108 protein-coding genes, 1 pseudogene and 1 riboswitch (2 of these 110 only partly in view) are annotated in these 112,782 nt (G+C 71.7%); of the genes and pseudogenes, 43 read left to right on the top strand and 66 right to left on the bottom strand.

The window, feature by feature from the left end; all coding sequences use genetic code 11:
* A protein-coding gene (locus tag AB0B86_RS04590) for an L-dopachrome tautomerase-related protein (protein WP_357415250.1) crosses the window boundary here: on the top strand, positions 1–920 show its 3' portion. Its footprint begins 184 nt before the window's first position; only the last 920 of its 1,104 coding nucleotides appear in the window; its start codon lies beyond the left edge, outside the window; the stop codon is at positions 918–920.
* Positions 921–1,016: 96 nt separating this feature from the next.
* On the opposite strand, the gene AB0B86_RS04585 is transcribed toward AB0B86_RS04590, so the two are convergent.
* The 10 genes from AB0B86_RS04585 to AB0B86_RS04540 all read right to left on the bottom strand — a co-directional run bounded on the left by AB0B86_RS04585 (position 1,017) and on the right by AB0B86_RS04540 (position 13,612).
* On the bottom strand, positions 1,017–1,772 hold the full coding sequence (locus AB0B86_RS04585) for a dienelactone hydrolase family protein (protein WP_357415247.1): 756 nt from the start codon (positions 1,770–1,772) through the stop codon (positions 1,017–1,019).
* A gap of 160 nt (positions 1,773–1,932) precedes the next feature.
* Positions 1,933–3,942, bottom strand: a complete 2,010-nt coding sequence (locus tag AB0B86_RS04580; protein WP_357415246.1) for an FAD-dependent oxidoreductase — start codon at positions 3,940–3,942, stop codon at positions 1,933–1,935.
* Between the two features lie 101 nt (positions 3,943–4,043).
* The gene (locus tag AB0B86_RS04575; protein ID WP_357402627.1) at positions 4,044–4,724 is read right to left on the bottom strand and encodes a response regulator; all 681 of its coding nucleotides are present in this window, start codon (positions 4,722–4,724) and stop codon (positions 4,044–4,046) included.
* Positions 4,721–7,273: a DUF4118 domain-containing protein gene (locus AB0B86_RS04570; RefSeq protein ID WP_357402629.1), complete on the bottom strand. Its 2,553-nt coding sequence runs from the start codon at positions 7,271–7,273 to the stop codon at positions 4,721–4,723. The genes AB0B86_RS04575 and AB0B86_RS04570 overlap by 4 nt, the downstream gene beginning before the upstream one ends.
* A gap of 72 nt (positions 7,274–7,345) precedes the next feature.
* Positions 7,346–8,227 carry a potassium-transporting ATPase subunit C gene (locus tag AB0B86_RS04565; protein WP_357402631.1) on the bottom strand — a complete coding sequence of 294 codons (882 nt, stop codon included), beginning with the start codon at positions 8,225–8,227 and terminating at the stop codon, positions 7,346–7,348.
* Positions 8,227–10,422, bottom strand: coding sequence for a potassium-transporting ATPase subunit KdpB (kdpB, locus tag AB0B86_RS04560; RefSeq protein ID WP_357402633.1), 2,196 nt, complete (start codon positions 10,420–10,422; stop codon positions 8,227–8,229). Before kdpB ends, AB0B86_RS04565 begins: the two co-directional genes overlap by 1 nt.
* 20 nt (positions 10,423–10,442) lie before the next feature.
* A complete protein-coding gene (kdpA, locus tag AB0B86_RS04555) occupies positions 10,443–12,098 on the bottom strand; it encodes a potassium-transporting ATPase subunit KdpA (RefSeq protein WP_357402635.1) in 1,656 nt (551 codons plus the stop codon).
* Complete coding sequence (gene kdpF / locus AB0B86_RS04550) at positions 12,098–12,187, bottom strand: K(+)-transporting ATPase subunit F (RefSeq protein WP_036390805.1); 90 nt, start codon at positions 12,185–12,187, stop codon at positions 12,098–12,100. Before kdpF ends, kdpA begins: the two co-directional genes overlap by 1 nt.
* The gene (locus AB0B86_RS04545) at positions 12,184–12,360 is read right to left on the bottom strand and encodes a hypothetical protein (RefSeq protein WP_357402637.1); all 177 of its coding nucleotides are present in this window, start codon (positions 12,358–12,360) and stop codon (positions 12,184–12,186) included. Before AB0B86_RS04545 ends, kdpF begins: the two co-directional genes overlap by 4 nt.
* A gap of 211 nt (positions 12,361–12,571) precedes the next feature.
* Positions 12,572–13,612 (bottom strand): SAM-dependent methyltransferase, encoded by a 1,041-nt coding sequence (locus AB0B86_RS04540; RefSeq protein ID WP_357402639.1) that lies wholly within the window; start codon positions 13,610–13,612, stop codon positions 12,572–12,574.
* Between the two features lie 72 nt (positions 13,613–13,684).
* Between AB0B86_RS04540 and AB0B86_RS04535 the strand changes: the two genes are divergently transcribed.
* On the top strand, positions 13,685–14,551 hold the full coding sequence (locus tag AB0B86_RS04535) for a zf-HC2 domain-containing protein (protein ID WP_357402641.1): 867 nt from the start codon (positions 13,685–13,687) through the stop codon (positions 14,549–14,551).
* Positions 14,552–14,557: 6 nt separating this feature from the next.
* Here the strand turns inward: AB0B86_RS04535 and AB0B86_RS04530 are convergent, their stop codons facing one another.
* The 4 genes from AB0B86_RS04530 to AB0B86_RS04515 all read right to left on the bottom strand — a co-directional run bounded on the left by AB0B86_RS04530 (position 14,558) and on the right by AB0B86_RS04515 (position 17,263).
* Positions 14,558–15,178: a CGNR zinc finger domain-containing protein gene (locus tag AB0B86_RS04530; protein ID WP_357402643.1), complete on the bottom strand. Its 621-nt coding sequence runs from the start codon at positions 15,176–15,178 to the stop codon at positions 14,558–14,560.
* A gap of 7 nt (positions 15,179–15,185) precedes the next feature.
* Positions 15,186–16,034 carry an MBL fold metallo-hydrolase gene (locus AB0B86_RS04525; protein WP_357402645.1) on the bottom strand — a complete coding sequence of 283 codons (849 nt, stop codon included), beginning with the start codon at positions 16,032–16,034 and terminating at the stop codon, positions 15,186–15,188.
* Between the two features lie 77 nt (positions 16,035–16,111).
* Entirely contained in the window at positions 16,112–16,768 is a 657-nt protein-coding gene (locus tag AB0B86_RS04520; protein WP_357402647.1) for a TetR/AcrR family transcriptional regulator, read from the bottom strand.
* A 96-nt stretch (positions 16,769–16,864) separates the two neighbouring features.
* Positions 16,865–17,263, bottom strand: a complete 399-nt coding sequence (locus tag AB0B86_RS04515; protein WP_357415241.1) for a VOC family protein — start codon at positions 17,261–17,263, stop codon at positions 16,865–16,867.
* Positions 17,264–17,362: 99 nt separating this feature from the next.
* On the opposite strand from AB0B86_RS04515, the gene AB0B86_RS04510 reads away from it, so the two are divergent.
* The 7 genes from AB0B86_RS04510 (at position 17,363) to AB0B86_RS04480 (ending at position 25,950) form a co-directional block, all read left to right on the top strand.
* Positions 17,363–18,340, top strand: coding sequence for a YafY family protein (locus AB0B86_RS04510; protein ID WP_357402651.1), 978 nt, complete (start codon positions 17,363–17,365; stop codon positions 18,338–18,340).
* A 208-nt stretch (positions 18,341–18,548) separates the two neighbouring features.
* Positions 18,549–19,709: an N-acetylmuramoyl-L-alanine amidase gene (locus AB0B86_RS04505; RefSeq protein ID WP_357415239.1), complete on the top strand. Its 1,161-nt coding sequence runs from the start codon at positions 18,549–18,551 to the stop codon at positions 19,707–19,709.
* A gap of 144 nt (positions 19,710–19,853) precedes the next feature.
* Positions 19,854–21,020, top strand: a complete 1,167-nt coding sequence (locus AB0B86_RS04500) for an acyl-CoA dehydrogenase family protein (protein ID WP_357402655.1) — start codon at positions 19,854–19,856, stop codon at positions 21,018–21,020.
* Positions 21,010–22,224 (top strand): acetyl-CoA C-acetyltransferase, encoded by a 1,215-nt coding sequence (locus AB0B86_RS04495; RefSeq protein WP_357415236.1) that lies wholly within the window; start codon positions 21,010–21,012, stop codon positions 22,222–22,224. The genes AB0B86_RS04500 and AB0B86_RS04495 overlap by 11 nt, the downstream gene beginning before the upstream one ends.
* Before the next feature lie 16 nt (positions 22,225–22,240).
* Positions 22,241–24,412 (top strand): 3-hydroxyacyl-CoA dehydrogenase NAD-binding domain-containing protein, encoded by a 2,172-nt coding sequence (locus tag AB0B86_RS04490; protein ID WP_357415233.1) that lies wholly within the window; start codon positions 22,241–22,243, stop codon positions 24,410–24,412.
* On the top strand, positions 24,409–25,575 hold the full coding sequence (locus tag AB0B86_RS04485) for a CaiB/BaiF CoA-transferase family protein (protein WP_357415230.1): 1,167 nt from the start codon (positions 24,409–24,411) through the stop codon (positions 25,573–25,575). The genes AB0B86_RS04490 and AB0B86_RS04485 overlap by 4 nt, the downstream gene beginning before the upstream one ends.
* 87 nt (positions 25,576–25,662) lie before the next feature.
* Positions 25,663–25,950, top strand: a complete 288-nt coding sequence (locus AB0B86_RS04480; protein ID WP_357402663.1) for a hypothetical protein — start codon at positions 25,663–25,665, stop codon at positions 25,948–25,950.
* Here the strand turns inward: AB0B86_RS04480 and AB0B86_RS04475 are convergent, their stop codons facing one another.
* Together AB0B86_RS04475 and AB0B86_RS04470 are read right to left on the bottom strand one after the other, a co-directional pair.
* On the bottom strand, positions 25,951–26,793 hold the full coding sequence (locus AB0B86_RS04475; protein ID WP_357415228.1) for a cytochrome c oxidase assembly protein: 843 nt from the start codon (positions 26,791–26,793) through the stop codon (positions 25,951–25,953). It lies immediately after the preceding gene.
* Entirely contained in the window at positions 26,790–27,263 is a 474-nt protein-coding gene (locus AB0B86_RS04470) for a DUF2243 domain-containing protein (RefSeq protein ID WP_357402667.1), read from the bottom strand. The genes AB0B86_RS04475 and AB0B86_RS04470 overlap by 4 nt, the downstream gene beginning before the upstream one ends.
* Positions 27,264–27,404: 141 nt before the next feature.
* Here AB0B86_RS04470 and AB0B86_RS04465 point away from each other — a divergent pair, with 141 nt between their 5' ends.
* The 3 genes from AB0B86_RS04465 to AB0B86_RS04455 all read left to right on the top strand — a co-directional run bounded on the left by AB0B86_RS04465 (position 27,405) and on the right by AB0B86_RS04455 (position 30,469).
* The gene (locus AB0B86_RS04465; protein ID WP_357402668.1) at positions 27,405–28,691 is read left to right on the top strand and encodes a DUF2786 domain-containing protein; all 1,287 of its coding nucleotides are present in this window, start codon (positions 27,405–27,407) and stop codon (positions 28,689–28,691) included.
* Between the two features lie 147 nt (positions 28,692–28,838).
* Positions 28,839–29,195: a YciI family protein gene (locus tag AB0B86_RS04460; RefSeq protein WP_357402852.1), complete on the top strand. Its 357-nt coding sequence runs from the start codon at positions 28,839–28,841 to the stop codon at positions 29,193–29,195.
* The gene (locus AB0B86_RS04455) at positions 29,192–30,469 is read left to right on the top strand and encodes a DUF6596 domain-containing protein (protein ID WP_357402670.1); all 1,278 of its coding nucleotides are present in this window, start codon (positions 29,192–29,194) and stop codon (positions 30,467–30,469) included. The genes AB0B86_RS04460 and AB0B86_RS04455 overlap by 4 nt, the downstream gene beginning before the upstream one ends.
* A gap of 24 nt (positions 30,470–30,493) precedes the next feature.
* Here the strand turns inward: AB0B86_RS04455 and AB0B86_RS04450 are convergent, their stop codons facing one another.
* The 7 genes from AB0B86_RS04450 to AB0B86_RS04420 all read right to left on the bottom strand — a co-directional run bounded on the left by AB0B86_RS04450 (position 30,494) and on the right by AB0B86_RS04420 (position 36,534).
* Positions 30,494–31,957 carry an alpha/beta hydrolase gene (locus AB0B86_RS04450; protein WP_357402672.1) on the bottom strand — a complete coding sequence of 488 codons (1,464 nt, stop codon included), beginning with the start codon at positions 31,955–31,957 and terminating at the stop codon, positions 30,494–30,496.
* Between the two features lie 120 nt (positions 31,958–32,077).
* Entirely contained in the window at positions 32,078–32,347 is a 270-nt protein-coding gene (locus tag AB0B86_RS04445; protein WP_357402674.1) for a hypothetical protein, read from the bottom strand.
* Positions 32,344–32,694: a helix-turn-helix domain-containing protein gene (locus tag AB0B86_RS04440; protein ID WP_357415224.1), complete on the bottom strand. Its 351-nt coding sequence runs from the start codon at positions 32,692–32,694 to the stop codon at positions 32,344–32,346. Before AB0B86_RS04440 ends, AB0B86_RS04445 begins: the two co-directional genes overlap by 4 nt.
* A gap of 165 nt (positions 32,695–32,859) precedes the next feature.
* Positions 32,860–33,033, bottom strand: coding sequence for a CsbD family protein (locus AB0B86_RS04435; protein ID WP_278137166.1), 174 nt, complete (start codon positions 33,031–33,033; stop codon positions 32,860–32,862).
* 80 nt (positions 33,034–33,113) lie between these two features.
* On the bottom strand, positions 33,114–35,357 hold the full coding sequence (locus tag AB0B86_RS04430; RefSeq protein WP_357402678.1) for a heavy metal translocating P-type ATPase: 2,244 nt from the start codon (positions 35,355–35,357) through the stop codon (positions 33,114–33,116).
* Between the two features lie 12 nt (positions 35,358–35,369).
* A complete protein-coding gene (locus AB0B86_RS04425) occupies positions 35,370–36,311 on the bottom strand; it encodes a hypothetical protein (protein ID WP_357402680.1) in 942 nt (313 codons plus the stop codon).
* A gap of 13 nt (positions 36,312–36,324) precedes the next feature.
* Complete coding sequence (locus AB0B86_RS04420) at positions 36,325–36,534, bottom strand: copper ion binding protein (RefSeq protein ID WP_357402682.1); 210 nt, start codon at positions 36,532–36,534, stop codon at positions 36,325–36,327.
* A gap of 95 nt (positions 36,535–36,629) precedes the next feature.
* On the opposite strand from AB0B86_RS04420, the gene AB0B86_RS04415 reads away from it, so the two are divergent.
* The gene (locus AB0B86_RS04415) at positions 36,630–36,926 is read left to right on the top strand and encodes a metal-sensitive transcriptional regulator (protein WP_354971810.1); all 297 of its coding nucleotides are present in this window, start codon (positions 36,630–36,632) and stop codon (positions 36,924–36,926) included.
* 6 nt (positions 36,927–36,932) lie between these two features.
* On the opposite strand, the gene AB0B86_RS04410 is transcribed toward AB0B86_RS04415, so the two are convergent.
* Positions 36,933–38,888, bottom strand: a complete 1,956-nt coding sequence (locus tag AB0B86_RS04410; protein ID WP_357402684.1) for a copper-translocating P-type ATPase — start codon at positions 38,886–38,888, stop codon at positions 36,933–36,935.
* Between the two features lie 399 nt (positions 38,889–39,287).
* Here AB0B86_RS04410 and AB0B86_RS04405 point away from each other — a divergent pair, with 399 nt between their 5' ends.
* Positions 39,288–40,658 carry a YibE/F family protein gene (locus AB0B86_RS04405; protein WP_357402686.1) on the top strand — a complete coding sequence of 457 codons (1,371 nt, stop codon included), beginning with the start codon at positions 39,288–39,290 and terminating at the stop codon, positions 40,656–40,658.
* Positions 40,659–40,824: 166 nt separating this feature from the next.
* A riboswitch (cyclic di-AMP (ydaO/yuaA leader) is annotated at positions 40,825–40,955 on the top strand.
* A gap of 4 nt (positions 40,956–40,959) precedes the next feature.
* Positions 40,960–41,979: a hypothetical protein gene (locus tag AB0B86_RS04400; RefSeq protein WP_357402688.1), complete on the top strand. Its 1,020-nt coding sequence runs from the start codon at positions 40,960–40,962 to the stop codon at positions 41,977–41,979.
* Between the two features lie 57 nt (positions 41,980–42,036).
* Here the strand turns inward: AB0B86_RS04400 and AB0B86_RS04395 are convergent, their stop codons facing one another.
* The gene (locus tag AB0B86_RS04395; RefSeq protein ID WP_357402690.1) at positions 42,037–42,759 is read right to left on the bottom strand and encodes a carbonic anhydrase; all 723 of its coding nucleotides are present in this window, start codon (positions 42,757–42,759) and stop codon (positions 42,037–42,039) included.
* A gap of 226 nt (positions 42,760–42,985) precedes the next feature.
* Here AB0B86_RS04395 and AB0B86_RS04390 point away from each other — a divergent pair, with 226 nt between their 5' ends.
* Together AB0B86_RS04390 and mycP are read left to right on the top strand one after the other, a co-directional pair.
* On the top strand, positions 42,986–43,321 hold the full coding sequence (locus AB0B86_RS04390) for a MarR family winged helix-turn-helix transcriptional regulator (RefSeq protein ID WP_357402692.1): 336 nt from the start codon (positions 42,986–42,988) through the stop codon (positions 43,319–43,321).
* A 50-nt stretch (positions 43,322–43,371) separates the two neighbouring features.
* Complete coding sequence (mycP, locus tag AB0B86_RS04385; protein ID WP_357402694.1) at positions 43,372–44,613, top strand: type VII secretion-associated serine protease mycosin; 1,242 nt, start codon at positions 43,372–43,374, stop codon at positions 44,611–44,613.
* Between the two features lie 117 nt (positions 44,614–44,730).
* Here the strand turns inward: mycP and AB0B86_RS04380 are convergent, their stop codons facing one another.
* The 4 genes from AB0B86_RS04380 to eccCa all read right to left on the bottom strand — a co-directional run bounded on the left by AB0B86_RS04380 (position 44,731) and on the right by eccCa (position 51,041).
* Entirely contained in the window at positions 44,731–46,200 is a 1,470-nt protein-coding gene (locus tag AB0B86_RS04380; RefSeq protein WP_357402696.1) for a S8 family serine peptidase, read from the bottom strand.
* Between the two features lie 81 nt (positions 46,201–46,281).
* Complete coding sequence (locus AB0B86_RS04375) at positions 46,282–46,560, bottom strand: WXG100 family type VII secretion target (RefSeq protein ID WP_357402698.1); 279 nt, start codon at positions 46,558–46,560, stop codon at positions 46,282–46,284.
* A 25-nt stretch (positions 46,561–46,585) separates the two neighbouring features.
* On the bottom strand, positions 46,586–46,894 hold the full coding sequence (locus tag AB0B86_RS04370) for a WXG100 family type VII secretion target (protein WP_357402700.1): 309 nt from the start codon (positions 46,892–46,894) through the stop codon (positions 46,586–46,588).
* 181 nt (positions 46,895–47,075) lie between these two features.
* Positions 47,076–51,041: a type VII secretion protein EccCa gene (eccCa, locus tag AB0B86_RS04365; RefSeq protein ID WP_357402701.1), complete on the bottom strand. Its 3,966-nt coding sequence runs from the start codon at positions 51,039–51,041 to the stop codon at positions 47,076–47,078.
* A gap of 165 nt (positions 51,042–51,206) precedes the next feature.
* Between eccCa and eccD the strand changes: the two genes are divergently transcribed.
* Entirely contained in the window at positions 51,207–52,604 is a 1,398-nt protein-coding gene (eccD, locus tag AB0B86_RS04360) for a type VII secretion integral membrane protein EccD (RefSeq protein WP_357402703.1), read from the top strand.
* A 13-nt stretch (positions 52,605–52,617) separates the two neighbouring features.
* Here eccD and AB0B86_RS04355 read toward each other — a convergent pair whose 3' ends face one another.
* The gene (locus tag AB0B86_RS04355; RefSeq protein WP_357402705.1) at positions 52,618–53,802 is read right to left on the bottom strand and encodes a type VII secretion protein EccE; all 1,185 of its coding nucleotides are present in this window, start codon (positions 53,800–53,802) and stop codon (positions 52,618–52,620) included.
* A gap of 162 nt (positions 53,803–53,964) precedes the next feature.
* On the opposite strand from AB0B86_RS04355, the gene eccB reads away from it, so the two are divergent.
* From eccB to AB0B86_RS04315, 8 genes are all read left to right on the top strand, one after another.
* Positions 53,965–55,464 carry a type VII secretion protein EccB gene (eccB, locus tag AB0B86_RS04350; protein ID WP_357415218.1) on the top strand — a complete coding sequence of 500 codons (1,500 nt, stop codon included), beginning with the start codon at positions 53,965–53,967 and terminating at the stop codon, positions 55,462–55,464.
* A gap of 46 nt (positions 55,465–55,510) precedes the next feature.
* A complete protein-coding gene (locus tag AB0B86_RS04345; RefSeq protein WP_357402709.1) occupies positions 55,511–55,921 on the top strand; it encodes a hypothetical protein in 411 nt (136 codons plus the stop codon).
* The gene (locus AB0B86_RS04340) at positions 55,914–57,209 is read left to right on the top strand and encodes a WXG100 family type VII secretion target (RefSeq protein WP_357402711.1); all 1,296 of its coding nucleotides are present in this window, start codon (positions 55,914–55,916) and stop codon (positions 57,207–57,209) included. Before AB0B86_RS04345 ends, AB0B86_RS04340 begins: the two co-directional genes overlap by 8 nt.
* Positions 57,210–57,382: 173 nt before the next feature.
* Complete coding sequence (locus tag AB0B86_RS04335) at positions 57,383–57,742, top strand: hypothetical protein (protein ID WP_357402713.1); 360 nt, start codon at positions 57,383–57,385, stop codon at positions 57,740–57,742.
* A 154-nt stretch (positions 57,743–57,896) separates the two neighbouring features.
* Positions 57,897–58,694, top strand: a complete 798-nt coding sequence (locus AB0B86_RS04330; RefSeq protein ID WP_357402715.1) for a hypothetical protein — start codon at positions 57,897–57,899, stop codon at positions 58,692–58,694.
* 33 nt (positions 58,695–58,727) lie between these two features.
* Positions 58,728–59,069, top strand: a complete 342-nt coding sequence (locus AB0B86_RS04325; RefSeq protein ID WP_357402717.1) for a YkvA family protein — start codon at positions 58,728–58,730, stop codon at positions 59,067–59,069.
* Between the two features lie 31 nt (positions 59,070–59,100).
* The gene (locus tag AB0B86_RS04320; protein WP_357415211.1) at positions 59,101–59,508 is read left to right on the top strand and encodes a TIGR03618 family F420-dependent PPOX class oxidoreductase; all 408 of its coding nucleotides are present in this window, start codon (positions 59,101–59,103) and stop codon (positions 59,506–59,508) included.
* A 322-nt stretch (positions 59,509–59,830) separates the two neighbouring features.
* A complete protein-coding gene (locus AB0B86_RS04315; protein WP_357415210.1) occupies positions 59,831–60,475 on the top strand; it encodes a C39 family peptidase in 645 nt (214 codons plus the stop codon).
* 13 nt (positions 60,476–60,488) lie between these two features.
* Here the strand turns inward: AB0B86_RS04315 and AB0B86_RS04310 are convergent, their stop codons facing one another.
* The gene (locus AB0B86_RS04310; protein ID WP_357415208.1) at positions 60,489–61,814 is read right to left on the bottom strand and encodes an FUSC family protein; all 1,326 of its coding nucleotides are present in this window, start codon (positions 61,812–61,814) and stop codon (positions 60,489–60,491) included.
* A gap of 134 nt (positions 61,815–61,948) precedes the next feature.
* On the opposite strand from AB0B86_RS04310, the gene AB0B86_RS04305 reads away from it, so the two are divergent.
* Positions 61,949–62,554, top strand: coding sequence for a hemerythrin domain-containing protein (locus AB0B86_RS04305; RefSeq protein ID WP_357415206.1), 606 nt, complete (start codon positions 61,949–61,951; stop codon positions 62,552–62,554).
* A 70-nt stretch (positions 62,555–62,624) separates the two neighbouring features.
* On the opposite strand, the gene AB0B86_RS04300 is transcribed toward AB0B86_RS04305, so the two are convergent.
* Entirely contained in the window at positions 62,625–62,807 is a 183-nt protein-coding gene (locus tag AB0B86_RS04300) for an antitoxin (RefSeq protein WP_357402727.1), read from the bottom strand.
* Between the two features lie 187 nt (positions 62,808–62,994).
* Here AB0B86_RS04300 and AB0B86_RS04295 point away from each other — a divergent pair, with 187 nt between their 5' ends.
* Positions 62,995–64,140 (top strand): AI-2E family transporter, encoded by a 1,146-nt coding sequence (locus tag AB0B86_RS04295; RefSeq protein WP_357415204.1) that lies wholly within the window; start codon positions 62,995–62,997, stop codon positions 64,138–64,140.
* 9 nt (positions 64,141–64,149) lie between these two features.
* Here AB0B86_RS04295 and AB0B86_RS04290 read toward each other — a convergent pair whose 3' ends face one another.
* Positions 64,150–64,737, bottom strand: coding sequence for a dienelactone hydrolase family protein (locus tag AB0B86_RS04290; protein WP_357415637.1), 588 nt, complete (start codon positions 64,735–64,737; stop codon positions 64,150–64,152).
* A 234-nt stretch (positions 64,738–64,971) separates the two neighbouring features.
* Between AB0B86_RS04290 and AB0B86_RS04285 the strand changes: the two genes are divergently transcribed.
* Positions 64,972–65,151, top strand: coding sequence for a hypothetical protein (locus AB0B86_RS04285; RefSeq protein ID WP_357402731.1), 180 nt, complete (start codon positions 64,972–64,974; stop codon positions 65,149–65,151).
* A 48-nt stretch (positions 65,152–65,199) separates the two neighbouring features.
* On the opposite strand, the gene AB0B86_RS04280 is transcribed toward AB0B86_RS04285, so the two are convergent.
* From AB0B86_RS04280 to AB0B86_RS04235, 10 genes are all read right to left on the bottom strand, one after another.
* Positions 65,200–67,581: a glycosyl hydrolase family 65 protein gene (locus AB0B86_RS04280; RefSeq protein ID WP_357415201.1), complete on the bottom strand. Its 2,382-nt coding sequence runs from the start codon at positions 67,579–67,581 to the stop codon at positions 65,200–65,202.
* Positions 67,578–68,384, bottom strand: coding sequence for a beta-phosphoglucomutase family hydrolase (locus tag AB0B86_RS04275; RefSeq protein ID WP_357402735.1), 807 nt, complete (start codon positions 68,382–68,384; stop codon positions 67,578–67,580). Before AB0B86_RS04275 ends, AB0B86_RS04280 begins: the two co-directional genes overlap by 4 nt.
* A 60-nt stretch (positions 68,385–68,444) precedes the next feature.
* Complete coding sequence (locus tag AB0B86_RS04270; protein WP_357402737.1) at positions 68,445–68,909, bottom strand: DUF4442 domain-containing protein; 465 nt, start codon at positions 68,907–68,909, stop codon at positions 68,445–68,447.
* 62 nt (positions 68,910–68,971) lie between these two features.
* Positions 68,972–70,024, bottom strand: a complete 1,053-nt coding sequence (locus AB0B86_RS04265) for a hypothetical protein (RefSeq protein WP_357415199.1) — start codon at positions 70,022–70,024, stop codon at positions 68,972–68,974.
* A 94-nt stretch (positions 70,025–70,118) separates the two neighbouring features.
* A complete protein-coding gene (locus AB0B86_RS04260) occupies positions 70,119–71,417 on the bottom strand; it encodes an ABC transporter ATP-binding protein (RefSeq protein WP_357402741.1) in 1,299 nt (432 codons plus the stop codon).
* Positions 71,418–71,540: 123 nt separating this feature from the next.
* Positions 71,541–73,751 carry a bifunctional glycosyltransferase family 2 protein/CDP-glycerol:glycerophosphate glycerophosphotransferase gene (locus tag AB0B86_RS04255; protein ID WP_357402743.1) on the bottom strand — a complete coding sequence of 737 codons (2,211 nt, stop codon included), beginning with the start codon at positions 73,749–73,751 and terminating at the stop codon, positions 71,541–71,543.
* A 15-nt stretch (positions 73,752–73,766) separates the two neighbouring features.
* A complete protein-coding gene (locus AB0B86_RS04250) occupies positions 73,767–75,827 on the bottom strand; it encodes a DUF5941 domain-containing protein (RefSeq protein WP_357402745.1) in 2,061 nt (686 codons plus the stop codon).
* Positions 75,824–76,570, bottom strand: coding sequence for an ABC transporter ATP-binding protein (locus AB0B86_RS04245; protein WP_357402747.1), 747 nt, complete (start codon positions 76,568–76,570; stop codon positions 75,824–75,826). The genes AB0B86_RS04250 and AB0B86_RS04245 overlap by 4 nt, the downstream gene beginning before the upstream one ends.
* A gap of 1 nt (position 76,571) precedes the next feature.
* Positions 76,572–77,399 carry an ABC transporter permease gene (locus tag AB0B86_RS04240; RefSeq protein WP_357402749.1) on the bottom strand — a complete coding sequence of 276 codons (828 nt, stop codon included), beginning with the start codon at positions 77,397–77,399 and terminating at the stop codon, positions 76,572–76,574.
* Positions 77,400–77,471: 72 nt separating this feature from the next.
* Entirely contained in the window at positions 77,472–78,842 is a 1,371-nt protein-coding gene (locus AB0B86_RS04235) for an L-serine ammonia-lyase (protein ID WP_357402751.1), read from the bottom strand.
* Between the two features lie 355 nt (positions 78,843–79,197).
* Between AB0B86_RS04235 and AB0B86_RS04230 the strand changes: the two genes are divergently transcribed.
* Positions 79,198–79,407, top strand: coding sequence for a PspC domain-containing protein (locus tag AB0B86_RS04230; RefSeq protein WP_357072623.1), 210 nt, complete (start codon positions 79,198–79,200; stop codon positions 79,405–79,407).
* Between the two features lie 270 nt (positions 79,408–79,677).
* Here the strand turns inward: AB0B86_RS04230 and AB0B86_RS04225 are convergent, their stop codons facing one another.
* The 7 genes from AB0B86_RS04225 to pdxH all read right to left on the bottom strand — a co-directional run bounded on the left by AB0B86_RS04225 (position 79,678) and on the right by pdxH (position 85,771).
* On the bottom strand, positions 79,678–80,499 hold the full coding sequence (locus AB0B86_RS04225) for a DUF4230 domain-containing protein (protein WP_357415197.1): 822 nt from the start codon (positions 80,497–80,499) through the stop codon (positions 79,678–79,680).
* A gap of 99 nt (positions 80,500–80,598) precedes the next feature.
* A complete protein-coding gene (locus AB0B86_RS04220) occupies positions 80,599–81,762 on the bottom strand; it encodes an acyl-CoA dehydrogenase family protein (protein WP_357402756.1) in 1,164 nt (387 codons plus the stop codon).
* A 44-nt stretch (positions 81,763–81,806) separates the two neighbouring features.
* A complete protein-coding gene (locus AB0B86_RS04215) occupies positions 81,807–82,112 on the bottom strand; it encodes a type II toxin-antitoxin system VapB family antitoxin (RefSeq protein ID WP_030329612.1) in 306 nt (101 codons plus the stop codon).
* A gap of 187 nt (positions 82,113–82,299) precedes the next feature.
* On the bottom strand, positions 82,300–82,902 hold the full coding sequence (locus tag AB0B86_RS04210) for a nitroreductase family protein (RefSeq protein WP_357402758.1): 603 nt from the start codon (positions 82,900–82,902) through the stop codon (positions 82,300–82,302).
* Positions 82,902–83,831: an aldose 1-epimerase family protein gene (locus AB0B86_RS04205; protein WP_357402760.1), complete on the bottom strand. Its 930-nt coding sequence runs from the start codon at positions 83,829–83,831 to the stop codon at positions 82,902–82,904. The genes AB0B86_RS04210 and AB0B86_RS04205 overlap by 1 nt, the downstream gene beginning before the upstream one ends.
* A gap of 18 nt (positions 83,832–83,849) precedes the next feature.
* Positions 83,850–85,148, bottom strand: a complete 1,299-nt coding sequence (locus AB0B86_RS04200; RefSeq protein WP_357402762.1) for an MFS transporter — start codon at positions 85,146–85,148, stop codon at positions 83,850–83,852.
* The gene (pdxH, locus tag AB0B86_RS04195) at positions 85,145–85,771 is read right to left on the bottom strand and encodes a pyridoxamine 5'-phosphate oxidase (protein WP_357402856.1); all 627 of its coding nucleotides are present in this window, start codon (positions 85,769–85,771) and stop codon (positions 85,145–85,147) included. The genes AB0B86_RS04200 and pdxH overlap by 4 nt, the downstream gene beginning before the upstream one ends.
* A gap of 280 nt (positions 85,772–86,051) precedes the next feature.
* Here pdxH and AB0B86_RS04190 point away from each other — a divergent pair, with 280 nt between their 5' ends.
* The 3 genes from AB0B86_RS04190 to sepH all read left to right on the top strand — a co-directional run bounded on the left by AB0B86_RS04190 (position 86,052) and on the right by sepH (position 89,657).
* Entirely contained in the window at positions 86,052–87,158 is a 1,107-nt protein-coding gene (locus tag AB0B86_RS04190) for a citrate synthase 2 (RefSeq protein ID WP_357402764.1), read from the top strand.
* Positions 87,159–87,264: 106 nt separating this feature from the next.
* Positions 87,265–88,392 (top strand): phosphoserine transaminase, encoded by a 1,128-nt coding sequence (gene serC / locus AB0B86_RS04185; protein ID WP_357402766.1) that lies wholly within the window; start codon positions 87,265–87,267, stop codon positions 88,390–88,392.
* A 185-nt stretch (positions 88,393–88,577) separates the two neighbouring features.
* Positions 88,578–89,657, top strand: coding sequence for a septation protein SepH (gene sepH / locus AB0B86_RS04180; RefSeq protein WP_357415195.1), 1,080 nt, complete (start codon positions 88,578–88,580; stop codon positions 89,655–89,657).
* 79 nt (positions 89,658–89,736) lie between these two features.
* Here the strand turns inward: sepH and AB0B86_RS04175 are convergent, their stop codons facing one another.
* Positions 89,737–90,246 carry a hypothetical protein gene (locus tag AB0B86_RS04175; RefSeq protein WP_357415193.1) on the bottom strand — a complete coding sequence of 170 codons (510 nt, stop codon included), beginning with the start codon at positions 90,244–90,246 and terminating at the stop codon, positions 89,737–89,739.
* Between the two features lie 167 nt (positions 90,247–90,413).
* Between AB0B86_RS04175 and AB0B86_RS04170 the strand changes: the two genes are divergently transcribed.
* A complete protein-coding gene (locus tag AB0B86_RS04170) occupies positions 90,414–90,674 on the top strand; it encodes a hypothetical protein (RefSeq protein ID WP_357402773.1) in 261 nt (86 codons plus the stop codon).
* Positions 90,675–90,765: 91 nt separating this feature from the next.
* On the opposite strand, the gene AB0B86_RS04165 is transcribed toward AB0B86_RS04170, so the two are convergent.
* Together AB0B86_RS04165 and AB0B86_RS04160 are read right to left on the bottom strand one after the other, a co-directional pair.
* Positions 90,766–91,605: an alpha/beta hydrolase gene (locus AB0B86_RS04165; protein ID WP_357402775.1), complete on the bottom strand. Its 840-nt coding sequence runs from the start codon at positions 91,603–91,605 to the stop codon at positions 90,766–90,768.
* Between the two features lie 37 nt (positions 91,606–91,642).
* Positions 91,643–92,308 (bottom strand): DUF4097 family beta strand repeat-containing protein, encoded by a 666-nt coding sequence (locus tag AB0B86_RS04160; protein ID WP_357402777.1) that lies wholly within the window; start codon positions 92,306–92,308, stop codon positions 91,643–91,645.
* 215 nt (positions 92,309–92,523) lie between these two features.
* On the opposite strand from AB0B86_RS04160, the pseudogene AB0B86_RS04155 reads away from it, so the two are divergent.
* A pseudogene (locus tag AB0B86_RS04155) lies at positions 92,524–92,754 on the top strand (helix-turn-helix domain-containing protein); the annotation flags it as partial.
* A gap of 93 nt (positions 92,755–92,847) precedes the next feature.
* Complete coding sequence (locus AB0B86_RS04150) at positions 92,848–93,360, top strand: MarR family transcriptional regulator (protein ID WP_357415630.1); 513 nt, start codon at positions 92,848–92,850, stop codon at positions 93,358–93,360.
* 63 nt (positions 93,361–93,423) lie between these two features.
* Here AB0B86_RS04150 and AB0B86_RS04145 read toward each other — a convergent pair whose 3' ends face one another.
* From AB0B86_RS04145 to AB0B86_RS04130, 4 genes are all read right to left on the bottom strand, one after another.
* Positions 93,424–93,933 (bottom strand): hypothetical protein, encoded by a 510-nt coding sequence (locus AB0B86_RS04145; RefSeq protein ID WP_357402779.1) that lies wholly within the window; start codon positions 93,931–93,933, stop codon positions 93,424–93,426.
* Between the two features lie 95 nt (positions 93,934–94,028).
* On the bottom strand, positions 94,029–95,312 hold the full coding sequence (locus AB0B86_RS04140) for an MFS transporter (protein ID WP_357402781.1): 1,284 nt from the start codon (positions 95,310–95,312) through the stop codon (positions 94,029–94,031).
* A 69-nt stretch (positions 95,313–95,381) separates the two neighbouring features.
* Entirely contained in the window at positions 95,382–95,831 is a 450-nt protein-coding gene (locus AB0B86_RS04135; protein ID WP_030329638.1) for a MarR family transcriptional regulator, read from the bottom strand.
* Positions 95,832–95,946: 115 nt separating this feature from the next.
* The gene (locus tag AB0B86_RS04130; RefSeq protein ID WP_357402858.1) at positions 95,947–97,425 is read right to left on the bottom strand and encodes an NCS2 family permease; all 1,479 of its coding nucleotides are present in this window, start codon (positions 97,423–97,425) and stop codon (positions 95,947–95,949) included.
* Between the two features lie 88 nt (positions 97,426–97,513).
* On the opposite strand from AB0B86_RS04130, the gene AB0B86_RS04125 reads away from it, so the two are divergent.
* Positions 97,514–97,759: a DUF2530 domain-containing protein gene (locus tag AB0B86_RS04125; RefSeq protein ID WP_278137114.1), complete on the top strand. Its 246-nt coding sequence runs from the start codon at positions 97,514–97,516 to the stop codon at positions 97,757–97,759.
* Between the two features lie 37 nt (positions 97,760–97,796).
* Here the strand turns inward: AB0B86_RS04125 and AB0B86_RS04120 are convergent, their stop codons facing one another.
* Positions 97,797–98,618, bottom strand: coding sequence for a DUF3027 domain-containing protein (locus tag AB0B86_RS04120; protein ID WP_357415191.1), 822 nt, complete (start codon positions 98,616–98,618; stop codon positions 97,797–97,799).
* Between the two features lie 106 nt (positions 98,619–98,724).
* On the opposite strand from AB0B86_RS04120, the gene AB0B86_RS04115 reads away from it, so the two are divergent.
* On the top strand, positions 98,725–100,326 hold the full coding sequence (locus tag AB0B86_RS04115) for an MFS transporter (protein ID WP_357415189.1): 1,602 nt from the start codon (positions 98,725–98,727) through the stop codon (positions 100,324–100,326).
* Positions 100,323–100,973 (top strand): futalosine hydrolase, encoded by a 651-nt coding sequence (locus tag AB0B86_RS04110; RefSeq protein WP_357402788.1) that lies wholly within the window; start codon positions 100,323–100,325, stop codon positions 100,971–100,973. Before AB0B86_RS04115 ends, AB0B86_RS04110 begins: the two co-directional genes overlap by 4 nt.
* Positions 100,974–100,980: 7 nt before the next feature.
* On the opposite strand, the gene AB0B86_RS04105 is transcribed toward AB0B86_RS04110, so the two are convergent.
* A complete protein-coding gene (locus AB0B86_RS04105; RefSeq protein WP_357402790.1) occupies positions 100,981–101,847 on the bottom strand; it encodes a GNAT family N-acetyltransferase in 867 nt (288 codons plus the stop codon).
* A 478-nt stretch (positions 101,848–102,325) separates the two neighbouring features.
* On the opposite strand from AB0B86_RS04105, the gene AB0B86_RS04100 reads away from it, so the two are divergent.
* Positions 102,326–103,174: a 1,4-dihydroxy-6-naphthoate synthase gene (locus AB0B86_RS04100; protein WP_357402792.1), complete on the top strand. Its 849-nt coding sequence runs from the start codon at positions 102,326–102,328 to the stop codon at positions 103,172–103,174.
* Here AB0B86_RS04100 and AB0B86_RS04095 read toward each other — a convergent pair.
* Positions 103,135–103,521 (bottom strand): cold shock domain-containing protein, encoded by a 387-nt coding sequence (locus tag AB0B86_RS04095; protein WP_357402794.1) that lies wholly within the window; start codon positions 103,519–103,521, stop codon positions 103,135–103,137. The genes AB0B86_RS04100 and AB0B86_RS04095 overlap by 40 nt on opposite strands.
* Before the next feature lie 27 nt (positions 103,522–103,548).
* Positions 103,549–104,172, bottom strand: coding sequence for an HAD family hydrolase (locus AB0B86_RS04090; RefSeq protein ID WP_357402796.1), 624 nt, complete (start codon positions 104,170–104,172; stop codon positions 103,549–103,551).
* A gap of 84 nt (positions 104,173–104,256) precedes the next feature.
* Between AB0B86_RS04090 and AB0B86_RS04085 the strand changes: the two genes are divergently transcribed.
* The gene (locus tag AB0B86_RS04085) at positions 104,257–106,743 is read left to right on the top strand and encodes a helicase-associated domain-containing protein (protein ID WP_357415186.1); all 2,487 of its coding nucleotides are present in this window, start codon (positions 104,257–104,259) and stop codon (positions 106,741–106,743) included.
* Between the two features lie 18 nt (positions 106,744–106,761).
* Here the strand turns inward: AB0B86_RS04085 and AB0B86_RS04080 are convergent, their stop codons facing one another.
* Complete coding sequence (locus AB0B86_RS04080) at positions 106,762–106,998, bottom strand: hypothetical protein (RefSeq protein WP_357402800.1); 237 nt, start codon at positions 106,996–106,998, stop codon at positions 106,762–106,764.
* A 97-nt stretch (positions 106,999–107,095) separates the two neighbouring features.
* On the bottom strand, positions 107,096–107,983 hold the full coding sequence (locus AB0B86_RS04075; protein WP_357415185.1) for a L,D-transpeptidase family protein: 888 nt from the start codon (positions 107,981–107,983) through the stop codon (positions 107,096–107,098).
* 172 nt (positions 107,984–108,155) lie between these two features.
* Here AB0B86_RS04075 and AB0B86_RS04070 point away from each other — a divergent pair, with 172 nt between their 5' ends.
* The gene (locus AB0B86_RS04070; RefSeq protein ID WP_357415183.1) at positions 108,156–109,835 is read left to right on the top strand and encodes a DNA repair helicase XPB; all 1,680 of its coding nucleotides are present in this window, start codon (positions 108,156–108,158) and stop codon (positions 109,833–109,835) included.
* 333 nt (positions 109,836–110,168) lie between these two features.
* On the opposite strand, the gene AB0B86_RS04065 is transcribed toward AB0B86_RS04070, so the two are convergent.
* Positions 110,169–110,741: a TetR/AcrR family transcriptional regulator gene (locus tag AB0B86_RS04065; protein WP_357415180.1), complete on the bottom strand. Its 573-nt coding sequence runs from the start codon at positions 110,739–110,741 to the stop codon at positions 110,169–110,171.
* 88 nt (positions 110,742–110,829) lie between these two features.
* On the opposite strand from AB0B86_RS04065, the gene AB0B86_RS04060 reads away from it, so the two are divergent.
* Positions 110,830–111,201, top strand: coding sequence for a DUF4267 domain-containing protein (locus AB0B86_RS04060; RefSeq protein ID WP_357402808.1), 372 nt, complete (start codon positions 110,830–110,832; stop codon positions 111,199–111,201).
* A gap of 135 nt (positions 111,202–111,336) precedes the next feature.
* Here AB0B86_RS04060 and AB0B86_RS04055 read toward each other — a convergent pair whose 3' ends face one another.
* Both AB0B86_RS04055 and AB0B86_RS04050 read right to left on the bottom strand, forming a co-directional pair.
* Positions 111,337–112,602 carry a glycosyltransferase gene (locus AB0B86_RS04055; RefSeq protein ID WP_357402810.1) on the bottom strand — a complete coding sequence of 422 codons (1,266 nt, stop codon included), beginning with the start codon at positions 112,600–112,602 and terminating at the stop codon, positions 111,337–111,339.
* A 4-nt stretch (positions 112,603–112,606) separates the two neighbouring features.
* Positions 112,607–112,782: the 3' end of a tetratricopeptide repeat protein gene (locus AB0B86_RS04050; RefSeq protein ID WP_357402812.1), read on the bottom strand. 400 nt of this gene lie beyond the right edge of the window; only the last 176 of its 576 coding nucleotides appear in the window; its start codon lies beyond the right edge, outside the window; it ends in the stop codon at positions 112,607–112,609.

The following is a 112,782-nucleotide window of genomic DNA, read 5'->3' as shown; positions in this document are numbered from 1 at the left end:
CCGACCAGGCGTGGAACGACCCGTCGGGCGACGACGACGCGGGCGCGTTCATCTCGGTGCAGAGCATCGTGGTGGATCCGGCCGACCGGCTCTGGGTGCTGGACACCGGCAGCCCCATGTTCCAGCCCACCAAGCCGGGCGGCCCGAAGCTGGTCCGGGTCGACCTGGAGACCGACACTGTCGCCCAGGTGATCACCTTCCCGGCGGACGTGGCGCTGCCGACGACGTACCTCAACGACGTCCGCTTCGACCTGCGTCGCGGTGAGGCGGGGGTCGCGTACATCACCGATTCGGCTCTCTCCGGGCCGAACGGGATCATCGTGGTGGACCTGGCCAGCGGGGCGTCCTGGCGGCGGCTGCACGACCACCCGTCCACCAAGGCGGAGCCGTTGACGTCGTTCCGGCCGGTGGTCGAGGGTCGACCGTTCCTCGAACGGCCGGCGGACGGGCCGCCGAAGCCGGTGGCGATGGGCTCCGACGGCATCGCGATCTCCGCCGACGGCAGCCGGCTCTACTACTGCCCGTTGACGTCCCGACGCTGGTACAGCGTCTCCACCGAGGCGTTGGCCGACCCGGGCGTCACCCAGGAGGCGGCCGCCGCGACGGTGGTGGACGAGGGCGACAAGGGCACCGCGTCGGACGGGTTGGAGAGCGACGACGCGGGCCGGTTGTACATCACGTCGTACGAACACAACGCGGTGCTGCGCCGACTGCCGGACGGCGAGTACGAGACGCTGGTCCACGATCCGCGCCTGCTCTGGCCGGACACCATGTCGGTGGCCACCGACGGGTACCTCTACGTCACCGCCAACCAACTGCACCGGCAACCGCAGTACCAGGGGGGCCAGGACCTGCGGCGCAAGCCGTACGCGCTGTTCCGCACCCGCATCGACGCCGGCCCGGTGCTGCTGCGCCGCTGACATGGATCTGGCGATCATGGAGTTGTGGTGCCCGGTTAGGAATGCTTTTGAGTGTTTTGTTGCCCACCACAACTCCATGATCGGCAAAGCAGGCGCTCAGCTGACGGGCAGGGTGCGGTCCAGGAGGTCGAACAGGGCGGCCCAGTGACGCTCGGTGGCCTTCTCGTCGTATGCCGGGGTGTCGGCCATGGTGAAACCGTGGTGGGCGCCCTCGTACACCTCGGAGCGGTAGCGCACCCCGGCGGCGTCGAGCGCCTTCTCCAGCGTGGCGATCTGCTCGGACGTCATCGACTGGTCGGCGTCGGCGTGCCCGAAGTACAGCTCGCCGGTGATCGAGCCGACGCCCAGGTGCGGGCTGTCCGGCGCGTCGGTGACGAGCCAGCCGCCGTGGAAGCTCGCCAGCGCGGCGATCCGGTCCGGGTACGCCTCGATGGCCCGCAGCCCGTTCGTGCCGCCCATGCAGTAACCGGTGATCGCGACCGGGCCCGGCCGGACGTCGTCGCGGGCCGCCAGGAAGTCGAGGTAGGCGGCGGTGTCCCGGTTGATCACGTCGGGGGTCAACACGCCGACCAACGGCATGATTTTCTCGAAGAGCGCGGCGCGCTGGTCGGCCTCGCCGAGTCGGGACAGGTCGAACAGTGGTGCCCGGCCGGCCCGGTAGAACAGGTGGGGAGTCAGCACCAGGTAGCCGCGCTCGGCGATCCGCTCCGCCATCTCCACCAGGCGCGGGCGCGGCCCGAAGGCGTCCATGAAGAGCAGCACCGCCGGGAACGGCCCGTCGCCGTCCGGTCGGGTCAGTGACGCGTCAGCGATCCCGTCGTCGGTCGGAATGTCTACCGTCGTCGTCTGCACCACGCCTCCTCGTACGCCGATCTTGGTCTGTCCCGAACGTTACTCGCCGTGTCGGCGGGCCCGGCCGGCAGCCGCGTGAACGCGGCGTCAAAAATCGGCGACGGCCTGTCGGAACGGCGTATCGGCGGGCGCTCCGGCGTCGTCCGGTGGTCACGATCGGTCAGGCGCGGACGAAGCGCACCGCGTCGGCTATGACGTGGCCGTCGGTGTCCTCGGTACGGATCAACACGCTCCCCTCGGTGCCCGCCGTGAACGGGTAGGTGCCCAACGCCACCCACTGGCCCCCGGACTGCCGCTGGTCGACGGTCCGGGTGGCCAGCCCGCCGGAGTACGCGATGTCCACCGGCACGTTGCTCGCCCGGTTGGGGTCCGCGGTCCAGCGCAGCTGCACGGTCCACGACCCGGAGGCAGGCAGTGTCGGGCGGAACCGCAGCCGGTTGACGCCCTTTGCGGTGTTGCCGTCGTGCTCGTAGTCCGGGCCGTGGTAGCCACCGATGCTGGTGCTGCGCAGCCACGTCCCGGCCCGGGTGATCCCGTTGGCCGCCGCGTTGTCCAGGATCACCTCGCTGGTCGAGCCCCATTCCAGTACCGCGCCGTCCTGCCGCAGCCGGGCCTGGAGGGTGGACACGGGCACCTCCTGCACGGCGAGGTTCCCGGCGAGGGCCAGCGACGCGGCGGTGGCCGCCGCCTGCCCGAGGATCATGAACACCGGTTCCATCCGGATCGAGCCGTACGCGATGTGACTCGCCGAGAGGCAGACCGGCACCAGCAGGTTGGCGCACTGCGTCTGGTGCGGGACGATCGCCCGGTAGCTGACCGGGTACGGCTGCGGCACCCCGATCTGCACGTCCCCCTCGTTGCGCACCTTCCCGTCGACGACCACCCGTTGACAGTTGTGCGAGTCCATCGTGTAGCTGGCCAGCCCCACCGAGTCGGCGGCCCGTACCCGGCCCCGGCAGTCGGCCTCGGTCACCACGTACGCGGACACCATCCGGCGGGCCTCCCGGATGTAGAGCAACGGCGGCCAACCACCGGTGCTGGTGAACTCGTCGACCGGCAGCCCCCACCGGGCGGTCGAGTCACGCACCGACGCCGGCAGCCGGGGATCGTTGGCCAGGAACCACATCAGCCCCTGCTGGTACGTGCGGTGCTCGGCGAGGATGCTCTCCCGTACCGCCCAACTCGCCGTCGGGTACGCGTGGTTGAAGCCGATGTGGTCGGTGGAGACCGCGCCGTTGTTGTTGGAGTCGGTCTTGCCGCCGCCGATCGAGTGGGTGGTGAAGTACGGCCCCGGGTAACCGGCCTGGATGTGGCGTAGCAACAGCTCGTACCGGATCGGGTCGTAGCCGGACGGCCTGCCGAACGGGATCCGGTTGGCCGCCTGGGTGAGGCACATCCGGAAGCAGTACGCCTGGATCCGGTCGTCGGCGCTGCCGCGCGGGGCGAGTGGCGTGGCGGAGATGCCCGGCAGCAGGCCGCTGGCGGGCGAGCCGGCCGTCACGTACGGGTCGACGGGGTAGACGAACTGGTGGGTGTTGCCGGACTGCACCCCGTTTATCGTCTCGCCGTAGGTGTCGTTGGACTCCCGCCCGACGGTGAACCCGACACCGGCCATGGCCAGCAGGTCGCCCTCGTAGCTGGCGTCGACGAACACCCCGCCGGAGTAGATCGAGCCGTCCTCGGTGCGCAGCTCGGTGATCCGGTTGCCGCTGCGGCCGAGGCCGGACAGCCGCGCGCCGACGACCACGGGGACGCCCGCCTCGGCGAGCATCTCGGCGAAGACGGCTGCGGCGACGTGCGGTTCGAAGGTCATCCGCAGCGGCGAGGTAGGCGTGAGGGTCCCGCCGTGGTACTTCACGTACACCCGGCGGTAGAACTCGGCGGCGAGACCTCCGATGGACGCCTGGACGCCGGTGTCGGTGGCGCCCAGCCCGGCGGTGCTCAGCCCGCCGACGTGGCTGGTGGGCTCCACCACCACTGCGGTGCGGCCGAGCCGGCGCATGGTGATCGCGGCGGCCAGCCCGCCGGAGGTGGCGCCGTAGACGACCAGGTCGGCGGTGGTGACGGCGGCCCGGGCGGGGCCGGCGCGGAACGGGTCGGTGAGACCGGCCAGGACGAGGCCGGCACCGCCGGCGGTCAACAGGCGGCGGCGGGACAGGGGCACTGACACGGCGGGCTCCATCAGGGGTAACCGGAGGGGGACGGTTACAGAAGCACGCCGCTGCCGCTGCGAGCGAAATTCTTCAATGTTCGCTGGCGGGTGTCAACGGGTCAGGGGCGGTAGCGGTAGCCCATTCCCGGCTCGGTGATGAGGTGCCGGGGGCGGGCCGGGTCGTCCTCCAGCTTGCGGCGCAGCTGGGCCAGGTACTGCCGCAGGTAGTTCGTCTCGTTCTGGTATTCCGGCCCCCACACGTCCTGCAGGAGCTGACGCTGGCTGACCAGCTTGCCGGGGTGGCGGAGCAGCTTCTCCAGCACGCTCCACTGGATCGGGGTCAGCTTGACCTCGGTGCCGTCGTCGCGCCGCACACTGTGGTCGGCCAGGTCGACTGTGTGCTTGCCGATCCGCAGCGCCGGCACCGCCTCGGTGGGGCCGCCGAGGCGGCGGGTGACGGCGCGGATGCGGGCCAGCAGCTCCTCCACTCCGAACGGCTTGGTGACGTAGTCGTCCGCGCCCGCGTCGAGCGCGGCGACCTTGTCCTCGCTGCCGGCCCGGCCGGAGAGCACGATGATCGGCACGCTGGTCCAGCCGCGCAGACCACGGATCACCTCCACCCCGTCGATGTCGGGCAGGCCGAGGTCGAGGACCACCAGGTCGGGCGGGTGACTGGCGGCGGCCTTCAACGCGGCGGCCCCGGTGTCGGCGACGTCCACGTCGTAGCGGCGGGCGCGCAGGTTGATCCGCAGGGCGCGCAGGATCTGCGGTTCGTCGTCGACGACCAGGATGCGGGTCATTCCTGCGGCCCCTCCGAGCTGGTCTGTGCGGCGGCCGGCAGCCGCAACACCATGGTGAGCCCACCGCCGGGGGTGGTCTCCGGGGTGATGCTGCCACCCATCGCCTCGGCCAACCCCCGGGACAGGGCGAGTCCGAGACCGACGCCTGTCTGGTTGTCCCGGTCGCCGAGGCGTTGGAACGGCAGGAAGACGTGCTCCCACTGGTCCTCCGGGATGCCCGGCCCCCTGTCGATCACCCGTAGCTCCACCTGCCCGGCGTGCGCACTGGCGGTGATCGTCGGCGGCTGGTCCGGCGGGCTGTAGCGCAGCGCGTTGGCGACGATGTTGACAAGCACCCGTTCCAGTAGGCCCGGGTCGGCGGTGGCGGCCGGCAGGTCGGCCGGGATGTCCGTGCCGACGGTCGCGGCCGCCGGGCCGAGTTCGTCAAGCGCCAGGGGTACGGCGTCCTCCAGGCCGATCACTGTCGTCGAGATGCCGAGCACGCCGGCCTGGAGGCGGCTCATGTCCAGCAGGTTGCCGACCAGCCGGGCGAGCCGGTCCAGCGACTCCTCGGCGGTCTCCAGCAGCTCCTCGCGGTCGGCCTCGTCGAACTCGATGTCGGGGCTGCGCAGGCTGGTCACCGCCGCCTTCGCCGACGCCAGTGGCGTACGCAGGTCGTGGCTGACCGCGGCGAGCAGCGCGGTGCGCATCCGGTCGGCGGCGGCGAGCGGCCGGGCGGTGGCGGCCTCCTCGGCGAGCCGTTCCTGGCGCAGCGCCACGGCGGCCTGGGCGGCGAACGCCTCGACGATCCGCCGGTCGGCGGCCTCCAGCCGTCGGCCGCTGAGCACGACGGTGATCCGCTCGTCGACGGGTACCGCCGTCTCACCGCCGTCGGGTGTGCAGGCGGGCTGGTCGCCGACGCTTGCCACCACGCACCAGGCGCGCTCCTCCCGGGCCCGGTCAGGACGACCGCCGGCCTCCTCGGCCAGCTCCAGCACGCTCACCGCGCGCAGCCCGAAGGTCTCCCGGAGCTGGTCCAGCAGGGCCGGCAGAGGGCGTTCGCCGCGCAGTACGCCACCGGCGACGGCGGCGAGGGTCTGCGCGTCGGCGGCGGCGCGCGCGGCCTCCCGGGTCCGCCGGGCCGCGACGTCCACGATCCAGCTCACCGCGAGGGCCACGCCGACGAAGACGGCCAGGGCGAGCAGGTTGTCGGCCTCGGCGATGGTGAGCGTCCGGTACGGCGGGGTGAAGAACCAGTTGAGCAGCAGCGAACCGCCGAGCGCGGCGACAAGCGCCGGCCACACCCCGCCGACGAGCGCGACCCCGACGACCCCGGCGAGGAACAGCAGGATGTCGTTGGTGAGGGTCAGGTCGGGCAGGGCCTTCAGCAGCAGTGTGAGCAGCGGCATCCCGAGCACGGCCAGAGCGAAGCCGAGCAGCCGTCGCCGCCGGGACAGCGCCGCCGGCACCGCCGCCGCCCGGCGGCCCTTGCCGGCCTGCTTGTGGGTGACCAGGTGGACGTCGATCGAGCCGGAGAGCGCCGTGGTGGTCACCCCGACACCCCGGGCGAAGATCTGCGCGAGGCGACCCCGGCGACTGGCCCCGAGCACCAACTGGGTGGCGTTCACGCCCTGGGCGAAGTCGAGCAGCGCGGCCGGCACGTCGGTGCCGAGCACCTGGTGGTACGTGCCACCCAGGCTCTCGACGAGGACCCGCTGGCGGGCCAGTTGGGCCGGGTCCGCGCCGGCCAGGCCGTCGCTGCGGGCCACGTGCACGGCGAGCAGGTCGGCGCCCTTGCTGCGGGCCGCGACCCGGGCCGCCCGGCGGATCAACGTCTCACCCTCCGGGCCGCCGGTCAGGGCCACGACGACGCGTTCCCGGGCCTCCCAGGTGGCGGCGATGCCCTGCTGGCTGCGGTAGCGGTCGAGCTGCTCGTCGACCTTGTCGGCCAGCCAGAGCAGCGCCAGCTCGCGCAGCGCGGTGAGGTTGCCGACCCGGAAGTAGTTGCCCAACGCGGCGTCGATCTTGTCTGGCCGGTAGATGTTGCCGTGCGCCATCCGCCGGCGCAGCGCCTCCGGGGTCATGTCGACAAGCTCGACCTGCTCGGCGGCGCGGACGATCTCGTCGGGCACGGTCTCCCGCTGGGTGGTGCCGGTGATCTGGGCGACGACGTCGTTCACCGACTCCAGGTGCTGCACGTTGACGGTGGACAGCACGTCGATCCCCGCGTCGAGCAGCTCCTGGACGTCCTGCCAACGCTTGTCGTGCCGGGAGCCGGGCACGTTGGTGTGTGCCAGTTCGTCCACGATCGCGATCTCGGGGTGGCGGGCCAGCACCGCGTCCAGGTCCATCTCGGTGAACTCGGCGCCCCGGTAGGTGAGCGTGCGGCGGGGCACCTGTTCCAGGTCGCCCAGCATGGCGGCGGTGTGCTGGCGGCCGTGGGTCTCCACGAAGCCGATCACCACGTCGGTGCCGCGCGCGGCCCGCCGTTGGGCCTCCTCCAACATGGCGTACGTCTTGCCGACGCCGGGGGCGGCCCCGAGATAGATGCGCAGTTCTCCGCGTGGCACGGGACCATCCTCCCTGCTCAGATCGGCGGGCGGGGCCGTGCCCGGTTGGCACGGCCCCGCCTGCGGGTGCGCTCAGCGTGCGGGGAACTGCTCGTCGAGGGCGAGGTTGAGCTCCAGCACGTTGACGCCGGGTTCACCCATGAATCCGAGCGCCCGCCCGGCGGTGTGCTCCTCGATGAGCTTGCGGACCGCCGCCGGGTCCGCGCCGCGTTCCCGCGCGACCCGGTTCACCTGCACCTCGGCGTACGCCGGGCTGATCTGCGGGTCGAGGCCGCTGGCGCTGGCGGTGACCGCGTCGGCGGGCACCGCCGGGTCGGCGGGGGCGTCGCCCCGGATCGGGGTGACCACCCCGCCGGCGGCCACGTAGTCCTCGCCCGGTTGGGCCGGCTCCACCGGCACCCCCTGGTACGAGGACACGAACGGGGTGGCCGGGGCGGCCTGGTTGACGCTTACCACCCGGGTGACCGGGCCGGTCAGACCGTCGGCGCGGAAGACGGCGAGCACGGCGCCCACCCCGTCGTCGGTGCAGTACGGGCGACGTCCGTCGACACCGTTCAGCTCGCCGACGGCCTTGCTGCGCCCGCACACCTGGGTGAGCAGGCTCTCGCTGGACTCCTCCGGGTCGGTGGCGATGGTGTCGACGACGCTCTCCGGGCCCAGGTTGCTGGCCGAGGTGGAGGTCGGGTCGTAGCCGTCACCGGCGGCCGACGGGCGGGACTGGAAGTAGCGCGGGACGGGGTTGCCGTCCGCGTCGGTGAAGGACTGGCCGATGAGCGAGCTGCCGATCGTCGTACCGCCCGAGGTGATAAGCGAGCCGTCGACCTTGTGGTTCAGGCCGGGCAGTCGACCGACCGCGACCAGGGCCAGCGGGTAGACCAGGCCGAGCAGCACCGTGAAGACCAGTACGGCGCGCAGCGCGGCGAGGTGTTGGGCGATCCAGGTGGGTAGGCGCATCACGAAATCCCCGGGATGAATTGGATGAGCAGGTCGATGAGCTTGATCCCGATAAACGGCACGATGATGCCGCCCAGGCCGTAGACCAGCAGGTTGCGGCTGAGCAGCTTCGACGCGGCGGCCGGCCGGTACCGCACGCCGCGCAGGGCGAGCGGGATCAGCGCGATGATCACCAGGGCGTTGAAGATGACGGCGGACAGGATCGCCGACTCCGGGCTGGCCAGCCGCATGATGTTCAGTGCGTCCAGGCTCGGGTAGAGGCCGGCGAACATGGCCGGGATGATCGCGAAGTACTTCGCGATGTCGTTCGAGATGCTGAACGTGGTGAGCGCACCACGGGTGATCAGCAACTGCTTGCCGATCTCCACGATCTCGATCAGCTTGGTCGGGTCGGAGTCGAGGTCGACCATGTTGCCGGCCTCCTTCGCGGCCGACGTGCCGGTGTTCATGGCCACCCCGACGTCGGCCTGGGCGAGCGCCGGTGCGTCGTTGGTGCCGTCGCCGGTCATCGCGACCAGCCGGCCGCCCTCCTGCTCCCGCTTGATCAGCGCGAGCTTGTCCTCCGGCGTCGCCTCGGCCAGGAAGTCGTCCACCCCGGCCTCGTCGGCGATGGCCTTCGCGGTACGCGGGTTGTCGCCGGTGATCATCACGGTCCGGATGCCCATCCGGCGCATCTCGTCGAACCGCTCGCGCATGCCGGACTTGACCACGTCCTTGAGGTGGATGACGCCAAGGGCGCGGGCCGGCTCACCGTCGACGTGCTCGGCGACCACGAGCGGGGTGCCGCCGGTGCCGCTTATCGCGTCCACGATCTCGCCGACCTGCTCGGTCGGGTGGCCGCCGTTCTCGCGTACCCACTTCATCACCGCTGCGGCGGCGCCCTTGCGGACCCGGCGGGCCGTGCCCGACGCGCCGCCGTCGACGGTGGCGTCCGGGGTCAGGTCGACGCCGCTCATCCGGGTCTGCGCGGTGAACGGCACGAAGGTGGCGTGCGGCATCACCCCGGGCTCGCGCTCGCGCAACCCGAACTCGTTCTTCGCCAGGACTACCACCGAGCGCCCCTCCGGGGTCTCGTCGGCCAGGCTGGACAGCTGGGCGGCGTCGGCCATCGCCTCGACGGCAACCCCTTCGACGGGTACGAACTCGGCGGCCTGCCGGTTGCCCAGCGTGATGGTGCCGGTCTTGTCCAGCAGCAGGGTGTTGACGTCGCCGGCCGCCTCGACGGCCCGGCCGCTCATGGCCAGCACGTTGCGCTGGACGAGGCGGTCCATGCCGGCGATGCCGATGGCCGACAGCAGCGCGCCGATGGTGGTGGGGATCAGGCAGACAAGCAGCGAGACCAGCACGACACCTGTGACACCGGAACCGGTGATCGCCCCGCTGTCCGGCGCGGCCGCCTGGTACGCCTTGGAGAAGATCGCCAAGGGCTGGAGGGTGACCACTGCCAGCAGGAAGATGATCGTGAGCGCGGCGAGCAGGATGTTCAGGGCGATCTCGTTCGGGGTCTTCTGCCGGTTGGCGCCCTCGACCAGGGCGATCATCCGGTCGATGAAGCTCTCCCCCGGCTTCTGGGTGATCTTCACGATGATCCGGTCGGAGAGCACCCTGGTGCCACCGGTGACCGCGCTGCGGTCTCCACCGGACTCCCGGATGACCGGGGCCGACTCGCCGGTGATCGCCGACTCGTCGACGCTGGCGATGCCCTCGACGATGTCCCCGTCGCCGGGGATGATGCCGCCGGCCTCGACCAGCACGATGTCGCCCTGCCGCAGCTCCGGCGCGGGCACCGCCTCGTCGCGGTAGGTGTTGGCCCGCGCGCCGGGCTTCCAGTCGACCAGCCGGGTGGCGATGGTGTCCTTCTTCGCCTGCCGCAGGGTCGCGGCCTGGGCCTTGCCCCGGCCCTCGGCGACCGCCTCGGCGAGATTCGCGAAGATCACCGTCAGCCAGAGCCAGATGGTGATCGCCCAGGCGAAGACCGACGGGTCGGCCACCGCCAGGACCGTGGTGAAGGCCGCGCCGACCTCGACGATCAGCATCACCGGGTTACGCCACATGGTGGTCGGGTTGAGCTTGCGTACCGCGTCCGGCAGGGACCGGATCAACTGCTGGGGGTCGAGCAGGCCTCCGCCGATCCGGTTGCCCTGGGTGGCGGGCGTGCCGGGGAGTTGCTCTGTCGGGGCGGACGTGACGGACATGTCCTCGTTCCTCATGATGGTCAGAGCCCTTCTGCCAGCGGGCCGAGCGCCAGTGCGGGCAGGAAGGTCAGCGCGACGAGGACCACGGTGACGCCGACGACCATGCCGATGAACAGCGGTCGGTGGGTCGGCAGGGTGCCCTCGGACGCGGGGGTGGGTGCCTGGCGGGCCAGCGAGCCGGCCAACGCGAGCACGAAGATGAGCGGCAGGAACCGGCCCAGCAGCATGCACAACCCGAGCGCGGTGTCCCACCAGGTGGTGTTGACGGTGATGCCGCCGAACGCGGAGCCGTTGTTGTTGCTGGCCGAGGTGAACGCGTACAGCACCTCGGAGAGCCCGTGCGGGCCGACGTTGAGCGCCGTGGAGTTGTTGCCTGTGGCGAACGCCGCCGCCGTGCCGACAAGCACCAGGATCGGCGTGATCAGGAAGTACAGCGAGGCGAACTTGATCTCGCGGGACCCGATCTTCTTGCCCAGGTACTCGGGAGTGCGGCCGACCATCAGCCCGGCCACGAAGACCGTGATCACCGCGAGGATGAGCAGGCCGTAGAGACCCGAGCCGGTGCCACCCGGCGCGACCTCGCCGAGCATCATGTTGACCATCGTCATCATGCCGCCGAGCGAGGTGAACGAGTCGTGGAACGAGTTCACCGCACCGGTCGAGGTGAGCGTGGTGGCGGCGGCGAAGGTGGCCGAGTTCGACACGTCGAACCGCACCTCCTTGCCCTCCAGCGCCGCGCCGACCGCCTGCGGGACCGTGCCGTGGCCGGCCAGCTCGAAGATGTTGGTGATGGCGACGCTGGCGAACGCGAGGATGCCCATCACCGCGGCGATGGCGTAGCCCTGCCGGTTCTGCCCGACCATCCGGCCGAAGACCCGGGGCAGACTGAACGGGATCAGCAGGATCAGGAAGATCTCCAGCCAGTTCGTCCAGGCGGTCGGGTTCTCGAACGGGTGGGCGCTGTTGACGTTGTAGAAGCCGCCACCGTTGGTGCCCAGCTCCTTGATGACCTCCTGGCTGGCCACCGGGCCGCCGGTGATGGTCTGGGTGCCGCCGGTAAGCGTGCTCACGTCGGTGCCGCCGGAGAGGTTCTGCACCGCTCCGCCGATCATCAGCGCGATGGCGCCGAGCACGGCGATCGGCAGCAGGATGCGCAGCACGATCCGGGTCAGGTCGACCCAGAAGTTGCCGAGTTGCCCGGTGCGGCTGCGGGCGAAGCCGCGGACCAGCGCGACAGCCACCGCGATGCCGACCGCCGCCGAGACGAAGTTCTGCACCGCCAGGCCGGCCATCTGCACCAGGTGGCCCATCGTCGATTCACCCGAGTACGACTGCCAGTTGGTGTTCGTCACGAACGACACTGCCGTGTTCCACGCGCCGTGCGGCACCACCGGGTCGAAGCCCAGCGACAGCCACAGGTGGTTCTGCACCCGCTGGAACAGGTACAGGAACAGGATCGAGACCGCGGAGAACGCCAGCACGCTGCGGGCGTACACGCCCCAGGTCTGCTCGGCGGCCGGGTTGACCCCGACCAGCCGGTAGATGCCCCGCTCGACCCGCGACTGCTTCGTTCCGGAGACCGCCCGGAACATGTAGTCGCCGAACGGCTTGTAGACGGCGACGATGGCCGCCACCAGCGTCAGCACGAAGATGACGCCCGCTGTTGTCATGGTCATCAGAAGCGCTCCGGGAACAGCAGGGCGAACACCAGGAACGCGCCCAGGACGATCGCGAGCACCAGACCGACGGCGTTTACCGCGTTCACAGCTTCTCCACCGCCCGGACCACCAGGGCGAGCGCTGCGAACAGCACCACCGTCAGGACCACGAACACCACGTCAGACACGCTGACTCCTCTTACCGGAAAGGTTCGTCGCGACCGCCTTCCGGTCGCGCCGGGCAAGCAAAGCCCCACCGCCTGCCGGATGGCAGGGGTCATAACGCGACAGTGACGGCGGCGAACCTTTTCTTGACGTGGTTTTCACACCTGCCCACTGAACAGGTGAAATGCGGCACAGAGGCGCGTCGGTCGGGGAGACGAGGGGTGGCTGTCCACCCTTTGCTCTGCTTCAACGGAGGCAACAGCGAGGCACCGACGCTGTTGCGCCGGTGGAAGCAGAGCAAAGGGCCCGAAGGGGGTGGGCGGCGGGTCAGGCCGGGCGGCGGGCCACCAGCACGTCGCGCATGATCGACTGGTCCACCCGGTGCCGCAGCGCGCGGTAGGGCTCGGCGTCGACAACGGTCAGGCCCGCGTCGGCAAGCGCCGCCGCCGCGTCGTCGCGGCTCGCGACGTGGGTGTTCCAGGAGATCCCGAGCGCCCCGCCGGGACGCAGCAGCCGCGCCCAGACCGGCGCGGCGTGCGCGAGCAGCGCCAGCGGATCGCGGGTCAATCCCTGGTCGGCGGTACGACTGCCGTGCTGTACGCCGTACGGCGCGTCGGCGACGACCAGGTCCACGGTCTCCGGGCGGAAGAACTCCGCCGACCGGGCGGTGTCGGCGTTGACCACGTCCAGCAGCTGGGTCTGGCCGGCCTTGTGTTCCTCGCGGGTCGGCGCCAGCTCGATCCGCACCCGCCGGCCGACCACCTTGCGCTCGCGGCGCACCGGCCCCGACTCCAGCACCCGGTGCTTGACCCGCTTCTGCTTCAGCCAGGTGGTGATGAACGCCCGGTACGCCTCGACGTCCTTCTGGTCGCGCTCGATCCCGGCCGCGTCGAAGCCGTACATCAGTGCCTGGTTGAGGGTGGTGCCGCGACCGCAGAGCGGGTCGAGCACCCGGAACCGGCGGCTGGTCAGCTCGCTGGCCCAGTCCGAGGCGAGCAGTGTGACGTTGAGCAGCAGCTTGGTGAACTGCTCGTTGGTCTTGCCCGGGTACTTCTGGATGGTGAGCAGGTCGTCGTCATAGCGGTCCAGTCGGCTCCACTCGACCGGCCGCAGCAGCTCGCCGACGATCTCGAACAGCGCGTACCCGGCGGAGAGGTTGCCCAGGACGCTCAGGTCCCGCTCGGTCAGCCCGTCACCGGTGAAGGTGACGTAGGACGCCCCGCCGACGACCTCGGTGTCCAGCTCGCCGATCCGACCGTCGAGCGCCGAGCGGCCGAAGATCTCCAGCTCGGCCCGGGTCAGGTCGACGGCGGAGCGGGCGTACACCCGGTTGGTTGCGGGCAGGATCAGCAGGCCGTAGCGCGTCATGATCCGGCGAGTATTCCACAACGGGTGACTGTCGCCGGGAACCGGAGCGGCCCTCGGAGCGACTACCGGTACATGGGGTGTGAGCAGTGGCGGGAGATCCTGTCCGCGCAGTTGGACGGGGAGGAGACCGCCGCCGAGCGGGCGGCGGCGCAGGGGCACCTGGACGAGTGCGCCAAGTGCCGGGCGTGGTTCGCGACGGCGGCGGGGGTGACGCGTCGCGTTCGTACCCGATTGGTCACCGACGTCCCGGACCGGACCGACGCGATCCTGGCCGCCCTCGGCGGCGGTGTCGCGGCCGGCGCGACAGGTGACGCTGGCGCGGTCCCCGACGCCACGCCGCCCAGCCGCCGGTCGCGGTGGCGGCCCCACCTGCCTGGGCGCGGCGCCCTGGTCGTCGGGTTGCGCGCGGCGCTCGGGCTGCTCGGCGCCGTGCAACTGGTGCTCGGCCTGGCCCAGGTGGGCCGGGGCGCGACCGCCGACCACCTGCACCCCGCGGGCCAGCACCTGTGGCACGAGTCGGCCGCGTGGAACGTCGCTGTGGGTGCCGGCTTCCTCTTCGTGGCGGTACGCCGCAGCCCGCCGGCCGGGCTGCTGCCGATGCTCAGCGCGTTCGTCGGCACGCTGCTGCTGCTCTCGGTGAACGACCTGGCCACCGGGTCGGTGGACGGGGAGCGACTGGTAAGCCACGGTTTCCTGGTGGTCGGCTATCTGATCACCGTGCTGCTGTCCCGCCCCGGGCTGCGTCCCGGCGGGCCTGCGCCGCAGCGGCAACCGACGCCGTCGCGCTGGCGTTTCGGCACCGACGAGGGCGAACGGCCGCTGCGGGTGGTCAACGCGGGGGCGTACCCCGCGCAGGCGGCCGATCGGCACGCCGCTCCGGCGGCACGGGCCGGCCGGGCCGCGCGGGCCAGCCGGACCGGCGACCGGCGGGCGGCCTGAGCCTGTTCAGTCCGTCTGCCGCTGCCGCGCGCGGTGGGCGCGCAGGTTTGCCGGGAGGCCGCAGACGCGGACGGAGTGCCAGACCCCGCTGTTGTTGCGGGAGCGGTCGTAGAACGCCACCTGGCACCGGGGGTTGCGGCAGGTCTTGATGCGCCGGCCGACGTCGGTGAGTTGCGCCGCGAACAACTCCGCCAGGACGAGGGAGACAAGCGACTCGGCGCCCGTCCCGGCGGGATCGAGGTGGACCGACCCGGTCCCGTCGAGCCGCAGCGTGGCAGCTGCGGCACGAGGGGCCGGCACCGGCTCGGGCGGCCCGGATTCCGGTGTGGCGTGGAGCCTGGCGTCGATCCCGTACCGCAGCTCGTCGCGGAAGGTCCGCAGCGCCCGCAGGCCGGCCGGGTCGAGCGTCACGTCGGGTGCCGGCCGCCCGGTGGCCGTCGACCACCGGGCGGCGACATCGTGCGTCCACTGCGTGGCGCTGTCGAGATCGTCGAGGAGATCCGGCTGGCGGGGTGCGCCGGCCGGGAGCGTGTTGAGCAGGTCCTGGACCAGCCCGAGGCCGCCCGGTGCGGGGTCGAGGCCGTATCGCGCGGTAGCGGGCCACGGCGGAGTGGACACCGACGGCATTGTCACATCACTTTCCGATCAGGCCGAGCGCCCCGTACCACAGCGGTCCCGGGTTCACCCAGTCCGGATAGAGCTCCATCATCGCGTCGAAGAACTCGATGGCGGTCGACTTCTCCGCCAACAGCCGCTCCACGTTCAGCAGGTACCTCCGGGTCTCGTCGATGCTCGACGGGTCGTCGGGGCGGTTGCGGTTCTTGTGGCTGGCGACGACAGCCCGGGGCGCGAGGGCCTCGACGCGGTCGAGTGCCTTGAGCCACTCTCGCAGGCCACCGTTGACGGTTTCCAGCAGGTACTGGTGGACCCCGTTGTAGACGACGTCGCCGGCCACGACGAGGCCGATCGACGGTACGTGCAGGACCGTGGTCTGGTCGCCGTCGGTGTGCCCGGTCTCGACCGGCTGGGCGACGTTGCCGTCGATCAGAATTCCGCCGGGCGGCACCGGAATGGCGTCTACTGGCGACTCCGGGATCAGCCCGGGGAAGACCTTGTCGAACACCGCCTGGCGCCCGACGGTGGCCTGCTGGTGCATGACCTCGATGGTGCCGGGCGTCGCGTAGGTGACGGCGTCGGGGAAGCGCTTGACCAGTTCGGGGGCACCGAACCAGTGGTCGCCGTGCCCGTGGGTGGCGTAGATGGCGGTCAGCCGCTTGCCCGACCGCTCGATCCAGTCGCCCGCCGTCGCGATCTGCTCGTGGGTGAACGGCGGGTCCACCAGCAGCGCCTCCTCGGCCCCCGAGATCAGGGTGGTGGCTGTCGGGTTGAAGTGGATCGGCGAGCCGTCCGGCATGCGCTGCTCTCCGGCCCGGACCGGGCCGTCCAATACCAAAACCTCGTAGGAAAGGGCAGATGGGGACATGCTTCCTCCTCGGTGACGCGGGTTGCGACAGTCGGCGCACGCCCACCGACGAAATAAGCATAAGTCTTATGCCTATTTCAGCCAGCCGTTTGCCGAGTCTCCTGCGTCACGCCCTCCCTCGCGACGACCTGCGGGACGACCTGCTCCACGATCGTCAACAGCGTGGTGGTGAGCAGCAGGTGCACCTGGGGGCGGGTCAACGCGCCGCGCTGGAGCCACTCCCGGGCGGTCGAGGTCGCCAGGCCGCAGTACGCCCGAACCATCCCGCGTAGCTCCTCGTGGCGCTCCGCCTCGTCGGCAAGCCCGACGGCGACGAGCATGCGGTCCGCGGCGACCTCCTCGGCCTCGGCGAGCACCCGTTCCACGTCGGCGTCACCACCCATTCCCCGCGCGGTGACCGCCGCCAGCCAGGAGGTGCTGTGCCGGGACACCACGTCGAGGAACCAGGTGACACTGGCCTCGACCCGGGTCCGCAGGTCACCCTTGGGCAGCCGTTGCAGGGCAACCTCCGGGATGGTCACCATGACCCGGACGACCTCCAGGTAGAGGTCCTTCTTCGCCCCGAAGTAATGGTTGACCAACCCGCGGGCGACACCCGCCTCGCGGGCCACGTCGGTGGTCGACACGTCCGCGTACGGCCGCTCGCCGAACAGCCGGACCGCGCAGGCCAGGATCTGCCCACGTCGGGCGTCCGGCTCCAATCTGCGGCGGCGCGGAGCCGTCTCGACACTCATCTGGCCGACCCTATCGGCAGCTCACATCGCCGGCTTCGGCCTCGACGCCCCCCGTGCCTTGTCGGAACCGGCGGCATCGAGGCCGCGCCGAACCGGTCAACTGCGGAACCTCTCGATCGCGGCCGGGGTCACCGGGGTGAAGAAGTTGACCAGGTTGCCGTCGGGGTCGCGGAAGAGCAGCGCCCGGTTACCCCAGGGCATGGTCGTGGGCTCGTTCACGAAATCCTCGACCACGCTCTTCAGCTTCTCGTACAGCGCGTCCACGTCGTCCACGAGGAACTCGATGATCACGCTGTGGTTGTCGGCCGGGCGGGCCGAGTCGGGCGCGAACAGTGCGACGGTGCGGGTGCTGCCGATCGCCAGCCTGCCGTGGGCGGTACGCAACTCGGCGAAGTCCTCGTTACCCCAGGTCGCCTGCACGCCGGTGATCTTCTCGTAGAAGCCGACCAGGCGGTTGATCTCGTCGGTGATGATGCGGATGGAGACGAAGTCCATGTCTTCTCCCTGCTCAGTGCGGTTGGTATCGCTCGGTGGAGATCACGTTAGAACGAATACTGGACAGGTTCGGTCCAGTATTCGGATAAAGTTCACACCGTGGCACGACCGACAGCCCAGGTGCTCGCACTACTGGAACTTCTGCAATCCGGCGGCGTCCGGACGATGACCGAGCTTGCCGAGCGCCTTGGTGTCGAGCCGCGCACCGTGCGGCGCTATGTGAGTCATCTGATCGACCTGGACCTGCCGGTGGAGTCGGTGCGCGGTCGCTACGGCGGGTATCGGCTCGCCGCCGGCTACCGACTGCCGCCGCTGATGTTCAACGACGACGAAGCTCTGGCCGTCCTACTCGGCCTGATCGCCGGCCGTCGTGCCGGGTTGGCCACGGCAACCGGCACCGCTGGCGAAACCGCCGCCGCGAAGATCCGTCGCGTCCTGCCGTCGCGGACCGCTGACCTGCTGGACGCCGCGCTCCAGTCCCTCGCCTTCACCGCCGAACCCGGTGACTTCCCCGCGCCGCAGACCGACGTACTACTCACCGTCGCCGAGGCGGTCCGCCACCACCGGCCGATCTCGCTGCAATACACCTCGGGTGACGGTCGGCGCAGCGTCCGCGTGCTGCATCCGTTCGGGCTGGTCAACCATGCCGGCCGGTGGTATGCCACAGGGGTCGATCCGGAGATCGGCGAGGAGCGAACCCTCCGACTCGACCGCATCGCGGACGCGAGACCGTTGCCGGGCTCGTTCGAGCCGCCCGCCGGAAACGATCCGGCCGGGCACCTTCTCAGGTCGATGGCACGAGCGCCGTACCAGCATGCGGTGTCGCTGCGGATACAAGGAACTGTCGAGCAGATCCGCAGGCGGCTACCGGCCAGCATCGCCGAGGTACGAGAGGGTGCGGAGGAAGGCTGGCAGGACGTGGAGATCCGGGCAGAGAGCCTCGACTGGTTGCCCGGCATGCTCGCTGCACTCGACCTGCCGTTCGTCATCGAACGCCCGGACGAACTCCGCGACCGCGTCGTCGCACTCGCCGAGCGGCTGGTGGCCTCGGCACGCCGCGATTCGGCCCGCAGCTAGCCAGCCGCCACCCTCACCGTGATCACTTGATGCTCAGCAGTTGTCAGCGCCGCTCCTGAACTGCTGAGCATCAAGTGATCACGACGAGCGGCCTGCGGTGATCCGCCTTTCTGTCTTACCCTTGCCACTCATCAGTGGCAGCCCGACTGGCGCGGTCTCCACCGCTCCTGCCCGGCGGGCTAGATCAACTGAGCAAGGGAGCAGAGCCTTGGTTTCTCGACGTCGAGTGTTGTCTGGCGCGGCCGGTGCGGCCGTCGGCCTCACGGCCGCCGGTACGTTCGGCGGGTCGGCGACGGCGGCACCGTCCGCCGCCACCGTGACGTCGCCGCTGGCGGCCCGCCGTGGTCGACTGATGAGTCGGACGGTGGTGACGTCACCGGCCATTCCGTTGACCCACCTGTCCGTCGCGCACAGCGGCCCGGCGGCGGCGGTGCGCCTCCGTACCGGCAAGGGGTGGAGCGACTGGCTGGAGCTCAGCGCGTGCCCGAGCGGTCGGGACGATCGCGCGTCGTCGGCCCGGTCGAGCGTCGTGGTGGCCGACGGCGCCACCGGATACGAGGTCCAGGTCGCGGACGGTTCGGCGGCGACAGTTGTCGAGCTGAACATGGTCGACGGGGCTCGGCGGACGATCGCGAGCGCGGAGACGAACGGCCTTCCGCTGCCGCCCAACACGCGGAGGCCGCCGACGTATCTGCCCCGGTCCGGCTGGGGAGCCGACGAGTCGCTGCGGCTCGCCCCGAACGGCAGCCCACTGTGGCCGACGCAGTTCTTCCCGGCGCAGACGCTGACCGTGCACCACAGTGGGGTGGACCAGCACAACGACGACCCCGATCCGGCGGCGACGGTTCGCGCCATCTACTACGACCAGTGCGTACTCCAGGAGTTCGGGGACATCGGTTACCACCTGTTGATCGACGAGGCCGGCAGGGTCTACGAGGGCCGCTACTCCGATCCGGGGTCGCAGCCGGTCTACGGCCCGGCCTCGGGTGCCGACGGTCGGTCGCTCGCGGTCAACGCGGCGCACGTGAGCGGCTACAACGCGGGCAACATCGGCATCTGCCTGCTGGGCCGTTACACGTCCCGCCTGCCGAGCCCGGCCGCGCAACGGTCACTGGCCGTCGTGCTGGCGGGGCTCGGCCTGACGAGCCGGCTCGATCCCACCGGTCGGACCGGCTACGTCAATCCGATCAGCGGGGTGGGTGGCAACGTGGCGGTCATCTCGGGCCACCGGGACTGGGCGAGCGTCGGGGCCGACCCGACCGAGTGCCCGGGCGACTACTTCTACCCCTACCTCGGCGAGCTTCGCCAGGAGGTGTCCACTCTGGCCGGGGTTCACCCGACTCCGCCACCCCGGCCGCCGCGGCGCTAGTCGTCGCGGGGCAGCCGCACCTACCGCCCCCGCCTGGTCGACCGTCGCACCGGTGGGGGCGGTGCCGTCTGGGCCCGCCGCACCTGTGGGGCTACCGATCCGGACTTATTGACATGCCGCCAACAGCGCGCGAGGGTGATGAACATGCCGACGCCCCCGCTCGACGGATCCCCCTCAGCCTGGCGCGAGCCGGAGCACGACGACCTCGCCGACCTGGCCCGCACCTTCTTCACCAAGGAGGTGCTACCGCACACCGACCGTCTGCTGGCGCAGGGCCACCCGGACCGCGAGCACTACCGCCGCGCCGGCGAGCTGGGGTTGTTGGGCCTGTCCGTCCCGGAGGAGTACGGCGGCGGAGGCGGCCAGTTCACCCACGAGGCCGTGCTGCTGCACGAACAGACGTACGCGGGTGAGAGCAGCCTCGGGTTGGCGGTGCACAGCGGCATCGTCACCGGCTACCTGGTCGCGTACGGCAACGCGGAGCAGAAGCGGCGGTGGCTGCCCGGCCTGTGCAGCGGCGAACTCGTGGGCGCCATCGCGATGACCGAGCCGGACGGCGGCTCCGACCTTCAGGCGATGCGCACCCGTGCGGTCCGCGACGGGGACGACTACCTGGTCACCGGCGCGAAGACGTTCATCACCAACGGTGGCCTGGCCGACCTGATCATCCTGGCCGTGAAGACCGACCCCGAGCAGCGGGCGGCCGGTGTCTCGCTGCTGGTCTGCGAGGTCGGCGACGATCCGGCGGGCTTCCGCCGGGGCCGGCTGCTGTCCAAGATCGGGCTGCACGGCAACGACACCGCCGAGTTGTTCTTCGACGAGTTGCGGGTGCCGGCGGCCAACCTGCTCGGCGACGCCGAAGGGCTGGGCTTCGGCCAGCTCATGCAGCAACTCCCGCAGGAACGGCTGGTCATCGGCGTCGGCGCGGTGGCCGCGATGCAACGCGCGGTCGAGCTGACCGTCGCGTACGCGAAGGAGCGCACCGCCTTCGGCAAGCCGCTGATGGGCCACCAGCACACCCGGATGGTGCTCGCCGAGTGCGCCACCCGCGCCCGGGTCAGCCGGGTCTTCCTGGACGACTGCATCGTCCGGCACACCCGCGGCGACCTGGACGTGGCGACCGCCGCGATGGCGAAGTCCTGGCTCACCGAAGGGCAGTGCGAGGTCATCGACAGGTGCCTACAGATCTTCGGTGGCTACGGCTACACGACCGAGTATCCGATCGCCCGGATGTACGCCGACGCCCGGGTCCAGAAGATCTACGGCGGCACCAACGAGATCATGAAGGAGCTGATCGCCCGTGCCCTCTGAGGCGTACGTCTACGACGCGGTCCGCACCCCGCGCGGACGCGGCCGGGACACCGGCGCGCTGCACGGGGTCAAGCCGATCTCGCTGGTGGTCGGCCTGATCGACGCGCTGCGCGAGCGCAACCCGGGGCTCGACGTGGGCCGCCTGGAGGATCTGCTGCTGGGCATCGTCACCCCGGTCGGCGAGCAGGGCGGCAACCTGTCCCGGGCCGCCGCGCTGCTGGCCGGGCTACCCGACCAGGTGGGCGGGGTGCAGCTCAACCGGTTCTGCGCCTCCGGGCTGGAAGCGGTGAACATCGCTGCCGCACGGATCCGCTCCGGCTGGGAGCACCTGCTGCTCGCCGGTGGCGTGGAGTCGATGTCCCGGGTGCCGATGGGCTCGGACGGCGGGGCCTGGATGAGCGATCCGCAGACCACGCTCGCCACGTCGTTCGTCCCGCAGGGCATCAGCGCCGACCTGATCGCCACCCTGGAGGGCTTCACCCGCGACGACGTGGACGGTTACGCGCTGCGGTCGCAGGATCGGGCCGCCAAGGCGTTGGCCGGCGGGCACTTCGCCCGCTCGGTGGTGCCGGTGCGCGACGGCAACGGGCTGGACATCCTCACCGTGGACGAGCACCCGCGACCGGACACCACCCGGGAGACGCTGGCCCGACTCACCCCGTCGTTCGCCGCGCTCGGCGACGCCGCCGGCTTCGACGCTGTCGCGTTGCAGAAGTTCCACTGGTTGGAGGCGATCGAGCACGTCCACCACGCCGGCAACTCGTCGGGCATCGTGGACGGTGCGGCACTCGTGCTGATCGGCTCGGCGCAGGTCGGCCAGGAGCTCGACCTCGCCCCGCGCGCCCGGATCATCAGCGCGGCGGTCAGCGGCGCCGATCCGACGCTGATGCTCACCGGCCCGATCCCGGCCACCCACAAGGCGCTCGCCGCCGCCGGGTTGACCGTCGCCGACATCGACCTGTTCGAGTTCAACGAGGCGTTCGCCGCCGCGGTGCTCAAGTACGTCCGGGACCTGGGTATCGACCCGGACCGGGTGAACGTCAACGGTGGCGCTATCGCACTCGGTCATCCGCTCGGCGCGACCGGGGCGATGCTGATCGGCACCGCCGTCGACGAGTTGGAGCGCCGTGACCTGCGCCGCGCGGTGGTGACCCTCTGCATCGGCGGCGGCATGGGCGTCGCCACCGTTCTCGAGCGCTGCTGACCCCCGGGGGACGACAATGACAAACACCATCCGGTACGACAGTGCCGCCGACGGCGTCGTCACGCTCACCCTGGACGACCCGGACCAGTCCGCGAACGTCATGAACCAGGCGTACGCGGCGTCCATGAGCGCCGCGCTCGACCGGTTGGAGGCCGAGCGTGACGAGCTGACCGGGGTCATCGTGACAAGCGCGAAGTCGACCTTCTTCGCCGGCGCCGACCTGCCGCGGACGATCCGGGCCAGCCGCGCGGACGCGCCCGAACTGGCCGAGCTGCTCGACACCATCAAACGGGACCTGCGCCGGCTGGAGACCCTGGGCCGACCGGTGGTCGCCGCGATAAACGGCTCGGCGCTCGGCGGTGGCCTGGAAATCGCCCTCGCCTGCCATCACCGGATCGCGCTTGACGCGCCGGGCAGCCGGCTCGGCCTGCCCGAGGTGACCCTCGGTCTGCTGCCCGGGGCCGGCGGTGTCACCCGGACGGTACGGCTGCTCGGCCTGGCCACGGCACTGACCACCGTGCTGCTCACCGGTCGGCGGATGCGCCCCGCCGACGCCCTGGCCGCCGGGCTGGTCGACGAGGTGGTCGCCACCCCTGCGGAGTTGCTGGACCAGGCCCGGGTCTGGATCGCCGCCAACCCGCACCCGAGCCAGCCGTGGGACCGACAGGACTACCGGATGCCCGGCGGCACCCCGACCAGCCGCTCGCTGGCCGCCCAGTTGCCGGCCTTCCCGGCCACCCTGCGCAAGCAACTCAAGGGTGCCCGGCTGCCCGCACCCGAGGCGATCCTGGCGACCGCTGTCGAGGGCGCGCAGGTCGACCTGGCGACCGCGTTCACAGTCGAGACCCGGCATCTGATCGGCCTACTCACCGGGCAGGTCGCCAAGAACATGATCGGTGCCTTCTTCTTCGACCTGAAGGCGGTGAACGGCGGCGCGGCCCGCCCGAGCGGGGTGGACGCCCCGCCGGTGCGCCGGGTGGCGGTGCTCGGCGCCGGGATGATGGGCGCGGGCATCGCGTACGCGTGCGCCACCGCCGGGTTGGACGTGGTGGTCAGGGACGTCACGCCGGAGGCCGCCGGCCGGGCCCGGGAGCACGCCGAGCGGTTGCTGGCCCGCAGGGTACGCAAGGGTCGCGCGACGCAGGCCGACGCCCGCGCGGTGCTGGACCGGATCACCACCACCGACCAGGTCGACGCGTTGGCCGGCTGTGACGCGGTGATCGAGGCGGTCTTCGAGGACCCGGCGCTGAAGCAGGCGGTCTTCGCCGAGGTGCTGCCGGTGTTGGCGCCGGGCGCGTTGCTCGCCTCCAACACCTCCACCCTGCCGATCACCGGGCTGGCCGAGGGGGTGGACCGGCCCGGCGACTTCATCGGCATGCACTTCTTCTCCCCGGTGCACCGGATGCCGCTGCTGGAGATCGTGGTCGGGGCGCGGACCAGCGACACCGCTCTGGCGCGGGCGTTCGACCTGGGACGGCGGATCGGCAAGACCCCCATCGTGGTCAACGACGGCAGGGGTTTCTTCACCAGCCGGGTGATCGGTCGGTTCCTCGACGAGGCGGTCGGCATGGTCACCGAGGGTGTTCCCGCCGCGTCGGTGGAGCAGGCCGCCCTGCAGGCGGGCTACCCGACCGGGCCGCTGGCGCTGGCCGACGAGGTGAGCCTCACCCTGATCCAGCGGATCCGCCGGCAGTTCGAGGAAGCCAGCGAGGAGTTCCTGCCGCTGCCGGCGCACCGGCTCGTCGACGAACTGGTCGACGCGTACCACCGGCCGGGGCGTGCCGAGGGACGCGGCTTCTACTCCTACGACGACGACGGCGGCCGGGGCCGGTTGTGGCCGGGCCTCGCCGACCTGGTCACCGACGTGGGCCGTGCGGTGCCGTTCACCGACCTCCAGGAACGGATGCTCTTCGCCGAGGCGCTGGACGCGCTGCGCTGCCTCGACGAGGGTGTGTTGCGCACCGAGACCGACGCCAACATCGGCTCGATCTTCGGCATCGGCTTTCCGGCCTGGACCGGCGGGGTCATCCGCTACGTCCGGCAGTACGCGGGCGGTCCCGCCGGCTTCGCGGCCCGTGCCGTCGAGCTGGCCGACCGGTACGGTGACCGGTTCACGCCCCCGGCCGACCTGGTCGACCGGCTCGCCGCCTCGGCCACCCGCCCCGGCGAACCGGCCGGCGTCGCATGACGGGCTCCGCCGGTGGGCGAGCCGGCGAGCCGGGCGACGCGGCGCACCGTGGGCCGCTGGCCGGGGTACGGGTGGTCGAGTTGGCAAGCCTCGCGCCGGCCCCGTTCGGCTGCATGGTGCTCGCCGACCTGGGCGCGGACGTGGTGCGGGTGGATCGTCCGGGTGCCCCGGGTGCGGGGCGGCTGGCCGCGCCGACCGGCGGACCGTTGCAGCGCGGCAGGCGGGTGACCGCACTGGACCTGAAGTCCCCGGCCGGTGTGGCCGACCTGCTGTGCCTCGTCGAGCGGGCCGACGTGCTCGTCGAGGCGTACCGGCCGGGGGTCGCCGAGCGGCTCGGCTTCGGCCCGGAGGTGTGCCAGGAGCGCAACCCCGGGCTGGTGTACGCGCGGATGACCGGTTGGGGCCAGCACGGCCCACTGGCGGCCCGCGCCGGGCACGACATCGACTACCTCGCGGTGGCGGGGGCGTTGGAGCCGCTGGGCCGGGCCGGTGAGCGCCCGTACGCGCCGATGAACCTGCTCGCCGACTTCGGTGGCGGCGGCATGCTGCTCGCCGTCGGGGTGCTGGCGGCGCTGCTGGAACGGGAACGCTCCGGCGTCGGTCAGGTTGTCGACGCGGCGATGGTGGACGGGTCGGCGCTGCTCACCTCGTTCCTGCACGGGCTGCTCGGCAGTGGCCTGTGGGCCGCGCCGCGCGGGCGCAACATGTTCGACGGCGGGGCGCCGTTCTACGACACGTACGCCACCGCCGACGGTGGGTTCATGGCTGTCGGCGCTGTCGAACCGGCCTTCTACGACGTACTCCTCACCGGCCTCGGCCTGGCCGACGACCCGGACCTGCCCGCGCAGTACGACCCGGACGGCTGGGATGAGCTGCGCCAGCGTTTCGCCGCCCGGTTCGCCGAGCGGACCCGGGACGAGTGGACGGCGGTCTTCACCGACCTGGACGCCTGCGTCGCGCCGGTGCTCGCCCCCGGTGAGGCGCACCGGCACCCGCACAACGCCGCGCGGGGGACCTTCGTCGACGTCGGCGGCGAGGTCCAGCCGGCCCCGGCGCCCCGCTTCGACCGGACGCCCCCGGCCCGACCAGCTCCTGCGCCGGACCCGGAGCAGGACGTCCTACCGGCAGCGAAGATTCTCGCGAACTGGCCGCGACGGGGCTGAGGGGCTGCGAGTTCCGGGGCGTGGTGGCACTCTCGGCGGAGCCGTTCCCGCCGGGACGGCAGCCAATTCTTCAGGGAGTCGACGAGCATGACCACGGATCAGTGGAAGGGCTACATCAACGGAATCCTCTACGGGGTCCAGTTCGACAGGACGCTCGACGACGCGGTGGTGACCCGGGTCGCCGCCGGCGTGGCCGCCGGGCTCTACCCGGGCGACCGGGCCGAGACGCTTGACGCGCTGGATCAGGCGCTGCGCTCCGAGATCCCGCTCAACGACGAGATCGAAACCCCGCACAGCGAGGAGAGCATCCGCACGTTCCTCCGCAACCTGTCCACCGCCCTCCAGGCGGGCGCCTCCGCACCTCGGCTGCGCTGATCAGGAGAGCTGTGCCGGGGACGGGCGCTCCGCTGACCCAGTCGCGTCAGTCACGTGACGACGGCGGCGGTTGTTGTACCAGCCGGCGAAGAGGGCTGTTGCGAGCAGCAGCTCCGCCAGGTCGCCTCCGTAGTACATGAGCTGGGCGGCGGAGCGGAACGCCTCCGGATCCGGGTTGTCGAGGCCGGGTGGGAGGGTGCCGGCCTGTGCGTACAGGTACTTGGCCAGCACGGCGTGTCCGGCCGCCGCGCCCAGCAGCGCGCCGACCCGGACCGCCAGCCCCGGGCGGCGCGGCGCCGGATCCGGCCCGGCGAGTGACCAGGCGAAGAGATAACCGGCGGCCAGGTAGTGCAGGTGCAGGGCGTGGTGCAGGACGGGCTGGCGCTCGGCCGCCGCGTACAGCGGGGTGAGCAGCACCAGCGCCAGCCCACCAGTGCTGAGCAGTCCGGCGGTGACCGGGTGTGCGAGCAGGTGCAGCAGGCGGGCGCGCAGCAACCGGCCCACCGCCCGGCGGACCGGCGGCGGCGCGACCCGCAGCAGCAGGGTGATCGGAGCACCGAGCACCAGCCCGAGCGGGGCCAGCATGCCGAGCAGCAGATGCTGCGCCAGGTGCCCGCGCGGGTCGCCGGAGAGTTCGGCAAGCGGCCCGACGGCGACCGCCAGCCCCGCGCAGCCGGCCAGCCAGGCGACGGTCCGCCGGTGCCGCCAACCCCGGGGGTCGCGCCCGGCGGCCAGCAGGTAGCCGCCGGCCAGCAGGGCGACCGGAAACAGTGGAAGCCAGGACGGCTCACCCGCCGGGTGACCGCCGTGCGCGAACGGCGCAACGGGCAGGAGCAGAGTCATCGGCGGCCGTCGCGCGACCGGGCCCGCCAGATCAGCAGGGCACCCGCCAGCAGCAGTGCCGCGCCGGCCAGGTTCCACACCACGTCGTACGGCACGAGGTGCACCCCGTAACGGATCTGGTGCAGCCGCAGGACCTTGTGGTCGACAAGCCCGTCGAAGAGCTGGAACCCGCCGGCGCCGAGCAGGAAGCCACCCCAGACGAGCCGGGTCGACAGGGCGTGCCGCCGGCGCAGGTCGGCGTACCAGAAGAACCCACCGACCAGGGCGATCACCTCGGCCGCGTGCAGCAGCCCGTCCGAGAGCAGCGCCACCGACGGGGTCGACCGGTCGTAGAAGTGGTGCCAGGCCAGCAACTGGTGGAAGACGATCTCGTCCACCGCGGCCATGATCGCGATGCCGATCAGGGCGCCGGCGAGGATGGCGGGCCGGACGTGGACGGTGCGGCCTCTCGGCAGGCTGGAATCGGCCACCACACACCTCGCATCCGCGTCGGGTCAGCCCCAAACTACCCCGAACTGGGCGCGGCACTCCTCGGCAACCATCGTCGCCGGCCTCCCCCGTTTCGTGACTCCGACCCGACCGACGGCATGATCATGGAGCCTGGAGGGGCAGTGGAAACCGAGAAGGAGGTGCCTGTGCCGGACGCGGACGAACTCGTCGCCAACGCACTCGCGGCGGTGCGCGGCGCCGACGTACGGCAGGCCGAACGGCAGCTGGACCACCTGATCGTCGGCACCGGCGCGGCGGACGGCACCACGGCGGTGGACGCGGCGGTGCTGGGCCGCCTGGTCCGGGGCCTGACGCGGCTCTGGCCGCGCGGCTGGCAGCCCGCCGACCTGGACCGGATCACCGCGCGGCGACTCGACGCCCGCGCCGCGCGCCTGGTCCGCGCCGCGATGGCCGTGCAGCGGCGCGAGCAGCCGGATCCGGTCCCGGCCTGGTTCGACGAGCAGCTACGCGACTTGACCACCGAGGGGCGGGCGAACGCCGCGGACGTGCTGGCCGGCTGGTCCGCCCGGGAGGGGCTGGACCGGGTCGACGCGCTGCGCACAGCCGTGGACGTCATCGCGCTTGTGGAGAGCCTGCCGCCGATCGCGGTACTGCGCCCGCCACCCGGGTCGAACGGCGCGGCGACCGCCCGCTCGGCCGGTCCGGCGCGCAGCGGGTCGCCGATGCTGGATCGGGTCCGGGCGCTACTGGCCAAGGCCGAGTCGACGACCTTCCCGGCCGAGGCGGAGGCGCTGACCGGGAAGGCGCAGGAGCTGATCGCCCGGCACAGCATCGACGAGGCGCTGCTGGCCGCCGGGTCGGCGCGCGGCGACGTGCCCGGCGGGGTCCGCCTGAGCACCGACACCCCGTACGCGGGTGCCAAGGCCCTGCTGGTGCAGGAGGTGGCGGCGGCGAACAGGTGTGAGGCGGTCTGGTCCGACGATCTCGGCTTCGCCACAGTGCTGGGCTGGCCGGCCGACCTGGTGGCGGTGGAGTTGCTCTACACCTCGCTGCTGGTGCAGGCCACCGCCGCCATGCTGCGCGGGCGGGCCGAGCGCCGGCCCGGATCGGGACGACGGACGAAGGTCTGGGACGAGTCGTTCCTCAACGCGTTCGCGCTGCGGATCGGCGAGCGGCTGCGCGTGGCCACCGAGGCGGCCACCGACGCGGCGGATCAGGCGACGGCCGACACGGCCGGGGCGGAGCGGCTGCTGCCGGTGCTCGCCGCCCGGGGTGAGGCGGTCCGGGAGCGGCTGGACACCCTCTTCCCCGGTGTCACCCGGCACCGACTGAGCGTGCGCGACGCCGAGGGTTGGTCGTCGGGCACCTCGGCCGCCGACCGGGCATCGCTCGACGTCGGGGGCGGGCGGAAGCCCCGCCAGGTGCCGGGCCGGCCCGATCGGCGCTGAACCGCCCGGCGTGGGATCACCACCAGCGAAGATATCTGCGATTTTCTTCGGTACGCCGTAGGGAACGGGTTGTCGGCTCCGACCCTGCGATGAGTCGCGCCCCGACCGGGGCGCGTGCAGAGCCTGAGGAGCGTCGCCGTGAAGTACATGCTGCTGATCTGGAACCGGCCCGGCTTCACCGAGGAGCTGTCCGAGCAGGACCGCACCGCCCTGTTCGGTGAGGTCGACGAGATCATGAAGGAGTTGACCGAGACCGGCGAGCTGATCGGCGGCCAGGCGCTGGCCAACCCGGCGCAGACGTTGACGGTCCGGGCAGTCGACGGCCGGGCCGAGGTCATCGACGGGCCGTTCATGGAGAGCAAGGAGCAGTTCGCCGGCTACCTGGCGGTCGACTGCGACGGCCCGCAGCGGGCCGCCGAGATCGCCGCCCGCTGGCCGGACGTGCGCTTCGGCGGTGCCATGGAGGTCCGCCCGATCATGGACGAGGCCGGAGCGGAGATGTGACAGACGACCGGACGGTCGAGGACCTGCTGCGCACTGTCGCGCCGCAGGTCCTCGGCCTGCTGGTCCGCCGGTACGGTCAGTTCGACAGGTGCGAGGACGCGGTGCAGGAGGCGCTGCTCGCCGCCGCCACCCAGTGGCCCGCGCAAGGCGTACCGGACAGTCCGCGCGCCTGGCTGCTCACCGTGGCCACCCGCCGGCTCACCGACGAGTGGCGCAGCGAGCACGCCCGCCGGGACCGCGAGCTGGCGGTGACGCTGCGCGAGCCGGCGTCCGCCGGGGTGGCTCCGGCGGCCGACGCGGAGCCCGCCGTGCCGGACGCCGACGACACCCTCACCCTGCTGTTCCTCTGCTGCCATCCGGCGCTTACCGGGTCGGCGCAGGTGGCGCTCACCCTGCGCGCGGTCGGCGGTCTCAGCACCGCCCAGATCGCCCGGGCACACCTGCTGCCGGAGGCGACGATGAGTCAACGGATCCGCCGCGCCAAGCAGCGGATCGAGGCCGCCGGCGCCCGGTTCACAATGCCCGGCCCCGCCGAACGGGACGAGCGGCTGCGCACCGTGCTCCGGGTGCTCTACCTGATCTTCAATGAGGGCTACACCGCGTCCAGTGGCCCGGATCTACACCGGGCCGAACTGACCGGCGAGGCGATCCGGCTGGCGCGCATCCTGCACGGGCTGCTGCCCGACGACGGCGAGGTGACCGGTCTGCTGGCGTTGATGCTGCTCACCGACGCGCACCGGGCGGCGCGGCTCGGCCCGGACGGGGAGTTGGTGCCGCTCGCCGAGCAGGACCGCAGCCGGTGGGACGCGACAGCCACCGCCGAGGGGATCACGCTGATCACCGACGCGTTGACCTGGTCGCCGCCCGGCCCGTACCAACTCCAGGCGGCGATCGCCGCGGTGCACGCCGAGGCGCCGACGGCGGCGCAGACGGACTGGCGACAGATCGTCGCGCTCTACCGGCTGCTGGCCCGGATCGCGCCGAACCCGATGGTCACCCTGAACCAAGCGGTGGCGGTGGCCATGGTGGACGGCGCGCGGGCCGGACTCGCCCTGCTCGCCCCGCTGGACGCCGACGAACGCACCGCCGGGCACCACCGGCTCGCCGCCGTCCGGGCGCACCTGCTGGAGCTGGCCGGGGAGACCGGCGCGGCGCGGGAGGCGTACCTCAGCGCGGCCCGGGGCACCACGAGTCGGCCCGAGCAGCGCTACCTGGAGCGCCGGGCCGCCCGTCTGGGCGGCGTCCGACCACCGCCGGCCGGCGGGCCGAGCTGACCCCGGACGGCCGGCGGCGCGCTGTCACGCGTCGGGGTCGACGGCCGGACAGGTGACGCCTCGGGCCGGCACCACCTTGTCGATCAGGTAGGAGTCGACCGCTCGGCCCACACACTGGACGCTTGTGGTGTAGCTGCCGTGCCCCCAGCCCTGGTAGGTGAGCAGCACGCCGTGCTGACCCAGCTGACGGGCCACGTTGCGGGACCAGTCGTATCCGCTGGCCGGGTCGTGCACCGTGGCGGCGACAAGCAGCGGCACGTCGGTGTGGACCCGCAACCGGTGCTGCGGATTGGCCACCGGGGTGGGGGTGCCCAGGCAGGTGACGAGAGCGAACAGGGCCGGTGGGTACCGCAGGTCCGGTGCGAGTCGGGCCGTCCGGCGCAGGTGTGCGGCGTACTCCCGGTAGTCCCGGACGGGCAGGCTCCAATCCTGACAGAAGACCGCGAAGGGGTACGCCGCGACGGCGTCGCCGGCCGCCCTGGTGTCGGCCGGGAGCGCGGCGGGCGACGCGGCGCCCGCGTCCATCGTGGCGAGCCAGCCGGCCAGCCCCGGCCAGCGCACGGTGTCGTAGAACTCCTTGTGGGTGAGCCGGACCAGCTCGAACGGGGTCAGCACGACCCCTGGCCGTTTCGGGTCGGTAAGCGTGCCTGCCTCGGCCCGGGCGCGCAGCCCGGCCCAGATCGTCCGGAGGTCCCGCCCGTGTAGGGCGCACGCGCTGGACCTGTCACACCAGGCGACGAACTCGTCGAACGCGCCCTCGGCGGTGCGGGCCTGACTGTCGAGGAAGGCGCGGGTGCCGACGCTGTGGTCCATCGTCGCCTCCAGCACCATGGCTCGGACCCGGTCGGGGTACAGCTCGGCGTACCGCTGCCCGAGCAGGGTGCCGTACGAGCTGCCGTGGAAGGTCAACTGCCGCTCGCCGAGCGCGGCGCGGACCGCGTCGAGGTCACGGGCGGCACTTGTCGTGTCCACGTGGTCGTAGAGCGGCCCGGTGCGGGCCCGACAGTCGGCGCGCAGCAGCGCGTTGCCGGCCAGCGTGGCGTCGAACTGGGCCTGGTCGGCGATCAGTTGCGGTTGCCGGGCGAGTAGTTCCCGGGCGCAGACCACCGGGTGGCTGCCGCCGGTGCCGCGCGGGTCGAAGCTGACGATGTCGAAGCGGCGGCGCAGGTCGGCGCTGAACCGGGAGCTGCCGTTGACCACCCGGTCGACCCCGCTGTCACCGGGGCCGCCGGGGCCGAAGACAAGCGCACCCTCGCGGGTGGCCGGCTTGGCGGCCCGGCGGGCCAGCGCCAGGTCGAAGTGCTCCCCGCGGGGTCGGTTCCAGTCGACAGGCAGCGACAGGGTGCCGCACTCGGCGGAGGTGTCCGTGGCGCAGGGGTGCCAGTCGATCGTCGGGTGGGCGGCGGCCGGGGTCGCCGGGGTCAGCCCGGCGGCGGTGAGGGCCAGGGCGACCGTCCAGCCGACTGCTGATTTGCGTACACGCAGCATGAGGTGCTGTCCTCTCCTGGAGGGAGCGTTACCGGTGAAACTCGCCCGCTGGGCGAGGTGATGCTGCTTCCGCCCGGGTCGTCGAGTAGCCGCTCGACGGCCCGGGACCTTCGGCCGTGGTCAGTCGACCTCGAGCAGGACGCGTTCGAGTTTGGTCATCCGGGTCTCCATCCCGCCCAGCCGACCGTCCATGGCCGCGAGCAGTCGGGCGTTCTCCGCCTGCGCCTGGGCGGCCGTCTCGGCGAGCTGGCGGTAGTCGTCCGCCCGGGACGCCTCGTACCGGGCCCGCCGGGTCTTGGCGAGCTGCACGACGGTCACCGTGAACACGCTGATCAGCAGGGCGAAGATGCCGATCGCGCCGACCACCTCGGTCCAGTCGTGGTCGCTCATCGGTTCGCTCCCGGCTGGTCGGCCGAGTCGGGCACGGTCAGCGTCTCGGCCGCCGCCGCGATGATCTCGGGGGTGAGGGTGAGCACGAACGGCTGCACCTCGTAGTAGTTCATTGCCTTCCCGTCCTCCGACAACTCCAGGCTGGCGGTGACCAGCCCGGCCGCCGCCAGCTTCCGTAGGTGGACCTGCAACAGCGCCCGGCTGATGCCCAGTTGTCGGGCCAGCCCGCTGACGTAGGCACGCTCGCGGGCCAGCGCGGCGACGATCCGCAGCCGGTGCGGGTTGGCCAACGCGGCCAGCGCCCGGACCAGATCGTTGCCGGTCGGCGACGAAGCGCTGCTGCTCACAACAAGCCCTCGCACATGCAAAAGGAAGCTAGCAGGTGTGCCGGCGCGGCGGTGCGGGCCGAGAACGGAATCAGGGGGATCTCAGGGTCGCGAGTCGGGGCCGGACACACAGACACGCCGGGCCGGTGAATGATCACCGACCCGGCGTGCGGGTTACGTCGTACGTCAGCTCTTGAAGGCGTCCTTGATCTTCTCGCCCGCCTGCTTGAGCTTGGCCGTGGACTGGTCAGCACGACCCTCGGCCTCGAGCTGCTCGTTGTCGGTGGCCCGACCGGCGCCTTCCTTCAGCTTGCCGGCCGCGTCCTCGCTGGCGTTGTTGATCTTGTCGTCGAATCCCATTGCCAACCTCCATTGCAAGCGTCGCTACGCCCCAAGCAGTACCCCCGCCGGCACCGGTCCAACCATCACGGCCGTCACAGTCAGCGATCGGCCGACCGGAACCGGCGCAGTCGCAGACTGTTGGCCACCACGAAGACCGAGGAGAACGCCATGGTGGCACCGGCGATCATCGGGTTGAGCAGCCCGGCGGCGGCCAGCGGCAGGGCCGCCACGTTGTAGCCGAACGCCCAGAACAGGTTGCCCCGGATGATGCCGAGCGTGCGTCGGGACAACCGGATGGCGTCCACCGCGGCGTCCAGATCACCCCGGACCAGGGTGAGGTCGGACGCCTCGATCGCCACGTCGGTGCCGGTGCCCATGGCCAACCCCAGGTCGGCCTGGGCCAGCGCCGGGGCGTCGTTGACCCCGTCACCGACCATCGCCACCGACCGCCCCTGCGCCTGGAGCCGCTTGACCACGTCGACCTTGCCGGCCGGCAGCACCTCGGCGATCACCTCGTCGATGCCCACCTCGGCGGCGATCGCGCCGGCCACCGTGGCGTTGTCCCCGGTCAGCAGGACCGGGGTGAGCCCCAGCGCCCGCAGCCGGGCCACCGCCGCCCGGCTGGTCGGCCGGACCACGTCGGCGACCGCGAGCACCCCCCGGGCCCGCCCGTCCCAGGCCGCGACGATCGCCGTACGGCCGGCGGCTGCCGCGTCGCGGACAGCCTCCTCGACCTCGGGCGGTACGTCGAACTCCCGTTCCCGCAGCAGCCGGACCCGACCGACAAGCACTACCCTTCCGTCGACAGTGCCGGTCACGCCCAGCCCTTCGAGGTTGCCGAAACCGGTCACCGGGGGCAGCGACCCCGCCTCGGCGGCACCCGCCGCGACCGCCCGGGCGATCGGATGCTCGGAGGCGGCCTCCACCGCACCGGCGAGCCGCAGCAGCTCGCCACGATCGGTGCCGCTTGTTGGCAGCACATCCACCAGGGTCATCCGTCCGGTCGTCACGGTGCCGGTCTTGTCCAACACGACGGTGTCCACCCGGCGGGTCGACTCCAGCACCTCCGGCCCCTTGATCAGCACACCGAGTTGCGCGCCCCGGCCGGTGCCGACCAGCAGCGCGGTCGGGGTGGCCAGGCCGAGCGCGCAGGGGCAGGCGATGATCAGCACGGCGACGGCGGCGGTGAACGCGGCGGTCGGGCCGGCCCCGGTGCCGAGCCACCAGCCGAGCGTGCCGACGGCGAGCGTGATCACGATCGGCACGAAGACCCCGGAGATCCGGTCCGCGAGCCGCTGCACTGCGGCCTTACCGCTCTGCGCCTGCTCGACCAGGTCCGCCATCCGGGCGAGTTGGGTATCTGCGCCGACCCGGGTGGCGCTGACGATCAGGCGGCCACCCGCGTTGATGGTGGCGCCGACCACACCGTCGCCGGGACCGACCTCGACCGGCACCGACTCACCGGTGAGCATGCTGGCGTCCACGGCGGAGGTGCCCTCGTCGACCACCCCGTCGGTGGCGATCTTCTCCCCGGGACGCACCACGAACCGGTCACCGACGGCGAGCTGCTCCACCGGGATCAGGGTCTCCACCCCGCCGCGCAGCACCGCCACCTCCTTGGCGCCGAGCTCGAGCAGGGCACGCAGGGCCGCACCCGCGGTTTGCTTGGAGCGGGCCTCGAAGTAGCGGCCGGCCAGGATGAACACCGTCACCCCGGCGGCGGCCTCCAGGTAGATGTTGCCGGCACCGTCGGTGCGGGTGATGTCGAAGCGGAACGGGTGCGTCATGCCGGGCATGCCGGCGTCACCGAGGAAGAGCGCCCAGAGCGACCAGCCGAACGCGGCGAGGGTGCCGAGCGAGACAAGAGTGTCCATCGTCGCCGCGCCGTGCCGCAGGTTGGTCCAGGCGGCCCGGTGGAACGGCAGCCCACCCCAGACCACCACCGGGGCGGCCAGGGTCAGCGACAGCCACTGCCAGTAGTCGAACTGCCAGGCCGGCACCATGGCCAGCAGGACCACCGGCACGCTGAGCAGCACCGAGACCCAGAGCCGGGTACGCGGACCCTTCAGCGAGTCCACCGGCTCCTCGGTGGCGGTGGGCGGCGACGGCAGCGCCGCCGAGTACCCGGTCTTGCGCACGGTCTCGATCAGGTCGTCGGGTGTGACCCCGTCGTCGTACCGGACGGTGGCCTTCTCGGTCGCGTAGTTGACCGCGGCACTCACCCCGTCCATCCGGTTGAGCTTCTTCTCGATCCGGGCGGCGCAGGCGGCGCAGGTCATCCCGCCGATCGCCAACTCGATCCGGTTGGGTGCCTCGGGCAGCGGTCTACTGGTGGTGGTCATGGTCTGGTCCCGTCAGTTGTGCCCGTGCCCGGGGGTGCCGTGGTCGGCGCCGCCGCTCGGCGCGGGTCCGCTCGGGTCGTTCCCGGCCGGCGGGGTGCCGGCGACGACTGTGAACTCGGCGGTGTGCACGGTTCCGCCGTGCTGGAAGTCGAGGTAGAGCCGGTAGCTGCCGGCCGAGGGCACCTCGGCGAGGAAGCCGACCGTCGGACCGGGCCGGGTCCGGCCGTCGCCCGGCGTCCCGTCCGGATGCACGTGCAGGTACGCGAGGTCGCCCCGACGCAGTGCCACCAGGTGCCCGTACGCGCCCAGGTAGGGCTCCAGGTCGGTGACCGGCTGCCCGTCCCGGCTGACGGTGAAGGTGAGCGGGGCGGTGCGACCGGGCTGCGGCGAACCGGTGAGGGTGACCGTGTAGCCGTCGACGGTGGTGCTTGTCGCCGGTGCGGGCAGCGGTCGTTCGGTCAGCTCGCCGGGGACTGTCACGTCCACGCCGAGCGTCAGCGGCTCACCCCCGGTCGGGGTGAAGTCGGCGAACGCCCGCCACTGCCCGGGGCCGGTCAGCGGGGTGTCGACCCGCCAGGTGCCGTCCGGGGCCAGGTCGGGGTGCACGTGGCGGAAACCGGAGAGGTCCCGGCGGGCGACGATCAGGTGCATCGTCTTGTCGTGTGCCACCTCGTACCCGGTGACCGGGCGGCCGTCCGGGCCGGCGATCCGGAAGGCGAACTCGCCGACCGGGGCGTCGACCGGTTCGAGGGTGTAGCCGCTCTGGGAGACGAGCAGGCCGCCGGGGAACCGGTCGGCCGTTTCGGCGTGCTCGTCCGCCGCCGGGCTGGCCTCGCCGTCGTGCCGGCCCTCGACCACAGTGCTGCGATCGGCCACCCGGCCGACCCCGTACGTCGCGCCGAAGACCGCCGCCAGGCCGACGGCGAACCCGGCCAGTTTCGTCACGGTGCGCATGCCGGCCCGCCGATCACGCGTCGACGAGGTCGTAACCGGCCTCGTCGACGGCGGCCCGGACAACCGCGGTGTCCAGGGGCTCATCGCTGCTGACGGTGACCCGGCCGGCGGCGAGGTCGACCTGGACGTCACGTACGCCGGCGATGGCGCCGACCTCGGCGCTCACCGCGCTGACGCAGTGCCCACAGGTCATGCCCTGCACCTGGTACGTCGTGTTGACCATCGGATCGTCTCCTTCGCGGTACCGGTACCCGGTGGGGGTATCTCTACGAGATAGGACCGTACCATACCCCCTGGGGGTACGCTATCCTTGCCGACATGACCGCACCCACCCCGATCCGCGGATACACCGCCAGCAAGGACCAGCTGCTCGCGCGGCTCCGCCGCGTCGAGGGGCAGGTCCGGGGCATCGAGAAGATGGTCGACGACGACCGCTACTGCATCGACGTGCTCACCCAGATCTCCGCCATCCAGGCCGCCCTCGACAAGGTGGCCCTCGGGCTGCTCGACGGGCACGCCCGGCACTGCATGCACGAGGGCGCCGCCGAAGGCCGGGCCGACGAGATGGCCAACGAGATGATGGCGGCGGTCGGCCGGCTGATGAAGCGCGGCTGACCGCCCTCAGTCCGGGGCGGGCCCGAGCCGGACCCGGCGCAGCAACTGCGCGTTGAGCGCCACCACGATCGTGGACGCGGACATCAGCACCGCGGCCGCCGCCGGGCTCAACGCCACACCGGCCCCGGACAGCACCCCGGCGGCCAGCGGCAACGCCACCACGTTGTAGCCGGCCGCCCAGGCCAGGTTCTGCCGCATCTTCCGGTACGACGCCCGGGACAGCCGGACCACCGCGCCCACCCCGCGCGGGTCCGAGGACGCCAGCACCACCCCGGCGGACTCGATCGCCACATCGGTGCCCGCCCCGATCGCGATGCCCACGTCCGCCCGGGCCAGCGCCGGCGCGTCGTTCACCCCGTCGCCGACCATCGCCACCACCAGCCCCCGCCGCTGAAGCTCGGCCACCCGATCGTCCTTCTCGGCCGGCAACACCTCGGCGAAGACCTCGTCGACGCCGGGCCGGAAGCCGAGGTCGGCGGCGACCGCCTCGGCCACCGGCCGGGCGTCACCAGTGATCATGGCGATGGTCCGGATCCCCTCGGCACGCAGCTCGTCGACCGCGCGCCGGGCCTCCGGACGTACCTCGTCGGTAAGCGCGAACGCACCGAGCACCGCCGCCGGCAGCCGCACCAGGTGCAGCACCGCGGCACCCCGCGCCGACCACCGCCCGGTCGCCGCCGCCACGTCGGCGGGGAGCACGAGACCCAGCTCCCGCAGCAGAGCCGGCCCGCCCACCGCGTACTCCGTGCCGTCGACTGTCGCCTGCACACCGCGGCCCGGCAGGGACCGGAACCCGACGGCCCGGGCCGCGCCACCGGGCTCGGCCGCCGCCACGATCGCCCGGGCCAACGGATGTTCGCTGTCCGACTCGACGGCCGCCGCGATCCGCAGCACCTCGTCCCGTCCGACGCCCGCCGCCGTCACCAGGTCGGTCACCCCGTGCTCACCCCGGGTCAGCGTGCCGGTCTTGTCGAAGAGCACCGCGCCGACGGTGCGCATCCGTTCCAACGCCAACCGGTCCTTCACCAGGATCCCGGACCGCGCGGCGAGGCCGGTGGAGAGCGCGACGACAAGCGGGATGGCGAGACCAAGCGCGTGCGGACAGGCGATCACCAGGACGGTGACCGCACGGACCACCGCCTGGTCCGGCTGACCGAGCGCGGTCCAGACCAGCACGGTCAGCACGGCGGTGCCGGTTGCCAGGTAGAACAGCGCGGCGGCGAACCGGTCGGCAAGCAGTTGGGCCCGCCCGCCGGAGCCCTGGGCCTGCGCGACCATCCGCTGGATGCCGGCGAGGGCGGTCTGCTCACCCACCGCCTCCACCCGGACCCGGATCGCCGAGTCGGTGGCGACGGTGCCGGCCACCACCCGGTCACCTGTCGACCGCGCGACCGGTCGCGACTCGCCAGTGATCATCGACTCGTCCAGTTCGGCGCCACCGCCGACGACCCGGCCGTCCGCCGGCACCCGACCCCCCGGCCGGACCAGCACCACGTCGTCGAGCCGCAGCACGGTCACCGGCACCACCTCGATCCGGCCGTCCGCCGCCACCCGTTCCGCCTCGTCCGGCAGCAGCGCGGCCAGCGCCGCCAGCGCCCCCCGGGCCTGCCCGATGGCCTTCATCTCCTGCCAGTGCCCGAGCAGCATGATGGTGACCAGCGCTGCCAACTCCCACCAGAAGTCCAGGTCGAAGGCACCCAGGCTGGTGGCCAGGGACGCGGTGTAGGCGACGGTGATCGCCATCGCGACGAGCAGCATCATCCCGGGCGCCCGGTCGCGCACCTCCCGGATCGCACCGACCAGGAACGGCCAACCGCCCCACCAGAACACCACCGAGCCGAGCACCGGCCCCACCCAGGAGCCAGCGCCTCCGGCCAGGCCCAGCCGATCCGACACGAGGTGACTCGTCAGCACCACCGGGACGGTGAGCACCAGGCAGACCCAGAACCGGCGGCGGAACATGGCAGGATCGTGCCCGGCGTGCTTGTCGTGTCCGGCGTGCTTTTCGTGCGGCACGGGTGCAGCGCGCTGTGGGTGCTCGGGTGGGGTCGGAGCGGACATGCTTCCAACATGCCGGCCCGACGGCCACCACGCGGGCGGTTCGGCCGCTCGACGCTCCGGCGCGCCCGGCAACCTCCCGGTGGGCTGACTAGCATCTCCCATGATCGCCCTGCGCATGCCGCCGCACATCCGGACGCCGCGACGGCGTGGTGACGCGGCCGACCGGCCGCGCACTGACCGTCAGTGATCAGGCGGTCGGCAGGCAGCGAACCGCACCGCCGTCCGGCGCGTTCGCGTCGAAACGGTGAACCGCGCGGCCCGCTGACACGTATCCCGCACCGGATCGTTGGGAGTCTCGACTTGGGTTCCGACCACGCCCGTCCCGCGCCGTCCGCCCCGCCCCGGGTGCGACGGATCCTCGTCGTGACGGTGGTGCCCCTCTTCGTCGCCACAGTGCTCGCCGCGGCACTGCTCTGGCCGCGCGGAGGAGCGACGCAGACCGACGGAGGAGCGGACGTGCCGCGCTACGCCGGCACGGTGACCCGCGTGGTGACCGAGCCGTGCCCGCCGCTGCCGTCGAGCCCCGAGGACACACCCAGGACCGGCGCCGGGCCGTGCGGCACTGTCGACGTCCGGGTGGACGACGGCCCCGCCGCCGGCCAGCAGGTGCGGACACCGGTGCCCGACGGTCCGGGCGCACCACGGGTGGACGTCGGCGACGAGGTCATCCTGGTCCAGTTGACCGACCCTACCGATCCCGCCACCAGCAACTGGAACATCGCCGAGCACCAGCGCGGCACTCCCCTCGTGTGGCTGGCGGTGGTCTTCGCTGCCGCGATCGTCGCGTTCGGCCGGTGGCGGGGGCTGGCCGCGCTCGGCGGGTTGGCGGCCAGCTTCGCCATCCTGCTCACCTTCGTACTGCCGGGCATCGGTGCCGGCAGATCACCGCTGCTGGTGGCGGTGGTCGGCGCCGCCCTGATCATGTTCGTGGTGCTCTATCTGACCCACGGCGTCACCGCGCAGACCTCGGTCGCGGTGCTCGGCACCCTGGGCAGCCTGGTACTGACCGGCGCGCTCGCCACCATCGCCACCGCGGCGACCCACCTCACCGGCTTCGGCAGTGAGGAGGCGACGACACTGTCGATGTTCCAGGGTGACGTGGACCTGCACGGCCTGCTGCTCGCCGGGATCATCATCGGTTCGCTCGGGGTGCTCGACGACGTGACGGTCACCCAGGCCGCCACCGTCACCGAGTTGGCGAACGCCAATCCCGGGCTGACCCGGATACAGCTGTACCGGGCGGCGACCCGCGTCGGCCGCGCGCACATCGCCTCCACCGTCAACACCATCGTGTTGGCGTACGCGGGCGCGTCGCTGCCCCTCCTGCTCCTGCTCACCGCCGACTCGCGGCCGATCGGGCAGATTCTCACGAGCGAGTTCCTCGCGCAGGAAATCGTCCGCAGCGCGGTCGCCACACTCGGGCTGATCGCCGCCGTGCCACTGACCACCGGGCTGGCCGCGATCGTGACCACGGCCGGACGTGTCGACGCCACGCCGCCGGGCGACGCCCCCGGGCCGCGCCCCCAACCGGACCCGGCGGAGGCACTTGCCGCCCTCAACGCGCCGCGGACGGCGCGATCCGACGAGCCGGACGAGACGCGGACCCGGCCCGCATCCACCGCCACCGACGGGTGGCCGGAGTCGAACAGGAGCACGGATACGGCATGGTGACACTCCTCAGCGTGACCAGATCGGGTCTCCCCCCTGAGAACCGCGTCACTGGTTACCAAACGCTATGGCGAAATGACACTTTTGGTCGGCATCCAGGCGTAGCTCACCGAGTCGACTCTCGGGTAACCTCGCTGCCGGTTACCGATGAAGGCGCGAAGCGGCGCCTGCGGTGCCACCGCCCAATCGCCAACCGGCGAGCCGGGGACCCAGGTGTGTGGGGTGAATCCGCGTCAGCGGTAGGGGCCACTTCCGCCCCGAACCCGTCAGCTAACCCGGTCGGCGGTCGAGGGAAGGGAACATTGTGACGGCACCCCTACGCCGCTGGTTGACACCCGTGGTGGCCGTGATCGCCGCACTGACCGTGCTCGCCGGGCCTCTCCCGGCCCACGCCGCTCCGACGACCCCCACACCATCCGGGCACGAGGAGGACGACGAGCCCAAGCTCATCACCGACCTCATCGAGCAGGTCAACCGCGACTACTCCGCCGCCAAGTCCAAGCTGGACAAATCCAAGAAGCGGCAGTTGGAGTTGGCGCTGGAGGTGGACCGGGCCAAGGCCGACCTGGACGCACTGACACCACAGGTCGGGCAGATCGCCGCCCAGTCGTACCGGACCGGTCGGATCGGCGCGCTCGCGATGCTGCTGGAGAGCGACGCCCCGGACACGTTCGTCCAGCGCGCCGCGATGCTCGACGAGATCAACATGGTGAACGAGAACAAGCTCGCCGAGGTCAACGCGGCGAAGTCCCGCGCCGAGCAGGCCAAACTGCTCCTCGACACCGAGGTCCGGGAGCAGCAGAAGCAGACCGCCGTGATGGCCAAGCGCAAGAGCGAGGCCGACAAGGCGCTCGCCCTGGTCGGCGGCAAGGGCTTCACCGGCGGCCTGGTCGACGCCACCTCGAAGGTCGCCAAGATCGGCCCGGGTCGCACCGCCGACGGTGACTGGAAGCCGCAGTCCTGCAGCGAGAAGGACCCGACCACGTCCGGTTGCGTCACGCCGCGGACGCTGCACGCGTACAAGGAAGTCAAGGCCGCCGGATTCAACCGGTTCGTCGGCTGTCACCGCAACGGTGGACCGTACGAGCACCCGAAGGGCCGCGCCTGCGACTGGTCGTTGCAGAAGAGCGGCTTCAGCCCGTGGCACAACAACGACACCCGGATGTACGGCAACAACGTGGCCGCGTTCCTCATCCGCAACGCCGACCGGCTCGGCATCTACTACGTGATCTGGAACCGGCAGATCTGGTTCCCGGCGACCGGCTGGAAGTCCTACAGCGGACCGTCGAACCACACCGACCACGTACACATGTCGATGCTCTGACCCGCGCCACCTGTTGCCGAGGGCCGCTCCGCGTACTGCGGGGCGGCCCTCGGCAGGTCAGGCGGCAGCAGCCGGGTCAGCCGACCCGGCCGGCACGCCGAGCGTCGCGAAGCCGGCCGGCACGGCGGCCACCGGGCGCACCACTCCGGCGGCGAGCCGGTACGACACGCCCACCACAGCGCAGCGCCCCCGCTCCACCTCGGCGGCCAGCACCGGCGACTGCCGGAGCAACGTCTCGACGGTCTGCGCGATGTGGATGTCGACGATGCCGTCGATGTCGTCCACGCCCTCGGCCTCGGCCCGACGCAGACTGGGCAGCACTGCATCTACCACCGCCGGCAGGTGCCCGGCCGGTTGGGTGCCGGTCGCGACGGATTCCCGCGCCGCCTGCACCGCCCCGCACGAGTCGTGGCCGAGCACGACCACCAGGGGGGTGCCCAGGACGGCCACCGCGTACTCCACGCTGCCGAGCACCTCCGGGCCGGTGGTGTGCCCGGCCGTGCGGACCACGAACAGGTCACCCAGCCCTCGGTCAAAGATGATCTCGGCGGCCAGTCGGGAGTCGGAGCAGCCGACGATCACCGCGAACGGGTGCTGCCCGTCGGCCACGGCGGCCCGGTGCCCGGCGTCCTGGTTGGGGTGGCGTGGGGCGCCGCTGACGAAGCGCACGTTTCCGGCGGTCAGCTCGGCGTACGCCCGGACCGGCTCGCTGAGTGCGGGCGCCCGGTCGGCGCTCCGCTGCGGACCCGGCTGCCCGTCGGGAGTTCCAGCACGACTCATCCCCGCACCTCGTCTTCACGCGTCTGGCCTGGTCAGGTGGCTTGTCAGCCGGGCCGGCGGCGGCGCTGGCTCGGGCTCCACCGTCACACGCACCCTAAGATGCGTCAAGGGATGCGTGATTTAGATTTCATAGGTTGACGTCGGTTCGCACCCTGGGTAATCCACCTGACGCACGGGGGGCGAGACTCCCAGGGTCAGGGCGGACGCCCGGAGAGGCGGTCACACGATGGCGAGCACCCCGACGGGCGAGACCGGCGGCGGGCGGAACTGGACGTTCCTCACCAACCACGGGCACGTGCTGCTGGCCATCGGCCGCAACCCCACCGCCCGGCTCCGCGAGGTAGCGGCCGAGGTCGGGGTGACCGAACGGGCCGCGCAGGCGATCGTCGCCGACCTGGAAGCCGGCGGTTACCTGCACCGCACCCGGGTCGGACGGCGCAACGAATACACCCTCAACCCGGCCGGCCGGTTCCGACACCCCGCCGAAGCCGACCGCCAGGTCGGCGACCTGCTGGCCCTGTTCGCCGACGAGCCCGACACCGAGGTCGGTCCCGAGACGTGACCCCCGTCGCCGGGCCGCTACCGGACCGGGCGCAGCGGTAATCTCTGCGGGTGCGCGAATGCCCGCCGTTGAGCGCGACCAATCCGTTCCACCGCAGCGCCCGTGTCGCTCGCAGTGTCCTCAGTGGAGCCCTGGCGGCCCTGCTCGGCACCGCGCTGATCGCACCCGCACCGGCCCGGGCGGCACCGTCGGCCTGCGGCCCGGCCAGTGCGGAGAGCCTGACAGCGATGCCGTGGGCGCTGCGCCGGCTGGAGCCGTCCGCGGCGTGGCCGCTGTCCCGGGGTGCCGGAGTGACAGTCGCGGTCATCGACTCCGGGGTCTCCGCCGTCCACCCGCTGCTCGCGGGCCAGGTGCTCGAGGGTCGCGACTTCAGCAACCTGGCAGCCAGACAGGGCCAGTGCGATCTGGTCGGGCACGGCACGATGATCGCCGGCATCATCGCCGGCCGGGAGGGCACCGGCGCCCCGTTCAGCGGCGTCGCGCCGGCCGCCCGCATTCTGCCCCTCCGGGTCCTGCCGGACCTCAAGGACACCAGGGACCCCGACCTTCCCCTGCAGATCGCCGCAGCGATCGACTTTGCTGTCGAACAGGGCGCCGACGTGATCAACCTGTCCCTCACGACAGTGCCTGTTCCCGAGCTGACGGCGGCCGTCGACCGTGCGCTGGCCCAGCGGGTGGTGCTGGTCGCCGCCGCCGGCAACCGGAAGGAGGATCAGCAGGACCGTCCGGGCTACCCCGCCGCGCACCCCGGCGTGATCGCGGTCGGCGGAGTCGACGAGCAGGGCGGTCACGTGGGCAGCTCGACAAGCGGCGACTATGTCGACATCGCCGCACCAGGGCTGAACATCATCGGGCCGGCACCTCAGGGGTCCGGCTACCGCGCCGAGCCGGCCGGCGGCACCAGCTTTGCCGCCGCGTACGTCTCGGGAGTGGCCGCGCTGGTCCGGTCCGCCTACCCGGACCTCACCCCGGCACAGGTCGCCGAACGGCTGCAGCGCACGGCGGACAATCCGCCGGAGGGTCACAACAGTGACATCGGCTACGGCGTGGTCAACCCGTACCGGGCGGTGTCGGGCCTGCTGGGCACCCGGGCCAACCCGCCGGCCGCCGCGCTCCCGGCTCCGGTCGCGCCGCAGGACCCACTGGGCTGGCAGCGCACCGCCGCGATCTGGGCCGCGGCGGTCGGCGGGCTGCTGGCCCTGCTGCTGCTTGTCGCCCGGCCGATCGTGGCCCGGGGCCGCCAACGCGGCTGGCGCCCCGGCCGCCGCACCGACGAGCCCGTCACCGGCTGAGCCGACTCGTCGGCGCGCCGCCCACACCGGCACCGGCATCAAGGGGCCGTTTCTCGGTGGGTTGGTCCGGTCGACCGCCATCGGGCCGCTCCCTGAAACCCGGCTGACGGTGTGCGCTCACTGCTGCTGATACGGACCCGGCGGCGGGCCCAGACCTGGCCAGCCGGACGGGCCGGGCACCGGAGCGGTCGGCGAGGGCGGTTGACCCGCCGGTGGATAGCCGGACGGCGGGTACCCGGGCTGGCCCGGCGGGCCGTGCCCAGGGACGGGCGGCGGGCTGTGCCCAGGGACGGGCGGCGGGCTGTAGCCAGCCGCCGGCGGATGGCTGGCGGGCCAGCCGGGTGGCGGCATGCCGGGTGCGCCGGGGTACGGAGCGACCGTCGCCGGCGGGGTACGCCGCTTGCGGCGTCGCAGCACCACCAGCAGCACGACCAGCCCGATGATAGGCACGCCCAGGCAGAGTCCCACCTGGACGATCGCGCCGGCCTTGTTCGAGACGCCGAACTCGATCGCCGGGCCGGCATCGTCGCCGGGTGGGGTGGCGCGGCCGGGACGGGTCGGGCCGGGGGCCTCGCCCTTCAGCAGCGGGTTCGCCGTCACGGCGGGCACCGAGCGGGTCAGGGCGGCGATCGGGTCGACCCGCCCGAAGCCGAACTGGGGGTCCCGGCCGGCCGGCCCGGCGTCGCGGGCAGTTTCGATCAGGCGGTTGATGACGTTGGGCGCATCGAGCTTCGGGTACTCAGCGCGGATCAGCGCCACCACCCCGGAGATGATGGCCGCCGCCGAACTGGTGCCGCTGCCGAGCGAGTAACCGTTCGGCGAGACCACCTTGGGCGCCGGCCGGATAATGCTCTCCATCGGACTCGCGATGACGACCTCCGGGCCCTGCACGGAGCCGGCGAAGAAGCCACCCCGCTTGTCGAACCCGGAGACGGCGATGACGCCGGGGATGTTGGCCGGTGCGATGACCTGTCGGTCGCCCTGCTCGATGTTGCCCGCGGAGGCGACCACCACGGCGTCCTTGCTCAGCGCGTAGTTGATGGCGTCCACCAGTTCCGGCGGGGCCGTCCCCTCGTCGCCGAGCGAGAGGTTGATGACGTCAGCTCCGTTGTCCGCGGCCCACCGGACGCCCAGGAGCACGTCTTGGCTGTCGAAATTGGCGCCCGTGGAGACCGGGAGGATCTTCGCGGCCGGGGCGATGCCCAGCACGTGCATATTGCCACCGCCGCGCCCGGCGATGATGCCGGCCATCGAGGTGCCGTGCCCCTTTTCCTTGTCGTCGTCACGCCGGCCGTCCCTGGCGGCCATCGCGTTGGTGCCGTGCCCGGCGAGCACCTGGCCGCGCAGGTCGGGATGGTTGGCCTCGACCCCACTGTCGACGACTGCGACCACGACACCCGCGCCCTTGGTGATCTTGTGCGCGGCAGGGATTTTCAGATAGTCCAGGTACCACTGATAACCGCGGACCGTGTCCGCGGCCCGGGCTGGCGTCGGCATGACAGTCACGGCCGGGGCCAGCGCGGCGCACAGCGCCAGCGCGGCCGCGCCCACAGCCCGTGCCGATCGGAAGGGCTTCCCCGTACGCATCGATCCCCCGTACCTCGCCGACGCCGACACAATGCGGCTCCGGCCCGGGTGAACCGGACCGGAGCCGCACCGATCAGTGGCTCAGCCCCACACCTTGGAGTTGCTCATCTCGGTGGTGAGGTAGTTTTCCCGAGCGATGCCGACGGCACCGCCGATCTCGTTCAGGATCCGGTTGATGTCCCGGACCGCCGTGTCCCACTTCGCCTGGTGCTGCTCGTAGGCAACCCGGTCCTCGCCGTCCCAGTGGAGCTTGGTCAGCATGGACCGGAGCGTGTCGAGCTTTTCCTCGAGCGTCTTCGAGATGGCCTGCATCTGCTGATTGCTGCTCTCGAGGACCGCGTAGTCAACTTTGATCGTCACGATTTCCTCCTCTGCTGGCTGCGGATCACGGGTTGAGAGCAGAGTGGAACTTGTCCAACATCTGCTGCTGCTCTTCGTCGTTGACCTGATGCGTCGTACCCGACTTGTCGAGCAGGTCGGCGATGTTGTCCATCGCCGTCAGCAGCTTGACCGTGTCTTCGTTCCAGCGCGTCATCAGCGACTGGAAACCCGTGGACGCCTGACCCTTCCACGCCATGGCCAGGTCGTCGACGACGTTCCACAGCTTCTTCAGCTCGCCGTCGACCTCACTGCGCGTGGACCGCACGTCACTCGCGGCGGTATGCAGAGTCGAAGCTTCGACCTCGAACGCCATGCTTCACACCCTTCCGTCATGTTGTGGTGGCGGCTTCGCCGCACCCCTCCCCCGCGGCAAGGCAGCAACACCCCACCGACGGACACTCCAGTGAAGACCGTAGCGGAACCAGTCGAGCATCCGCAGCCCTGCTCGGCACCGTGCGATGGACGGCGGTGGATCGGCCCGACAGTCACACCACTCAGGACGGTTCGGACCACGCCGTCTGAATCAGTTGCTGGCCATCACGACGACGGATGAGGGTGCCCCGACCCGGCGGTTGCGGACTCGGGCGCAGAGTGCCGAACACGGCGCCCTCCTCCCGGTTGCCGGACATCAGCAGGCCCGGCGAGTCAAGCTCGCGCAACCGCTGTAGCACCGGCTCGTAGAGCGCCCTCGACACCCCGCCGACGCGACGCGTGACGATCAGGTGCAGACCGATGTCCCGGGCCTGCGGCAACAACTCCTGCAGCGAACTGAGCGGGTTGCTCCCGCCGGAGGCCACCAGGTCGTAGTCGTCCACCAGGATGTACAGGTCGGGACCCTTCCACCAGCTGCGGTCGCGCAACTGCGCGGTGGTCACGTCCGGGCCGGGCAACCGGTTGGACAGCGCGCTGCGGATCGACGCCAGCCCCTGGGCGAACGCCTGGTTGGACGGGGCGTAGTCGAGCAGATGGTCGCCCTCCACCGCGCCCAGCAGGCCACGCCGGTAGTCGGCGATGACCAGCCGCGCCTGGGCGGGCGTGTACCGCTCGGTGATGCCCCGGGCGATCAGCCGCAGCAGGTTGGTCTTGCCGCACTCGGCGTCGCCGAAGACCGTCAGGTGCGGCTCGTTCGCCAGATCCAGGTAGACCGGCGCGAGCGCCGACTCGTTGACACCGATCGGCAGACCTGGCGCCGACCGGTCGATGATCCGGGCCAGCTCGGCCACCGGCAACCGGCGGGGCAGCAGCCGCACCTTCGGAGCCGGACGACCCGGCCAGTTCGTGGCCACATGCCCGGCCAGGGCCAGCGACGCCTCGCTCAGGTCGTCGATGTCCCGACGACCGTCGAGCCGGGAGACGGCGGTGAGGAAATGCAGCTTGTCCCGGGTCAGGCCACGACCCGGCGACTTCTCCGGCACGTTCATCGCCGCGCGGCGGTCGATCTCGGACTCGGACGGGTCACCGAGCCGCAGCTCCAACTTGGTACCGAGCAGATCGCGCATGTTGATCCGGATCTCCGCCCACCGCACCGCGGTCAGCACCACGTGCACGCCGAAGCCGAGACCCCGGTTGGCGAGCGTGGTGATGGTCTGCTCCAGCTCCTCGTAGTCCTGGCGCAGCGTGTTCCACCCATCCACCACCAGGAACACGTCACCGAACGGATCGTCGGCGAACTCACCGGCCGCCCGACGACGGCGGTAACTGGCCACCGAGTCGATGCCGTGCTGGGCGAAGCGCGTCTCCCGGTCGTCGAGCACGGCGACCACCTCGGCCACCGTCCGGCGTACCGCCTCGACGTCCCGCCGACCGGCCACCCCGGCCATGTGCGGCAGGCGCTCCAGGCTGCGCAGCGCGCCGCCGCCGAAGTCCAGGCAGAAGAACTGCGCCTCCCGTGGGGTGTGGGTGAGCGCCAGCGAGGCGAGCAGCGTACGCAGCATGGTGCTCTTGCCACTGAGCGACCGGCCGACGATGACCACGTTGCCGCCGGCCCCGGCCAGCTCGACCATCATCGGGTCACGGCGCTGCTCGTACGGGCGGTCCACCACCCCGACCGGCACTGTCAGCCGCCCGCGCCCCGGCCAGGAGGCGGTGCACAGCCCGTAGGTCGGGTCGACGGCCAGCGGGCCGAGCAGCTCACCCAGACCAGGCGGGTCGGCCAACGGCGGGAGCCACACCTGGTGGGCCGGGCGGCCCCGCCCCTTGAGCTGACCGATGAGCACGTCGAGCATCGCCACGGCCTTGCCGTCGGCCGGCTGCTCGGGCTCCGGCGCGCTGTTCACCGGCATCTGCGGCGTCTGTGCCGCGATGAAGTCCAGGCCGTACGGCACGATCCGGCGCTGCACCAGCGCCTGCGACGCGGCGGCCTGTTGCCCCGGCGCCCGGTACGCCCCGGACACGTACGCGGCCCGGAACCGCAGCATGGTGCTGGTGTCCGTTTTCAGGTAGCCGTGGCCGGGCGCGTTCGGCAGCTCGTACGCGTCCGGCACCCCGAGCACGATCCGGCTCTCCACCGCCGAGAACGTCCGCAGACCGATCCGGTACGACAGGTGGGTGTCCAGACCCCGCAGCTTGCCCTCTTCGAGCCGCTGGCTGGCCAGCAGCAGGTGCACGCCCAGCGACCGGCCCAGCCGGCCGATCATCACGAACAGGTCGATGAAGTCGGGCTTGGCGGCGAGCAACTCGCTGAACTCGTCACAGATGATCAACAAGCTCGGCATCGGGGCCAGCGGCTCACCGGCCGCCCGCGCCTTCTCGTACTCGAAGCGGGACACGTAGTTGCCCGCCGCCCGCAGCAACTCCTGCCGGCGCACCATCTCACCGGCGAGCGCATCGCGCATCCGGTCGACGAGCGGCAACTCGTCGGCCAGGTTGGTGATCACCGCGCTGGTGTGCGGCAGCGCCTCCAGCGAGGCGAACGTCGCGCCGCCCTTGAAGTCCACCAGGACGAAGTTCAGCTCCTCCGAGGAGTGGGTCACCGCCAGGGCGGCCACCACCGTACGGAGCAGCTCGCTCTTGCCGGAGCCGGTGGCACCGATCACCAGGCCGTGGGGGCCCATGCCCTCGTGCGCGGACTCCTTGAAGTCGAGTTCGACCACGTTGCCGTCCGGGCCGACGCCGAGCGGGATCCGCAGCCGGTCCCGGTGACCGCGCGGTCGCCAGGTGTGCTGCACGTCCACAGTCGCCGCGTCGCCCACCCCGAGCAGGTCCGGCAGCTCCATGCTGCGCGCCAGCGGCTCATCGCTGCTGGTCTGCTGCTGGGAGAGGCGATAGGGGGCGATCTGCCGGGCCAGCCCCTCGGCCGCCTCGGCGCTGAGCCGGTCGGGGCGACCCAGCGGCGACGACGAGCTGCCCCGGACCAGGTCGAGTGAGTTTCCGTCGGCCACGTCCAGGCAGAGCAGCCAGCGACCGGCGTCGCGGGGCACCGTCCCGGACAGGTCGATCACCGTGGTGCCGAGCAGCCCCGGGCCCACCAGTTGGCAGGTCGGGGAGATCTCGCCACCGTCGATCACCACGACCAGGTGCGGTGCTGTGGTCAACGGCTTGGCCTCGGGCGCGAACCGGGGCCGCCCGGCCAGCTCGGCGGTGAGCGACTCCTCGGCCTCGGCCAGACTGGCGAAGACCAGCCGGCGGGCACCCGCGGCGTCCGTACGCCCGCGGTGGTGGGCGTGCGGCAGCCACTTCACCCAGTCCCAGGACGGCTGCCGGTCCGGCGCGGCGACCACCGCGATCACCAGGTCGTCCGGGGCGTGGAAGGTGGCCAGCTGCCCGAGCGCCGCCCGGGTCAGGTCGAGCACGGGCGTGCGGTCACCGCGCAACGCCACCCGACTGAACGCGCGCACCGACAACGCGGTCGGCAGCTCGGGAACTGTGGAGTGGGCGCGGACGAACCGGCGCAGCGCGATGGCGCTCATCGGCTCCAGGTCCTCCACCGGCTTCGTCTCCGGTGGGACGATCTCCACTGCCAGTCGCTGCGGGCCGAGCGCGATCCGGGTCTCGCCGAAGTCGTCCTCGGTGGTCCGTCGCTCCCACAGCCGCCGCGACGCGGCGATCGACCAGAGCGCGTCGGGCTCCGGGTGCCGCCAGGTCATCGCCGCCCGCTGCTGCTCCGCGGCCCGCCGGGTGCGCTTGCGCATCTGGGCCAGGTAGCGCATGTAGTCGCGCCGGTCGGCGTTCAGCTCGGCCTTGTCCTTGCCGCCGTTGTTGGCGAGCGAACCGATCGCCATGCCGAGCATCGAGACGCCGAAGAGGCCACCGGCGACGTACGTCATCATGCCGCCGCCCTTGCCGGCGTAGAGGAACGCCATCGCGCCGACCCCGCAGAACATCGGCAGGATCATGAGCAGCTGCCCCATCCCGCGGGGCGTCGGCTCGGGCAGCTCGGGAGGGGACTCCAGCAGCACCTCGCCGCGTGGTAGAGCCGGTCCCGGCTGACGCGAGAGCCGACGGAACACCACAGTGCTCACGGCTGTTTCCTCCCCAGAAGCGGCCTGCTGACGTGCCGCCGCGGACCGTAGCCCGCGGGTGGGCATCGTACGTGCCCGCCATCGTAGGTAATCTGCCGTGGGCGCGGTGGACCCGGAGCGCGGCATCGCGGCCAGCCGAGCACCGACGCACACCTGGAGGCCACTGTGGCGACGAAGACGGCGACCGGTGGGCTGAGCCGGATCACCATCGTGGCTCCGCGTACCCGGATGGATCTGGCACTGCCGTCGGACGTGCCGATGGCCGACCTGCTCCCCACCCTGCTGCGCTATGCCGGCGAGGACCTGGCCGACGAGGGTGCGCGGCACGGCGGCTGGGCACTGTCCAGATTGGGCGGTGCGCCGCTCGACGGTGGCCGTACCGCCGCGCAGCTCAGCGTCCGTGACGGTGAGGTGCTCTACTTCAACCCCCGGTCCGCGGCCGCGCCGGAGATCGTCTTCGACGACGTGGTGGATGCCGTCGCCACCGCTACCAACAACCGCCCCGGCGCCTGGCAGGTCGGTGCGACCCGCTCCTTCGCCGTGGTCTTCGCGGCGTCGGCGCTCGGTGCCGGTGCGCTCGCCGCCCTCTTCGCCGGCCCGCCGCACCTGCCCGGCGCACTGGCCGCCGTGCTGGTGGCGGTGGCCTTGCTCGTCGGCGCGGCGGTGCTGTCCCGGGCCGCCGCCGACAGCCGCACCGGCGCGGTGCTGGCCGTGGTCGCCCTCGGGTACGCCGCCGTCGGCGGACTGCTGCTGCTCGCCGGTGACCGGCCCCTCACCGAGTTGGCCAGCCCGCATGTGCTGCTCGCGGCGACCGCCGCGGTGGTTGCCGGCGCGGTCGCCGTGTTGGCGGTCGGCGACCGCTATCCGCTCTTCTTCGCCGCGATCGGGGTGGGCGCCGCCACCGGGATGGGCGCGCTGCTCTGCCTGGCGTTCGGCCTCGACGCGCCGGCCGCCGCGGCGGTGGTGGCGACTGTCGCCTTCGGCGTGGTGCCGGCCCTGCCGATGGTGGCCTACCGACTGGCGCGACTGCCGGTGCCCTCGATCCCGACCGGTCCGGAGGACCTGAAGACCGACAGCGAGTCGGTCGACGGCCGGCAGGTGCTCCAGCGCAGCGAGCGCGCCGACCAGTTCATCACCGGATTGTTGTGGACGGTCGCGGTGCTGGTGCTGGGTGCGCAGTTCGTGCTCGCCCTGGACGGCCGTGGGTCGGCGGTGCTGTTGTGCCTGGTGCTGGCCCTGCTGTCGATGCTCCGGGGCCGGCCGTTGCTGGGCCGCGCCCAGCGCACCCCAGTGCTGCTCGCCGGCACCGTGGGGCTGGGCCTGGCCGCCGCCGCCACGTTCGCCGGCGGGTCGCTGTCGGTGCGGCTCGGGCTGATCCTGGGCGGGCTGGTGCTGGCCGCCGTGGTCAGCCTGATCTACGGGTTGACCGTCGCCGGCAAGCGCATCTCGCCGGTCTGGGGTCGGCTGCTCGACATCGCCGAGATCCTGCTGATCATCGCGCTGGTCCCGCTCGCCTTCTGGGTCTGCGGCCTCTACGGCTGGATCGTCAACCTCCGGCCCTGACCGGCCGCGCCGGTCACTGCGGCTGCGGACGGGCGGAGACGCCGAGCGCCGACGCGACCGGAGCGGTGGCGTAGACGCCCGGCCCGTGCCGACCGTCCATGGGCCGGGTGGACGTGCCGGCTCGCTGGGCGATGTCGCGGACCACCTTGACCAGCGCCTCGACGTGGTTGTCCATCGCCGCGACCCGCAACAGCGGCGACGCCACCCGACCGTCCGCCGAGACCGTCACGGCCACCGTGTGCGACGGCGCGGAGGTCGCGGTGATCGCGTCCACGAGCGGGCCGAGCGGCACCTCCGCCCGACCGCGCAACACCAGGCAACGATGGGTCCAGCCACCGCCGCGCAGCCCGTGCCAGGTCTCCGTCGGCGCCTCCGGTCCCAGGTCCAGCCCGGCGGCCGAGACGATGGCGGCCCGCAACTCGTCCCGGTTGAGTGGCCGGTGGGCCAGCCCCGCCGAGGTCAGCGCCTTGCCCAGTCGACCGATTCCGGCGGCCATCGTGCGGTGCACCCCGGCGAGTCCACCGCCCCGGCTCACCGCCTCCGCGCGGGCATCGCCGACGGTAAGCCGTAGCGCCACCCAGACGGTCCGGTGCGCCGCCGGTGGCGCACCGGGCGCCGGGTACCACACCAGGGTGTGCGCGACCACCTGGCTACGGGAGACCGGGGCGCTGAAGTCCGCGAGCACCCGCACCACCCTGTCGACTGTGGACGCGGTCACCGAACCGACTGCCGCACCGCTAGCGGGCTGCACCGCGACGGCCGCGAACCAACCCCCGTCGTCGCGCCCGATACCGAGTCGCGTGCCGCGGTCGGTCAGCTCGATCACGCTCAGCTCGGGGGCGAGTGCCGCCAACCGCGGGTCGCCCGCCAGGCCGCCCCCCAGCGCCCCCGACGCCCGCTCGGCGCGCCGCCGCAGACGCCCACGCAACAGCAGGTCCTCGAACCACCAGAGGCCCCCACGACGGGCGAAGGTGGCCGCGACGACGAGCGCCGCCACGCCAGCCGCCACGCCGAGCAGCCAACTGGGCCCGGCCGACGCGGCCCAGACGCCGAGCACGCACAACTCAAGCACGACGAGCTGACCGACAAGCACCGGACCGAGCCGACCACGACCGGGTCGGCCGGTCGGCGCCGAACGCGCCACCACCTCGGTCTGGTCGGTGGCCGCTCGGGCGGGTCGCGCCTGAACCTGCGTCATCGCTGACTGTCCCTCCTGCACGGTACGGCTCTGCACCGGGGTCGGTCCGGTGCCGACCACGAACGGTGGTCCCGAGGAACCTCCGTCGGCCCCTTATCGTAGGGAAGCCCGCGACGGCACCCCGACCTGATCGTCGCGGAAACACCCCGCCGGAGGTAAGTCATGCGGACCCGCCGCGATCAGGTGCAGGCGTACCGCTTCGTCACCCGCCGGATCGTCTCCGCGCTGCTGTCGGGCGACCCGGAGACCACCAACCTCCCGATGCGACGGCTCGGCATGGCCGTCTTCGGCAGCGTCATCACCGCGGCCATCGTGCTCGGTGGGGTTGGTGCCTACGGCCAGTTGACAGGTAACACCGTGCCGCTGAAGGACCAGACCCTGGTCATCGAACGGGAGACCGGTGCGACGTACGTCTTCATGAACGGGCAGCTGCACCCGACCCTCAACTACACCTCGGCCCGCCTGGTGCTGAACCAGCCGGACGCCACGGCGCGGACGATGTCCCAGGCGGCACTGCGGGACCAGCCGCGCGGGCTCACCCTCGGCATCGTCGGGGCACCGGACGCCCTGCCGGACCGCAAGTCGCTCACCGGCCTGCCCTGGTCGGTCTGCGACGTGCCCGACCCGGTCGATCCCGCGCGATCGAACACCCGTTTGGTGATCGACCGGGCGCTGCCCGGCGGCGTGCCGCTCGGTGACCGCGCGGTGCTCGTCGTGATGGACGATCAGCGGTACCTGCTCGCCAACAACTCCCGACTCCAGGTGCTCGACGGAGATCCGACGATCACCGCGCTGAAGATGTCCCGCGCCACTCCGCTCCGGGTCGGTCAGCAGCTGCTCAACGCCGTGCCGGCCGGGCCACCGCTGCGCAAACCGACGCTGCCCGGCGAGGGCGAGAGCAGCGTACGGAGGGTGGCCGGCCGGCCCGCCGTCATCGGTCAGGTGTTCAGCGCCGCCGGGCAGCACTACGTACTGACCCGGGAGGGTCTTGCCTCGATCAGTGAGATCACCGCGCTGTTGATGGTCCGCGGCGGTGGCCAGATCACCGACATCACCCCGGATCAGGCCGGCGAACTCTACGTCGAGCAGCGCGTCGACGAGGAGGGGCTGCCGACGGCGCTGCCCGCCGTCTACCAGGCCAGGCCCGGCCAGACCACGATCTGCGCGACGTACCGGGCGGGCAGCGCGGGCGGCCAGCCGACCACCACCCTCGAGGTCTTCGACCGGGCGCCGGCGGAGCTGACCGGGAGCGGTCCAGGCCCGGTGCCGGTGCCCCAGACCAGGCGGGACGCCGTCCGCACCGCCGAGGCGGTGCTGCTGCCCGGCGGCAAGGGCGTCGTCGCGCAGGCCTCGCCCGGCGCCGGGACCAGTGGAGCCGGCGCCGCCGGCTCGACGATCTACCTGATCACCCCGCAGGGCATCCGGTATCCACTCGGCTCGGCGGCGACGCTTGACGTGCTCGGCTATGCCGGGATCACCCCGCTGGCGGTGCCCGGCTCGCTGCTCGCACTGATCCCGACCGGGCCCACCCTCACCCAGGAGAACGCTATGGCGGTCTTCGCACCCGACGCCCCGGCCCCGGCCGCACCGCCGGTAGCCGCGCCGCCGGCCGGTGGCGCGGGTGGCGGGACGCCGGCGGGATCGACCGGGGGCAACGGCTGAGCAGCCGTGACGGGTCGCACCGAAGAGCGGCGGTGGACTAACCTGAATGTCGCTGACGGTTGTCAACCAGAACGACGGGGATGTTGCCATGACCGGGCGTACGGAAGTTGACCTGCTGTCCCTTGAGGACTTTCACCATAACCTTGCTTCGCGGTTGAGCCAGGTCGAGTCGGTGCTGCGCAAACTCAACAGCGAGATGCAGTGCCGTCCACCGGCGTTGGGGTCGTTCTTCGACGCCACCGACAAGGCGCGTCGCTACACCGAAGTGCACCAGTCCTATGTGAACGAAGCCGAACGGATCCGGCAGGCGGTGCTGGCGGCGCAGCAGGCCACCAGCACGATTCTGACCAACTACCGCACCGCCGAGGCGCGTAACGCCGCCAACGCCACAGATGTGTCCGGGGCGCTGACCGGAGTCGATCGGGCGTTGCAGCCGAAGGAGAACGGCCGTGTCTGAGTACACCGCGCGCTACCAGGGCAGCAGCCATCAGCAGCTGTACGACGGCGTGATGGCCGGTAAGCCGGAGCAGATCGAGGGCGTCGCCGCCCAGTGGGCCGAGCTCAAGGGAATCCTCGACGGGCTCGGCCGGGAGTTGAGCGGCGACCTGGAGAAGCTCGGCAACACCTGGACGGGTTCCGCGGGTCGGGAGTTCCATCGGCGACTCAGCCTGATCGTGGCCCACTCCGACGCCCTGAGTGAGGGGATGGCGGGCATCAAGCAGGGGCTCACGATGATGGCCGACCATCTGCGCACCGCGCACAAGCAGGCCGAGAGCCCAGAGGAGACCGACGACAACGACAAGGCGATCTCCGGCACGATCAAGGGTGCCACCACCTTCGGTCTGCCCGGTGCGGTGGTCATGGGCTTCGTGGGCCACCAGCAGGACAAGCAGGAGCAGGAGAAGGCCCACCAGCGGATGGTCAACCTGGTGGCCGAGTTGGCCGACGGCTACGAGATGTCCGCGTACGACCGGGTGGTCGATCCGCCGCCGCCGGACCCGGACATCCCGAACCGGCTCAACACGGAGCCGACGACTCCGCAGAGCGTCGGGGCCGTCGCCAGGGCGAGCGCCGGGCCGGGCAGCAGTGGCGTCAGCGCGTACACCGGCGACGCGACAATCACGAAACTCGAACGCGCCGCCGCACCGCCGGTCGCCGGTGACGGCTCGGTCTCCGACCGGGGTGGCTCGGTCACCGCTGGCACGCCTGCCGTGGCCGCCGGTCCGCACGGCGCTGTCGGCGGCTCCGACCCGCGCGGCACCGTGCTCGCCGGTGCGGATCCGCTCGCCAGCACCGCACTGCTCACCGGTGGTGCCGCCGCCGGGCTGGCCGGCCTGTCCGGGGCGGCCCCGCTGACCACCGCCGTGAGCACCGGCCCCGGGCTGCTCTACGCGGCGCCAGGTGGATCACCCGCCGGCGGGGTCCTGCGCACCGCGGCGCTCGCCGGTTCGAGCAACAGCACCCCCACCCCCTCGGGCCGGCCGACCGGTGGGGCGCCCCCGGCCGAAGGGCGGTCCGCCAGCGGCATCGGCCGCAGCGTGGACGGCCAGCGTGGCGGCAGCGGTGGCCGGTCGGCGGCGACCGGTGGTTCGGGCTCCGGCCGCAACGGTGCCGGCGTGCTCGGCGGGCGAGGTCGCCCGGAGGACGACGACTCCGACGAGCGGCTGACCTGGTTGACCGAGGACGAGATGGTGTGGCACGACGGCAGGAACGCCGCGCCGCCGGTGCTCGGCACCGGCAACTGACCAATACCGCACAGGCGCACACGCGGTGCCCCCGGCCGGACCGATCCGGCCCGGGGGCACCGCCTTTTCCAGGTGTCGATCCCACCCTCCATAGTGCACAGGGTGGTGGCGGTCACGCCGGCCCGGGCCATCGTCGTGCTGCGGCCCGGCAGGGCAGGCGTTAGGTTGGTCGGGTGTCGTCCGCAGTGTTTGTCCGCCCGGCCCGTTGGGCTGTGCTGCGGTCACTGCGTGAGCTGACCCGTCTGGCGATCACCGCGCTGGTGCTCGCGGTCGGCCTGGGCGGCGTCCTCGCCGCGACCCCACCGCCCACCCCGACGCAGCTCCGGCCCAGTGCCGTGAGCAGCCGGGTGGCAAGTGTCCGTCCCGATGCCACGCCGTCCACCGAGCAGGCGGGCCCGCCCGCTGCCGTCCGCCCGGCTGGCCTGGCGGACACCACCGCGGCGACCGGGCTGGTCGCGGCGGGCATGGTTCCGGCCCCGGCCATCGATCCCGGCCGTGGCACCCCCGCGCGACGCGGCCCACCCGTCCGCTGATCCTGGCCCGGTGATCCCCGGGCCCCGGTCCCGGGCAATCCGTGGCAGCAGCTGAGTCGCCCCCGGCGGGATGCTCCCGTCACCCGGCTGACAGTTGCCGTCGGGCCCCTCCTACCACCCGTCGATACCCGCCTTCGACCGCGAGGTGCTGATCATGCAATCCCTCCTCTCCGCCGCCCTGCCCGATCTGTCCCGGGCTGCCGTCATCTGGCTGAGCCTGCTCGGGCTCGTCGGCGTCACCGTCGCCGCCCTGCTGCTCCGGCCCGGCCGGCTCCGCCTCGATCCGGTTGCCCGGATCCGCCGCGCGGCCATGCCGAGCCAACTCGAACAGGTGCAGGAGGAGCGTGAGCAGAGCCGGTACGCGCAGGAGGTCGCCGTGGCCGCGGCGCGGGCGACCACCACCGCTCAGCGCCGCCGAACGGAGTGGGTGGCCGCGCAGGAGGCGGTCGAGGCAGCCTGGCAGAGGTACGAGGAGGCCGAGGCGGCCGTCCGGCGACTCGACGCGGCAGCCGCCATGCCACTGCCGCAGACCGCCCGCACTCCCGCCGAGTACGCGGACCGCGAGCGCTACCTGCACCGGGCCGCGCTCGACGCGTACTGGCGGCGGGAGTTGTCGGTGGAGCAGCTCAGCGACGTCTTCGCGCACCGGGACGGCTGGGACCCTCGGCTGCACCCGGTCGCGCAGGAACTGGTGCTGCGGCGGGCGATCCGGGACAACCTGGCGGCCCGGCACGCCACGGCCCGCGAGCAGGAGCAGGTTGCCTGGCGGGCGGCCGAGCTGGCCGTGGCGGCGGCCCGCAGTCTGCGCGAGGAGGCCCACGCCGCCACCGGGCGACGGGTGGCGGAGTCGGCGTCGGTGCTGCCGCTGAGCGAGGTGGCCAAGCCGTCGGTCGAGCAGACCCGGGAGAACAAGGTCGCCGCCCGTGGCCGCGCGGCGGTGCCCGCGTTCTGAGCCGCGCGACTCCCGGTGGGTTAACGTGACGGCATGTCCCGACAGGCGTGGGTCCTCGTGGTGATCGCCGGCATCCTGGCGCTCGCCACGCTTGTCGGTGCCGTGGTGCTGGCGGTGCGGGTGGTGCGTACGCGCCGGCTGCTGACCGGGCTCGGCGCGGGCGGCAAGGTCGCCTTCTACGGCGCGCTGATCTACACGATCTTCCCGGTGGACGTGCTGCCGGATCCGATCTACCTGGACGACATGGGTGTCCTGGCCGCCGCGCTGATCTACCTCACCCGGCTGGTGCACAAGCGCCGGGCGGCCGGACGCCAACTACCCGGCCAACCGGATTCGGCTGTCGATCGGGAGCGGGCCCGCCGTCAGGTGCCATGATCGGGGTCGGTTCGGTGAACAGGGGACGGGCATGGCGGGCGATCATCGGTTGGACGTGCACGACGAGCGGGTTGTCGCCTTCTGCGCGGAACGGCACCTCGCGACCCTGACCACGATTCGTGCGGACGGGACCCCGCACGTCGTACCGGTCGGGGTGACCCTCGATCCGGCGGCCGGGTTGGCCCGGGTCATCACCTCTGGCGGCTCCCGTAAGGCCCGCCAGGTGGCCGCTGCCGGCGCGGCCGGCGCGGCGGTGGCGGTCTGCCAGGTGGACGGCCGCCGCTGGCTGACGATCGAGGGCCGCGCGGTGCTGCGGTCGGATCGGGCCGCTGTGGCCGACGCGGAGCGCCGCTACGCCGAGAGGTATCGGACCCCCCGCCCTAATCCGGAACGGGTCGTCATCGAGATCACCGTCAGCGGGCTGCTGGGCAGTTTGTGATGTCGGGCGGGCCCCGCCCGCTTTGTCCGAGTCTTCGGCCCGGATGACGTTCCGCTTGTCGCCTGCGCCCGGCTGACCACCCCGTGGCCGGGCCCGGCAGCACGCCCGGAATCCGCGCCAACCGGCAGTCGTTGCACCTGGTCGACGGCGCGCGCACCCCCGGGCCGGCGGAATGCCCGTTACCGCGGAGCCGTTACCTACCCGGGACACCCGGGGCCGAGACCGGCCGCTGGTCGTCGCCGCGTGCTGAGCCGAGCGCCATTCCCGGTGCTGCTGCCCTCCGAAGGTCGGAGGCGCACAACCCCCGAACGGAGACTCGACAATGAATCCGATCGTCCAGAAGAGCGGACTGTCCGTCGTCGGCATGCTCGTCGCCGGGGGTTGCGCCCTCGGCCCGGCGGTAGCCGCCCAGGCCGCACCGGCACCGGCCGCACCTGCGCCGTCGAGCCAGACCGATCGGTCCGCCGAGCGAATCCTTGCCATCGACTACCAGGCTCAGCCCAACTTCTTCTACTGCGGCCCGGCCGCGACGCGGATCGCGTTGTCCGCCCAGGGCAAGACATTCACCCAGGACGCGGTGGCCAGGCTGCTGGGCACCACCGAGGCGGGCACCCCCTCGGCGCTGGACACCACCCGGGTGCTCAACGAACTGACCGGCGGCAAGTACCGGACCACTGAGATTCGTGACTCGGTGGCCCGCCCGGACCAGGTCGAGCAGTTGCGCCACAACGTGCTGGCCGCGGTGGACGCCGGCCGACCGGTGGTGGCGAACATCAAGGGCACGACAGTGGACGTCGACGGCAACCCGCACTCGTACGAGGGCGGCCACTACGTGGCGCTCGTCGGCTACCGCGACGGTGGCGACACCATCCGGGTCGCCGACCCGGCCGACCCGGCCCTCGGCGAGTACTGGGTCAGCCTGCCCAAGGTCGCCAACTGGATCGCCGAGCGCGGCTACTCCGCCTGACCACCCGAACCGGTCACCGGGCCGGTCGCTCCCTCGCGGGGCGGCCGGCCCGGCTGTCGTCGCGCATCCGGGCGGCCAGGTGCGTACGACGACGAACCCGGGCGGCCCGGGTCGGACGGACCCGGCGCAGGTGTCGCCGGACCGGTGGGTGGACTTCGGCCACGCCGACGCCGGCTGCCCGCCGCACGATCCGATTGGCGTCGTCGGGTTCGCAACCGGCCGCCCGGAGTAGGTCGCTGGCCGATGTCCGCAACCCGGTGACGAGCGACTCGCCGAACGACTTGAGCCCGGTCGCGGAGGCCCGCCCGGCCAGTTCGGCGCACTCCTCGACCAACCGGCGGGTGCACTTCGGGTCATCCCCCACCCGGCACTCCGTCCGCATTTTTTCCACCGCCTGACCCAACCGGCTCATCGCGTCCGGCAACTCGTGCGGAATGGGTTCGTCGTACTGCAGCGCGGTCGTCGCCCAGCGGGCCAGGGCGCGGGTGTCCAGCAGCAGCCGCTCCAGGTGGTCCGCGCTGCGGGCGTACCTGTGGTACTGCTGGCGGCGGTGCCAGCGGACCGGCGCGATGGTCACCACCTCCTCCGCGCCGCTGAGCGCGTCGTGCAGCCGACCCAGGTCGTCGTCGGTGCCACGGAGCCGCTCCAGGACGCGCAACGTCCCCTCCTCGTCGCGTTTGCGCAGCGCGCCGGCCAGGGCGTAAAGCTGCGCGCAGAGGGTCGCGTAGATCGGCGCCGCGGCCCGGTCCAGCACACGCATGGGGTTGATCGGCAGCAGCAGTGCTACCACCACCAGGCCGACCGCCCCGCCGACGAGCGCGTCGAAGATCCGGGGCAGTTCCAGACCTCGTTCCATCGGTGCCAGCGTGGCGATCAGCACGGCGGTACCGCCGGCCTGGCCGACCAGCGGGCCGCCCTTGCCGGCCACCAGCAATGCGGCGGCGATGGCCAGCGCGACCACCACACCGGTCTGCCACGGGCCGGAGCCGAGCAGGAAACGCAGCGTGTCGCCGATGATGATGCCCAGGGCCACTCCGGCCAGCAGCGCGAAGGTACGTCGGGCCCGCTGTCCGATGGCGGTGGCGATCGTACCGACGGCGGCGGCGGGAGCGAAGACGTGCGATCCGGTGCCGAGCAGACTCTTGGCGAGCAGCGCGGCGATCGCGGCGGCCAGTCCAGCCTGGAGTGAGATCACCAGAGTGACCTCCCACTGGCGGGCCCGGATCCGGCCGGCCTGCCCGCTGCGGTGCCGCGCCCGTCGGACCGCCCGGCCGCTGCGCTGGGCGGCGTCGTCGAGCCGCGACTGCTCGCGGTCGGCGGCTGGACGGGCGTCGGCCATGGCGGCGGATACCCCGACGGCGGCCGCATGAACAACGGGTCGCCGACGAATCCATCGGCATCCGTGGGTTTGCCCGATCGCTGCGGGGTACCAGGGGCCACACACCCACCGTCCGCAACCGGTAAGGGGCCCAGATGAGCAGTACACAGACCACCGGTGACCAGGATGTCGTCGACATCCTGGTCGCCGATCACCGCGGGGTCGAGACCCTCTTCGTCGAGTTGGAGACGCGGCAGGGCACGCCCGAGTACCGCCGCCAACTCGCCGACGTGGTGATCGCCGAGCTGGTCCGGCACGCCGTGGCCGAGGAGGCGTACGTCTATCCGACGGCGCGCAAGACACTTCCCGACGGAGACCAGATCGCCGAGCACGAGATCGCCGAGCACGCCGACGCCGAACGGACCATGAAGGACCTGGAGTCGACCGACCCGTCCGATCCCCGCTTCGACGAGTTGCTGGCCCACCTCACCAGCACCATTCGCCACCACGTGCGGGACGAGGAGAACGACCTCTTCCCCCGCCTGCGCGCCGCCACCGCCCGGGAGGAGCTGGTCGAGCTGGCCGGCAAGGTCACGGCGTTCAAGAAGATCGCGCCGACCCGCCCGCATCCGAGCGCACCGGACCACCCGCCGGCGAACAAGCTGCTCGCCCCCGGCACGGGGATGATCGACCGGCTGCGCGACGCGTTGAGCGACCGGCCGACCTCGATCGCCGAGCTACGCGAGCAGCGGCAACGCTGACCCGCGTCCGGTCCGGACCGGACGATCCCGGGCCGCCGAGTCCTCGACGGCCCGGGAGACGTCCGGTACGTCAGCGGACCTGATCGCCCGCACCGGTGCGCGCCTGGGCCTGGTCGACGCCCTTGTCGATCTGGTCGCCGTGCTTGCCGCCGGTGCGCTTGTCGGCCATGTCGCCGGCCTTCTCCATGCCCTGGTCGACCTGCTTGTCGTGCTTGTCAGCGAAGTCCTTTGCCTTGTCCATGAAGTCACTCACGACGTTCCTCCTTCTCGGGTAGTCCTTTTGCGTTCCCTTGGCCGGACAGCGCAAACACCGGCGATTCGGGCGTACACCGCGAAGGCCTGACCAGTGGAGCGGTGTCGGCGTACGATCCGCGCGGGCGGTCGGGTGTCGGCGCACGACCGGCCGGGTACCGATCTCGCCGAGATCGAGGAGGGCCGACATGAGGGCAGACCAACCCGGGGCGGACGCCGCGCCGACAACCGGCGGTACGGCGACAACCGGCAGTACGCCGACGGCCGGTGACACCGGAGCGCGGCACGCGTGGGCGGCGCTGCCCTGGCTGGTCCGGACGGCGGTGCTGTGGAGCGCCTGCCTGGTGGTGATCGTCACCGGGCTCTACCTGCTGGGTCGGATCGCCGTTCTGCTGGCGCCGCTGGCCATCGCCCTGGCCGCCACCATCTTCCTCACCGCGCTGCTCGACCCGGTGCTGGTCCGGCTGCGCCGGCTGCGGCTGCCCGCCGCGCCTGCCGCGCTGCTCACCGTCCTGCTGCTGCTCGGCATCCTGGTCGGTGTCGGCGCGCTCGTGTGGAATCTGACCGCCAGCCAGTTCGACCAGCTCAGCCAGGAGCTGACGCAGGGGGTGGAGCGCAGTCGGGACTTCGTGACGTCCACCCTCCCGGTCAGCGACGCCCAACTCGACAAGCTGATCGACCAGGCCCGGCAGGGGCTCAGCAGCGGCTCCCCGGACCCGGTGTCGGGCGCCCGGACGGCGAGCGAGGTGCTCGGTTCCGCACTGCTCGCCCTGGTGTTGCTCTTCTTCCTGCTCAAGGACGGCCGATCGATGTGGCAGTGGGTGCTGTCACGGGTGTCCGGCCCGAACCGGCCGGTGCTGGCCGAGGCCGGCCGGGCCGGTTGGCAGACGTTGGGCGCGTACAGCCGGGGCACCATGTTCATCGCCGCCATCGACGCGCTGGGCATCGGGTTGGCGCTTGTGGTGCTGCGGGTGCCGCTCGCCCTGCCGCTGGCGCTGATCACCTTTCTCGGCGGCTTCGTGCCGATCATCGGGGCAACGGTGGCCGGCGCGGTCGCCGTTCTGGTGGCGCTCGCCGCGAACGGCCCCACCACCGCCCTGCTGACCCTGGCCGCCGTGATCGCCGTGCAGCAGATCGAGGGCAACCTGCTGGAGCCGCTGATCATGAAGCGGCAGGTCCGGCTGCATCCGGCGGTGATCCTGGTGGCGGTCACCGCCGGCACACTCATCGCGGGGATCGCCGGCGCATTCGTCAGCGTTCCGATCACCGCAGTCCTCTGGCGCGTCATCGACACCGTCCAACAGCGTCGCTCCGCCTCGGCCCTCACCTCCTGAGGCCGATCGTCAGCGCAGCCGGGTGGTGAACCACGCGCCGGCCTGGTCGGCGACCTGCTCCAGCGTGCCGGGCTCCTCGAAGAGGTGGGTGGCGCCCGGGATCACCCGTAGCTCACCGACCTCCCCCAGCTGCGCCAACGCCCGCTCGTTAAGCGTGATCACTTCCTCATCCAGGCCGCCCACCAGCAGCAACGTCGGGGTGCGGACCTGGGCCAGCGCGGCACCGGCCAGGTCCGGCCGGCCGCCCCGACTGACCACGGCACCCACCCGATCCGCCCGGGACGCCGCCGCGACAAGCGCGGCGGCGGCTCCGGTGCTGGCCCCGAACAGGCCGATCGGTACGTCACCGGCGGGACGCTCGACCGCCAACCAGTCGATGATCCCGGCCAGCCGGCTGGCCAGCAGCCCGATGTCGAAGCGCAGCTCGGCGGTCCGGGCGTCCACCTCGTCCTCGGCGGGGCTGAGCAGATCCACAAGCACCGTCGCGAGCCCACTGCCGTGCAACGTCCGGGCCACCGCCACGTTGCGCGGGCTGTGCCGGGAGCTGCCGCTGCCGTGCGCGAAGAGCACCACTCCGACCGGCTCGGCGGGCAGCATCAGGTCGGCGGGGAGCTGAACGTCCCCGACCGGAATGGTCACGGTGCCGCGCTGCTCGTCCACAGCCCACCTCCGGGGTGCTCGTCGGCCGCCCGGATACCCCACCCACCGCGTCGCACGCACTCGAGTGGCCCTCGCCGCCGACCGCGTTTGTCAGCAGGGCCATCGGGTAGGCGACGAGGGACCGCAGACCGTGTCGGCGCAGCCGCGCCCCGACGGATCGCGAGGATCGCCATGGCCAAGCAGCAGACGTCCCGGCAGCAGCAGATGGACGAACGGGACCAGCGCGCACAGGACGCCGAGCGCAACAAGGACTTCGGGGACCGGGCCGTCGAGGCTCGCCTGCCCGACGATCCCCGGGCGATGGCGCCCCGGGACGCGATCGGGCGGCCGTCGACCGGCGAACCCGTCTGACCTGACGTAACGCAGGCGGTCGGGGCGGGAAAACTCCCGCCCCGACCGTCACTGTTCCACGTTCGCGCGTTCCGGCAACCGCAGCAGCGGTGACCGGCCCGGTGGCTGCTCGGGCGGCGGGCCGGACGACTCGGCCTGCGGCACCGGCACCGTCACCGGTTCGTCGCAGGTCACCCGCAGCACCTGGTCGTGGTGGCGCAGCTGCACCACGTCGTCCGGGCCGCCGTGCCGCAGCGAGTACGTCGTCTGGTGCGGGCGGACATCCACCCGCAGCGCCAGCCCCCGCCACTGCAGGGAGAACTCCAGTCGGTTGAGTCGGCTGGACAGCCGGGGCGCGAAGGACAACTCGCCGTCGTGGTCCCGGAGCCCGCCGAGCCCACCGACCAGGGCGAGCCAGGCGCCGGCCAACGACGCCATGTGTACGCCGTCCCGGGTGTTCTCGTTGAGGTCGTGCAGGTCCATCAGGGCTGCCTCACGCAGGTAGGTGTGCGCGAGTTCCGGGTGGCCCACCTCGGCGGCGAGCACCGCCTGGGTGCAGGCCGACAACGACGAGTCGCGCACGGTGCGCCGCTCGTAGTAGAGGAAGTTGCGGACCTTCTGCTCGGGGGTGAACGCGTCCCCCCGCCAGTGCATGGCGAGGACGAGGTCGGCCTGCTTGACCACCTGCTTGCGGTACAGCTCGAAGTACGGGTAGTGCAGCAGCAGCGGGTACTTCTCCACCGGGGTGTGCGGGAAGTCCCACTCCTGCAGCCGGGTGAAGCCCTCCACCTGCTGGTGCACGTCGAGTTCCTCGTCGTACGGAACGTGCATGGCGGTGGCGGCGTCCCGCCAGGCCGCCGCCTCCTCGTCGGTGACCCCGAGGTGGAACGCCTCGTCCCGGTGGCGCATCACCACGTCGGCCGCCGTGAGCAGGTTCCGCTGTGCCATCAGGTTGGTGTAGATGTTGTCGTTCTTCACAGCGGTGTACTCGTCCGGGCCGGTGACTCCGTCGATGTGGAACTGGCCGTGCCGGTCGTGGTGGCCGATCGAGCGCCACAGCCGGGCGGTCTCCACGAGCAGTTCCAGCCCGACCTCCCGCTCGAACTGGGTGTCCCCGGTGACCATCACGTAGCGGCGCACGGCGTCGGCGATGTCGGCGGCGATGTGGAAGGCCGCGGTGCCTGCCGGCCAGTAGCCGGAGGACTCCGGCCCCTCGATGGTCCGCCAGGGGAACGCGGCACCCCTGAGGTTGAGCGTCTCGGCCCGCTCCCGCGCCGAGTCAAGGGTGCTGTGCCGCCACTGCAACGCGCTACGCACCGCGCTCGGCTGGGTGTACGTGAGCACCGGCAGCACGAACATCTCGGTGTCCCAGAAGGCGTGCCCGTCGTACCCGGGGCCGGTCAGCCCCTTCGCCGAGATCGGCCGCTGCTCGGCCCGCGCGCCGGCCTGAAGCACGTGGAACAGACCGAACCGGACCGCCTGCTGCACCTCCGGGTCACCCTCGACCAGCACGTCGGACGCGTCCCAGAACGCGTCGAGGTAGTTGCGCTGCTCCCGGTGCAGCCCGTCCCAGCCGTCCAGCCGGGCACCGGCGAGTGCCGCGCCCACCTGGTCGCGCAGGGCGGGCAGCGAGCGCCGGCTCGACCAGCTGTACGTCAGGTACTTGATCACCCGCAGCTTCTCGCCGGGCTTGAGCACGCAGGCGATAGTGGTGCGCACCCAGTCCTGGTAACCCTCGGACTCGATGGTGGTGTGGTCCGGGCCGTGCACCTCGTGCTCCATGGCGGCGGCGACCCGTAGACCGGAGACTTTGGTGCGGTGGATCAGCTGCCCACCGTCCGGGGTGGTCAGCTCCTCCTCGGCCTGCAGCGGTGACTCCAGCACCGCGGCGACCCGGGGGTCCTTGCTCTGCGCGGGCAGCGACTCGTTTGCCACCAGCTCGGACTGCACGATCAGCCGTAGCGGGCCGTCGACGGCCTCCACCTCGTAGCTGATCGCGGCGACCGACCGCTGCGTGAACGAGACCAGGCGGGTGCTGCGAACCTTCACCTCCCGGCCGGCCGGCGAGCGCCAGTGCAGCTCCCGGTGCAGGGTGCCGGCCCGCATGTCGAGGATCCGCTCGTGGGCCAGCAGCTCCCCGTACCGCACGTCGAGTGGTTCGTCGTCGACGAGCAGCCGTATCAGCTTGCCGTTCGTGACGTTGACGATCGTCTGCCCGGACTCGGGGAAGCCGTAGCCGGCCTCCGCGTACGGCAGCGGGCGCAGCTCGTAGAACGAGTTGAGGTACGTGCCGGGCAGGCCGTGCGGCTCGCCCTCGTCGAGGTTGCCGCGCAGCCCGACGTGCCCGTTGGAGAGCGCGAAGACCGACTCGGACTGGGCCAGCACGTCCATGTCCAGCCGGGTCTCGCGGACATGCCACGGCTCGACCGGATAGGCCCGTTCCCGGATCACGTGAGGTCCGGTCGGGTGTTCGGCTGCTGGGTGGCAGCGGTCTGGGCCGGCACCGCCGGGTCGGCGGTGCCGAGCAGGTCGGCCAGGTCCCGCACCACGATGTCGGCGCCGTGCGCGCGCAACTCGTCGGCCTGCCCGACCCGGTCGACACCGACCACGTAACCGAAGCCGCCGGCACGGCCGGCGGCCACCCCGGAGAGGGCGTCCTCGAAGACGGCGGCCTGTGTCGGGTCCACGCCGAGCAGCCGGGCCCCGGCGAGGAACGTGTCGGGTTCCGGCTTTCCGCGCAGCCCCTCGCCCCGTGCCACCAGCCCGTCGACCCGGGCCTCCAGCAGCGTTGCCAGCCCGGCCGCGGCGACCACCTCGGCACCGTTGGCACTCGCGGTCACCACTGCCCGGCGCAGCCCGGCGTCGGCGGCCGCCTGCAAATAGCGCACCGATCCGGGGTAGACCTCGACACCGGATTCGCGTAGCTGCTTGAGCAGCAGCACGTTCTTGCGGTTGCCCACCCCGTTGACGGTGTCAGCGTCCGGTGGGTCGTCCGGGCTGCCCTCGGGCAGCACGATGCCGCGGGAGGCGAGGAACGACCGGACGCCGTCGGCGCGGGGTCGGCCGTCGACGTAGCGGTTGTAGTCGGGCCCGGGATCGAACGGGTGGAACGGCTCACCGGTGGCGGCGGCGCGCTGCCGGAGAAACTCGTCGAACGTCTGCGTCCAGGCGGCGTTGTGCACACGGGCGGTCTGCGTCAGCACACCGTCCAGATCGAAGAGACAGGCGGTCACGTGAGCAGGTAGGCCCAGCACGGTACGAATCTATCCACCCCGCTGGGTCCGCAAACCCGTTTCGGCCTCCTCGGCACGGTTTCAGTTGGGTCGCAGCGTCCAGATCACGGTCAGGGCCGAGGTCGGCCTGCCGTCTTCGGTAGCGATCTCCACCTCGACCCCGAACTCCGGCCGCCGACCGGACTCGAACTCCTCGATCACGTCGAGGGCCGATCGGCCGAGCCGGGCGGTGGCCCGCACCGGGCCCATGGCGAGCTTGCGGTAGGCGATCTCGGCCCGGACGGCGAGCGGGACGGCCCGGTCGAGCAGGTGCCCGAAGGCCGCCAGCACTACCGCGCCGGAGGCCGTCTCGCCGAGGGCGAAGATGGCGCCCGCGTGGGGGCCGCCGACGTGGTTGTGGGTGGCCGTCGAGTCGGGCAGCCGGACGACTGCCCGGACCCCGCCCGCCGCCTCGGGTGCCACCTCGACGAATTCGAGGCCGAGCGTACGGGCGAAGGGCACCGCTTCGAGCATGCCGGCCGCGACCTGACGGGAGTCGATTGTCATGCACTAACGTTACTAGCCGGTAATAAGGCCGGCAACCAGGAGTTTCGTCGTCGCCGGAAGGGTCAGAGGTTGGCGATCGTCCGCAGGATCTCGGCGTAGAAGTTGCCGTCGATGCTGCGGAAGAAGGCGAAGTCCTGGCCCGGGTCACCGAAGAACGGACGCAGCGTCCACGCCAGTTGGGTGCCGACGAAGCCGAAGAGCAGGATCCAGATGTAGAGCAGGGTCATGCTCGCCGGCCGCTGCGTCGGCTCGCCACGCCGCACCGGCGGGCGCTGCACCGGCCCGTAGCCCGGCGCCATGCCGGGCGGGAACGCGGCGACGGCCGGCTGGCCGCTCGGCTGGGCTGGCACGTGCGCCGGAGCCGGCGGGGTCGCCGCGGCACCATTCGAGGTCGACCCGGCCGGCACGGCTCCAGCCGGCACGGCTCCAGCCACCGCGGCTCCGGCCGGCACGGCCACCGGCTCGGCAGCCGGCACGGCCACCGGCTCGGCAGCCGGAGCGGCGACCGGGGCGGCAGCCGGGGCCGCCGGTTGTGCTACGGGGACCGCCTGGGCTGGCGCGTTGACCTGTGCCGGGGCGTACCCGTCGGCCTGGGTCCTGGTGACCGGCGGCGCGAGCAGGCCGTGGTCGTTGAGCACCTGCATGCCGCCGGTCAGGAAGCGCAGCCCGACAAGCGCCGAGAGCGCCAGGATCGCCACGTTCAGCAGCTTGAAGAACCCGTAGTCGGGCGCGGTGATCAGGAAGAAGAGACTGATCGGCGCGAACGCCACAGCGAGCATCGAGGTGACAGTGATCGCCACCATCACCAGGGCCACCGACTGACGCACCGAGAGCCGGGCGCCGAAGACCAGGTTGAACAGGTAGAGCGTGGGCAGGCAGATGGCCAACGTGACAAGGAACAGCAGGGGCAGCTTCAGCGCGGAGGTCAGCGCCATCAGCGGACTGTGGAACGCCCCGAGCACCGCCCCGTAGCAGGCGAGCGCGACGGCGGAGCTGGCGAGCATCCGACCGGTCAACGCGTTGAGGTCACGCCCGGCCACGACCTGCTGCCAGATGCCCTCGCGATCGCGCAGGATGCGCTCGATGACGAGCGGGCTCGGCTGGTCACCCGACACGGGCACACCCCTTTTCGGTGGTCTTTCACTGTGGACCGGGTGGACAGACGGTAGGGCAGTCGCGGCCCGGCCGCCACCCCGCTGCGGCGAGTCGTCAGCGCCAACCCACGTCGATCCGGGCACCCCGCTCGTCGAAGAAGTGCAGGGCGTCCATCCGCACCGAGACGGCGAGCGGGTGACCGGCGCTGACCGCCGGGTACGGTGCCAACCGCACCGCCAGCTCCGCCGGGCGGCGGTGGTGCCGGCCCGGATCGGGGAGCACGCTGGTCTGGGTGCCACTGCTCGGCGGCTCCTGCGGCTCCACCGGCTTACCGGTGAGCCGCTGCATCACCGAGCCGAACCGCCGCAGGCCACGCTGGCCCACCGGCGGCGGGTCGAGCGGCGCACCCATCTCGTCGACCATGATCGCGGTCGCGCCGATGTCGAGGAACGCCAGCGACTCGTGCCCGTGGTGCTCCAGGTAGCGGATCCGCCCGCGCAGCACGTCGCCCGGGCTGTCCGGAGCGACAGGGGTGAGCGCCTCGGCCCGCATGCCGACCACGATCCGCTCACCGTGGTAGTGCGCGACCGCCCGGCTGCGGATGTCGTTCCAGGGCAGGTAGAGCGACTGCTCACCGAGGTTGAGGGTGACGTACCGGTCGAGGTGGACGTAGACCGACGCCTCCAGCAGGTTCATCCGCGGGCTGCCCAGGAACGCGGCCACGTAGAGCGTGGCCGGCCGGCCGTACACCTGGGTGGGGGTGCCCACGTCCTGGAGCACGCCCTTACGCATGATGGCCACCCGGTCCGCCATGGTGAGCGCCTCGGCCTGGTCGTGGGTCACGTAGACGGTGGTGACGCCCAACTCCCGGGTCAGGCCCGAGATCTCCGCGCGCAACTCGGCCCGCAGACCGCTGTCCAGGTTCGACAGGGGCTCGTCCATCAGGAACAGGCCGGGCCGGCGGACGATCGCCCGACCCATGGCCACCCGCTGCCGCTGCCCACCGGAGAGCTGGCCGGGCTTGCGGGCCAGCACGTCACCGATGCCCAGCGCGCTGGCCACGTCACTCACCCGCTCGCCGCGCGGTTCCGGTTCCACGCCGGCCAGCCGCAACGGAAAGGCGATGTTGTCGCCGACGCTCATGTGCGGGTAGAGCGCGAAGTCCTGGAAGACCATGGCGATCTTGCGATCCCGGGGCGGCAGGTCGTTCGCCAACTCTCCGTCGAGCACGACAGCGCCGCTGGTCGGCTCCTCCAACCCGGCGATCATCCGCAGCACAGTGGACTTGCCGCACCCGGACGGCCCGAGGAGCACCATGAACTCGCCGTCGTTGACATCGAGGTTGATGCTGTCGACGGCCATGGTGCCATCTCTGAACACCTTGGTCACATCCTTGAGCGTGACGGTACTCACCGTCGTTCCCCCCAGTCGGTCGGCCGAACCCCTGAAGACTGTGACCAGCATCATGGGTTTAGGACATCGGGTAAACGTCCTATGTTCAGACGGTGACGGTGCTATTAAGCGACATACGTCCGCTCAGCAGCGTCCGGGCCGCTCACCCGGCTCGCCGAGGAACACCTGACGGACCACCCGCTCCGCCGCGTGCCCGTCGTCCAATGTGCAGAACCGCCCCCGGAACCGCGCCCGGGCCTCGGCCGCCGCCTCCGACCGCACCACGTCGGACCGGAACAGGTCAAGCAGATCATCGAAGGTGGTGGCCACCGCGCCCGGCGGCTCAGCAGTCACGTCGAAGTAGACACCCCGGGCCAGCCGGTACGCCTCCCAGTCCGGGGCGTACAGCACGATCGGCCGATCCAGCACCGCGTAGTCGAACATCGCCGACGAATAGTCGGTGACCAGCACATCCGCCACCAGGTAGAGATCCTCCACCCGCTGGTGGCCGCTGACGTCGCGGACCCGCTCCCAGTCCGCCGGCCGACCGGGACGCCGATCACGGTCGTGGAAGTAGTGACTACGCATCAGCAGCCGGCCCGAGTCACCGAGCGCCCGCACGAACCGGTCCGGGTCGAACGGCGGCCGGTAGCCGGGCAGGTGCTCGCGGTGCGTCGGGGCGTACAGCACCACCTGCTCGTCGGGGCCGAGGTCGAACTCCGCGCGCAGTCGACGCACCTCGTCCGGGCCGGCGTTGACCAGGCGGTCGTTGCGCGGGTAGCCCACCTCAAGTGTCGTGTACGTGGCCGGGTACGCCCGGTCCCACATCTGGGTGGAGAAACTGTTGGCGCTGACGCTGTAGTCCCAGCGGTCCACCCGGTGCAGCAGCCCGGCGAAGTCCATCCGGCCCGCGCCGATCGGGTAGCGCTGCTGGTCCAGACCCATCACCTTCACCGGGGTGCCGTGGTGGGTCTGGAGGTGCACCTGCTCGGGCCGCTTCCGGACGAAGTCCGGGAAGTTGACGTTGTTGACCAACCACCGGGCGCGGGCGAGCACCCGGTAGTACGCCGGGGTGCCGGCGACCACGTACTCCACCCCGGCGGGCACGCTGTCCACCCGGTCCCGGCGCACGATCCACACCCCGCGCACCCCCGGCGCCAACCGGCGGGCCACCTCGTAGATCGCCGCCGGGTTGCAGGAGTAACCCCGGTACCAGTAGGCGGCGTACACGGCGAGCGTCGGATCGATCGGCCGTCGTAGCTCGGCCCGGTAGTACTCGCGCAGCAGGCCGTCGCGGGTCAGCCGGGCGCCGCGCCGAGCGACCGGGCCGACCCGACGCCGGGCGGTGCGGACCTTCCGACGGGCGGTGTCGCGGGCCCGGCTGGCGGTCCGCAACGCGCTGAAGGTGTGCCAACGGCCGGCGGCGACCAGCCGGTGCTTGATCCCCTCCACCCCGTCCGGCACCGGATAGCCGCCGGGCGGCAGCCAGCGTTCGTAGTCGGCGGTGATCTGCGCGAAGAACGCCGGCCGCAGCTCCGGGGCGATCCGCTGACCGTTACCGAGCACTGTGAGGTAGTGCCAGATCATCCGTTCGAAGACCGCCGGCCGCAGCGCGTCCACCGCCGGTGACCAGGCGTCCATCAAGTGGAAGACCCGGTGCCACTGGGGGAAGACCTCGAAATGCCGGTCCCCCCGGGTGCGGGTGATCGCGCCGGCACGGCGTTGCCGGTAGTTGACGCAGACCCGGTCCAGTACGCCGATCCGCTGCGCCGCCATCAGCACCGGGTAGCTGAACGAGACGTCCTCGTACCAGCCGGGCGCGAACCGCAGCCCCAGGTCGGTCAGGAACTCCCGGCGGACCAGCCGGTTCCACGCGGTGTGCAGCAGGCGCATCGCCGCCGGCCGGTCCTTCAGCCGGAAGGTGCGCGTGCCGGGCGACTCGGGGAACACCTCGGCCATCGCGCTGCGGGTGGCGGTGTTGTTCCAGTGGGTCCGGACGTGGTCGACGAGCAGCACGTCCGGGCGGGTCACCCGCAACCGCTGGGCGACGTCCGACAGGCACTCCGGTGCCAGCCAGTCGTCGCCGTCGAGGAACCACACGTACTCGCCGACGGCCCGGTCCAGCCCGATGTTGCGGGCCGGACCGAGGCCGACGTTCTCCGGCAGCCGGACCGAGCGGACCCGCCGGTCGCGGGCCGCGTACTCGTCGATGATGTCGCCGCTGGCATCCGGCGAGCAGTCGTCGACGGCGATCACCTCGATGTCGGTCTCCGGCTGACCGAGGATGGAGTCCAGGCATTCGCGCAGGTATCCCTGCACCCGGAAGGCCGGCACCACGAAGCTGATCAGGGTCATCCGGCCGTCCCTCCGTCAGCGTGGCGCGGCACCTCCGGCGCCCACCGGCGCGACAGACGCCCGCGCGCTACGGGCCGGTCGGACGAACCAGGCCAGGACGACGCTCACCACGAAAACCACGAGAAGGTACGCACCGAGTGTAGCCAGCCCGATACCCGCCACGCCGACAATCGCCGCGAGGGCCAGCAGCACCGACCGTCCGTCCCAGCCCAGCGTGGCCGCGTGCAGCGGCGGTGCCGCCTGCCGTTTCTCCAGCCGGGCGGTCAGGTCGTAGTGGTGCACGGTGAGCACGAAGACGTACCCGAAGATCAACCAACCCGGCGCGCCACCGACAACGCCGACCGCGATGGCGAACAGGTACTCTGCCGCCCGCAACGCCGCCGGCACCAGCCAGTCCAGCGGACCGTTGTGTGCGGCCCCGGCACCCAGCCCACCGGCCAGCAGCACCAGCAGCGCCACCGGCACCGCCCAGCGCAGACCGTCCGGCGCATCGCCGAGCAGGGCCACGACGAGCAGCACCGCCGGCCCCAGCGCGGCGATCACCGCCAGGGTGAGCGGCCCCATCAGGCGGACCACCGGCAGCCGCCGGGCCAACGGCCCGTCGTCGCGGTGCAGTGTGGCATCCACCGTGTCCAGCACCGGCACCCACATCCAGCGGGCCCGCAGCGTCCGCAGGGCACCGGTGTACGCGAACGCCAGCACCCCCCAGACCAGCACCGCGATCAGGCTGACAAGCGGGTTGAACAGCGCGACGGTCAGTGCGATCAACGCCCAGCGCTCACCGATCGGGAAGACCACTGTGCGCTTGAGCCAGTACGACAGCGAGCCGGTGTCGGCCTGCACCCGGGTGGACGCCGCGTTGAGCCGGTCGCCGATACCGCCGCTGCTGCCCGTCGCCGCCCGGGGTCGGCGGGCCGCCTCGTCGTGCAGCACCCCGTACCAGGTGTCGGTCATGTGCCGGACGGTCTGCAACGTCATCGCGGCGATGGCGAGGGCCCAACCGTTGCCCAGCCCGGCGTGACTCACCCCGAAGCCCAGGCCGGCGTAGACCAGGTATTCCTTGGCCCGGTCCGCCATGGTGTCCAGCCAGCCGCCCCACGCGCTGAAGTGCCGGGTGTAGCGGGCCAACTGGCCGTCCACGCAGTCGAGCACGAAGCCGAGGTAGAGCAGCACCGCGCCGCCGACCAGCGCGGGCCGCCCGCCGACTCCGAACAGCACCGCCGCGGCCAGCGCGAACAGCACCGAGATCGCCGTCACCCCGGACGGGGTGAGCCGGAGCCGGGCGGACAACCGGACCAGGTACGGCGACCAGGTGCTGACGAAGTAGGTGGAGAAGAAGTCGTCCTTCTCCTTCACCGACAGCCGCAACTCGGCCCGGTCCTCGTCGACAGCGGTGACCGCCGCTTCGGCAGCCACCAGGCCGGGCGCGTCGGCGACCCGGTGCGCGACGAGCAGGCGTACCCGCTGGGCGAAGATCAGGGTGCCGAGCGCCGCTAGACCCGCGACGAGCCGGTCGACGGCGGACCCGGGACCGCCGGCGGCGACCGACCCGCCGGAGCTGGTCCCGTCGGTCGCCGGCAGCGCCGCCACGTCGCCGACCGGACCGATCGGGGCGGCGACCGGAAGCATCCCGGACGTGGCGGCCCGGGCCGCGGCGGCGAGCGTGGGCAGGTCGTCCACGCCGACCCGCAGCGCGCCGCCGAACACGCCGGTGGCCGCGCCGTCGAGGGCGTCCAGCGGGCCGGCGTCGACCACCTGGCCGCGTTCCTCGCGCACGGCCGTCCGTCCGGGCACCGGCGGGTCGGTGAGCACCAGCGCCACCGTCGGCCCGACCGGGCTGGTGGCCAGGTGCCGCAGCACCGCCGTGTGGGCCACCAGGTCGGTGCCCGCGATCAGCAGCGGGCCGTCGGCGGCGTCGGCGAACGCGGCCAACTCGTCGAGGTCGGCGGCGAACCGCACCTCGGCCGCCCCGGCCCGGCGCAGCTGGGCGGCCAGCCGCTCGGTCAATGGCTCGCCGGTCGAGGTGGTCAGGCCCGCCGCGGGCGTCCCGGCGGCGAGCACTATCGCGAGCGTCATCGCGGGACCGCGGCGTGGTACGCGTCGAGCGCCTCGGCGATGGTGCCGTCGAGCGTCAACCGGCCCGCGTCGAGGTACAACCCCCGACGGCAGAACCGGGTCAGGTCCTTTTCGTTGTGTGACACCAACACGAGCGTGCGCCCCTCCCCGAGCAGACGATCAATCGTCGCGTAGCACTTCTTGCGGAACTCCGCGTCGCCCACCGCGGTGACCTCGTCCATCAGCAGGATCGGGTGCGGCAGGTGCGAGATGATCGCGAAGCCGAGCCGCACCTTCATCCCCGACGAGTAGTGCCGCACCGACGTGTCGATGGCACCCTGCACCTGCTCACCGGCGAACTCGACGATCTCGTCGAAGTGTCGCTTCAGATAGCCGGTCGACAGTCCGTGCAGCCCACCGACCAGGTGCAGGTTCTCCCGCCCGGTCAGGTCGTTGGAGAAACCCGCCGACAACTCCAGCAACGGCGCCACAGCGCCGTGCACCCGGATGCTGCCCTCGTCCGGGATCAGCACCCCGGCGATCAGCCGCAGCAGCGTGCTCTTGCCGGTGCCGTTGCGGCCGATCACCCCGACCGTCTCGCCCGGCTCGACGGTGAACGACACGTCCCGCAACGGCCAGAACTGCCCGGGCAGCGCGCCACGCTTCCCCCGGTGGATGAACAGCTCCCGCAACCGCAGTTGGCGGCGACGGTTACGGACGAACCGGATGCCCAGCCCGTCGGCCTCGATGATCGGCGCGGCCATGTCAGAGTTCCTTGAGCACTGCGGGTTCCAGCCGACGGAACGACCACCAGCCGGCGGCCAGCACCAGCAGGCTGCCGACGACGGTGGTGGCGAGCAGCCGGGTGTCCGGGAACTCGTCCGGGTACCAGATCGCGTGGTGCAGCTGGAAGATCCCGACCAGCGGGTTCAGCTCGTACGCCACCTTCAACCAGCCGGGCAGCTCGGACTCCCGGACCAGGCTGAGCGGATAAATGATCGGCGTGGCGTAGAAGAGCACCCGGATGATCAGCCGCATCAACCGTTCCACGTCGCGCATCAGCACGTTCCACGCGGACAGCAACAGCGCCAGCCCGATCAGCAGGACGGCCTGGACGGCGACCGCGAGCGGCAGGGCGAGCAGCGACCAGCCGGGGTGGATCCGACCGTGCGCCGCGTAGATCACCGCGATGGCGATCAGGATCGGCAGGCCGGCCGCGTACTCGGCGAACCGGCCGGTGACCCGGCCGATCGGGAAGACCTGACGCGGCACGTTCATCGTGGTGATCAACCGGGACTGGCCGGTGAGCGCGTTGGTCGCCTCGCTCAGCGCCGAACTGGTCCACATCCAGGCGAAGATCCCGGTGATCAGGAACAGCGGGTACGATCCGGCCGCCTCGCCCAGATGCCGGCCGGTGTCCCGGGAGTAGAGCACCCCGAACACGAACCAGTAGATGGCGCCCATGCCGAGCGGCTCGATCAACGACCAGAAGTAGCCGAGCACCGACTGCTGGTACTTGACCGCCAGATCCCGTCGGACCAGGATGCGCAGCGAGTTGCGGTGCGACCACAACGCCGCGACGCCAGAGGTCACCGCGAGCCTCCCGCCTCCTGAAACGGACGACAGGTTAGCAGTCGGTGAACGAATGCCCCGAATCGGCCGTACTCAGCACTCGATCACATTGACGGCCAGACCGCCGCGCGCCGTCTCCTTGTATTTGACCTTCATGTCGGCGCCCGTCTCCCGCATGGTCTTGATGACCTTGTCCAGCGACACCTTGTGCACACCGTCGCCGCGCAGCGCCAGCCGGGCGGCCGTGATCGCCTTGATGCTAGCCACCGCGTTCCGCTCGATGCAGGGGATCTGCACCAGGCCACCCACCGGGTCACAGGTCAACCCGAGGTTGTGCTCCATCCCGATCTCGGCCGCGTTCTCCACCTGCTCCGGGGTGCCGCCGAGCGCCTCGGCCAAGCCGGCCGCCGCCATCGAGCACGCCGAACCCACCTCACCCTGACAGCCGACCTCCGCGCCGGAGATCGACGCGTTCTCCTTGAACAGCACCCCGATCGCGCCGGCCGTCAGCAGGAACCGCACCACACCGTCGTCGTCGGCGCCCGGCACGAACCGGGTGTAGTAGTGCAGCACCGCCGGAATGATCCCGGCCGCACCGTTCGTCGGCGCGGTGACCACCCGGCCGCCTGCCGCGTTCTCCTCGTTCACCGCGAGAGCGAACAGCGTCACCCAGTCCATCGCGTGCAGCGGGTCGGGCGTCCCGGCGTCCGCCTCCAGGCCCCGCCGCAGCTCCGCCGCCCGCCGCCGAACCTTCAACCCCCCAGGGAGTACGCCGTCCCGCTCGCAACCGCGCTGCACGCACTCCCGCATCACCCGCCAGATCTCCAGCAGGCCGGCCCGGATGTCCGCCTCACTGCGCCAGGAGCGCTCGTTGGCCAGCATCACCTCGCTTATCGACAGGCCGGTGGAGGTGGTGACGTCGAGCAGCTGCGCCCCGGTCAGGAAGGGGTACCGCACCCGCGTGCTGTCCGGCTTGATCCGGTCCGCGCCGGCTGCGGCCTCGTCCACCACGAACCCGCCACCCACCGAGTAGTAGGTGCGGCTGCGCAGCTCGACGCCGGCCCGGTCGTACGCCGCGAAGGTCATCCCGTTCGGGTGGTACGGCAGCGAACGCCGCCGGTGCAACGTCAGGTCCCGATCCGGGTCGAAGTCGATCTCGTGCGCGGCCAGGATGCTGATCCGCCGCTCGGCCCGGATCCGCTCGACCCGAGGTCCGATGCTGTCCGTGTCGACGGTCTCCGGCGACTCGCCCGCCAAGCCGAGCAGCACCGCCGGACCGCTGCCGTGACCGTGCCCGGTGGCACCCAACGAGCCGAACAGCTCGGCCTGCACCCGCGCCACGTCGGTGAGCAGACCGTCGGCCTTGAGCCCGGCGACGAACGTCCGCGCGGCCCGCATCGGCCCCACCGTGTGCGAGCTGGACGGCCCGATACCGACACTGAAGAGGTCGAAAACACTGATCATGGCTGCGCTTCCTCGCCGTCGTCCCGGCGTACGGGACCCGGCCGCGCCAGGACCGTCGATCTGACGGCCCCGCTCGTGATCGACCGGGGTATGGGTTCCGGCCGCCCGGGGTGTGGGTGGCCGATCTGCCAGCGTACCCGCCCAGCTCACCGCACCCCCGCCACCCGCCACCGCACCCCCCGCTGTCGCCGCGCCCCGACCCCGTCGGGGCGGAGGCGTCAGCCGGGGTCTCCCCGGGTAATGCACCTACGGGTCCACGTGCTGCCGTTCATCCTCGCGACCGAGGGCGAAGTGGCTGCCCCCTTCTACCGTGGATTGCAGACGCGGCGCACCGCCGCAGAGTGGGAGTACGACGATGAGTCGCAAACTGGTCCGGCCCCGCGAGGGGCGCATGCTCGCCGGTGTCTGCGCCGGCCTCGGTCGGCGGTTCGGGATGTCCGCCGGCATGGTCCGGCTGCTGTTCCTGCTGTCCCTGCTGCTGCCCGGCACGCAGGTGATCGTCTACCTGATCCTCTGGGTGCTCATGCCGAACGAGGACCGTTACCTGGCCTCCACCCAGCACTGATCCCCACCCCTCACGCGCCCCGCGTCACCGGCGCCGACGTCGAGGCGACATCGCGTCCGGGAGGCCACTACAACCCTGTTGTAGTGGCCTCCCGCACGTCCAAGGCCCCTGTTTCCAGGAAGTTGCTGCCCACCTCGACGTTGATCGACAGCGGCCACAGGCGACGACCGCCGACCGTGACCGCCACCGGCGCTGCCGACGGCCCCGATGGAGAAGCGCCCGCTCCGACGGACGTCGGGGCGGGCGCTTCCGCGTACGGGGTGTGGACGGTCAGGGGGCCGTGTAGGTCACTGTGATCTGCTGGTAGCCGAGGGAGCGCAGCAGCCCTTCGAGCATCTTGCGGGTGTTCTCCTCGGCTCGGGCGGAGAGACCGCTGTCGCGGGCGGCGGCGGTGATCCGATCCTCGGCGAGCTGGTAGATCTGCTGCTGCCGGTTGGGGTCGTTGCCGACCAGGTCGCCGAGCCGGTTGAGCAGGCCACGCTGCTCCGCGAAGACGTAGCTCTTCTCCATGTCGAGGTTGGTCTCGCCGAGCTGCGGCGCGGGCAGCTTGATCTCGACGGACTTGCCGTCGGCGGACTGCACGATGGCACCGTCACCGATCTTGGTGAAGTCGACGTACGCCTCGACGCTGCCGGCTCCGACGAACAGGGTGCGTTCGTTGAGCAGGAAGTCCGGCACGTTGCGCCTGTCGTTCTGGGTGTCGACGACCACCTGGAAGTTGCCCTCGGCGGCCACGTAACGGCTGAGGTCCTGGATCGACTTCAGCAGTGGTGGCTGGCTGCGGTCGGTCTGCTCCTTGGCGAACGGGTTGCGGAAATCGGGCAGGAAACCGGTCGCCTGGATGCCGAGCAGCACCACCACCGCCACCGCGGCGGCGCCGAGCAGCAGGAGCAGGCCGCGAGCGGCCCCACCCCCACCGCCGTCGCCACCGGCGGTCGGGCCGCCGGGAGGGCCGGCCGGCGGGCCACCGGGGCCACCGGGACTATCAGTGGTCGGCTCTGGTGTAGTGGCCGACCGCTCCCGGAGATCGTCGCCGGTCGGGTAACCGGGGAACTCTCTCGTGGGCTCGTTGCTGCCAGCGTCGCGGGCCATCACGCTCACCGTCCTCGTCAGACACGTCGTCTGCTGATGACGGTACGGCCCTCCTGCGACAGTCGCGCGTCGAGCGCCGGGAAGGCGTAAACAGGCAGGTCAGGCGAACGCGGAGAGCCCGGTGAGGCGCTGCCCGACGACCAACTGGTGGATCTCGGAGGTGCCCTCGTAGGTCAGCACGCTCTCCAGGTTGTTGGCGTGCCGCATCACCGGGTAGTCGCCGGAGACACCGTTGGCGCCGAGGATGGTCCGGCACTGCCGGGCGATGGCGAGGGCCTCCCGCACGTTGTTCAGCTTGCCCACGCTCACCTGCTCGGGCCGCAACCTGTGGGTGTCGGCAAGCCGACCCAGGTGCAGCGCGAGCAGTTGCCCCTTCGCCAGCTCGACGGCCATGTCGGCGAGCTTCGCCTGGGTGAGCTGGAAACCGGCCAGCGGGCGACCGAACTGGGTGCGGGTGCCGGCGTACGCCAGTGTGGTTTCCAGGCAGTCCCGGGCGGCGCCGATCGCCCCCCAGACGATGCCGTAGCGGGCTTCGGTGAGGCAGCTCAGTGGCGCCTTGAGCCCGACCGCCTCGGGCAGTTGGGCGTCCGCCGGGAGCCGGACGTCGTCGAGCACGATCTCGCCGGTGACTGACGCGCGCAGCGACATCTTGCGGCGGATCTCCCGGGCCGTGACACCCGGGGTGTCCATGGGTACGACGAAGCCGCGCACGCCCTCGTCGGTGCGTGCCCAGATCACCGCGACGTCGGCGATCGGCGCGTTGGTGATCCACATTTTTCCGCCGGTGAGTAGCCAGTCGTCGCCGTCGCGGCGGGCCCGGGTGGTCATCGAGGCGGGGTCGGAGCCGTGGTCCGGTTCGGTAAGGCCGAAGCAGCCGATCGCCTCGCCGGTGGCCATCGACGGCAGCCAACGGCGTTTCTGCTCCTCGCTGCCGTAGCGCCAGATGGCGAACATGGCGAGCGAGCCCTGCACCGACACCAGTGAGCGGAGGCCGGAGTCGGCGGCCTCCAACTCCTGGCAGGCAAGCCCGTAGGCGACCGCTGACGCACCGGCGCAGCCGTAGCCGCTCAGGTGCATGCCGAGCAGCCCGAGCTTGCCGAACTCGCGGGCCAGGTCCCGGGCCGGCACCTGGCCGTCCTCGTACCAGTCGGCGACGTGCGGGCGCACCCGGTCGTCGACGAGCTGGCGGACGACGTCGCGGATCTGCCGCTCCTCCTCGGTGAGTGACAGGTCCAGGTCGAGCAGGTCGAGCGGAGCGGTCATGGACGCCACCTTAACGAAGGTTCAGCGCGCGGGAGAAGGGCTCGTCACTCGATCGGCTCCGAGAGCACCAGCACCCGCGCGTGGATCTGGTTGCGCTGCTGCAGGGCGGCGCGCAACGCGCGGTGCAGCCCGTCTTCCAGGTACAGCCCGCCGTTCCACTGCACCACGTGCGGGAAGAGGTCGCCGTAGAAGGTGGAATCCTCGGCGAGGAGCTTGTCGAGCGCCAACTCGCGCTTGGTGGTGATCATCTGATCCAGGCGCAGTGGACGGGGCGGGATCTCCGCCCACTGCTTGAGGGTCAGGTTGTGCTCCGGGTAGGGACGCCCGTCCCGGACCGCTCTGAAGATCACGACGGCACGCTCCCCTCCCCGTGGCCGGGCCGACCGACGGCGCCGAGCCGGGCCGCGGCGGGCACCGCGCGGCGCGGCACCGATGACCGTGCCAGCCTAGCCGCCCAGTGCTCGTTACGTTCTGCTCCCTGATGTCAGTTTCGCTATCGCTCGTCCGATCCTCAATCGGACGAACGGGACGTCGCGCTCAGCTCCACCGGCCGCGCCGGACAACCTCGTCCAATCCCCGACGCCCACGGCGCAGCGACGGTGACCGATGGTCGGGTGCTCGGTAACCGATTGTGATGGCACCGATGGGTTGGTACTCGTCCGGCACGCCGAAGGCATCCCGGTAGCTGCCCAGCCGCTGCGGCGGAATGCCGAAGAAACAGGCCCCCAGCCCCTCGTCCACAGCGGTGAGCAGCATCAGCAACGCCGCGAAGCCGGTGTCCACATGCCAGTACGGCACCGGCCACCGATCAGTGGACCGGTCCGTCCAGCCCTTGTCCGGCTCGGCGTAGCGCCGCAGGTAGGCCGACTCGTTGGCGTGCGGCACCACGATGAGCGGCGCCCGACGCATTCCGGCCAGCCAGCGCTCCCGGCCACCGCCGTCCGGGGTGGTGGCCGTCCAGAACCGCTCCCGGTCGGCCGGCTCGTCGAGCACCAGGAAGCCCCAGCCCTGGGCGAACCCGGCCGACGGGGCACGGATCGCGTGGTCGAGCAGCCGTTCCACCACGTCGGGCGGGACCTGACGGTCCGGGTCGTAGTTGCGCACCATCCGCCGACGCCGGACCACCTCGGCGAACTCCATCAGGCCCCGGGCCGGATGCCCCAGGCACCCCGCCAGGTCGTCCCGGGCTTGAGGGTGAGCAGGTCCCGCCCCGACCGGAACGCGTCCGGAGGGCAGGTCATCGGCTCGATCGCCACCGAGCGGCGGTGCCGCACACCGGTGAGCGCATCCCCGGTGAACACCTGCCACCAGCCGAACTCCGCGTCCGCCCAGATCTGCACCCCGGTCGAACCGTCCGGGGCGGACAGGCCCACCGACGAGCCGCCGTCGGCGTCGCGGATCACGTCGCCGAAACACAGGTCCAGCTCGGCGGCGCCGATCCGGCGCGGGCTGGTCCAGTCGTACTCGGTGCCGGCCACCGGGGTGGCGCCGATCGGCAGCAACCGACTGTCGACAAGCAGTCGGGTCCGGGTCGGCAGCCGCATGACCAGGTCGTCGACCGCGACGCCCGGCAGTTGCAGGTACGGGTGCACGGAGAAGCCGAACGGCGCCACCTCGGCACCGACGTTCGTCACCTCGTGCTCGGCGCGCAGCCCCTCCGCGCCGACGCTCCACCGGCTGAGCAGCCGCAGCGGCCACGGGTAGCCAGGCTGCGGCGGCAGGTCGTAGCCGAGGGTCACGGCGGTCTCCGACTGCTCCACCAGACGCCACGGCACCCAGTTGACCAGCCCGTGGATCGCCACGTGCCGCTCCGGCTCGGTCAGCGGGAGCTGGTGCGTCCGCTCACCGAACGGGTAGCGGCCATCGCGGATCCGGTTCGGCCAGGGTGCCAACACCTGCCCGGCGCAGCCGGGGCATACCTCGTCGGTCTGGTAACCGTCGACCAGGTCGACACCGTCGTGCCGGTACGTCCGCAGCCCACCACCCACCTCCACGATGACGGCCTCGTGGCCGGCGGCGGAGATGGTCCACTGGGCGCCGGAGAACGCGCGCTGCTCGGGGCTTTCCATGTCGGCGACCCTAACCGGTCACGTCCGGTCGCCGCTCGACGCCGCCGCCGCCCGGTAGCGCAGCAGAGCCGGGAACGCGACAGCGAGCACCACGACGAGCACCGCCGAGGCGAGCCCGCCGGCCACCCAGGCCACCCCGCCGCCGAACCCGGCGGCCATCGTGCCGGCCCGCAGATCGCCGAGCCGCGGACCACCGGCCACCACCACCGTGTTGACGCCCTGCAGCCGGCCACGCATCCGGTCCGGTGCGTAGACCAGCAGCATCGACTGACGCAGCACCGCGCTCACCAGGTCGGCGGCCCCGGCCACGGCCAACAGGAGGACCATCAGCCAGAGTCGGTGGGCGAGCCCGGCAGCGGCGATCGCGACTCCCCAGGCGACCACCGCTACCACCAGGCCGAGCCCCTGCCGACGGAGCCGGCCGATCCAGCCGGAGGTCAGCCCGCCGATCATCGAACCGATCGCGATGGCGCTGTAGAGCAGGCCGACCGACCCACCACCGCCGAACCGCTCCTGGGCGATCTCCGGAAAGAGCGCCCGCGGCATGGCGAGGATCATCGCGATCAGGTCCACCCCGAAGGACAGCAGCAGCACCGGTGTGGTGGCCAGGTAGCGGAATCCGTCCACCACACTGGCCAGGCCGGCGCGGCGGGGCTCACCGTCGGCGGTCGGCTCGGGCGGCAACGCGGGCAGTCGCAGCGCCGCCCAGAGCATCGCGGTGAACAGCACCGCGTCCACCCCGTACGCGATGGGCAGGACCACAGCGGTGTCCGGTGAGGCGGCCAGGATCAGGCCGGCGGCGAGCGGGCCGGCGACCGAGGCCGCGGTGAAGGTCGTGTAGTTCAGGGTGCTGGCGGCCGGCACCAGGTCGTCCGGCACCAGCCGGGGCAGCATGGCACTGCGGGCCGGCGAGCTGATCGCGAACGCCACCGACTGCAACGCCATGAGCACCAGCAGCAGCACCGGACTGCCCACATCCAGCAGCGCCTGGACCAGCAATCCCAGGGTGGATGCCCAAAGCAACAATGACCCACCGAGCAATACCGCACGACGGTCGCGGGCGTCGGCGACCGCGCCACCCCAGAGCCCGAAGATCAGCAGCGGTACGAAGGCCGCCACGCCCAGCAGGCCCACCCAGAACGAATCCCTGGTCAGGGCGTACATCTCCACCGGAACGGCTACCGCCGTGAATTGGAACCCGAACATCGCCACGGTGTTGCCGAGCCACAGCCGCCGGTACGCGGGCACCCGCAGCGGGCGTACGTCGATCGCCCAGCGCCGCGCTCCGCGCGACCGGGCCTCCTGCACACCCGTCACGGCGCCAACCGCTCGACGGTCCAGCCACCCTCGTCGCGGCGGAAACGGAGCCGGTCGTGCAACCGGCCGGCCCGACCCTGCCAGAACTCCACAGACTCGGGCCGAACCCGCAACCCGCCCCAGTGCGGCGGGATCGGGATCTCCGCCTCGTCGGCGAACCGCTCGGCCACCTCCCGGTAGCGCCCTTCCAGCGCCGCCCGGTCCGGCACCACCTGGGACTGTGGGCTGGCCCAGGCACCCAGTTGGGAGCCGCGCGGCCGGCTGGCGAAGTACGCCGCGCTCGTCGCGCGGTCCACCGGCACGACCTGCCCGGCGACCACCACCTGCCGCTGCATGGGAAACCACGGAAAGACCAGGCTGGCGTACGGGTTGTCGGCCGCCTCGACACCCTTGCGGGACAGGTGGTTGGTGAAGAAGACAAAGCCGTCGGGGTCGTACCCCTTGAGCAGCACGGTCCGGCCGCTCGGCCGGCCGGCCGCGTCCGCGGTGCCCACCACCATCGCGTTCACCTCGGGCAGCCCGAAGGCCACCGCGTCGGCGAACCAGCTGTCGAACTGGGTGTGCCAGTCGGGGGCCAGGTCAGCCTCGGTCAGGCCCAGGTCCGCGGCGTACTCGTTACGCATCGCGGCCGGGGCAGGTGTGTCGCCCGTCACGTACCCACTCCTTCTCGGCAGGTCCGCCGGCGCCCTCCCGCGCTGGCCAGACCGCGCTGCCCAGTCTCACCGAGTCCGGCGGAGAATGCGCGTTTGGGGGTGTCGCGTGCAGCACAGTCTGGGTGGCTCGCGTATCCGGTTACCCAGCAGGCAAGATGTTCCGAACACATCCCTGAGGGTCGCCTGAGGCGCTCGGCCGACCGGGCCGGATGAGCCGACCGGGCGCACCGACCAGATCCAGGAGAGCGACATGGCCGATTTCAAACCCGGGCTGGAGGGCGTCGTCGCCTTCGAGACCGAGATCGCCGAACCTGACCGCGAGGGTGGCGCGCTGCGCTACCGCGGGGTCGACATCGAGGATCTGATCGGTCAGGTGTCATTCGGCAACGTCTGGGCGCTGCTTGTCGACGGCCGGTTCGGGCCGGGTCTGCCGCCGGCGGAGCCGTTCCCGGTGCCTGTGCACTCCGGTGACATCCGGGTCGACGTGCAGTCCGCGGTCGCCATGCTCGCCCCGTACTGGGGGCTCAGCCAACTGCTCGACATCTCCGACGAGCAGGCCCGCGAGGACCTCGCCCGGGTTTCGGTGACCGCGCTCTCCTTCGTCGCCCAGTCGGCCCGGGGCCTCGGCCTGCCGGCGGTGCCGCAGAAGGAGATCGACAAGGCGCAGACCATCGTCGAGCGGTTCATGAAGCGGTGGCGCGGCGAGCCCGACCCCCGGCATGTCAAGGCCGTCGACGCGTACTTCATCTCGGCCGCTGAGCACGGCCTGAACGCCTCCACCTTCACCGCCCGCATCGTGGCCTCCACCGGCGCGGACGCGGCGGCCTGCATCTCGTCGGGCATCGGCGCCCTCTCCGGCCCGCTGCACGGTGGCGCGCCGTCCCGGGTGCTCAGCATGCTCGAGGCGGTGGAGCGCAGCGGCGACGCGGAGGGCTACGTCAAGGGCGTACTCGATCGCGGCGAGCGGCTGATGGGCTTCGGCCACCGCGTCTACCGGGCCGAGGACCCGCGCGCCCGGGTGCTCCGACGCACGGCAAAGGAACTGGGCGCGCCGCGCTTCGAGATCGCCGAGGCACTGGAGAAGGCGGCCCTCGCCGAGTTGCAGGCCCGCCGCCCGGACCGGGTGCTGGCCACCAACGTCGAGTTCTGGTCGGCAGTGGTGCTTGACTTCGCCGAGGTGCCGGCGCACATGTTCACCTCGATGTTCACCTGCGCCCGGATGGGCGGCTGGAGCGCGCACATCCTGGAGCAGAAGCGCCTCCAGCGGCTGGTCCGCCCGTCCGCCCGCTACGTCGGCCCGGAGTCCCGCAAGCCGTCCGGCGTCGAGGGCTGGGCCGCCATCCCACACGGCGTCTGATCTGAACGGAAGGGGCCCGGCTTCCACCGATGGGTCCGAGTGCGAGGATGAGGGCCGGCAGTGTCGCCGGGCCCGCCCTCGCCTTTGCGGAAGGATCTTCAAGACCGTGGCTGACGCACCGATCATCCGGATTCCCGATGACCTCAAGCCCGCCGACGGACGCTTCGGCTGCGGCCCGTCCAAGGTCCGCCCCGCGGCGGTGTCCGCACTTGCCGAGGTCGCCACCAGCTACCTGGGCACCTCACACCGGCAGAAGACGGTTCGCGACCAGGTGGCCCGGCTGCGTTCCGGCATCGCCGAGTTCTTCTCGCTGCCCGAGGGTTACGAGGTCGTGATCGGCAACGGCGGCACCACCGCCTTCTGGGAGGTCGCCACCTTCGGGCTGGTCCGCGACCGGGCCCAGTTCGCCAGCTTCGGCGAGTTCGGCGCCAAGTTCGCCAAGTCGGTGAAGGACGCGCCGTTCCTGGGCGAGCCGACCGTCCGCAAGGCCGACGCGGGCAGCGCCCCGACGCTGGTCGCCGAGTCCGGCGTGGACGCGTACGCGACTCCGCAGAACGAGACGTCGACCGGCGTGGCCGTCCCGATCAGCCGGGTGGCCGGGGCCGACGAGGGCGCACTGCTGCTCGTCGACGCCACGTCCGGCGCGGGTGGCCTGGAGGTGAACGTCGGCGAGACCGATGTCTACTACTTCGCGCCGCAGAAGTGCTTCGGCTCCGACGGTGGCCTCTGGCTGGCCCTGATGTCACCGGCCGCGCTTGATCGCGCCGCCGAGATCAAGGCCTCCGGGCGTTACATCCCCGCCTTCCTCGACCTGGTCACCGCGATCGACAACTCGCGGCTGGAGCAGACCTACAACACCCCGGCGCTGGCCACCATCTTCCTGGCCGCCGAGCAGACCGACTGGATGAACGCGCAGGGTGGCCTGTCCTGGGCGGCCAAGCGCACCGCCGAGAGCGCCGCCACGGTGTACGGCTGGGCGGAGCGGTCCAGCGTGGCCACCCCGTTCGTGACCGACCCGGCGCTGCGCTCCAACGTGGTCGCCACAATCGACTTCGCCGACGGGGTGGACGCCACCGCCATCGCGAAGGCGCTGCGGGCCAACGGCATCGTGGACACCGAGCCGTACCGCAAGCTCGGTCGCAACCAGCTGCGGGTGGCGCTGTTCCCGGCCGTCGAGCCGACCGATGTCGAGGCGTTGACCGCGTCCATCGACTACGTCATCGAGCGACTCTGACCTTCGTCACGGTCGGTGTTCGTGGAGGCCTCCACGGACACCGACCGTGATCATCGTTGCAGCTCAGTCGCGACATGCGGGGTGTCGCTTCCCCCACCCCGAGACAGATGCGCGTACGGTGGTCCGAGACGCCTGGGTGGCCGACTCGTGGCGTGCGGCCAGCGAAGCGGGACGGAGGCAACGCTATGCGCCCAGTACGCTTCGTCGCCCTCTCCGAGGACGGCCATGCCCTGGTTCTCGCCGACGAGGTCGGGCGGTTGCTCGCCCTGCCGATCGACGACCGGATCTCGGGTGCGCTGCACGCCGAGCCCGGCGCGCCGCCGCTGCCGGCGGCACCGAGCGCCGCCGATCCGATTCCCTCACTGTCCCCCCGGGACATTCAGGCCCGCATCCGCTCGGGTGAGTCCGCCGAGGATGTCGCCCGGATCGCCGGCGTGCCCGTCGACCGTGTGCTGCGCTATGCCGGCCCGGTGCTCCAGGAGCGGGCGATGCTCGCCCAGCACGCCCGCCGCACCCGGCTCAAGGGCGCGGAGAAGCCGACCCCGTTGGCCGAGGTGGTCAACGGTCGGTTGAGCCAGCACGGCATCGACACCGAGAAGATTTCCTGGGACGCGTACCGGCGGGACGACGGCACCTGGCGGATCATCGCGACCTGGCCGTCCGGCAAGGCCACCGCGCAGGCCATCTGGGATCTCGACAAGACCCGGCAGTCGGTTGCACCGCACGACGACATGGCGCAATATCTGTGCGCCGAGCGGCCCACGCCGATTCTCGGCCAGGAGCCGGCGCCGGAGCGGGGCGGGCACGGCCTGCCCGGTCCCTCGCGTGGCGAGCCGAGCCGTGGTGGGCACGGCTTGCCGGCGGCGTCCGAGCACCCGCGCCCTGGCCGGGACCCGATCCGGGCCGGCCGGGACGCGCTGCTCGCCTCCCTGGACCGCCCGCTCGGTGCTTCGTCTGGCCGTGGCCTCGAACCGCGTACCCCGGCTGCTCTCGCCGGCTCGGACGCGCCTCGGCAGCGGCCGGTCGGCGGAGGTGCCGCCGCGCTGCTCGGCGGTGGCCAGGGGTCGGCGTTCGACGACGACTCGGACGCGCCCAAGGAGGTGCCGGCCGTGCCGTCGCTGGCGGTGCTGCGGCCCCGCCGCACCGGCGCTGCGGCAGCCGCCGGTGGTGAGTCCACCGACGCCAACGGCAAGCCGCGCAAGCGCCTGCCGAGCTGGGACGACGTGCTCTTCGGCAGCGGGCCGGCCGCGCGCGAGTCGTCCTGACGCTAAGCGTCGACGGGTGGCGAACGGCCACCCGTCGACGCAGGGCACGCGGTGTCGGGCCACCTCACCTGCCACCCATTCACACCGCAAGCAGGCTGCCGAGGCGGTAACGCAGCGCTCGCGCCTGGCCGACGGACAACAACACCCGCTTAGCCGTCGTCCGGTCAGTGACGGACAACGCCACGATCGTTTCGGCCGTCGGAGCGAGTGTCTGTACCAGCCACACTGCGACGATCGACGGTTGCTGCCGATCGTCGTCGAGCGCGGCGACCTGTGACCAGTGTTCGCCGCGCCGGCCGCATCCGTTCCGATCACACCACCGGGGATGACCGCTGTCGTTCGCCAGGGCACCCGTGGGGTAGGCGTGCACGTATCCGCATGGCCGTTGCAGGTCGGTGCTCATCGGACCCGCCGCGGAGGTAAATCCAGCCGCAGCGATGGCAACGGCGGCCGCATCCGGGTGCGCGGGGCAGACGTAGACCGCGCCGTCCAGGGATCCAGCGCCCGATTTCTCGATGGCGCTGCACACCTCGATTCGGATGGTTGCTGGTGCTCCGCAGTCGGCCAACTGAAAGGGTAGATCGTCCACAGATTGCACCTCCGATGTGCGATCACGTCCGCGAGAGGCGTCCGCCCGACGATGAATGTCGCCAAATACGCACAATACTGTAGTTGGCCAATCAGCGATAGATGCAAGTTGGCCTAGCTGCTGCCCCGATTGCTTTGGCCTACAGAGGTTCCAGGAAAGATGGCCAAGTGGATCTCGAACGGGCTATGCGCGCACTGAGGGCCGCCGAAGAGGCGCTACCCCAGGCGGAAGATCAGGCCGCACGTGCCGCCCGGCAGATCAAGGCCGAAGCTCGGACTCGGGTCGAGCAGGCCCGCACTGAGCTGCACCGTGCCATGGCGGCGGAGTACCGGGCCGGTGTCCGCCAGGTGGAACTGGTCAAGCGGACCGGCTACAGCCGCGAACGGGTCCGCCAGATCCTGCGGGCCGCCGGCATTGAGGCGGACTAGCGGGACCCTTACAGGACGAACGCCCAGCCCGAATCCCGCCCTTCGACGGCGACACGGACTGGGCGTACCCAGGAGATGCTGGCCTCGCCCACTACAGCAGGCCATCTCGCGGGGTTTCCGCCGCCCGGTCGAGAGCGGCAACCGCACGTACGGCCTCAGCGACGGCGGAGAAGTCCTTCTTGAGGATCGCGCCGTGGTTGCTGGCGACCTTCGCGGCGATCTCGATGTGCGGGTTGCGGACGGTCACCGCGTCGAGGCTGGTACGGATCTTCTCCTGCTCGTCACCGCGACTGCCGAGGGACGTGCCGGAGGCGACGACGTAGCGCACCGGCACGCTGATGTTGTCGAGCACGGGGCCCAGTTCGCGCTCACGGGAGAGTCTGCCCAGCTCGATGTTGCTCTCCGCCATCTGCGCGGCATTCATTCGCGGGGTCAGACCGGTCGGGCGCAGCAGCGGCATGAACACGTTCATCCGGCGGAACAGCTTCCGGATCCGCTGTTCCATGGCCTCGTCGAGCCAGTCGTGGGGAAACGCGCCGTCGACCAGGACAGCGCCGAGAGCGCGGTCCGGGTTGCGGTTGGCCCAGTGCGCCCCGACGACGGCCCCGTACGACCAGCCGACCACAAGCGCGCGGTCCACCTTCCGGGCGGCGAGGACGGCATCGACGTCGCGGACGGCCGCCTCGAAGGAGTAGTCCGCCGAGCGCTTCGACTTCCGGCCGCGGGCCCGCTCGTCGTAGGTGATGTGCCGCCAACCGGTGCCCAGTTCGGCGATGACTCGACGCCAGTATCCCTGGGTGGCGAACTGGCCGTTGAGGTAGAGCACTGGGACACCGGGGCCGCCGGTGTCGGTGACGGCCAGGGCGGTGTCGTCGATCGGCACCATGCCGGTCCACGTCGAGCGGGTCGCGGAAGCGTTGTTCATCGTCATGTCCGCACTCCTTGTCGCGTCGGGGGTCGGGTCGGGATCAGAGGCTGCGGGCGGTGATGTCGCCGTGGGAGGTGGTGGCGCGGATGTCGAGTGCGACGGTGCCGTCGTTGCGCAGGGCGTTGCTCACCCGGCCGTGCCCGGTGCCGGCGTCCAGGGCGGCGGAGACGCCAGCGGCGGCGGCGACCGAGATGTCGCCGGACTGAGTCGTCAGCACCACGGTGCCGCGCCCGGCTTCGGCGATCCGGATGTCGCCGCGGAGGGTGTTGATCTCCGCAGCGCCGGTGAGCCGGCCGACCTGGACGTCGCCGTCGATCGCGGTGAGACGGACGCTCGCGGCCTCGTCGATCTTGATCTCGCGGTACGCGCCGTCGAAGGTGATGTCGCCGAGGCGTCCCACTCCCCGCAGCTCGGCGCTGGCGGCCTTGGCGTCGATGCGGGAGTCGGCGGGCAGTTGGACCGTCACCTGCACGGACCCGGAGGGGCCGACGAGCGCGTTGCCGGGGGTGGCGGCCGTGATCCGCAGGACGCCGTCGGCGTACGCGACGATTGTCTGCTCGGCGGCCCTGGTGTCGCGGCGCTTGGCCGGATCGGTCGGCAGCACCTCGACAGTGGTGTCGGCGCGGTCCGCGGCGATGAGCTGGATGCGCCCGGCGGGGATGTTCAGGATGGCGGTGATCGGGGCGGGGGTGGCGTACGAGTTCATCGTGCTCTCCAGTGCTCGCGCGGCGTTTCTGATATCGGAAACGCTACGTTGCTTTCAATCCGTCGGCAACGCTCATATTGCATTAGCATGCTGTTTTGGCAGCTAAGAGCCACGACATTGTTGCAACGATAGGTCAAGTAACGCAACGGCCCGACAGGCAGTCTGTTGCAATGAGTGAGAAGTGAACGCTATGGTGAGCGGGCCACGAGGGCGCCATGAAGAATCACCAGGGAGATCAGATGCCCGGAGGCCGACTCACCCAGCAGGAACGCCACCAGATCGCGCTGGGGCTTGCCGACAGCCTCTCCTACGCCGAGATCGCCCGGCGTCTCGACCGACCCACCTCGACGATCACCCGCGAGGTGATGCGCAACGGCGGCCCCCTTGCCTACCGCGCCGACCTGGCCCACCGCGCCACCGAACGCCGCGCCCACCGGCGCCGGCCCGACTCCTCCGCTCCGACCGGGTCCGTCGTCCAGCAGCACGGGGGCGACGCCGAGGCTGTGGCCGAATACGAGGAGGCGTTCACCACCGTCCTCATGGGGTCGGGGCTGAGCAAGATGGCGGCCCGCGTGTTGACCCGCCTGTTCACCACCGACGCGGGCAGCCTCACCGCGTCCGAGCTCGCCAAGCGCCTCCAGGTCAGCCCGGCGTCCATCTCCAAGGCGATCACCTTCCTGGAGAGCCAGAGCCTGGTGCGGCGCGAACGTGACGAACGCCGCCGCGACCGCTACGTCGTCGACAACGAGCTCTTCTACCAGGCCACGATCGCCGGCGCCCGAGCCAACGACCAGCTCGTCGCCGTCGCACGGCAGGGTGTCGCCCTGCTCGGCCCACACACGCCGGCCGCCGCCCGCCTGGAGAACATCGCCCGGTTCCTCGACTTCATCAGCGAGAGCATCATCCGCGCCGCCGAACAGGCCCGCGAAGTCCTCCACATCAGACCCGGTACGGCGGCCGACCAACCGACTTCGGACCAGGGCCAGGCTCCCGTGCCGGCTGTCGCGCCGACGGCACCGGGTCAGCACGACCAGGCGGAGAGCCGTTCGTAGCGCGAGCCGAATCCATCGGGTCGCCGGGCCAGGGTCAGGGTGGGGCGGAACCGCGACCGTCGCTCAGCGGTGCCGTTGCCGGTGCCCGGCCCGGGCCGCGGGCAGGGCCAGCCCGGCGGCGTGCAGCACGCCCTCCACCCGGACCCGCTCGATCTCCTGGTCGACGCCCGTCAACTCGGCGAGGTGTTCGGTGATGCCGAGGGCGCGACAGGCCAGCCGGAGCCGGTCGTCGTACGCCTGTAGGAGCGCGCCGTGCCACACCATCGACCGACCGCTGCCACCGAGCCGCTGACCGCCGAGGCGGCGCAGGTCGGCGGCGAGCTGCTGCAGGGGTCGCCGGTCGGCCCTGTCGAACTCGGTGAGGTCGATGTCGCGGGTCAGCGCGTCGGCCTCGACGGCCCGGTCCAGGCGGGCGATGGTGCGCCGCTCCCGGCGGCGCTCCCGCCACTCGGACCAGCCGCAGACGACCCGGTCGAGGATCTCGTCGTAGCAGAAGAGCAGGGCGAAGGCAGCCGGCAGACTGGCGACGGCAAGAAACGCCAAGGCCAGCATCAGCGCGCGTCCGACTCCCACACATCGACGCTAAGTCCCGTCGTGCCGACTCGCCAGCGGTTTGGCCGCATCCGCAGCATCCGCTCAACCAGGCGCGACCCCAGCGGCGGTAAACCTCAGCAGTCGGTGGAGGTCACGTAGAAGCGGGGCATCGGGAGCACCCGGAAGCGCAGCCGGGCGCCGGAGCGGCGCAGTTGCCAGGTGAGGGCGATCAGCGCGGCGGCCAGCGAGATCAACGCGCCCATCCAGATGCTGGCACCGGCCCCGAAGTGCTCCGCGACCCAGCCGACCAGCGGCGCGCCGACCGGATTGGTGCCCAGGAAGACAAGCACCCACAGGGACATCACCCGACCCCGGAAGGCCGCGTCCACCCCCAACTGAACCCGCTGGTTGGCCGCCTGGGCGAAGAAGACCATGAAGAAGCCGGTCGGCACCAGCAGCACCACCACCAGCCAGTACGCCGACGCGAGGCCGACCAGGGTGCCGAAGCTGGCACAGGCGATCGCGGCGCCGAGCACCAACCAGACCGACGGGCGACTGCGCCGGCCGGTGCCACTGAGCGCACCGCCGAGCGCGCCGACGGCCAGAGCCGTGCTGAACAGGCCAAAGGAGGCGGCCCCGGTGTTGAAGACCGTCTTCGCCAGTGCGGCCAGGGTGAGCTGGAAGTTGAAGAGCGACATGCCGATCACCGACATGACCGCCATCGGCAGCAGCAGGTCGGGCCGGCGCCACACGTACCGCAGCCCGTCGATGACCCGGGCGGACGCCCGCTCGTCGCGCGGCAACAGGGCGTCACGGTGCAGGTCGGCGGTGCGCATCCGGACGACGTTCACCAGGGGCGCGATGGAGCTGACGGCAGTGAAGAGGAAGACCGGGCCGACGTCGAACGCGGCGATGGCCAACCCGGCGACGGCCGGGCCGACGATCCGGGCGGAGTTGAACACTGCGGCGTTCAGTGACAGCGCGTTGGGCAGCAGGGGCGTGCCGACGAGTTCGGAGACGAACGCCTGGCGGACCGGGGTCTCGACGGCGTTGGCCGTGCCGAGCAGCGCCGCGAAGGCGAAGACGTGCCAGAGCTGCACCAGGTCGGTGAGGACCAGCAGGGACATGCCCAGCGCCAGCAGGCTCCAGAAGGCGTTGGCGACGAAGAGCAGCACCCGCTTGTCGTACCGGTCGGCCAGCCGGCCGGAGAGCAGGGTGAGCAGCAGCACCGGGGTGAACTGGCAGGCGGTGACCACGCCGAGCGCGGTGGCCGAGTTGTTGGAGAGGTCGAGGACGAGCCAGTCCTGGGCGATGAACATCATCCAGACGCCGACCAACTTGATCAGCTGCCCGGATGCGAAAAGGCGGTAGTTGCGAACCTGTAGGGACTGGAACATCGTGCTCAGCTTGGCCTGCACTCTTGGTGCGCCTCCTCGGACGTACGCGTCATCGACAGGTGACGGCACGGCCCGGTGGGGTGGTGCGGCTCAGGCGCGAGCGAGCTGCTGAAGAATCTCGGCGGCCCGCTGCAGGGTCTCCCGTTCGTCCTCGTCGAGTGCGGCCAGCCGGTGGGCCAGCCACTCGTCGCGGGCCCGCTCGAACTGGTCGAGCACGGCCTGCGCTCCCTCGGTCGCCGCGAGGATGACCTGCCGGCCGTCGGTCGGATGGGGTGTCCGCTGCACGAGGCCGCGGTCCTCCAACTTCCCAACGATCTTGGTCATCGTCGGTGGCTGCACCCGCTCGACGTCGGCCAACTCCCGGGGGGTCATCGCACCCGCCAGCCGCAGGCTGGTGAGCGCGGAGACCTGGGTGACCGTGAGGTCGCCGACCGGTCGGGCCTGGCGGACCCGCCGGTTGAGTCGAGTTATCGCATCACGCAACTGGGGGGCCAGCTGCGCCGGTGGCACGCGTTTCGCCGTCACCGTCCGCTCCGTCACAGTAGTTAGCTTAACTAATGAGCATGGCTAACGACATCGGTTATGACCAGGCTCACGAGGACGTTAATGCTGATCCGGGCGGGAAATCCTGTTTCATCTCCCGCCCGGACACGCGTCAGAGCACCAGCGACTCGATGGGCCCACGCAGGAAGTACAGCACGAACAGCGCGGCCACCCCATACAGCAGCGGGTGGACCTCCCGGGCCTTACCGCGCGCCACCTTGAGCACCACGAAGGTGATCAGGCCGGCACCGATCCCGTTGGAGATGGAGTAGGTGAACGGCATCAGCACGATGGTGAGGAACGCCGGGATGGCGATCTCGTAGTCCGACCAGTCGATCGTCCGGACCGCTGTCATCATCAGGAAACCGACCACGACCAGGGCCGTCGAGGCCGCCTCGAACGGCACGATCACCACCAGCGGCGCCAGGAACATCGCCAACAGGAACAGCACGCCGGTGACCAGGCTGGCCACACCGGTCCGGGCGCCCTCACCGACACCTGCGGCACTCTCGATGTACGACGTGTTGCTGGAGGTGCTGGCCACACCGCCGGCCGCCGCGGCGACCGAGTCGACGAACAGGATCTCCTTGGTCCGCGGCGGAGTGCCCTGCTCGTCGAGCAGGCCGCCCTCCTGGCCCACCGCCACCATCGTGCCCATGGTGTCGAAGAAGTCGGTGATCAGCAGCGTGAAGACGAACATCAGCACGACCACCCAGCCGGCCCGCCCCCACGAGTCCAGCACGTTGAACTTGCCGAGCAGCGACAGGTCCGGCAGGTCGACGATCGTCTTCGGCAACTCCGGCACGTTCAGCGCCCAGCCCTTCGGGTTGGGCTTCCCGTCGACGAACGACGGGCCGATGTTGCCGACCGCCTCCACGATCACCGCGAGCACCGTGGAGGTGAGGATGCCGATCAGGATCGCGCCCTTCACCCGGCGCACCACGAGCACCAGGGTGATCAGCAGACCCACCACGAAGACCAGCAGCGGCCAGCTCACCAGCTTGCCGCCGATGCCCAGGCCGACCGGGACTGTGGTGTTTGCGGCGTCCGGGAGCCGTCGGACGAAGCCGGCGTCCACCAGACCGATGATGGTCAGGAACAGACCGATACCGACCCCGATCGCGGTCTTCAGCTGGGTCGGCACCGACCGGAACACAGCGGTCCGCAGACCGGTCAGCACCAACACCGCGATGATCACACCTTCGATCACCACCAGGCCCATCGCGTCGGCCCAGGTCATCTCGGGCGCGATCTCGTACGCGACGAGCGCGTTGACGCCCAGCCCGGCGGCGAGCGCCAGCGGGAATCGGCCGACCACGCCCATCAGGATGGTCATCAGGCCGGCGACCAGCGCGGTCGCGGCAGCCAGCGCGGGAATCGGCAGGGTCTTGCCGTCACCGTCGACGGCACCACCCAGGATCAGTGGGTTGAGCACCACGATGTACGCCATCGTGAAGAAGGTCGCCAGGCCGCCGCGTACCTCACGGCTCATCGTCGAGCCACGGGCGGAGATCTCAAAGAACCGGTCGAAGCCGTTACGTGGGTGAGCGGGGTCGGGAGGTGTGCCGTTGTCGGGCGGCAATACTGCCATCAGGTCCTCGCAGGTGATCTTCCGGTTGACGCGCGCATCGTCCCAGATCACGAACGGGCAGGGGAAGTGGATCGCGTACGCTTGCCGAATGCCGAACGAGCAGCCACCGCGGCCCGCACCACTGGACCCGCCGATGGTGCCGTTCGCCCTCGCCGGTCTGATCGCGTGGGCGCTGGCCGGGCTGATCCTGCTGATCTTCTTCCGCGGCTGGCTGACCGACCACGGTCACCAGAACTGGCTCTGGACCTGCCTCGCCGGCTTCCTGTGGGGCTTCCCGGGCCTCGCCGTGATGATGCGGCACGACGCCAACCGTCGCCGCCGCCGCGCGAGCTGACCTACCCGCCGCCCCCGGGGCACCCCGGCGCGAACGGTCAGGAGTGCCCGTACGGCTCCGCCGGCTCGGCTGCCTCCACCGAACCCAGGGCGCGGCTTACCGACATGGCCTCCACCGCGCTGTCGTCGTACACCGTCGGTAGCTCTTCCACGGCGGTCTCGGCCGCCTCGATGAGCGTCTCGGAGTGCGCGCCGCAACCGTGGTCGGCACTCACCACCCGGCCGTCGTCAGGTGCGTAGAAGTTGCCACAGGCCCCGAACGCCTGCCGCATCGCACCCGCAAGCGGCAGGTAGAAGCCGCAGGTGCCGCACCGGGCAGCGGCCGGTGCGGCGGTGGAGATGGGCGCGGCGGGGCCGTGGTCGCCGTCGTACCAGCGCTGCGCCGCGTCGGCGCGGCCCTCCCGGGAGAGCACGCGCGCCCGCCCGAGGCCCAACTCCCACGCCGTCTCCTCGACCGCCGGGTCGTCGGAGAGCAGGTAACCGGGGACCAGGCGATCGTCGTCCGGGGCCGTGGGCAGCAGGTCACCCGGACCGAGATCGCCCGGCTTGAGCCGCTCCTGCCAGGGCAGCCAACCGGGCGCGAGCAGCGCGTCCGGGCCGGGCAGCAACACCGTCTCGCAGATTGTCACCGTCTTGCTGCGCGACACCCGGGTGACGGTGACCGCCCACCGCCAACCGCGGTAGCCAGCGAGGAGGCATTCGAAGTAGTGGGTGACAAGCCGTTCACCCTCGGCCACGACCTGCAGGTGGTCGCCGACATCGTCGGCGTCGACCTCGGTGATGCCAGCGCGGGCCACCTCGACGGCGGCGGCGCAGACCTGGTCGAGACGGGCGGCACGGGTGGAGACAGGCCTGGTCACCTAACCATTGTTCCCCATGCGCCCCGCAGGGGTGACAGTGACTCCCGGGGAACCTTTCCCCGCAGTGGTGCGGCGTACCCGGATCAGATGGGCGAGGATGGTGCACATGCCGTCGTACTCCCGCTCCGGGCGATCCGTCCTCGGGCGCACTGTCGGCACCGGCATCCGCGCCGTTCGCCTGCTGCTGCGTGGTTCGCTGGGCAGCGGCCGTTGGGTGACCCGGCGGGCCGGTCGGGCCCGGGCCCGGGGGGCCGGCGGCGAGGTCGGCATGGTTCGCCTGTTCGACCTGCACGCGGTCTCCTGCGCCGGTGACACGCTTATCGCCATCGGCCTGGCCGGGACGATCTTCTTCAACGTCCCGCTGGGCGAGGCCCGCAGCAAGGTCGCGCTCTACCTGCTGGTGACCATGGTGCCGTTCGCCATGCTCGCCCCCGTGGTGGGCCCACTGTTGGACCACTTCCGGCACGGTCGGCGCTACGCCCTGGCCGCCACCATGCTCGGCCGCGCGTTCCTGGCCTGGTTGATCTCCGACTACATCCACGGCTTCGGGCTCTATCCGGCCGCGTTCGGGGTGCTCGCGCTGTCCCGGGCGTACGGTGTGGCCCGGTCCGCGGCGGTGCCCCGGTTGTTGCCGGAAGGGCTCGGCCTCTCCCAGGTGGGTGCCCGAGCCAGCGTCTACGGCACGGTGGCGGGTGCGCTCGTGGCACCGATCGGGTTGGCCGCGTTCTGGTTCGGCCCGCAGTGGCCGCTACGCGTCGCGTCGGTGATCTTCCTGATCGGCATGGTGATCTCGCTCCGGTTGCCGCCGAAGGCCGACTCGGAGCCACCGGAGCGGGTCCCCCGGCCGCTGCGCGCGCTGGGCCGGCACCGCGGCGACCGGCCGCTGGGTCGAGGGCGGCCCGCCGGCCGACTGGTGATCGCCACCCTGATCGGTGCCGCGACGCTCCGCGCGGTCTACGGCTTCCTACTGCTCTTCCTCGCCTTCGCGATCAAGAAGGGCGACCTGACCACCGTGGCGTTCGGCCGGGAGTTGGGCGCCGAGTGGGCGTTGGGGCTGGTCGGCGGGGCGCTAGCGGTCGGCACCTTCCTGGCCACCGCCGTCGGCACCCGACTGCGCATCCACCGACCGACCGCCATTCAGTCGAGCAGCATGATCATTGTGGCCGGGGTGGGGGTGCTCACCGTCATCCAGTTCTCGCTGGTGATGGTCGCCCTGCTCTGCCTGGTCGCGGCGCTGGTCAGCGGGATTTCGAAGCTGGCCGTGGATGCCTCGATCCAGGAGCGCATCCCGGAACGGCTGCGCGCGAGCTCGTTCGCCCACTCCGAGACGGTGCTGATGCTCGCCTTCGTCGCCGGCGGCGGGCTCGGCCTGGTGCCGTTCGACGGTCGGGTGGGCATCGCGGTGGCCGCCGGCGTGGGCATCCTGGCCGCGATCCGGGGTGTGCTGATCGCCTCCCGGCTGCGCGGCGAGAAATTGGCCGGGCGCCCGCTCGGCGACGACGAGCTGATCGAGGAAGAGCCGGCGGAGGAGCCCGGGGACGCCGCGCCCACCTCGCCGGCCCCGGCGCAGGCCAGCTCGCCGCAGTACGACGACCCGAGCCTGGCCCCGCCGGGCTACCACATCTACCGCCCGTCCTCGGCCGTCGGCGGCCCGGGTGGCGGGGCGGACGACGAGACCCGCCGCGAATCCCCCGGCTCGGTCTCGTGACCGGTCTGCTGGTGGTGACGGCGGTTCCCGCCGAGGCGGACGCGGTCCGCGCCGGTCTGACCGACCACACAGTGACCGTCGCCCCGGTCGGTGTGGGCCCGGCCGTCGCCGCTGCCGCCACCGCGCGCCTGCTGGTGCTGGCCGAAGCAGCCGGACAGCCGTACCGCGCGGTGGTCAGCGCCGGCGTGGCCGGCGGCTTCAGCGGGCGGGCCGAGGTCGGCGACACAGTGCTCGGCACCGCCAGCATCGCCGCCGATCTGGGCGCCGAGTCACCGGACGGGTTCATCCCGATCGACGAGTTGGGCATGCCGCCGGCGATGCTGGGCGTCGGTGGCGCGGTGTCGACCGACCCGGGCCTGCTGGCGGCACTGCGGGCTGCCCTCCCGGCGGCGACGACCGGCCCGGTGCTCACCGTCAGCACGGTCACCGGCACCGAAGCCGGCACGCGGGAGCTGCGCCGACGACATCCGGAGGCGGTCGCCGAGGCCATGGAGGGGTACGGGGTGGCGGTCGCCGCCGCCCAGGCCAAGGTGCCCTTCGCCGAGCTGCGGACCATCTCCAACCCGATCGGCCCGCGCGACCGCGACGCCTGGCGGCTGCGCGAAGCTCTCGCCGCCCTGACCGTCGCGGCGCCCGCGCTGCGCTGAGCGGGGTTCAGCTGTAGCTCTGCCGTCCGGCGCGTCCCAGCCGAAGCGCGGCGGGCCGGCGGGCCTCGATCTCGAAGCCGCAGGCCAGCAGCAGGTCGATGCCGCCGCCCTCGGCAAGCGCGGCAGCGTCGTCGACTCCCGCCGCACGCATCTCGGTGAGCAGAGCCGTGACCAGCCGACGTCCGAGCCCCAGCCGCCGGTACCGGGCGTCGACGAGCACGCCGTCGAGCACCATCTCCCGCTCCGCCATACCGGGATGCCACTCCCCCTGCTCGAGGAACGGACTCCGCTCATGTGCCCGCAGTTCCCCGATCACCTGCCCGTCGGGCAGCTCGGCGGTGTACCGCCAACTTGTGGCCGGTAGATCGCCGACGACCCGGCGAACCTGGACCGTCCGACGGACCTCCGCGCCCCACCGCCGGTTGTCGCGGTAGCGCCGGTTCAGCTCGTACGCGGCCGGTGGCAGCGGCAAGGGATATCGCTCGGGCGGCAACCTGTACCACTCCGCCCACCAGGCACCCGGCCAGTCCCGAGGCTCGTGGACCGGCCACACGTCAAGGTGAGCCGGGTACCGCCGCCCAGCATCGTCCCGCATGTCATCGTGCGGAACCGTCGTCGGCGCGACGATGGCGAGGGCCGCCGACGGCACCCCGACGGCCAACTCCCCACCCGCAGCCCGGACGAGACGCTCCACCGTCCGGAACCGGGGATTGACAGCGCGCCCCGACTCGATCCGCGCCAGCGTCGGCTGCGGCACTCCCGACCTCTCGGCCAGCTCCCGCTGACTGAGATCGGCGCGCCGGCGCAGAGCTCGCAGAGCCCGGCCAAGATCAGTTTCGCCGCCTTCTTCCGGACGGTCGGTCGCCTCGGTCACGCGTCGATGGTCCCGGGCGGTGAACCGGCTATCAACAGCCCGGCCAGAGCTGTGGATAACCCTGTGGAAAAGGCCGTGGGTCGGTGGATGGTCACTTCGCGGGCCCTTTGGAGCTGAATCGTTTGAGGCATCACCGCCCGCCGACTCGCATGGCCCGGATGGCGCAGCCTGGCGCAGGGCAGCTCGCCCCGGCCCGGCTCATCCCGTCCCGGCGCGGCTCATCCCGGCGCGGCTCGGCTCATCCCGGCACGGCTCGGCGCGGCTCGGGACGGGGCGGGGCGGGGCGGCTCAGGGCAGGGCGGCTCGGGGCAGGGCAGCACGGCGCTGCGGCGCGGGCGGCACAGGGCGATTCGTTTACGACATCAGCTCCAAAGGGAGCCTGCAGCAGGTGCGCGACCGGCCCGCCAGGCCGTCACGGATCACAGTGGGCGGGGGTGGGCACGGGCCCCGACGCGGGGGCAGGGCTAACGTGAGGGACGTGGCGCTCTCTCTGGCGATCTCGCCCTGCCCCAACGACACGTTCGTCTTCCACGCCCTGGTGCACGGGCGGGTGCCCGGCGCGCCGCCGGTCGAGGTGACGTACGCCGACGTGGACGTTACCAACACGGCGGCCGAGCAGGGCGCGTTCGACCTGGTCAAGGTGAGTTTCGCGGCGCTGCCGTGGCTGCTCGACGACTACCACCTGCTGCCCTGCGGCGGCGCGCTCGGTCGTGGCTGCGGCCCACTGGTGCTCACCCGCAGCGATCGTGACGGCGGGCCGGACCGCACCGACCTGACCGGGGCCACGGTGGCGGTGCCGGGCGACCGGACCACCGCGTACCTGCTGTTCCGACTCTGGTCGGCCGGACGACCGCCGGCCCGGATCGAAGTGGTCCCGTTCCACGAGATCATGCCGGGCGTAGCGGCCGGCCGCTACGACGCCGGGTTGGTCATCCACGAGGCACGGTTCACCTACCACCGGCACGGCCTGACCGCCCTTGTCGACCTCGGCGAGTGGTGGGAGGCCGACACCGGGCTGCCCATTCCCCTCGGCGCGATTCTGGCCCGACGCGGCGCTGTGGATCCGGAGGCCGCGGCCGGCTGGGTCCGCGAGTCGGTCCGGCAGGCCTGGGCGGACCCGGCCGCCAGCCGGGAGTACGTGCTGGCCCACGCCCAGGAGATGGAGCTCGACGTGGTGGACCGGCACATCGGCCTCTACGTCAACGAGTTCACCGCAGACCTGGGCGAGGCCGGATTCGCCGCGGTGGCGGCACTGCTCGATCGAGCCGCCACCGCCGGCCTGGTGCCTCAGACCTCCAGCTCGCGGGCAACCGCGTGGACCAGCTGAGCGATCTTCTGCGCCGTCTTCTTGTCCGGGTACCGACCGCGGCGCAGGTCCGGCTGGACCTTCGCCTCCAGCACCTTGATCATGTCCTCGACGAGGCCGTGCAGTTCCTCGGCCGGCCGACGGCGCAACTCCGCCATCGACGGCGGCGCGTCCAGCAGCTTGACTCCCATGGCCTGTGCACCCCGGCGACTGTCAACCACGCTGAAGTCGACCCGCTGGCCACCCTTGAGGTCGGTGACACCCGTCGGCAGCGCCCCCTTGGGCAGGAACACGTCGCCGCCCTCGTCACTGGTGACGAAGCCATATCCCTTGGCCGTGTCGTACCACTTCACTCGACCCGTAGGCACCTGACAACCCCTGCTTCACTTGAGCCGCTACTGCTTCCAGGCTAGCTGGATCATGCCGTCCAGCGCCGCCGGGAATTCGGTGAGATCGTCAAGCACCGCGTCCGCCCCGGCCGCGCGCAGCTCCTCCCGGGAGCACGGGCCGGTGGCGACACCGATGCCGGGCACCCCGGCGGTCGCCGCGGCGACCATGTCCGCGACGTGATCACCGACGTAGTGGGTCGCGTCGTGTTCCCGTAGGGCCGTCGCCTTCTGCTCGGCGAACAGGTCACCGGCCAACTCGTCGACGGCGAGGCCGAGGTGGTCCAGGTGCAGCCGGGCCAGCCGACCGATCTTGGACGTGACGACAAGCACCCGGCCGTTCCGGGCACGGATCGCGTCGATGGCCTCCCGCGCGCCCGGCAACAGGACAGCCGGGGTGATCGCGTACGCCGGGTACAGCTCGCGGTACACCCGCACGGCCGACTCGATCTGGTCCGGCGGGAACCAGTGCGCGATCTCGGTACGCAGCGGCGGCCCGAGCCGGGACACCGCCAGCTCGGCGTCCACCGGCACGCCGGTCCTCGCGGTCAGCGCCCGATAGGTCGCGGCGATGCCGGGGCGGGAATCCACCAGGGTCATGTCGAGGTCGAATCCGACGGTCAGTGCGGGCATGTCGAGAAACCTACCCGCCGACTCCCGGCCGACCGGACGTCCGAGAGGCGCGAAAGCCCACTGCCGGGCTAGCGTGGAAAGACGATGACCACCTCACTCGCCGACCACCTGCGGTCGCTGCCCGACGAGTCACTGGCCGCGCTCCTCCAGTTGCGGCCCGACCTCGTCGTGCCCGTGCCAGCCGACATCTCCGCCCTGGCCATCCGGGCCCAGTCCCGGGTGTCGGTGGCCCGCGCGCTGGACGGGCTGGACCAGTTCACCCAACAGATCCTCGACGCCGCCCGCCTCACCCGGAACCCGGACGACGGCACCACCGCCACCGACGCCGTACTCGCCATGGCGACCGCCGGGCCGCACCCGCCCGCTCCGACGGCCGTCCGAGCCGCCGTGGGCCGGCTCCGCGCGCTTTTCCTGCTGTACGGGCCGGAGCACGCACTGCACGTGGTGCCCGCAGTCGACGAAGTCGCCCCGTACCCCGCCGGGCTCGGCCGGCCCGCGGCGGAGCTGGACCCGCGCTCGGCCGCGCTCTGCGCGGACCCGGCGAAGCTGCGACGGACGCTGCTCGCCGCTCCACCCTCGGCCCGGGCGATCCTCGATCGGTTGGCGGCTGGCCCGCCGGTGGGCAGCGTCCCCCCGGGCGCACTGCAGGCGCCGCCGCTCGGTGCCGACGACCCGGTGCTCGCCGACCCGACGAACGGTGGCGCCCCGGCCGGTTCCCCGGTGCGTTGGCTCGTCGACAACCGGCTCCTGGTCCCGGTGACGACCGGCTCGTCGACGGCCAGCGGCACTGTGGAGTTGCCCCGTGAGGTCGGCCTGCTGCTCCGGCGCGACAGCGGGCCGCTCGGGCCACTGCGCACCAGCCCACCGCCGGTGGCCGCCGCGCCGCGTGAGCCGAAGGCGGTCGACTCGGCTGGCGCCGGTCAGACGATGGAGGTGGTCCGGCACACCGAAGGGCTGCTGGAACAACTCGCCGACGAGCCGGCCCCGGTGCTGCGCTCGGGCGGCATCGGGGTGCGGGACCTGCGTCGGCTGGCGCGGACCGCCGGGTTGGACGAGCCGACGACCGCGCTGCTGCTGGAGGTGGCGTACGCGGCGGGGCTCGCGGGTGAGCTGGAGATGCCCGGCGCGACCACCAGCCGGTACGGGGCGGACCAGCAGGTGCTGCCGACCGGCGGTTACGAGGTGTGGCGGGCCGCCTCGCTTGCCCAACGGTGGGAACAGCTCGCCCGAGCCTGGCTGACCATGAGCCGGCAGGTGGGGCTTGTCGGTCGCCGCGACGACCGGGACCGGCCCATCACCGCGCTGTCCGCCGAGGCCGAACGGGCCAGCGCGCCGGCCACCCGGCGGGCGGTGCTCGGCGTGCTCGCCGACCTGGAACCGGCGACCGCGCCCACCCCGCAGGAGGTGCAGGACCTGTTGGACTGGCGGGCACCGCGGCGTAGCCGGGGCCGGGACGCCGTTCACCGGGAGGTGCTGGCCGAGGCGGCGCAGCTCGGCGTCACCGGGCTGGGGGCGCTGACCTCGTACGGTCGGCTGCTGCTCGGTGACCTGACGTCGGCCGACGAGCGGGGCGGCGACGACCCGCTCGGCGTGCACGCCGACGTGGAGAGCGGGGACCCGTCCAGTGCCGCCCGGGCCCTGGACGCGCTGCTGCCCGCCCCGGTCGACCACTTCCTGGTGCAGGCCGACCTGACCGTGGTGGTGCCCGGCCCGCCCGAACCGGCGCTCGCCGCCGAGTTGGAGGCGATGACCGAACTCGAATCGGCAGGTGGGGCCAGCGTGCACCGGGTCACCACGGCGAGCGTGCGGCGGGCGCTGGATTCGGGCTACACGGCCGACGACCTGCACGACGTCTTCCGGCGACGGTCGCGTACCCCGGTGCCACAGGGGCTCACCTATCTGGTGGACGACGTGGCCCGTAAGCACGGTGGGCTGCGGGTGGGACTGGCCGGGGCGTACCTGCGCAGCGATGACGAGACCCTGATCAGTGAGGTGCTTGCCGACCGCCGGTTGGAGTCGTTGGCGCTGCGCCGGCTCGCGCCGACGGTGCTGTGTACGCCGTACCAGGTCGGTCGGTTGTTGGGCGCGTTGCGGGACGCCGGGTTCGCCCCGGTGCAGGAGGACGGCACCGGCAGCACGGTGCTGGCCCGGCCACGGATCCGGCGGGCCCCGGCCCGGGTGTCGGTGACCACCCGGACACTCGACCCGTTGGCCGCCCCGAAGCTGCCGATGCCCCGGCTGCTCGGGGTGGTGGAGCACATCCGGCGCGGGGACGCGGCGGCGCGGGCGGCCCGGCGGGCACCGGCTGTGGTGCGCGGCGGGGCGGCCGGGCTGGGCGGCGGCCCGGTGCCGGCGCACACGCACAGCGAGGCCCTGGCGGTGCTGCAACAGGCGGTTCGTGACAAGGCGTTGGTCTGGGTCGGTTACGTCGACGCGCACGGGGCGACCGCGTCCCGGTTGGTCAAGCCGGTCTCGATCGGTGCCGGCTACCTACGCGCCGAGGACGAACGGACCGAGATGCTGCACACGTTCGCGTTGCACCGGATCACCGCGGCGGTGCTTGCGGACTGAGCGGCGCCGCCGCCGTGTTCAGCGGCGGCTGCGGCGTACGGTGCCGACCACCGAGATGACAAGCAGCAGCGCGAAGCCGGCGCCGGCGGACTCGCCGACCGAGTCGACGAAGCCCTGGCGCAGCACCAGCCAGCCGAAGAGGAACCACCCGACGAGGAGCGTCGCGGCGACGGCATAGGCGACCACGGTCGCCCGGGACACCTCGTCGGGTGATGTTTGCTCATGCTCTGCGATCACGTCACGGTCGACCGTCATACCCAGCCTCCCCGCCCGGTCCGGCCCTGGACCCCAAGGGTGACACTCGGGAGACCGGTCGGACAGGGGGTTATCCCCGCGATTCGCTGCGTGTCGGTCAGGTGCCGGGGCGGCGGCCGATCAGCACCACCCGGGTGCCGACCTTGCCCAGCTCCCACATCCGGACCGCGTCGGCGTGCAGCAGGTTGACGCAGCCGTGCGAGCCGATCGACTTGTCGTGCAGGTAGGTGGTGGTCTCGTGGAAGCCCATGCCCTGGGTGAAGTGCTGCCAGTACGGCAACCACACCTCGTACGGGTCGGACCACTCCTTCGGGTTGCGGAAGTTGACGGTGAACGTGCCGGCCGGGGTGCGGTAGCCGGCCATGCCGGTGCGGGTCACCGTCGGCGGCATGATCACTTTGCCGCCCCGGACCGCCCAGACGGTCTGCCGGGTCAGGTCCACGCAGAACGTGGTGCCCGTGCCGGCCCTGCACCGCGCCGGGTCGGTGGTGGCGAGGCGCTGGGCCACGTCGTAGGTGGTCGGTCCGGCGCGACCCTCGACGGGGCGAATGCCGTACCTCTGCTGGAACCTCTTGATCGCGGCGCAGTCGGCGGCGGACTGCCGGCCGTCCACTGTCACGGCGCCGAAGCCGCCCAGGCGGGACAGGTAGGTCTCCACCTCGCGCTGGTGCTGGCCCTGCGGGCAACCGGCGACCGTCCGCGCCGCGGGGCTGGTGGTCGGCTTCGGCGTCGCGCTGCGGCTTGGTTTCGGCACCGGCGGCCGGGTCGCCTTCGGTGTCGGGGTGGCTGCGGCGGGTGTTGGCTGGTCGCGCTGGCCCGGTCCGGACGTGGCGCTCGCCCCCGATGCCTGTTCCGCCGCACCGGCCGGGGCGGCTCCCCCGCCACCACCCCCGCCGGACTGCGGATCGAACGCGCACGCACCGGCGCCGACCAGCACAACCACCGCCAGGGCGACCAGCCGAGAAGAGATCCGGACGAGTTGCATCGAACCTCCCCAACCATCGTCCCTTTACTAGACGTTCGTGAGTGCCGTCACGGTTGCCGCCGGTGAGCATCTTTCTTCGGGGATCCCACATCGTGCAACACTGGATGGTCGGCCAGCGGCGGGTATGCGACCCCGTTCCAGCCGGACGACCAACCGAGGAGAGGACGCTGGCGTGAGCGGTGGACCACTGATCGTGCAGTCGGACAAGACGCTGCTGCTGGAGATCGACCACCCCGACGCGCAGGCCTGCCGGATGGCGATCGCGCCGTTCGCCGAGCTGGAGCGCTCACCGGAGCACGTGCACACCTACCGGCTGACCCCGCTGGGACTGTGGAACGCCCGGGCGGCGGGGCACGACGCGGAGGGTGTGGTCGACTCGTTGATCAAGTATTCCCGCTACCCGGTGCCGCACGCGCTGCTGGTGGACGTGGCCGAGACGATGGACCGCTACGGCCGGCTCCAGCTCGCCAACGACCCCGCGTACGGGCTGGTGCTGCGCGCACTCGACCGGCTGGTGCTGATCGAGGTGGCGAAGAGCAGGAAGCTCGCCGGGATGCTCGGCGACAAGATCGACGACGACACGATCCGGGTCCACCCGTCCGAGCGGGGCCGGCTCAAGCAGGCGCTGCTCAAGCTGGGTTGGCCGGCGGAGGACCTGGCCGGTTACGTCGACGGTGAGGCGCACCCGATCGAGCTGGCCGAGGCCGGCAAGGACGGGCGCAAGCCGTGGACGCTGCGGTCGTACCAACGGGAGGCGGTCGAGGCGTTCTGGGCCGGCGGGTCGGGTGTGGTGGTGCTGCCCTGCGGCGCCGGTAAGACCCTGGTCGGCGCGGCGGCGATGGCCGAGGCGAAGGCGACCACGCTGATCCTGGTCACCAACACGGTCGCCGGCCGGCAGTGGAAGCGGGAGTTGATCGCCCGCACGTCGCTGACCGAGGAGGAGATCGGCGAATACTCCGGCGAGCGCAAGGAGATCCGCCCGGTCACCATCGCCACGTACCAGGTGCTCACCTCGCGGCGCGGCGGCGCGTTCACCCACCTGGACCTGTTCGGGGCCCGCGACTGGGGCCTTGTCGTCTACGACGAGGTGCACCTGCTGCCCGCGCCGATCTTCCGGTTCACCGCGGACCTCCAGGCCCGTCGTCGGCTGGGCCTGACGGCGACGCTGGTACGCGAGGACGGCCGCGAGGGTGACGTGTTCAGCCTGATCGGCCCGAAGCGGTACGACGCGCCGTGGAAGGACATCGAGTCGCAGGGCTGGATCGCCCCGGCCGAGTGCACCGAGGTTCGGGTGACCCTCACCGACGCGGAGCGGATGTCGTACGCGACGGCGGAGGCCGAGGAGCGCTACCGGATGGCGGCGACCGCCCGCACGAAGCTGCCGGTGGTGCGGGCGCTTGTCGACCGGCACCCGAACGACCAGGTGCTGGTGATCGGGGCGTACATCGACCAGTTGCACCAGCTCGGCGAATACCTGGACGCGCCGATCATCCAGGGTTCGACCACGAACAAGGAGCGGGAGCGGCTGTTCGACGCGTTCCGGGCCGGTGAACTGCGCACCCTGGTGATCTCGAAGGTGGGCAACTTCTCCATCGACCTGCCCGAGGCGGCGGTGGCGATCCAGGTGTCCGGCACCTTCGGGTCGCGGCAGGAGGAGGCGCAGCGGTTGGGGCGGGTGCTCCGGCCGAAGGCCGACGGGCGGCAGGCGCACTTCTACACTGTGGTGTCCCGGGACACCATCGACGCCGAGTACGCGGCGCACCGGCAGCGCTTCCTCGCCGAGCAGGGGTACGCGTACACGATCGTCGACGCCGACGACGTCCTCGGCCCGTCCCTACCGTCCTTCGACTGACCGACACACGGCCTTGATCGACTCGGTTTTCAGGAAGTCGGGGTGTCCCGGGCGCTTCGACACTCCGGTTGTTCGGGTAACCGAGTCGATCAGTGCGCTTGGTCGCGGCGGCGGCGCGGGACGCGTGGGGACGGTGCGGAGACGCGTGGGACGGTGCGGGGGACGGGTGTCTCGTGGGCTTCCTTTGGAGCTGATGTCGTAGACGAATCGGGCGTCGGCGTTTACCAAAGGGCTTCCCGGAGTCCGGGACCCGGACTCCGGGACCCCCGGACTCCGTGACGAAGACACCCGGTCCGGCCGACCGCCAGGCGCGCACGGCCGTGACGGCAACGCTCAGCGGGAGAAGCGGTCCACCAGGACCGCAAGCCGGCGGTCGTGGTCGGCGCGGCGGAGCCGACCGCTGCGCATCAGCGTGACCAGCCCGTGCAGGCCGCTCCAGAACGTCTCGGTGACCGCCTCCAGGTCGTCGTCACCGGCGATCGGCCGCACCGCGTCGGCAAGCTCGGCGAACCCCCGGGCCAGGTCGGTCGGGACGTCCTGGCTGGCGAACGGCAGGTCCACGGCGAGGGTGAACATCGCGTCGTAGAGGGCGGGGCGCTGTTCGGCGAAGGTGACGTACGCCGCCGCGACGTCGGCGACCGCCTGCCGTGGACCGGCGGCCGAGGCGCGGGCCGTGGCCAGCGCGGTGGCCAGCTCGGCGAAGCCCTCGACGGCGACCGCCGCCATGATCGCGTCCTTGCCCTTGAAATGGCTGTAGAGGACGGGCTGGCTGTACTCGATCTGGGCGGCGAGCCGTCGGGTGGTGACCGCGTCCCAACCTTCGGCCAGGGCCAGGGCACGCGCTGCGGCGATGATCGCCCGCTCGCGTTCCGCCCGCTCGCGCTCCCGGCGCGTTCCCGTTGCCATGACACCGATGCTAGCACCGCTAGCGATCCTGTCATTGCTCTGCTAGCGTCGCTCACATATCTAGCAGCGCTAGGAATTGGAACCGATCATGTTGTCACCCCTCGCCTACGGGCTCGCCGTCGTGCTCAGCCTCTTCGTCGCCTTCATCGGTGCGCGGTTCCTGCTGGTGCCGCAGGCCGCAGCGGCCGGGTACGGCGTGCCGGCCCGACCGGACGGCGACCCCGCCTACCTGACGGTCAAGGGCCTGAAGGACCTCACCTTCGGGTTGCTCGGCCTCGCCCTGATCGCCTTCACCACCGCCGACGCGGTCGCGTGGTTCATGCTGATCGTCGCGCTCGTCCCGCTTGGCGACACCCTCATCGTGCTGCGCAACGGCGGAACAAAGGCCGTAGCCTTCGGCATCCACTTCGCCACCGCCGCAGTGGTCCTCCTGGACGCCGCACTGCTGTTCGCCCTGTGACCGTCGGGCAGACCGTCGGGCCCGCCGTCCATGGTGATTGGTCGGTGCCGGGATTGGGACAAAATGAGGACCGAAACCGACCCCCTGATCAGTACACCCAGCCGGAGGCCGCACTGCCGCGTTACGGCCGTCGGCTCAGATCGTCAACAGACCTCCGTTGCGGGTCTCGTCCTTCACCGCGATCAGGTTCGCGACGACGTACGGGATGTTGTTCGCCTGGTGGAAATCGCTCGGGAAGTACGTGCCCAGGCGGGACACCTGGAATCGGCAGCGGATCTCCGGCACGAAGCGTGCGTACTGTTCGTTGGTGAAATACCAGAACGAGTTCTCGTTGTAGAACGCGACATGCGTCGGGTCCTGATACGCGCCCCGTCCGTCCGAGCTGGGTGTCAGGGACAGCAACAACCCGTTCGGGGCGAGGACCCGGTACAACTCGTTGAAGATCCCGATCTTGTCCGGGATGTGCTCCAGGAAGTCGACTGCCCGGATCACCCCGACGCTGTTGTCCGGCAGGTCGATCCCGTTCGTGACGTCACAGACGATGTCCACGCCGTCCCCGGCACGGCGGTCCAGCCCGAGGAAGCCCTCCGGCTTGTTGTATGCCGCTCCCATATCCAGGGCCAGCAGGTCCCGCCGTTTCGCCCAGGCCAACGCGTTGAACTGGATGTTGCGGTCGTAGATCTCCACGGACCGCCGCTGGATGCGCGCGTTGACCTCAGGGTCGCGCTGGGTGTTTCGGGTGTGCATCCGTTGCAGGTAAAGGCACTTGGGGATCTGATGGAACTCGGCCGCCTGGTACAGCCGGCACATCAGGTCGAGGTCGTCGGCCACGTCAAGCTCCTCGTTGTAGCCGCCCACCTTCTCGTACAGATCCCGTCGGAACGCCCGGACGTGGTTCGGGGCGTACCAGATGTAGCTGACGTTGTGCGGTGTCGGCTCCAGCGAGTAGCAGGCCAAAACCTCACGCCCGTCGGTTCGCTCTTCGCGGTAGCGCCACCCGTGCGCGGCGGCGAACCGCGAGTCGTCCCGGCCGCCGTCCTCGTTGATCTGGGCCGTGTCGCTGTAGACCAAGCCAGCCCCGGGGTTCGCGTCGAAGGCGGCCACGACCTCCGCCAGGCAGTCGCTGCTGAGCAGGTCGTCGTCGTCGAGTTCGACGAGGATGTCCCCGTACGCCTCGGCGCAGGCCTGTCGCTTCACCGCACCGACACCGGACAGCCCGTCCCGCACCAGGAGGCGGATCCGCGGATCGTTCGCTTCGGGGCGCCACCGAGTGCCCTGGTTGAGGATGACCACCCATTCCCAGTTTGCGTACGTCTGCGCCAGCAGGGACAGCAGACAGTCGTCCAGGAAGCGGGTTCGGTTGCTACCCGTGAAAACCGTGACGTGTGGCGCCGTCACCACGCGATCACCTCTTTGTCTTCTGCGGGCGGAAGTCCTCGGGGACCGCCGACGCCAGCTTCGGGTCTGCATCGATCGCCGACGCGAACGCCGCTCGCGCGCCCGTCCGGTCTTGCTGCTTGACGAGCATCAACCCCAGCCGCAGGTACGCCGTGGAAGCGCCGTCATCGGTATCGACGATCT

The organism is Micromonospora sp. NPDC049047 (assembly GCF_040649135.1).
In the GTDB taxonomy this organism is placed as follows: Bacteria; Actinomycetota; Actinomycetes; order Mycobacteriales; family Micromonosporaceae; genus Micromonospora.
The sequence above is the reverse complement of the archived record's forward strand: the minus strand, read 5'-3'. Positions and strand labels throughout refer to the sequence as shown.

Excerpts from the sequence above, each read along its gene's own strand:
- AB0B86_RS04480 (WP_357402663.1), top strand. The coding sequence starts at position 25,663 with ATGACCACGGATCAGTGGAAGGGCTACATCAACGGAATCCTCTACGGG.
- AB0B86_RS04165 (WP_357402775.1), bottom strand. The coding sequence starts at position 91,605 with ATGACGATGAACAACGCTTCCGCGACCCGCTCGACGTGGACCGGCATG.
- AB0B86_RS04295 (WP_357415204.1), top strand. The coding sequence starts at position 62,995 with ATGAGGGCAGACCAACCCGGGGCGGACGCCGCGCCGACAACCGGCGGT.
- AB0B86_RS04075 (WP_357415185.1), bottom strand. The coding sequence starts at position 107,983 with ATGCAACTCGTCCGGATCTCTTCTCGGCTGGTCGCCCTGGCGGTGGTT.
- AB0B86_RS04210 (WP_357402758.1), bottom strand. The coding sequence starts at position 82,902 with ATGGAGTTCGCCGAGGTGGTCCGGCGTCGGCGGATGGTGCGCAACTAC.
- AB0B86_RS04130 (WP_357402858.1), bottom strand. The coding sequence starts at position 97,425 with ATGGCAGTATTGCCGCCCGACAACGGCACACCTCCCGACCCCGCTCAC.
- AB0B86_RS04435 (WP_278137166.1), bottom strand. The coding sequence starts at position 33,033 with ATGGGATTCGACGACAAGATCAACAACGCCAGCGAGGACGCGGCCGGC.
- AB0B86_RS04230 (WP_357072623.1), top strand. The coding sequence starts at position 79,198 with ATGAGTCGCAAACTGGTCCGGCCCCGCGAGGGGCGCATGCTCGCCGGT.
- AB0B86_RS04490 (WP_357415233.1), top strand. The coding sequence starts at position 22,241 with ATGACAAACACCATCCGGTACGACAGTGCCGCCGACGGCGTCGTCACG.
- AB0B86_RS04255 (WP_357402743.1), bottom strand. The coding sequence starts at position 73,751 with ATGACCCTGATCAGCTTCGTGGTGCCGGCCTTCCGGGTGCAGGGATAC.
- AB0B86_RS04460 (WP_357402852.1), top strand. The coding sequence starts at position 28,839 with ATGCTGCTGATCTGGAACCGGCCCGGCTTCACCGAGGAGCTGTCCGAG.
- AB0B86_RS04080 (WP_357402800.1), bottom strand. The coding sequence starts at position 106,998 with ATGACGGTCGACCGTGACGTGATCGCAGAGCATGAGCAAACATCACCC.
- AB0B86_RS04565 (WP_357402631.1), bottom strand. The coding sequence starts at position 8,227 with ATGCGCCTACCCACCTGGATCGCCCAACACCTCGCCGCGCTGCGCGCC.
- AB0B86_RS04485 (WP_357415230.1), top strand. The coding sequence starts at position 24,409 with ATGACGGGCTCCGCCGGTGGGCGAGCCGGCGAGCCGGGCGACGCGGCG.
- AB0B86_RS04390 (WP_357402692.1), top strand. The coding sequence starts at position 42,986 with ATGGCGAGCACCCCGACGGGCGAGACCGGCGGCGGGCGGAACTGGACG.
- AB0B86_RS04290 (WP_357415637.1), bottom strand. The coding sequence starts at position 64,737 with ATGCTGCCCGCCGAGCCGGTCGGAGTGGTGCTCTTCGCGCACGGCAGC.
- AB0B86_RS04575 (WP_357402627.1), bottom strand. The coding sequence starts at position 4,724 with ATGACCCGCATCCTGGTCGTCGACGACGAACCGCAGATCCTGCGCGCC.
- AB0B86_RS04220 (WP_357402756.1), bottom strand. The coding sequence starts at position 81,762 with ATGACCGCTCCGCTCGACCTGCTCGACCTGGACCTGTCACTCACCGAG.
- AB0B86_RS04380 (WP_357402696.1), bottom strand. The coding sequence starts at position 46,200 with ATGCGTACGGGGAAGCCCTTCCGATCGGCACGGGCTGTGGGCGCGGCC.
- AB0B86_RS04320 (WP_357415211.1), top strand. The coding sequence starts at position 59,101 with ATGGCGGGCGATCATCGGTTGGACGTGCACGACGAGCGGGTTGTCGCC.
- AB0B86_RS04245 (WP_357402747.1), bottom strand. The coding sequence starts at position 76,570 with ATGGCCGCGCCGATCATCGAGGCCGACGGGCTGGGCATCCGGTTCGTC.
- AB0B86_RS04330 (WP_357402715.1), top strand. The coding sequence starts at position 57,897 with ATGCAATCCCTCCTCTCCGCCGCCCTGCCCGATCTGTCCCGGGCTGCC.
- AB0B86_RS04315 (WP_357415210.1), top strand. The coding sequence starts at position 59,831 with ATGAATCCGATCGTCCAGAAGAGCGGACTGTCCGTCGTCGGCATGCTC.
- AB0B86_RS04160 (WP_357402777.1), bottom strand. The coding sequence starts at position 92,308 with ATGAACTCGTACGCCACCCCCGCCCCGATCACCGCCATCCTGAACATC.
- AB0B86_RS04545 (WP_357402637.1), bottom strand. The coding sequence starts at position 12,360 with ATGACCCCTGCCATCCGGCAGGCGGTGGGGCTTTGCTTGCCCGGCGCG.
- AB0B86_RS04445 (WP_357402674.1), bottom strand. The coding sequence starts at position 32,347 with ATGAGCGACCACGACTGGACCGAGGTGGTCGGCGCGATCGGCATCTTC.
- AB0B86_RS04520 (WP_357402647.1), bottom strand. The coding sequence starts at position 16,768 with ATGAGTGTCGAGACGGCTCCGCGCCGCCGCAGATTGGAGCCGGACGCC.
- AB0B86_RS04525 (WP_357402645.1), bottom strand. The coding sequence starts at position 16,034 with ATGTCCCCATCTGCCCTTTCCTACGAGGTTTTGGTATTGGACGGCCCG.
- AB0B86_RS04090 (WP_357402796.1), bottom strand. The coding sequence starts at position 104,172 with ATGCCCGCACTGACCGTCGGATTCGACCTCGACATGACCCTGGTGGAT.
- AB0B86_RS04500 (WP_357402655.1), top strand. The coding sequence starts at position 19,854 with ATGCCGACGCCCCCGCTCGACGGATCCCCCTCAGCCTGGCGCGAGCCG.
- kdpB (WP_357402633.1), bottom strand. The coding sequence starts at position 10,422 with ATGTCCGTCACGTCCGCCCCGACAGAGCAACTCCCCGGCACGCCCGCC.
- AB0B86_RS04395 (WP_357402690.1), bottom strand. The coding sequence starts at position 42,759 with ATGAGTCGTGCTGGAACTCCCGACGGGCAGCCGGGTCCGCAGCGGAGC.
- AB0B86_RS04370 (WP_357402700.1), bottom strand. The coding sequence starts at position 46,894 with ATGGCGTTCGAGGTCGAAGCTTCGACTCTGCATACCGCCGCGAGTGAC.
- AB0B86_RS04115 (WP_357415189.1), top strand. The coding sequence starts at position 98,725 with ATGCCGTCGTACTCCCGCTCCGGGCGATCCGTCCTCGGGCGCACTGTC.
- AB0B86_RS04250 (WP_357402745.1), bottom strand. The coding sequence starts at position 75,827 with ATGACGCTCGCGATAGTGCTCGCCGCCGGGACGCCCGCGGCGGGCCTG.
- AB0B86_RS04125 (WP_278137114.1), top strand. The coding sequence starts at position 97,514 with ATGCCGAACGAGCAGCCACCGCGGCCCGCACCACTGGACCCGCCGATG.
- AB0B86_RS04425 (WP_357402680.1), bottom strand. The coding sequence starts at position 36,311 with ATGCGCACCGTGACGAAACTGGCCGGGTTCGCCGTCGGCCTGGCGGCG.
- eccB (WP_357415218.1), top strand. The coding sequence starts at position 53,965 with ATGCGGACCCGCCGCGATCAGGTGCAGGCGTACCGCTTCGTCACCCGC.
- AB0B86_RS04085 (WP_357415186.1), top strand. The coding sequence starts at position 104,257 with ATGACCACCTCACTCGCCGACCACCTGCGGTCGCTGCCCGACGAGTCA.
- AB0B86_RS04535 (WP_357402641.1), top strand. The coding sequence starts at position 13,685 with ATGGGGTGTGAGCAGTGGCGGGAGATCCTGTCCGCGCAGTTGGACGGG.
- AB0B86_RS04410 (WP_357402684.1), bottom strand. The coding sequence starts at position 38,888 with ATGTTCCGCCGCCGGTTCTGGGTCTGCCTGGTGCTCACCGTCCCGGTG.
- AB0B86_RS04060 (WP_357402808.1), top strand. The coding sequence starts at position 110,830 with ATGTTGTCACCCCTCGCCTACGGGCTCGCCGTCGTGCTCAGCCTCTTC.
- AB0B86_RS04270 (WP_357402737.1), bottom strand. The coding sequence starts at position 68,909 with ATGACAATCGACTCCCGTCAGGTCGCGGCCGGCATGCTCGAAGCGGTG.
- AB0B86_RS04225 (WP_357415197.1), bottom strand. The coding sequence starts at position 80,499 with ATGGCCCGCGACGCTGGCAGCAACGAGCCCACGAGAGAGTTCCCCGGT.
- AB0B86_RS04540 (WP_357402639.1), bottom strand. The coding sequence starts at position 13,612 with ATGACGCGCTACGGCCTGCTGATCCTGCCCGCAACCAACCGGGTGTAC.
- pdxH (WP_357402856.1), bottom strand. The coding sequence starts at position 85,771 with ATGCGTAACGAGTACGCCGCGGACCTGGGCCTGACCGAGGCTGACCTG.
- AB0B86_RS04285 (WP_357402731.1), top strand. The coding sequence starts at position 64,972 with ATGGCCAAGCAGCAGACGTCCCGGCAGCAGCAGATGGACGAACGGGAC.
- AB0B86_RS04190 (WP_357402764.1), top strand. The coding sequence starts at position 86,052 with ATGGCCGATTTCAAACCCGGGCTGGAGGGCGTCGTCGCCTTCGAGACC.
- AB0B86_RS04150 (WP_357415630.1), top strand. The coding sequence starts at position 92,848 with ATGGGGTCGGGGCTGAGCAAGATGGCGGCCCGCGTGTTGACCCGCCTG.
- AB0B86_RS04205 (WP_357402760.1), bottom strand. The coding sequence starts at position 83,831 with ATGGAAAGCCCCGAGCAGCGCGCGTTCTCCGGCGCCCAGTGGACCATC.
- AB0B86_RS04305 (WP_357415206.1), top strand. The coding sequence starts at position 61,949 with ATGAGCAGTACACAGACCACCGGTGACCAGGATGTCGTCGACATCCTG.
- AB0B86_RS04420 (WP_357402682.1), bottom strand. The coding sequence starts at position 36,534 with ATGGTCAACACGACGTACCAGGTGCAGGGCATGACCTGTGGGCACTGC.
- kdpA (WP_357402635.1), bottom strand. The coding sequence starts at position 12,098 with ATGACCATGACAACAGCGGGCGTCATCTTCGTGCTGACGCTGGTGGCG.
- AB0B86_RS04345 (WP_357402709.1), top strand. The coding sequence starts at position 55,511 with ATGTCGCTGACGGTTGTCAACCAGAACGACGGGGATGTTGCCATGACC.
- sepH (WP_357415195.1), top strand. The coding sequence starts at position 88,578 with ATGCGCCCAGTACGCTTCGTCGCCCTCTCCGAGGACGGCCATGCCCTG.
- AB0B86_RS04515 (WP_357415241.1), bottom strand. The coding sequence starts at position 17,263 with ATGGACTTCGTCTCCATCCGCATCATCACCGACGAGATCAACCGCCTG.
- AB0B86_RS04530 (WP_357402643.1), bottom strand. The coding sequence starts at position 15,178 with ATGCCGTCGGTGTCCACTCCGCCGTGGCCCGCTACCGCGCGATACGGC.
- AB0B86_RS04325 (WP_357402717.1), top strand. The coding sequence starts at position 58,728 with ATGTCCCGACAGGCGTGGGTCCTCGTGGTGATCGCCGGCATCCTGGCG.
- AB0B86_RS04355 (WP_357402705.1), bottom strand. The coding sequence starts at position 53,802 with ATGACGCAGGTTCAGGCGCGACCCGCCCGAGCGGCCACCGACCAGACC.
- AB0B86_RS04415 (WP_354971810.1), top strand. The coding sequence starts at position 36,630 with ATGACCGCACCCACCCCGATCCGCGGATACACCGCCAGCAAGGACCAG.
- AB0B86_RS04475 (WP_357415228.1), bottom strand. The coding sequence starts at position 26,793 with ATGACTCTGCTCCTGCCCGTTGCGCCGTTCGCGCACGGCGGTCACCCG.
- AB0B86_RS04310 (WP_357415208.1), bottom strand. The coding sequence starts at position 61,814 with ATGGCCGACGCCCGTCCAGCCGCCGACCGCGAGCAGTCGCGGCTCGAC.
- AB0B86_RS04430 (WP_357402678.1), bottom strand. The coding sequence starts at position 35,357 with ATGACCACCACCAGTAGACCGCTGCCCGAGGCACCCAACCGGATCGAG.
- AB0B86_RS04235 (WP_357402751.1), bottom strand. The coding sequence starts at position 78,842 with ATGATCAGTGTTTTCGACCTCTTCAGTGTCGGTATCGGGCCGTCCAGC.
- AB0B86_RS04450 (WP_357402672.1), bottom strand. The coding sequence starts at position 31,957 with ATGCTGCGTGTACGCAAATCAGCAGTCGGCTGGACGGTCGCCCTGGCC.
- AB0B86_RS04065 (WP_357415180.1), bottom strand. The coding sequence starts at position 110,741 with ATGGCAACGGGAACGCGCCGGGAGCGCGAGCGGGCGGAACGCGAGCGG.